This is a genomic window from Flavobacterium chilense (assembly GCF_001602525.1).
GTDB classification, from domain to species: Bacteria; Bacteroidota; Bacteroidia; order Flavobacteriales; family Flavobacteriaceae; genus Flavobacterium; species Flavobacterium chilense.
The window spans coordinates 115344-230686 of record NZ_LSYT01000008.1; the positions used below are offsets into that span (position 1 = coordinate 115344).

A 115343-nucleotide genomic window follows, 5' to 3' on the forward strand; every position below is an offset into this window, starting at 1 on the left:
AATATTTTCAAGAATTAATGCCATTATTTTTCTTTTAACAAAGTGAATGAAGTGGCTTTAAAACGATTGTTTTCTATTTTTCCGGTAACAGAAGCTTTACGGATTTTATTGCAAAAGCCATCTTCTGCATGAGCATCACCATGTTGATCAATGGTTGTTCCGTCAACAAAATAAGCTTTTCCGTCTATGCGAACTGCTAAATCACAACTCTTGCCTTTCATACCAAATTGACATTCCCCACAAGCGGTTTCTACAATTTGAGGTTTTTCGGTTGTTTTTTTGTCTTGTGCTTGTGTTGCGATTCCGGCAAATAGGAATAAAATAAATATTGCTTTTTTCATTATTAAGAGTTTACAGTTATTAATTTCGCCGTTTCTTTGGCGCGTTCAGTTACATTTTCTATTGGAGTTGCTAATGAATCATTGCTTAAAACAACTCCCATTCGACGATACGGTCTTGAAGTTGGTTTTCCAAAAATTCTGAAGTCAGTTTTTGGTAAAGCGGCTACTTTTTCGATTCCGTTGAAAGTTGGGTTTGCAGAATCTTCCGATGCTAAAATTACAGCACTTGCTCCGGCTTTTTCTAAAGTAATTTCGAAAATTGGCAAACTTAAAATCGCTCTTAAGTGTAATTCGAATTCGTTAAAATTCTGCGTTCCGGCCAAAGTTACCATTCCGGTATCATGCGGGCGCGGAGAAAGTTCAGAAAAATAAACACCTTCTTTTGTTAGGAAAAATTCAACGCCAAAAAGTCCAGCTCCGCCAAGTGCTTCGGTGATTTTTTCGGCCATATCCTGTGCTTCGTACAAATCAGCTTCCGAAACTTGTGCCGGCTGCCAGCTTTCCTGATAGTCACCTCGTTCTTGTCTGTGACCAATTGGCGCGCAAAACAAAGTTGGATTGTTATTTTGAGTAATTGTTAAAAGCGTAATTTCCGAATCAAAATTGACAAAAGCTTCTACAATAACTTCGATAACATCGCCACGAGATCCTGCAACGGCATATTGCCATGCTTTTTCGATATCACTTTCTGTTTTGACTGTTGATTGCCCTTTTCCAGATGAAGACATTAATGGTTTTACAACACACGGAATTCCAACTTCCTGAACGGCTTTTTGAAGTTCTTCAGCTGAAGTTGCGTATTGATATTTTGCGGTTCTTAGCCCAAGTTCTTTTGAAGCTAAATCACGAATGGCTTTACGGTTCATGGTGAAGTTTGCCGCTTTCGCTGATGGAACAACGGTGATTCCTTGTTTTTCGTAATCGTAAAAACGTTCGGTGCGAATGGCTTCTATTTCAGGAACGATAAAATCGGGTTGGTGTTTGGCTACGATTCTGTCAAGTGCTTCGCCGTCTAGCATATTGATAACCTCAAAACCATGTGCTACTTGCATTGCCGGTGCATTTTCGTAACTGTCAACTGCAATTATGGTTTGTCCGATTCGTTGTGCAGCGATGACAAATTCTTTGCCTAATTCGCCTGAACCCAGAAGTAGTATTTTCATTTTGGAGTGTTGTATTGTTTGAGTAGTAAAAGTAGCGAAAAAGCTTTTTTTAACCGCAAAGTTCGCAAAGATTTACGCTAAGAGCGCTAAGTTTTTGTTTTAAGTTAGAAGAAAGGTGTGTAAAGTGTTTCACGCAGATTTTGCAGATCGAGCAGATTTAATTTAATAACTAACCTAAGTTTTAGATAAAGTAACCACACAGTTTGTCATTTCGAGGAACGAGAAATCTCCACGAGTAACTCTACAAAGATTGGCTTATTGGAACGGAGTTACTTGCGAAGATTTCTCGTTCCTCGAAATGACAAGATTGAGGAAATAGAATGGGTAAAAAAAGAAAAGGTTCGCAAAGATTTTAAATTAATCTTTGCGAACCTTTGTGTGTTTCTTTGTGAATCTTTGCGGTAAAATCAATGAAAATGATCTTCTTCAATCTCAAATTCAGCATCTTTTTCCCAGATTTCCATTTCGCAGGGTTTACAGTTGAATTTTAGTTTGTATTCCAATTCTCCCTGTTTTAATACTAATGGCTCTTTTACCTTAACACCAACGATGTCTTTTTGGTGAATCGGGCATTTTTTTAATTCGTATTTGATGCAATATTTGGTTGTCATTACACGAGATTTTCCTGGATCCCATTGTAATTCGAATGCTTTTTCGATTTCGGTAACACCGTGACGTTCGTAGAATTTACGAGCGGTTTTGTTTGAAACATTGTACATGAAATCCAATTTAGTTTCAGGATACGGATGTGACGTTTTTACTAATTGGTGTTCTTCGCGTTTGTAATTTGCCAAACGAATTTCTGATAATTGCTCGTAAACTGTTCTTCTCATTTCGTTGATTCTCGAAATTGGAAGGAACCAGTTTTGAGAAAACATAATGTTGATTTCGTCAGCGCTGTAAGGCGTAAAACCTGTTTTTGCCAATTGAACTTTAATGTTTTCTTCGATTGATTCGCCAGTTTTTGTCTGCTCTTTTGAGTGCTCTAAAATAACGGTGCTTACATTTCCATCTTCGTCGGTTGCGATTAATTCAAAACCGTTTTCATTTTCAGTAAGTAATAAAGTCGTTCCGATTTTTCGGATGGCGCTGTCTTCTCTTTCTACAATTTTGATAAAAGCGATATCATTGTTTCGGTAAATGAAAGTTCCGTCTTTGATTTCTTTTAAAACATTTGGATATACTTTTCCGTTCTCTGCTTTGTTTACATAGATTCCGTCAGCTTCATTATTTTCGTTGATGAAGCAAAGTCCGTCACCGTTGTTTAGTAATTCACCGTTTTCGATTTCGTAAGCGTTTCCAACAGTTCGGATTAATTTTCCAATATATTGACCTTTTGATTTTGGGCTTTCCCAAGAACCAATCGAGCTGTGTCTTTCGTTTACGAAATAATCGGTATAACCACGATTGAAAGTTCTATTTAAAGTAGAATCAAAAGTATAGGTGCATTTTCCTGAAGATGCTTTGATGTATTTATCGCTTTCTTCTAAATAACTGTCTAATTTTTGACGTAAATAAGAAACGTTATTTTTAACGTAAGCAACGTCTTTTAATCTTCCTTCGATTTTAAATGAAACGATTCCCGCTTCAATTAAATTCGGAATCTGATCTGAAACATCTAAATCTTTAATCGAAAGTAAGTGACTGTTTCTGATTAAAGTATCTCCATTTCCGTCGATTAAGTTATAAGGTAAACGACAGTTTTGTGCACAAGAACCACGGTTAGCGCTGCGTTCTCCGTTTGCCACACTCATATAGCAGTTCCCACTGAAGGATACACATAAAGCTCCGGTTACAAAAAACTCTAACTCAACATCAGCTTCGTCGTAAATCGTTTTAATTTGATGCAGGTTTAATTCGCGTGCTAAAACGACACGTTTGATACCAGCGTCTTTTAAGAATTTAATTTTATCTGCATCACGATTATTAGCTTGTGTGCTGGCGTGAAGTACGATAGGAGGCAAGTCCATTTCCATAATCGCCATATCCTGAATGATCAATGCATCGACACCAATATCGTATAATTCCCAAATCATAGCGCGACACGTTTCTAATTCGTTGTCGTATAAAATGGTATTCATAACCACAAAAACCTGTGCGTTAAATAAGTGCGCGTATTTAACTAGTTCAGCAACATCTTCGATTGAGTTGTTGGCATTAGAACGTGCTCCAAATTGTGGTGCACCAATATATACTGCATCGGCACCACTGTTTATGGCTGCGATTCCTCCAATTAAATCTCTAGCAGGAGCTAATATTTCGATTTTCTTCTTCATTTTTAAGACTTTAACCTTTTGTGGTATTCACGGAAAAAAGTTTGCAAAGTTCTTATAAATATTTCGAGTTTACTAATGCTGAAGTGATTTTTTTGAAATTGTTAACGGATTTAAATCTATTGCTAGAAAATGAATCATTTCTTCGGGACATAATGAAGAAGAGCTGTAAGCTCAAAACATATTGTAGGGAGCGGATTTTAATCCGCTCATGATGTCGATATATGAAAAATAAAAAAAACTGCTCAGTTATTTAAACTAAGCAGTTTTTCTAAAATAAAAAGCTTCAATAATTGTTAATTCGTTTTCATTTTAATTTGTGATAAAGTATTTTGAATACTGTTTAATTGCTTTGAAACAATAAAAATCTGATTATGTTCCAGATTATTATCTTCGAGTGCTTTTTTGTATTTTTCAACAGCAGCTTCTTCACCAGTTACACAAGCATTTATGATGGCTTGTGTATCGCCACCGGTAAAAGATGATTTGATGTCGATCCAGGTACGGTGTAAAGCTCCTAATGGCCCTCCGCCTGAGGTGTCTGTCGATTTTCCAAGTTTATTGATTTCGTCTTGTAATTCTACAATAAATAAAGCTCTTTCGCGCGCATATTCCAGAAAATCAGCTTTCATTGACAGGTTTTCTATATGTTCGGCAGCGTTTGTATATCCTAGTTTTCCGTCTTCAAGAATTGAAATTAATCCTTCTAAAGTTTTAACGGTTTCCTGTGTGGTTACATCTGTATGTGTCATGATTAATAGTTTTTAAATTAATACATTACAAAGTTGGCAACTTTTAAAGCGTTATGTTTTACAGGATTACGGTTGTTGTTTTACAATATTGTAGAATGGGAATTTTGAAAGAAAGAAAAGGGTTTCATGCAGATTTGGCAGCTTGAAGCCGATTTTCTTTTGAAAAATGAACGGTCTAATTTACCGTTTTGCGTGAGGGATAGTAGTGAAAAGCCCACAGCCTGACGAAGGAAGTGCGAGGACTTGTAGCGGATAGCCCGACCCGGAGGGACACGCCCAAAATAATACATAAAAAAACAGCTTAAAGTATAAAAGTGATGAAACTTTTGAACCTTAAGCTGTTTTAGTAAAACTTAGAATATTATGATGCAGCCAAAGCTTCTTTGATTCTGCGTAATGCTTCTTTTAAAATATCGTCGCTTGTTGCATAAGAGAAACGAATACAATTTGGATTTCCAAAAGCGTCTCCGGTTACAGTTGCAACATTTGCTTCGGCCAAAAGATACATCGAAACATCGTTTGCATCTTTAATTTCATGACCTCTTAAAGTTTTTCCGAAGAAAGAAGATACGTCTGGGAAAACATAAAATGCTCCTTCCGGAACGTTGATTTTTATGCCCGGAATTTCTTTTAATAGTCCAACTACTAAATCTCTGCGTGTGTGGAAAGCCTGAACCATGTGGTTTAATACACTTGGATCTGCGTCTACAGCTGTAATTGTTGCTCTTTGTGCTACTGAATTTGCTCCTGAAGTTACTTGTCCCTGAATTTTTGTACACGCTTTTGCGATAAATTCCGGTGCTCCAATATATCCAATTCTGTATCCTGTCATGGCAAATGCTTTTGCAACTCCGTTTACGGTAATTGTTTTTTCTAACATTCCCGGAATTGAACCGATACTGCAGAAAGTTCCTGAGAAATTAATGTGCTCATAAATTTCGTCAGCAACTACGTAAATATTTGGGTGTTTTTCTAAAACTTTTGCAAGTGCTGTTAATTCTTCTCTGCTGTAAACAGATCCTGAAGGATTACATGGAGAAGAGAACCACATCATTTTTGTTTTTGGTGTGATAGCAGCTTCTAATTGTTCTGGAGTGATTTTAAAATCGGTTTCAACAGAAGTTGGAACTTCAACAGGAACTCCACCAGAAAGTTTTACGATTTCAAAATAAGAAACCCAGTATGGTGCCGGTAAAATAACTTCGTCACCATCGTTTAACATTACTTGTGCAATGTTGTATAAAGATTGTTTTGCTCCTGTAGAAACTACGATTTGAGTTGGTTTGTACTCTAATCCGTTATCTCTTTTGAATTTTCTGCAGATTGCTTCTCTCAATTCCAAATAACCTTCTACCGGAGAATATGTACTATAGTTTTCATCGACTGCTTTTTTTACAGCTTCTTTAATAAAGTCAGGGGTATTAAAATCTGGTTCGCCTAAACTTAAACTGATAATGTCTTTTCCTTGTGCTTTTAATTCGCGAGCTAAAGCAGCCATTGCTAAAGTTTGTGATGTCGCCAGGTTGTTGATTCTGTCTGAAAGAATATGATTCATTATAAAATTTTTGAATGTCCTTAATTTCAACTTTAATTAAGGAAGGTTAATTATTAATAGATTTTTTTGTGTTATGCTAGTTCCGGTTTCATACCAAGATCCTTCAAATGTTTGTAATGTGCCAAAACAGCTCCTCTCATGGTTCTGAATTCGTGATAAGGCAAATTACATTCAATTGCGGTTTGTTTTACAATTTCGGCAATTTTTCCGTAGTGGATATGACTGATATTTGGAAAAATATGATGTTCAATCTGATGATTTAATCCGCCTGTAAACCAGTTGATAATTTTGTTTTTTGGAGCAAAATTAGCAGTTGTGTATAACTGATGAATTGCCCATGTGTTTTCCATTTCTCCATCTTCATTAGGAGTTGGGTTTGAAGTTTCTTCTACAACATGTGCTAATTGAAATACGATACTTAAGATTAATCCTGCGGTGTAGTGCATTACAAAAAATCCAATCACAACTTTCCACCATGTTACACCCAAGATCATTGGTAAAGCGATCCAGATTAAAATGTAAATTATTTTTGTGATGACTAATACAGTCCATAGTTTAGTTGGACTTTGTGGTGCTCCGTATGATAATTTTCTTTTGATATAGTCTCTCATTTGCTTAAAATCAGTTGTTAAAGCCCAATTAAAAGTCAAAAGTCCGTATAAGAAAAACGAATAGTAATGTTGAAATTTATGAAAACGACGCCATTCTGCACTTTGTGTAAAGCGAATAATTCTTCCGGCATCAAGATCTTCGTCATGACCATGAATATTGGTATAAGTATGGTGAAGTACATTGTGTTGTACCTGCCAGTTGTGTACATTTCCGGCGAGAACATAAATACTTCCTCCCATAATTTTATTGATCCAGGATTTAGAAGAGTAAGAACCATGGTTACCATCGTGCATTACGTTCATTCCAATTCCGGCCATACCCACACCCATAAGAATGTTTAAAAGCAATTGAGCCCAAAACGGCATATCAAGGGTTAATATTAAAAAGTACGGAGTCAGGAAAACAGCAAAAAGAATAATAGCTTTTAGGTGCAGTTTCCAGTTTCCGGTTTTCTGAATATTATTCTCCTTGAAGTAATTGTTTACTCGTGAGTTAAGTGTTCTGAAGAACTTCAGATTATCTTGCTTAGCAAATGTAGGAGCAGTGTTATTCATAATTATTTTAAATAGGTTTCAAAGGTAATTATTATAAATTTTCAATTTGCAAAATTGAGTTAAATATTTCGATCGTAAAGTAGTACTTTTGTTAAAAAATTAAAGCAATGGATGAGATATTGAAATATTTTCCTGATTTGACCGATCTTCAAATCGAACAATTTCAAAAATTAGACTTTTTATACCACGATTGGAATGAGAAAATCAATGTTATTTCCAGGAAAGATATTGATTCGTTATATACAAAACACATTTTACATTCATTAGGAATTGCTAAAATCATGAAGTTTGAACCTGGAACAACAGTTTTGGATGTTGGAACAGGAGGTGGTTTCCCGGGGATTCCATTGGCAATTCTTTTTCCTGAAACCCGTTTTTATCTGATTGATGTTATTGCCAAAAAAATAAAAGTGGTTCAGGGTGTTGTGGATGCCTTAGAATTAAAGAATGTAAAAGCAGAGCAAAAACGTGCTGAACTGGTAAAAGGAGATTTTGATTTTATTGTAAGTCGTGCCGTAACCAATATGCCTGATTTTGTTTCCTGGATAAAAGATAAAATCAAAAAACAAAACAAGCATACTTTGCAAAACGGAATTCTCTATCTGAAAGGTGGTGATTTGACCGAGGAATTAAAAGATTTTCCAAAAGCAACTTTATACGATTTAACAGAAATTTTTGAAGATGAATTTTTTGAAACTAAAAAAGTGGTTCATCTTCCTTTAAAATTTAAGGCATAAATTAACAGTAGCCTAAAGCAAATAACCCGACAATGTTACTTTTTGAAGTACTGTTGTCGGGTTTTTTAATGAAAGAATGAATTATAATTAAGATGCTTTTTGTGTAAGGTGCAAAAACGGGTTTGCTTTAGGATCTAAATTTTCAATGAAATCATGTATCGCATTTTTGGATGCTTCAATTGTAAACTGAAAGTCAGAGTCGAAGAAAAAGTCACGACAGATCACAGGTTCATTTGATGAATCATAACGCGCTTCATCTGTTTCGTCCAGATTTGCATTATTATAAGGACAAGGGTATAAACGATTTAATTGGGTAATAATGTTTTGGAACCATTTATCAAAAACCTTTTTCTTTGCTGTAATATGACGCGCCAGTACCACCAGACCCGTAAGTTCATTTTGCAAATAATAAGATCCTTTTCTATATCTCAGATCTATCATTCTAACATTCATTAGCGCAATCCATAATGGTCCGTTTATGTGGCCTGAGGCTGGAATTTCTAAATCAAGGTCAAATAATAAAGGATCTGTTTGTTCCGGATTTTCGATCGAACACCAAAGTGCTTCAATGCGTTTTTCTGTATCGTTTACATTCGTTGTGTATCCTGTAAATCTCCAGTATATCCATTCTAATAGTGCTGCTGTAAGTCCAATCGAGGCTTTGTGGTTAATGCCTGCCAATAGCATTTCTAATTCTTCATTTCCTTCTAAAGGATCTAAGATTTGATTTATTTTTTTTCTGGTCCATTTAAAGTTAATTGGATGTCCAATGTTTCTTGAATCTAAAATGATTTGTGGTACATTTTTTAAACTTTTCATAATTATTTATTGTTAGTATTTGTGTCTCTTTTAAACTTTTTGTTCAAAAATTTGAGGTGTTATTTTAAAAAGGCAAATTTATACGGAGACTTATTTTTTTTACGTCACAATACGTTTTTTAAGTAACAAAATAAGCTATTTTTAAGAGGTATATGATTGATAATTAATATAATAAGTAAATTACTACAAATATTGTTTTGGTAAAACCTACACTCAACAGAAGTTCTTTTATTGGGGATTTGACTTTTGTTAGAGATAAGTTACAAGCTTTAAATCTAATAGAATTACGAATAAATTTCATTCATCATCGATTATGGCTCTTTCATGTACTTTTATTTGTGCAGTCTGTAGTAGAGAAATACCTTTACTACAGTACTAATATCTTTTACTTTGAAAATAACTAAAACAATATCGACTTATTGGAAAATTCAGCTTCTAGGATGGATTACAGCTTCTTTGTATTGGGGATTTCAGGCTTTTTTCACTGGTAATTTTATCTGGAAAATTGGTATTACAGATCTAATACTTGACGTCTTGATTGGTATTGGACTTACGCATCTTTACCGGAATTTTGCCTTAAAAAAAGGATGGAATAAACTAAATCTAAAAAAACTAATTCCAAAAATAGTAATTGGTGTTTTAATACTTTCTCTGTTATATACAGTTTTAATTGCCGGTAAATTATATCTGGTTCGTCTCTTTGTTTTAAAGAGCAATCCTTTACCGTTTATAGTGTTTTTTAAATCGGTGCAATTGCAAATATTTATCACAGGAACCAGATTGATGTCTATTTGGATATTGGCTTACCATCTTTATCACTATTCAAGACTTGAATTGCAAACAGTAAAAGAAAATGCCCGATTGTCGATTATACTAAAAGAAGCTCAGCTCAATAATCTGAGTGCGCAGCTTAATCCGCATTTCTTTTTTAATTCTTTAAATAATATAAAATTTTTGGTATTGGAAAATCCGCATTCAGCCAGAAGAGCAATTGATCTTTTGTCTGAGTTGTTACGGAATTCTTTAAACAGTAATATTGAAAAATTAATTCCCTTAAGTGACGAAATTAATCTGGTTAAGGATTATCTCGAATTAGAAAAAATACGTTTTGAAGAACGGTTGCAAATTAAAATTGAAACAAATGAAGAAAAATTGGCTCATTTAATTCTGCCTTTTAGCATTCAGTCATTAGTTGAAAATGCCATAAAGCATGGAATTGAAAAAAGAAAAAGCGGTGGGTTTATTGCTGTAGAAGTGAAAACCGAAAGCAATTTTATGAAAATTACGGTTCAGAATTCAGGCAAACTAAACAAAGAGATTAAAGATTCGGGTATTGGATTAAATAATCTGAAAGAGCGATTGTTCTTGCAATATAACGGAAATGCCTTTTTTGAAATTAAAGAAATGGATAATGAAACGGTTTTGGCAACGATTTTAATACCATCAAAATGAAAAAGATAAAAGTTATAATAGTAGATGACGAACGTTTATCCAGAGAAGAACTCAAACAGGCTTTAAAGTCTTATGAAGATTTTGTTCTTATCGGCGAAGCTGAAAATGCTGATAAAGCCAAGGATTTAATCGAAACGAAAATGCCTAATTTGATTTTTTTAGATATTCAGATGCCGGAAAAATCAGGATTCGATTTATTAGAATCTTTAGATCATGTGCCGTCGGTACTTTTTATTACTGCTTATGATCAATATGCTGTGCAGGCATTTGAAGTAAATGCTTTAGATTATTTAATGAAACCTATAAGAGAAGAACGCTTCTCGAAAGCAATCGAAAAAATAAGAAATACTTTAGGTTCGAAATCTCCTGTAAATGATTCGACAAAACAAGACCAAAGAATTTTTATTAAAGATGGAGAGAAAAGATTCTTTATCCCGCTAGATGAGATTTATTTGATTGAATCACAGGAAAATTACACCAGACTTTTTTTTCAGGACAAAAAAGCGTTACAAAGACGATCTCTTCGTCAATGGGAAGAAATACTGGATGAAAATATCTTTTTTAGAATAAACAGAACCGAAATTGTAAACATTAAATATATTCAGGACCTGCACAAAACAATTGATGGTGGACTGGAAATAAAACTAAAAACCGGAGAATTACTAAAGGTGTCAAAACGGCAATCGGTAAAATTTAAAAATAGTAACGGAATTTAAACAGAACGATTATATGAAAACGACCTTGAATTTTATATTTCTTATTTTATTAATAGCAAATGCATTCTCGCAGCAGACAAGCAAAACAAAAGCAGAGGATTTAAAAAGTGTGTACAATGTTCAGGATAGTGTGATGATTAAAACACGAGATGGTGCTTTTATATCGGCAATCGTAGTGCGAAAAAAAGGAGTTTCTATTCCAAAACCGGTTATACTTCAATTTACTATTTACGTTTCAGATCAGGGAAGAGATATTAAATCCTTAAAAGCAGCCGCAGATAATGATTATGTTGGTGTGATTGCATATACAAGAGGAAAGCGTTTTAGTCCCGGCGAAATACTTCCATACGAAAATGAAGGCAATGATGCTTATGATGTCATCGACTGGATCAGTAAACAAGAATGGTGCGATGGAAGAGTAGGCATGTATGGCGGAAGTTATAATGGATTTACACAATGGGCAGCCTGCAAAAAGATGCACCCCGCACTTAAAACAATAGTTCCGTATGTTGCCAACAGACCCGGAATGGGTTTGCCCATGGAAAATAATGTATTTATAAACCCTAATTACGAATGGTCGTTTTTTGTTGGAAACAATAAATATCTGGATACTGTTGCAGGAAATGACAGACAGCGTTTTAGAAAAATGCAATTTAAATGGTGGCAAAGCGGAGTGGCTTATAAAAAACTGGACAGCATTGATGGCAGTCCGAACAGGCTTTTTCAACGATGGATCCAACATCCTTCTTTTGATGAATATTGGCAAAAAATGGCGCCATACCAAAAAGATTTTGCTCATATAAATATTCCTGTTCTTGCAATTGACGGCTATTACAACGATTCTCAAAATTCAAGTTTGTATTATTTAAGAGAGCTTCATAAATATAATCCCAAAGCTGATTCTTATTTAATTATAGGACCATACAGCCATTTTGGTGCGCAAAAAGGAGGAACAGCTGTGCTAAATGGTTATAAAGTCGATGCAGATGCTTTGATTAATACAAATAAAATAACCTATGAATGGTTTGATTATATTTTTAAAAATAAACCCAAACCGGAAATTTTAAAAGACAGGATTAATTATCAGGTAATGGGAGCTAATGAATGGAGAAGTGCTCCGTCTCTCGAAAAAATGAACAACGGCTTTCTAACATTTTATCTGAGCAATACTAAATCAGGTAATTTTTATTCATTGAATAACAAGAAACCTGCTAAAAAAGGATATTTGCCTCAAGAGGTTGATTTTGCTGACAGAGTAAACAGTAATAATTATTATTACCCGGATCCCATCATAAATGAACAAGTTGATACAACAAACGGATATGTTTTTATCAGTGATCCAATAAAAGAACCTTTATTAGTAAATGGTTCATTTTTGGGAGAAATCAAAGCCAGTATCAATAAAAAAGATATGGATATTGGAGTGACTTTGTATGAAGTAATGCCTGACGGAACTTATTTTCATTTGGCTTATTTCATTGGCCGTGCCAGTTATTCGAAAGATATTACCAAAAGAAATCTGTTGAAACCAAATACTATTGAATCAATTCCTTTTTCGAACACACATTTAATAAGTAAACAATTAAGCAAAGGAAGCAGATTGCTCATCACATTAAATGTAAATAAAAATCCGTTTTCAGAATTAAATTACGGAACCGGAAAAATAGTCACTGAAGAAAGTATAAAAGATGCCAAAGAACCATTAAGAATAAAATGGTACAATGATAGTTTTGTAAAAATTCCAATTTTGAAATAACAGAAAAAACAAAAGCCGAATCTTAATGAAAAGATTCGGCTTTTTTATAGATATGGTTTCTAACTTGAAATCTGAAACATTTTTAAACTTGAAACTAAAAATTAACCTAAGAAAGGATATCTGTAATCTTCAGGAGTTACAAAAGTTTCTTTAATAGTTCTTGGGGAAGCCCAACGTAATAAGTTCAATGCAGAACCTGCTTTGTCATTAGTTCCAGAAGCTCTTGCTCCACCAAATGGTTGCATTCCTACAACGGCTCCAGTTGGTTTGTCGTTGATATAGAAGTTACCTGCAGCGTTTTGCAATTTAGTAGTAGCTACTTCAATAGCATAACGATCCTGGCTGAAAACTGCTCCTGTCAAAGCATACTCAGAAGTAGTATCAACTAATTCTAAAGTTTCTTCCCATTTAGCATCTTCGTAAACATAAATCGTGATAACTGGTCCAAATAACTCAGTTTCCATTGTAGTATATTTTGGGTTTGTCGTTACAATAACCGTTGGTTCGATAAAGTATCCAACAGATTTGTCATAATTTCCTCCAACGATAATTTCAGCATCAGCATCTTTTTTAGCCTGGTCGATATAACTAGCTAATTTATCAAAAGAACCTTCGTGAATAACTGCAGTAATAAAGTTTCCAAAATCTTCCGGAGAACCCATTTTCATAGATTTTACATCAGCGATTAATTGCTCTTTTACAGCTGGCCATAAACTTTGTGGGATATAAGCTCTAGATGCAGCAGAACATTTTTGTCCCTGGAATTCAAATGCTCCACGAGTAATTCCTGTAACTACTTGTTTTACGTTTGCGCTTGGGTGAGCGATGATAAAATCTTTACCTCCAGTTTCACCAACGATTCTTGGGTAAGTTTTGTAATTGTGGATGTTTGCTCCAATTTTAGCCCAGATATCTTTAAATACATGAGTTGATCCTGTAAAGTGAACACCTGCAAAATCACGGCTTGCTAAAACAGTATCTGTAATCATTAAAGCATCTCCAAAAACTACATTGATAACTCCGTCAGGAACTCCGGCTTCTTTGAAAACATCAAGAATAATTTTTGTAGAAAATACCTGGCTGTCGCTTGGTTTCCAAACCACAACGTTACCCATCATAGCAGCACTTGCAGGCAAGTTTGCAGCAATAGCAGTAAAGTTAAAAGGAGTAATTGCGTAAACAAAACCTTCAAGAGGTCTGTACTCTAAACGGTTCCAAACAGTAGAATCTGATTTTGGCTGATCGTTGTAGATTTGAGTCATAAACTCAACATTGTAACGTAAAAAGTCAATTAATTCACAAGAAGCATCAATTTCTGCCTGGTGAATATTTTTAGACTGACCAATCATTGTAGCCGCATTGATACGAGCTCTGTATGGTCCTGCGATAAGTTCAGCAGCTTTTAAGAAAATAGCAGCACGTTGTTCCCATGCCATATTTGCCCATGCTTTTCTTGATTCAAGAGCATTTGCAATCGCTTTTTCGATATGTTGTTTTTCAGCTAAATGATATTTTCCAACAATGTGTTTGTGATCATGAGGAGCTGTAATATTTCTAGTGTTTCCAGTTCTGATTTCTTCACTTCCAATGTGTAAAGGAACATCGATTTGAGAGTTCCACATTGTAGTATAAGCTGCCTGAACAGCTGCCTTTTCTGGTGAGTTAGGTGCATACCCTTTTACAGGTTCGTTTACCGCTTTTGGTACATGAAAGAATCCTTTTAGCATGTTATTTAAATTAGATAATTAGACAATTTACAGGTTAGAAGATTTGATTTGTTACGAATAATCTAACGTTGCACAAAAGTACAAAGGATAAATTAATAATTTGATAAAATTATGATTAAGATAACTATAAAAATTATAGTTTTTAAACGCTATTTTAGTTCAATGCAAAAGGAGCGCACATTCTAAAAGTAGGAACAATTACTTTGAATGTTTTGGTAGTAGTGAAATTAATCATGTTAAAGTAGCCCTTCATGGCACCATAAGGAGATGATAGCAAACAACCGGAACTGTAAGTGTGATTTTCTCCCGGTTTTAGAACTGGTTTTTTACCAATAACACCTTCACCATCGACAACTTCTATATCATTCAAAGAGTCAAAAATGTCCCAGTGACGTGAAGTTAATTGTACAGAATCTTTGCTGTGATTTTCGATTGTAACTACATAACTAAAAGCAAAGTGAATCTTGTAGTTTTTGAAGTAAGTACCTTCAAAACTAGTTAAAACAGATATTTTAATGCCTCTTGTAATCTGAGAAACCATACTAAAGTAGTATATATGTGTGCGTTATACGGGCAAATCTACAAAAAAAAATGATTGAAACTAAAACCTTAACAATGTTTTAATTTATGATGTTTATTGAGTTTGCGTTTCCTTTTCCGATAACTCTCTGGTAACGATCTGTACTTTCTTTATAATAAACCAGTATGGTGTATTCATTTTCAGTTTGATAAAAGTTTCCGTCTATGGCATTTTCATAATCGATAACCCCTTTTTTATCGGCAATCGTATATTGAAAATTCGTAAAACCCTGTTTAATCATAACCGCTTTTTCAAAAACACCTTTATCTGTATTATAATCCATTTTGTATTCTGGCGACAAGCTGTAATTGTTAAACATACCAGTAACATAAATGTCTTTGTTTGATGATCTGAAAGTAGGAGCAGATAAACTAAAATAAACCCAGGCATAATCAGCTTCGATTTCGTTGTTGGAAGCATTGATGTTTTTAACGACAAAATTTCCGTTTACGTCCTGATTATTGGTGTAAATTTGATTGGCTCTTGCCCGGTTTGTAAACAAATAAGCGTTGTAAATATCGTTATTTGCACCAACTCTTCCTACATTGTTACTTGCGGCACGAATGTCTTTGTTTTCAAAATATAAAAACTCATTTCCAGCCCAAAATTGTGTTTCTGCATCATATTTATAAATCAGCTGATTCCCAATCGTATATTGTGCAGGAACATTTTTAATGCTGGTATTAAAGTTGCCATTTTGCAGCAAAAGAACTTTTACATTTTGTAGCGGAGTCTGAAAAACAATGTCGTTTGAAATAATTGAAAAATCCAGATTTTGTTTGTAATCAATATTGCTGAGGTTACGGCTGCGTTTTACCTGAGCGGCTACAGTACAATGATTTTCGTATAAAATGAATTTTCTGGAAAAAACAACTTCCTTGTCTTCATTGAGGATTTTCAGAATATAATTTCCTGAAATTCGTAACTGAGTCGTAAACTGATTAGGAAATGCAAGCCTGTAATGCGAGTAAATTTGCAGGGTGTTAAACGAATTTGAATAATCCGTAATTCTTTGATTGTCAAAACCGCGTAAATAATCTGTTTTCGGAATATCGGTTGGTTTCCAGTTATAATCACAATGTGTGATTTCAAAATAATAATTGGCTTCATTGCCAAATAAATCATCAAACTGAAGTTCAAATGTGTCGCCCAATTCAAATATCGGAACAACATTACCGCCATTTTGAACGAAAGAAACAGTTTTAATATTATACGGAGGATCTATTTCGGTTTGTACTTCCTGGGCTGTCGCCGAAGCAAAAATGAAAATCAGCAGAAGATTCTGAAACAAAAATTTTGACATCATATTACATTGTAAGATTGTAAATATAACAATTTATATAATGTAATACGATGCCTACTTAATGGGTTTTGATAACAATTTGTTAAGAGCTCAGAATATATTCTAAATTCACTTCGAGCTCATCGTTGATATAGCTTTCTTCTAAAAGTGAATCTGATAATAGTTTTTTGTTCTCCTGGAGGTTGATTATTTTTTCTTCTACCGTATTTTTAGAAATAAATCGAACAACATTCACTTTGTTTAACTGTCCAATTCGATGCGCTCTTCCCACACCCTGTTTTTCTGCAAAAGGATTCCACCACGGATCAAGGAATAAGACATAAGACGCTTTAGTAATATTTAAACCAACACCTCCTGCTTTCAATGAAATGAAAAACAACAATGGTTCTTCTTTTTCCTGAAATAATTTTACCTGTTGTTCTCTTTTACTTGCAGGTGTGTCTCCTGTAATTTCGCAATATTGGATTTTGTTTTGCTTGCACCAGTCTGTATAGAATCCAAGATTTGTGACAAATGAACTGAAAATAATAACCTTTTGTTTTTCATGGACTAAAGTTTCCAGATAATTAGTTACTGCAATATATTTTCCAGAATCAATTTCTGATTCCTGATCTATCATTTTAGGATGATTACTTAACTGTCTTAACTTCATCAGCGTATTAATAATACTGATTTTATCTGTTCCGGAACCATCTGTTTTGAGTAAAAAATTACGCGCTTTTGATTTTTCTTTTTCATACAGTTTTTCCTGTTCAGGATCCATGTCGCAATAATAAATCTGTTCTGATAATGCCGGTAAATCCTTTAAAACCTGTTCTTTGGTTCGTCGCAAAATATAAGGCTGAACAAGATTTTTTAGTTCCAATAAGCTATCCTCATCCTGTCTTTTTTCAATAGGAGTTTTAAAATTATCCATGAAAAACTTATAATTCCCCAGAATATCAGGATTTATAAACTGCATCTGCGACCATAAATCGTCCAGTGAGTTTTCAATTGGCGTACCACTTAATGCAATTTTATGCGCTGTACTAATCTTGTTTATTGCTTTAAAAATCTTAGAATCTTTGTTTTTAATGTATTGACTTTCATCTAAAATTAAATAGCGAAAATCATATTTTTCTAAAATAGAAATATCCCTATGGATGATGCTGTAACTCGTAAAAATTAAATCAGTTGTGGCTAATCTGCTTACTAATTGTTTTCGGTCGTTACCCACATATTGCATTTTTGAAAAATGTGGTGTGAATTTCCCCGCTTCATTAAACCAGTTAAAAACCAATGAAGAAGGCAAAACAATCAAAGCTTTAAGTGGTTCTCTTTCGATAGTTGTTTCGTTTGCAAACAAATCAAAATTGGTAGTTTTGGTAGTAAACCCTAATTGTTCCTGTACGGCAACCAAAACAGCCAAAGTCTGCAGTGTTTTTCCAAGTCCCATATCATCAGCGAGACAAGCCCCTAAATTCGAATTGAAATGACCTAAAAGCCATTGTACACCTTCAATTTGATACGGTCTTAAAGTTGCTTTCAGTAATTCAGAAGCTTTGTATTCAGCTTTGTAAGTTACATCGTCTTTAATTTCCGGAATGGCATCCAGAGCAGTAAAATTGCTTTTACGTAAAAGGAGATTTCCGTTTTCTGTTTTAGCTAATTTTGCCAGCGAACTGTATTTGCTAAACCATTCCAGCGGAATAAGAAAATAATTTCCGTCAGGCAATTGAAAAAGTCTTTCTTTACTTTTTATGTTTGGAATGATTTCGCTGAAATTAATTTTATACGTTCCAATCGTAATGATGATTTTGATATCAAACCAATCTCCGGTAGTTTCTTTTGAAGCTAAAACAGTATGGTTTTCTGTAATGATTTCTTTGCTTTCGGCTTTCAGATTTTCAATTGTAAATCCTGAATTTTCCAGTTCTTCTTTATGATCAATAATAAATTGAATATTGATATAAGGATCTGGATTCTCAGCTTCTGAAGTTAATCCGTAGAATTCATTTTTAATTATGCTTAAACCAAGTTTTGCCAATTTATTGGTATAAAAAACCTCATCCGGACTTCGTTTAAACTGAATTATTTTAGGTTGATTGGCAATGCTGAAATCAACAAACGAATGTGTTTTTTTTGTTTTAGAAGCATCAAAAGAATATCCGTCATAATCAAAATAAAGATTAAGATAATAACAGTTTTTGAAAAAATCATGAACGGGCTGAATCGTGCAGGAAATAATTTTATCACGATTTTCTACTTCAAAGCCATTTGCTTTAATATCGATTTTTTTTGCTATTTCAGGAATGAAACTTTTGAAATAATCATCAACTAATTTTGATGGGATTTCAATTGATTTTTTCTTTAAAAAAGGGGTTAATTTTTTGGCGTTAAGTTCTTTTAATTGTCCTAATTTTTTATTGATAATCAACCAGCCCGGTTCATCCAAAAGAATATCGGCTTTGCTGTCCATTGGCGAAAAAGCAGTTTCGTTTTCTTTTAAAGAAAGGGTATAAGTAATTCCTTCAGCATGTTTGTCAAACTGAATCTGCGGTTCAAAATAAAGCGGACTTACATCAACTTTGGAGCGATAAAAATCTTTTTCTGGTCCAATGTTAAGAGATAACGGAAATTGTTCTTTTATAATTAAATCATAAAAGGAACCCAAATGAAATTTTAAGTGCTGACGAATCGCAAAATCAATTTTTGAATCTTTCTGCAAATCCGCAATAGTTTTAGCCGATTTGATTTTGGCACTGAACTTTTTAAAAATAAATTCAGGTTTTAAAGATTCGCAGGCAGTCAGTATTTTTTTTGAATTAGAATCTAAATTATCAAAAAGAATTCCAAAGCTTTGCATTACGCCGGGACTTGCTTTTTTGTCTAAATATTTGATCTCATCAGTGTTTTCAACAATATAGGCCGTTGGAAGAAAAGTATTCAGGTTTTTTTCTAAACTGATGTCAAAGCAAAATTGAAATGATTTTGTAGGTTCCAAGATTTAGGGATTTGGTTAGGCTTGTATTTTGGGAATAGGGCAAAAAAAGAAAGAGTTTTCAAATTATTTCTATTTTGAAAACTCTTTTTAAATGAACTTATATCACTTATATGGTGAAAAATTAGTTTTCCGGTTTAAAACAAAGTGGAATAATCTCGCCTTTTGCCAGGCAATATTTTTCAACCAGTTCCGGTGCAATTTTATTGGTATAATCTTCTTCGATTACAATAAAACCAATACTTCTTAATTTGTCAAAGTAATCACGGCCATAAATACGAACGTGATCGTACTGACCAAATATTTTTGCACGTTCTTTTTGATCTGTAATCGAATCATCTGCAAAAGTAACTTCACGGTTTAAATCCTGCGGAATTTGAAGAATCGCCATTCCGCCCGGTTTCAAAACGCGGAATAATTCCTGCATCGCTTTTGTATCGTCAGGAATATGTTCTAAAACGTGATTGCATAAAATCACATCATATTCGTTGTCTTTAAAAGGTAAATTACAAATGTCTGCTTTTACATCTGCCAAAGGCGAAAATAAATCAGTTGTTGTGTAATCAAGGTTTTTTTGTTTGCGGAATAGCTTATAAAAAGCCTGCTCCGGAGCAAAATGCAATACTTTTTTGGGTGCTGTAAAAAAATCAGTCTGATCGTTTAAATACAGCCAAAGCAAGCGATGTCTTTCTAACGAAAGTGTACTTGGCGAAAGCACATTGTTGCGTTGTTTTCCGTATCCGTAAGGTAAAAATGATTTAAAGCTTTTACCATCGATAGGATCTGTAAATTTATCTCCTCTTAATGAGAAAGCTAAAATGGGACGTGCCACATAACTTAAACGAATTAACAATGGACGCGGTATTGTATTTAAGACTAGTTTGAATAGTTTTTTCATGGAGAGCTGTTTCGCAGAGTTACACAAAGTTGGCACAGAGCTTCACAAAGTGTTTATAAATCTTTTTATGTTGTTTTTTAAAATTTTTGAATCAAAATTAATTAATAGTCCTAATGGATAGTTTCCTAGCTTTAAATATGTAAGTATTTGCGCAAAATGTACATCTGTAAAAGCTTCGACAGTTTTTAATTCAATGACAATTTTATTTTCAATTAACAAATCTATTCTATATCCGTGATCTAATTTTATGTCCTTGTATATTATGGGTAAAGCTTTTTGTTTTTCAACACTTAAACCAGAATTCATAATTTCATAATACAAACACTCCTGATAAGCAGATTCTAATAAGCCGGGACCTAATTGTTTGTGAACTTCGATTGCTAAACCAATAATTTTATATGAAATAGTATCTAGTTCTTCTTGAGAGATTAAATTTTCAGCATACATTTTAAAAGGCGTATAAATAACTTTGTAAATCTTGGCGTATATCTTTGTGAATCTCTGCGGAATAATTATAATACTAGCGGCACTTTTCTAAATTCGTCCTCTTCGTTACTTTCGATTCCTAAAGCTTTATAGATGTATTGAAAAGTCGATAATAATTCTGGCTTACCATCAATTAATGCTACATCATGTTCGAAATGCGCACTGGCTTTTCCGTCTGCTGTGGTAATAGTCCAGCCGTCTTTATGTTGTTTGATGTTTCTTGTTCCAAGGTTAATCATGGGTTCAATAGCTACGACCATTCCTTCAACAAAAAGTTTTCCGCGGCCACGTTTTCCGTAGTTTGGCATTTCCGGTTCTTCGTGCATTTTTTGCCCTAAACCATGTCCAACCAATTCACGAACTACTCCGTAACCGTGAGATTCAGTATATTTTTGAATCGCATTTCCAACATCTTCTACACGATTTCCGGCTCTAAATTCTCTAATTCCAACATAAAGAGATTCTTTAGTTACTTTTAAAAGTTTTTTAACTTCAGGAGCAACTTCTCCAATTTCGAAACTATAAGCATGATCGCCATGATATCCGTTTTTAAATGCACCACAATCTACAGATATTACATCTCCGCTTTGCAAAGGCGTATTATTTGGGATTCCGTGTACAACCTGAGAGTTCGGGCTCATACAAAGTGAATTCGGGAAATCATACAATCCAAGGAAACTAGGAACTGCACCATGATCACGAATGAATTCTTCGGCTAGTTTGTCCAGATATAATGTAGTAACTCCTTCTTTAATTTCAGAAGCAATCATTCCTAATGTTTTAGATACGATCAAAGCACTTTCGCGCATTAATTCGATTTCCTCTCTATTTTTTGGGATAATCATATTTTTCAGATTTTCAGTTCGCAAAAGTACAATTTTTAATTAAAATTTTTCGAGTTATTTTTTGCCACGAATCCACGAATTAGACAAATTAAATTTGAATGTTGATTTCGCAAATTTTCTTTATTTCAAATTTATAAACACTGTTTTTTTAATAAAATTCGTGAATTCGTGGCTATTTAAAGATAAAGAATAAAGAACGATCTCGTAAAAAAGCCCTAAATTAGTAGTATAAACGATTGAAATTATGAAAACTACTATAGATCAGGATATATCCAAAGTAAAAGCTTTACGAAAAATGAAGCAAAATGCTTTGGCACTTTTAGGAATTGCAGTGTTACTTTTTGTCATTGCAATTTATTTTAAAATTCCAATGTTACAGGCTTTTAGTGAAGCGGCAATGGTAGGCGGAATTGCCGACTGGTTTGCTGTTGTAGCCTTATTTCGTCATCCGTTGGGAATTCCGATTTGGCACACAGCGATTATCCCGACAAAAAAGAATGAAATTGGAGAGAATCTGGGAAATTTTGTTTCGGAGGAATTTCTGAATCGGGATAAATTAGAAATTAAACTCGAAGAATTCAATTTTGCCACAAAAGCTTCAGATTGGCTTTCGCAGGAAGAAAATGCAGATAAAGTAGCTAATGTGGTTGCCGTAAATATTATTCCGGGAATTTTAAAGACTATTAAAGACGAAGATATAAAGAGATTTATTCAGGTTCAGTTTGCTGCAAAACTGGAAGGAATAAATTTTGGGAATTGGGTAGCATTAGCTCTGGAGCCTTTACAGAAAGGAAATGTAAAAGATCAGCTTTTAACGAATTTACTTGAAGTGATGAGTGCAGAATTGACCAATAATAAAGAGCTGATCCGAAAAAAAGTAAAAGCCTCAACACCTTTTCTGAGTTTTGGTCTTGCCGATAAAAGCATAACAGAAGGTGTTTTTAACGGATTGCAGGATTTTTTGAATGAAGCCAAAAATCCGGAAAGTGCTGTGAGAATTAAAATTGACGAATACGTTTATAATTTCCTCGAAAAAGTAAAAAACTCTGAAGAAATGAGAATTAAAATCAACAATATGATTTTAAATTTTGTGGGTAAAAAAGAAGTTCAGGATTATATAAACGGAATTTGGGATGAAATAAAATTATCAATCACAAATGATTTGGAAAAAGGGGATGAGTCTTCGATTAAAAACAATATCGCAAGTTTGATTCAGGGTTTCGGAAACGGAATTAAAGAAGATACAATTATGATCGATAAGATCAATAATTTTATTAAAAATGACTTATTATCCATTCTTCTGAATAATAAAAAAGTGATTGGAGATTTGATTTCGTCAACCGTAAAAAGCTGGGACGGCAAAGAGGTTTCAGAAAAACTGGAACTTGAAATTGGAAAAGATCTCCAATACATTCGTATCAACGGAACTTTGGTTGGCGGACTTATTGGTCTGGTAATTTATGGAGTTGAGTGGCTTTGTCATTTTGTTTTTTAACCATATAAGTGATATGAGTAATTATAAGGCAGTATTTATTTACTGAAATAAATCATGTAAGAAGTATATAATCGAATCAAGATTTTTTAAGTTTTACATTTTACTATAAAATAGTTCTCGCAAAGGCGCAGAGTCGGAAAGTTTATTTTCCTTTACTATTCTGCTACGCCTTTGCGAGATTTTTTTAAGTTCTATTTAAATGAACTTATATCACTTATATGGTTAATAAATTAATCAGGATTTGCCATGATTTTGAAAAGTTCTGAGTTCGAAATATAGAAACGGTTTTCTAATGCAATAGAAGCTAGTTTGGCGCTCACTAAATTATTCTCACGAGTGTTGATCAAAAATAAAGAGCTTTCTCCAAAAGAAAACAAACGTTCTTCAGAAGTGAGCATCGTCATATTATTTTCTACCAAATCTTTCGCCAGCTTTTTTTGTTTCACCAGTGAATTGATTTCTATTTTTTGTGCACTTATTTTATTCGTCAATTGTGTCTTTTCGAGAGCCAGTGCAAATTGACTTTCCTGAAGTTTGTATTTCGCCAGTTTCAAGCTTCCGCGTTCTTTTCTAAGAAACAGCGGAAAATAAAATTCTAAGCCTACTTTATAATCCTGAAAACGATAATTATCAATATAACTCGGTTCTGCCAGATAGGAGTATCCTACATTGATCTTAGGCAGTAACATGTTTTGTTTAAGGTCTTTTTCTACATTTAGAATCTCTATTTTATTTTGCAGTGCATTTAGTTTTGGATGTGTTTCCAGGCTAAAATCACCTTGTAATAAATCGTTTGTTTTTAAAGTTTCCTGTAAGGTATTTTCAAGAGCTGCCTCAGGAACCAATTCATCTGAAAGTTCTAACGGAATGTTGTTGTCAAGCCACATAAAATTGGATAATTCCAGTTTTGCTTTGGCTAATTTTAATTTAGAATCTTCAAGGCTTAAAGCTCTGTTTTTTACAATAATTCCCGCTTCAATACTATCTATCGCCGGTTTGTCGCCCTGAGTAATTAAAGATTTAATTCCTTCTAAACGTACTTCGGCATTGTGGTTGTACGTTTCGTAAAGCTTCATTTCTTCAAAATTCTTCTTCCAGTTAAAATAAGCAACAGATGCATCATACAAAATGCTTACTGCCTGAAGCTTTCTTTCCGCCTGACTTAATTTGATCTGAATTTTTGCTTTTCGAACATCGGCCATTCTTTGGTTAATGAATAATCCCTGACCAATAGGAACGCTGATTCCAAACGAGGTTAATCCCTGATTTGGCGTTGTATTTTCAGGATTTAGATAAACACCTTCATTGTTGTCAAATCCTGCTTTTAATTCGATTCCGTACCAGGTTGGGATTTTAAAACTGCTGTTTAGAATAGAATAATATTCTTTGTCTTTGAATTTCTTCTGACTAAAGTCGACTTCTATTTTTGGATCAAAACCACCTCTTGCCATCATCAGATTGGCTTGTGCTTTGCTTATTTCTAAATTGGCGTTTTTAACCAAAGGATGGTATTTTTTTACATATCCAAGAAACTCATTATAAGTAAGTTCTTTAGAAATGGTTTCCTGACCAAAAGCGGTAAAGCCCAAAAACAGAAAAGCTATAAGTATCCGTTTCATTATTTTTTCTCTTTAGTTACTTTTTCACCCGTTTTGTAATAATTAGGAGGAAATCCGTTTAAGGTTCTCCAGATCTCAAACCAGATTGGTACAGTGTCCAGTAAAGCAATAGTTTGAGCGCCGGAACCAATACTCAGTTGTTTTGGCCAGTGTGCTTCTTTAGGATCAGGAGCTATCAGGATTCTGTATTTTCCGTTTGTGCTTATAAAATTTTCTATCGCAACTACTTTTCCTCCAAAGGTTCCGTATGACATATCAGGCCAGCCGGCAAATACAATTGTTGGCCAACCGTCAAACCAAACACGAACTTCTGCTCCTTTTCTGATCAAAGGCAAATCTATTGGGTTTACATAAGTTTCTACAGCAATATCGTACTGAGACGGCATTATGGTAGCAATTGGCGTTCCTTCTTTTATCGTTTCGCCCAAACCTGCCTGCAAAGCTCTGTTGATGTAGCCATTTTGTGCTGCTTTGATATAATACATACCATTTCTTAAACTGTAGTTGGTATATTGGTTTTCTAATTTGCTAACCTGAGCTTCTGTGTCAAATTTATTGCTAAGAGTAGTAAACTGATCACTTTTTGCTTTGGCTACTTTTTCAGAATACTCAGCCGAAATTCGGTTAATCTCAACTTTTGCATTGATGTATTCGTTTTTACTGGTCAGGTATTTGTTTTCCTGTGTGATAATTTTGGCATCAACATCTTGTAGTTTTAAACGTTTCTCTTCGACATCAGTAAGAGGTTTCAAACCTTCTTTGTTTAATTGAACCGAACGATTGTATTGCGTGTTGGCAATTCGCAATTGTGTTTTTGCTGCAACAAGGTCAATACTATCACTTTTTATTTTTAAAAGCGATTGTCTTACTTTGTTTTTTGCCTGTTCGAGTTTTAGTCTTTTTTCGTTTTCTATAGCCTGAATCTGACTTGAAAGTGTCTGAACTTTTTCGTCATACGATTCCAGAGAGTTTTTCTTGGCATCAACCTGATTTTTGGTGTTTGCAACCAAATTTGGGTCCATGTAATCCTCTTTTATTTCAGAAATAAATAAAATAGTATCGCCTTTTTTTACAAAATCACCTTCCTGTACATACCATTTTTCTATTCGGCCAGAAATTACACTCTGTATCGATTGGGGTCTTTGGTTCGGTTTTAAGGTAGTTACGGATCCTGATCCCGAAACATTTTGTGTCCACGGCAGGAAAAGTGCAATTATCCCTAAAATTGATGTGCCTATTATGATTTTATTTAAAATTTTATAATGCGGTCTGTTGCTCAGATTTCTTACAGTCTCGTATTGATCAAGTGACTGTAATTTGGTTTTATTGTCAGAGATATTTAACATGGCTTATTGTTTTTTTTGATCAAGTAAAATAATACCGTTTTGCATTGTTATTTGTCGTGTCGATTTTGTTTTCCAATGCGGATTTTTAGAGGAAACAATAACAGTCCAGTTGTTTTTATCCGAAGAGATAAAATCAATGATTTCATTGGCAACACTTTCATCCATTGTATCTGTTGGGTCTTCATAAAAAAGAATCTTTGGCTTATGAATAATACTTCTGGCTAACAGGATTTTTTGTGCATTAGAAGATGATAATTGTCGTCCTTCAGGATAAATATGAGTATCTAAACCTTTTGGTAATAATTTTATAAAAGAACTGAGCTGTACTCCGTCAAGAGCCCATTTTAGATCTTCAGAACTTATGCTTGGATCATTAAAGGTAATGTTCTCAATAATGGTTCCTTCAAAAGGAGTTTCGTTATGAATGATAGTACCAATTTGTGCCCGATATTGTTTGATGTCTATTTTCTTGAAAGTATCATCATTGATGTAAAAAGCACCTGAACTTTGTTTTAATAAACCGGATAATAACCTGATAAGAGTTGTTTTTCCTGAACCGTTTTCGCCATCGATTACGATTTTTTCTCCCTGCTCAATTTTAACAGTAATAGAATCTAGTGCGTTGGTTGGTGAATCCGGGAACTTAAATTTTAAATTTTCAGTTTCCAATGTGATATTTGCGTAGCTATTATCGCTATTAGATTCTGTGTTTTCTTCTAATTCTAAATCAGTTACCTGTCCTATTTTTTCAACAGAAGTTAAAACATCATAAAAACTTTCCAGTCCAAGAATAATCTTTTCGACAGAAGTAATGACTAATAAAATGATGATTTCTGCGGCAACAAACTGCCCAATATTCATTTCCTGACTCAATACCAAATATCCTCCAATAGACAATAAACTCGCAGTTATAATCACTTTAAAAACAATAAGCTGTGTAAATTGTTTTTGGATAACCTTAAAATGTTTTTCTCTGTAATTGATATAATTGGTTACGATTGAATTGTTTTTCTGAAGTGCAAAATCGTAGTTTAAGGCATTTCTGAAACTAAAATTATTTCGTGCCATTTCCTGTAGCCAGCCCGCAACTTTATATTTGAATTTGGATTCTTTTAAACTTGTTTCTAATCCTGATTTATATGAAAACCTAAAAATAAAGTATAAAAGCAGAAATAATAAAAAACCAAATACAATAAAATAAGGATGATACAAGGACAACAAAATAAGTCCAAAAACAATCTGGAGCAAAGCAGCCGAAAAATCTGTTAATAATTTTGAAGTTCCTTTCTGGATGGTTAGAGTATCGAAAAAACGATTCGTTAATTCCGGCGGATAAGTGCCATACAATTCCTCCGATTTTATTTTGGGTAAACGCGCTGCAAACTCAAACGAAGCACGAACAAATATTTTTTGCTGCAGGTTTTCTGTAATTCGCAATTGCATCAACGATAAAATTCCAACCAGAGCAACGCCGGCAACAACCAGTATAATAAGTACGATCCAGGATGCGCTAACTCTTCCGGATTGTATAAAGGCAATAATGGCCTGAATTCCTAACGGAAGCGATAAACTGATTAATCCGGCAAAAATAGCGTAGAAAAAGATTTGGTAAATATCTTTTTTGTCTAGTGCGAGTAAATTGTAAAATCGTTTTAAAGGTGTCATATTTCTTCTTTTATAATTAGCGTAAAACGTTTTCTGCAAGGTTTAGATAAAATTGGGTAGTGGTAACACTTTCATTGCAATCTGTAATCGTTTTTAGATGATCTGTTAGAAAATGCTGATGCAAGCTTCCTTCAACAATGGTTGAAACTAATGATTTGGCAAATGGGTAATCCGGATTTACTTCTTTTACAATAGCCACAATACGATTGATAAGTCTTTTGTAGATTAAAAAAAAGCCTTCTTTGTTTTCCTGGTCGACTTCTTTGGTATGAAGTGTTTTGGTGAATTCGGCAATTATTATTTTGTTTAAAATTGCTTCATTAATATGATCGGTAAAGAGGTCGTCACTTACTTTTTCGGTAACAATTGTAATGGCTTTTTTTAGCTTTTCTTTCTTATCAATGATGTTAGCGGTATTAAAGACTAGTTTGTATTCGATCCAGCTCCAGTACCATGAAGATAAATATACTAATAATTTATGCTTGTTTTCGAAATAACGGTAAATAGAACTCTCGTTTGATCCTATTTTTTCTCCCAGTTTTTTAAAGGTGAAATTATCAAAACCAATATCGTCTATAAGAAGAATACTTTGTTCTACTATTTTTTTTCCCAATGCAGATGTTTCAGGATCTTTTACGTAGATCTTTTCGTTTACCTGCATCTTTATGTTTGATAGTATAATTTCCATAAGAATTATTTTAAATGCAAATATAATAGTATTACTATCAATATAGAAATTTTAACTCTTATTTAAACAAAAAAAAGCTGCTCTGGTAATAGAGCAGCTTTTTAAAGTCATATTAAAAAAGATTTACAACAATGAATGACAAGTCATTGCATTTGGTTGCTGAACTCCCATTAATTCTAAAATAGTAGGAGCGATATCACCTAAAACACCATCGTGAATACTTTTAAGATCTTTATCTACTAAAATAATCGGCACCGGGTTTGTTGTGTGCGCAGTATTTGGGCTTCCGTCAGGATTAATCATGGTTTCACAATTTCCGTGATCGGCAATTACAATTGTAGTATAATCGTTTGCAAGAGCTGCTTCGATAACTTGTTTTACGCAAGCATCAACGGCCTCACATGCTTTTATTGCAGCACTCATAATTCCTGTATGTCCAACCATATCTCCGTTAGCAAAATTCAAACAAACAAAATCAACTTCGCCTTTGTTTAATTCCGGAACAAGAGCTGCTGTAAGTTCGTAAGCGCTCATTTCTGGCTGTAAATCATAAGTGGCTACTTTTGGGGAATTTCTCAAAATACGTGATTCGCCTTCAAATGGGGTTTCTCTTCCACCTGAAAAGAAAAATGTTACGTGTGGATATTTTTCCGTTTCAGCAATACGAATTTGCTTTTTATCTGCTTTTTCTAAAACCTCACCAAGAGTTTCGTTAATGTTGTCTTTGTTGTAAACAACTTTTACGTTTTGGTAAGTTTCATCATAATTTGTCAGAGTTACATAATACAAGTTTAACTTGTGCATGTTTTGCTCGTGAAAATCGTGTTGCGAAAGCGCTTCTGTAAGTTCACGTCCTCTGTCTGTTCTGAAATTAAAGAAGATTACCACATCACCTTCAACAATTGTAGCTAATGGTTTTTCGTTTTCATCCACCATCACGATAGGCTCAATAAACTCATCAGTAACATTATGGGCATAACTGTCAAGAACACTGGCAACGGCATTTTTTGACGGAGTACCAATGGCATTTACAACTAAATCATAAGCCAGTTTTACGCGTTCCCAACGTTTGTCACGGTCCATTGCATAATAACGACCAATGATCGAAGCAATTTTTACCGGTGTATCTTTAATGTGATCTTCTAAGTCATGAATATATTTTGCTCCGGATTTCGGGTCAACATCACGGCCATCTGTAAAGGCGTGAACATAAACCTGATCTAAGCCGTACTCCTGAGATGCGTCGATTAATCCGCGTAAATGAGAAGTGTGAGAGTGAACTCCACCATCAGACACTAATCCTAAAAAGTGAACTTTTTTATTGTTTTCTTTAGCATAAGTAAAAGCATCAACCAGCACTTGTTCTTTGGCAAGTGTTTTGTGTGCTACGGCAAGATTTATTTTGGCTAAATCCTGGTATACAATTCTTCCGGCACCCAGATTCATGTGACCTACTTCACTGTTTCCCATCTGACCTTCAGGTAAACCCACGTTTAATCCGTCAGTTCTAAGTTGTGCATTTGGGTAATTTTTGTAAAGACTGTTTATAAAAGGAACATTTGCGTTGTCTATTGCAGAAACTTTAGGGTCAGGAGATTTTCCCCAACCGTCTAAAATCATAAGGATTACTTTTTTGTTCATCATTTTTGTTTTTTACAAAGATAAGTCATTTCTAAAATAGGCAGGAAAAGCAATGATACATTTATGTTTAATAAAATGAAGCGTATTAAAAAATATTGATTTTGTTGAAGAACACTAAATTTTTTAAAATTAATTCACGCCAGACTCTTTTTCTGAGCTTATTTTTGATGGTGTTGTAGCTGATAAAATATTTTAGACTTACAGAAAAGATAGGATTTAAAGCTTCATTATGAGCTAAACCCGGTACATTGTTTTTAAAGTTGATAACTCAAAATTAGAAGTATCATTTCTTTGTAAAACCGGAAGTTCAAAGAATTGAGCCTGAAAAACTATTTTTTTATTTGATTCTATATGAAAAAGTAAGGATAAAAGAATTCAATACTTAAAATAAAAAACTGTTTTTTACGCTAATAGTTACAGCTTTACGATTTAAAAGCAGTATTTGTTTATGTTTTTTTTAAGAATTTCAGTAAAACGTTGAGGTTTTTTGCAGAAGTAAATCTCTTACAGAAATAATATTTTTATGTTAATTATGTTAAAATTTAAGCAAAAAACGCCTGATTTCCAGGCCTGTATTTTGGAGGCTATCAAATTTTTATATTTTTGCCCTACCCAAATTTAATTATTAACCTAAAGAAATTCAATGATTTACAAAATTTATCCGCTGCTTGTGTTTTTGTTATTATCTTTTGGTAAAGATTCAAAAAACACCTCCGAATTAAAGAATGCAACAACAAAGACTTTCGCAAAAGTTGAAAAAACACTTACTGTTGATGCAAAAATTGCAAACATTTATGAAGCATTAAAATTGAACGCAAACAATTTTAATATTCCTGAACTTAGAACTTTTTCTGAGGCATTAAAAGGTTTTTATCTTTTAAAAGAAAGAGGTATAATTCAGAAAAACATTCTAACGTTAATTGATTTTAGTCTGTCATCAAATACCAAACGTTTATGGGTAATTGATATGACTACGAATACCATTTTATTTAACTCTCTCGTTGCTCACGGAAGAAACACCGGCGAAGAATTTGCATCGGCATTTTCAAACACCAATTCATCTTTTAAAAGTAGTTTGGGCTTTTATGCAACAGGCGAAATCTATCAGGGAAAACATGGTGCTTCTTTACGTTTAGACGGTTTAGAAAGAGGTTATAATGACAATGCCCGCGAAAGAGGAGTTGTTATGCATGGAGCCGATTATGTTTCGGAATCTTTTATCAGAGAGCACAAAAGATTAGGCAGAAGCCAGGGATGTCCTGCATTGCCGGTTGAATTGACTGCTGAGATAATCGAAACGATTAAAGACAAATCATGTTTGTATATCTACCATCCGTCAAGAACTTTTATGATGGAGGAGAAGCTAATTTCTTAATTTAGCATACAAATCTGAATCAAGATTATAAATATCAGCTCTGAAAATGAGCTGATTTTTTTTGCTCCATGCTGTCCAGTACCATTGGTATAAAGCATATTTCTTGGTGATTTTAATGCTGGTTGTTTTCTTAGAAGCAATCAGAGTGTCGATTTTGTCTTTGGACCATCTTTCAGAATCATCTAAAATATGTTCTGCTAATTCCAACGGATTTTCTACACGAACACATCCTGAACTTAAAGAGCGATTACTTCTCCCAAAATAATTACGGTGATTTGTGTCATGTAAATACACACTGTGATGATTTGGGAACAAAATTTTCATCAATCCTAATGAATTATTGTACCCCGGACTTTGTACATAACGGTAATTTCCCGGTTTGTTTTCGTTCCAGGCATTAGGTTCTACCACATTTCCTGAAGTATCATAAATTGTAATGTTCTTGTTGGCAAGATAGTTTCGGTTTCGTTTCATGGCCGGAACAACATCCTCTTTTAATATGGTTGGAGGAACTGTCCATGTTGGGTTAAAAACAACTGTTTTTAGTACAGAGGTAATAATAGGAGTTTTTCTTTTACTAGTTCCAACGACAATATTTCGCACCAAAGTTGTATCCTGACTTTCGACTACGTTTAAGCTGTAATCCGGAATATTGATGATGAAATAATTTTCGGCTAATTCCGTAGTGTACCATCTCCAACGCTCTAAGTTGGCGATAATTTGTTGTTTTCTTCTTTCTTTCGAATAATTTAATGCGCTTATCGTTCCCGGACCAATCACGCCATCATTGGCTAAACCATGTCTTTCCTGAAATTTTTTAACAGACTCAAATGTTTTTTCATCGTAAATTTTGGTCAGACTGTCTTTTCCGGACATGTCTTTCCAGAATAAAAGTCTTTTTTTGATGTTGACTAAAGCAGGATTGGTATCACGCAGTGTAATTTTGCTTAATGATTCGATTTTTGATAATTCAGAATCATCCGGAAATTCATCAATAATTTCAAGCGCTTTTAATAACTGCTTATACGTTTGTGATTTTGACTGAACATTTTCTACAATACTGTCTAATTTGTTTTTATTAAAAGCTTTGATCAGTATATTATTAACATCAAACGTCTTTTCTTCTAAATCCCAATCCGGATATAATTTCTTAGGGTCCAGTTTTCCTTTATATAAGTGACTTAGATATTTTTCGAAGTTGTAGGTTAATAAGATGTCGTAAGTTGCCAACTCAGAATCGGTCAGAGTACCAATTTTGCTTTCGAACTTTTTAAGTTGTGAAGCTTTATAATCTTCAGGATCTAAACCAAGATCTTCTGCTTTTTCCAGTTGCGACAAAACATAAGTTCTCTTTTTGAGATTTCCCCAAACGGTTTTGTTTTCTGATGAGTTATAAAACTGCTTTAATGTTTCGCTTTTAAATGTGCCTATAAGTGCAGTGTCAATTTCTACTTTTCTTTCGTCAGTAAGTATGATTGCCGGGGCAGTTTTTTTCACCGCCGGAATTATTTTAGGAGTTTCTTTTTTACAGGCAATAAAAATGCATATTACTAAAGAAAAGTAAAGTTTGTTCATTCTATAATTTTTTAAACATTAAATAATGTTCGCCAACGTCTTTAATGTCAAAAGGCTCACCCTGGGGTTGGTAATCCATTTTTTTGTAAAAACCTACAGCAGCGGTTCTGGCGTTGAACCAAATCAAATCAACTTTGTTAGCATTGCAGTAGGTTTCACAATGTTTAACTAAAGCTTCTCCAAATCCTTTTTTCTGATGGGTTTCTAAAACTGCCATCCCACGAATCTGAGCTTGATTTTGCTCGGCAAATATAGGATTGATTTTATCGTATAACGAAATAATTCCTGTTAAATTTTCATCACTAAATAAACCAAAGTGATGCGTGCTTTCTAAATCGTCTCCTTCAAAGATACAACTTTCTACAGGTTTGCCTTTTCTTAAAACAGGTTGGCGAACAGCATAAGTTTCTTTTGAGTGTATTTCTGTAATAATATTCATAATTTTGGAAAAATAATTGATTTTATAACTTTTTAATTTTAAATAGGTTATAAATAATTGTTGATTTTTATTGATTTTTTTTGCGAAAAAGCTTGTTTTGAACTTAACTTTCTTTTTATATTTGCACCACCAATGCGAAAGTAGCTCAGTTGGTAGAGCTCCAGCCTTCCAAGCTGGTTGTCGCGAGTTCGAGCCTCGTCTTTCGCTCTAAAAAAACCGGAATTTAATCGTTTCGGTTTTTTATAAAAATAAATAATTTTTGATTTTTATTTTGTTTAAAAGAATTAATTATTTATATTTGCACCCTGTTAATGCGAAAGTAGCTCAGTTGGTAGAGCTCCAGCCTTCCAAGCTGGTTGTCGCGAGTTCGAGCCTCGTCTTTCGCTCTTCAAAAGCCTCAAACATTGTTTGAGGCTTTTTTGTATTTGTATTTTTTGAACCATATAAGTAATACAAGAAAGGGTGAGTTTCTTTTTTGTCAAGTTCTTTTTAAATGAACTTATATTACTTATATGGCTGAAATTTATTTCAGATTGCTTAAATCGCTTTCCGTTTCTAATTCTACGGGATTTTCATTTTGTAAAAATAAACGAGCAGATAAATTTCCTTTTAAGGTAATTGTATCGCCTTTTACTTCAAGCCAGCTTCCTTCTCTTAAACCTAAAACCGGAATTGCATTAAACGCGTGAAATTCTTTAATTCTTGTTTCGCGGGTTTCACCCATATGTTTAGATTGTAAATCCGGATCTAAATAATGAGGGTTTAAGTTAAACGGAATCAATCCTAGCGTTTGAAAACTTGGCGGATAAATAATAGGCATATCGTTGGTGGTTTGCATAGACAGACCGCAAATGTTGCTTCCTGCGCTGGTTCCTAAATAAGGAGTTCCGTTTTTTACTGTTTCTGAAAGTAGCTGCATAATGTTGTGTTTGTACAGCTGCGTTACCAGTAAAAAAGTATTTCCTCCACCAGTAAAGATACCTTCGGCATTTTTGATGGCATTTTTAGGGTTTTCAAATTCATGAATGCCTTTTACTGAAATATGGATAGAAGAAAAAGCGTCTGAAACCTTTTTGGTGTATTCGTCATGCGAAATCCCGCCCGGGCGTGCAAACGGTATAAATAAAATGCTTTTGCAATTTTTAAAATGAGATTGTAAAGTAGGTAGTAAATACTCTAAATAGCTGCCTTCGTGGAGTGTAGAAGTGCTGGCAATAATAATGCTTTTCATAAAAATTAAACTCAGATTGTTCATGCTAAAGATATTAAAAACTCTCATTTTGCATATGATAAATTGGGTTTAATTAACATATTTTTACCAAGTCCTTAATACTAAATTTGGAATACATTAAGATATTTTTACAGCTTTAAGGAAATCTCTAAATTTTTGTCATTTTGATTCACAAAGTTATATGTTTTTTAATGGTTGTTCTGGGACAGGCTGTATGGTCTCAGGGTCAGGAAAGGACTGTTTTGAACGGACGTGTGACTTCAAACGTTTCCGGTTTGGAAGGTGTTTATGTGATCAATGCGCAAACCGAAGTTATGACTACAACCAATGAATCGGGGAGTTTTTCGATTGCTGCAAAAGCAGGTGATGAGTTGGTTTTTTCATCTATACAATTTAAGGAAAACAGAATCTTATTGGCTCCTGAAAATTTTACCGATATTAATTTTACTGTAAAATTGGGCATGGTGGTGCATCAGTTACAGGAAGTTGTGGTAAAGAATTATAATAGTGGAATTAATGCTGTTTCTCTTGGAATTATTCCAAGCGGACAAAAGTCATATACAGAAGCCGAACGAAAATTACATACAGCAACAGCGTTAGATCCAACAGCAAGTGCAGGTTTAATGGCTGGAGGATCAATCTCTGCAGATCCTTTGCTGAATTTTTTCTCCGGACGCACAGCAATGCTTAAAAAAGAAGTTGCGGTAGAGAAAAAGGAGTTTTTTATGAAACTGCTGGAAAGTATGTTTTCTATAGATCATTTTGTGAACAGGTTGCAAATTCCTTTAGAATACGTAAAAGGATTTGAATATTATGCGGTGGATAATGATAAATTCACAGTAATTTTGAACTCGAAAAATAAAACTTCAACAGAATTTTTGTTAGGAGAATTAGCTGTTAAATACAAAGAAATAATTGCAAGTGAGAATAAATAATATCGCCTACATAGTCCTTTTGTTTTTGTTTGTTCAGGTTGGTTTTGCCCAGAAAGTGGTTTCGAAAGAAATTTCGGGACAAATATTTGAGCAGTCCACTTCGGTTGAAGGGGTAAATATTATTAATAATACCACTCAGGTTGCAACAGTTTCAGATGTAAACGGAATGTTTTCTATTGTAGCTAAAGAAGGTGATGTTCTGGTTTTTTCGGCAGTTAATCTCGAAGCACTTAAACGCAGGATTACGGCAGATGATATGAATGCAACTTCGCTTCAGATTAAAATGACCGCAAAAGAGGTAGAGTTGAAAGAAGTTATCGTAAATGAAAATGCCAATATTACAGCAGAAAATTTAGGTGTAATTCCATATGGGCAAAAAAAATATACGCCTGCAGAACGAAAAGTATATACAGCAACATCAACCTCTGTAGATAAGTTACTTAATAAAATTTCCGGACGGACCGCTATGCTGAAAAAAGAGGTAAATGTGGAGAAAAAAGAGATGCTTTTTGCAAAAATGGAATACCTTTTTGAAGAGAATTATTATACTGACAGATTGAAAATTCCGGCAGAGGATATTAAAGGATTTCAGTTATATTGTGTGGATGATGCTGAATTTGCTGTATCTTTGAATACTAAAAACAAAACAATGAGTATGTTTTTAATAACCGATTTAGCAAGGAAATATCTAATAATTCTCGAAAATGAAAAATAAACTAGGAATACTCGTTGTGTGCTTATTTTGTCAAATTATACTTGGGCAAAATGGAAGGAAACCTTTACATGGTCAGGCAGTTAATAATACTCTGGCAATCGAAAGTGGTTACGTAATGAATGTAAATGCAAACGTCAGAACCTTTATTGGAACAAATGGATTGTTTGATATTATGGCAAAACCTAAAGACACTTTATTGTTTACAGGGTTGGCATTTCAGTCAAAAAAGATTGTTTTAACAGAGAAAGATTGTGCACAAGTTCTTTTTGCAGTATCTCTAACTTTGGTAAGTAATGAGTTAAAAGAAGTTTTAGTTCATAAAGACCTAAAAGTGAAAGCGCTTGGAGGTAATTCGCAAAAAATTGTAGATATGCAGTTTGAAGATGATAAACAGTCTACAGCTAAAAATACGGCAATGTATTCTGATCAGACGATCAAATACGGAACTGATTTTGTGAGGATTTTTAAAGATGTTAAAAAACTTCTTTCTAAAAATGATGAAGTAAAAGAAGAGACAATATCTGATATGGCTTTTATAGAATATTCAAGAGCAAATTTTCAACCTGATTTTTTTACCAAAACGTTAGCTTTAAAAGACGATGAAATTGAATTGTTTTTGATGTATTGCTCAAATGATCCAGAATCAAAAAGACATCTTGATCCTGATCAGAAATTTGAACTGATGGATTTTTTAATTACTAAAAATAAAGAATTCAAAAAATCGAATGTTGCCGGGAAATGAAAAATAGATTAATCTATCCTTTACTCGGGATATTGTTTTTGTCCGTTTCTGCTTTTACATTCCATAAATTTTACATGGGTATTTTTCAGGTTAATTATGCGGCTGAGAAAAAGATGATTCAAATTACTTCCCGCATTTTTATTGATGATTTAAATAATGGAATGGAGAAAAAGTATCACAAAAAAACATTTGTTGGTACGGATAAAGAAACAGAAGCAGATGTAGAGCTTCTGAAAAAATATCTTTCAGAAAATTTCACTATAAAAATAAACGGTCAGTTTAAACCTATTACTTTTTTATCTAAAGAAGTTGAGGCTGGAGATGTTTTGGTTTGTTATTCCCGAATAAAAGACATTGATAAATTTAAAACAATCGAAATCTCTAATACTATTTTGGTTGATTGGAATGCTGAACAGCAAAATATTACACATATCTCAGCATTTGGGACAAAAAAGAGTGTGCTTTTTACAGAATCTTCAAGGAAAGAATTGTTAAAATATTAGAGAATGTGTAAAAATGTTGTTTTAATTGTTATTTTCACACCCTGACAAAAATTACCATCAAACTTTTATGAAAAAACTTTCATTATTATTAATTTTTCCTGCAATGTTAATTGCTCAGGAAAAAACAGTTGCTCCTAGACAACAAGGGAAATACGATACTAACAAATTCAGTCAAATGTATGATTTGTTAGCGACCCCTAATATGTTTCGTACAGCTTCTGGAGCTCCGGGACCAGCATACTACCAACAACAGGCAGATTATAAAATTGATATTGAGTTAGACGATAAAAATTCAAAAATTAATGGTTCTGAAGTTATTACGTACTCTAACAACTCTCCGGATAGCTTAGAATATTTATGGATTCAGTTAGATCAGAATCAGGCAAAAGCTAAAACTCAGACTTCTTTGGCCGAAAGTGAAAAAATCAATCAGGTTTTACCACTTGAAGGTTTTTCAAGTAAATACCTGAAAAAAGATTTAGAACGCGGATTTAATATTGAGCAGGTAAAAGACATCAAAGGAAATCCAATGTCATATACCATCAATGAAACGATGATGCGTATTAATTTAGCAACTCCGTTAAAACCGGGAGAGAAAATCTCATTGGCGATAAAATGGTGGTACAACATTAATAATTACAGAAAAGAAGGCGGACGTTCCGGTTATGAATTGTTCGAAAAGGACGGAAATAAATTATATGTAATTGCTCAGTTCTATCCAAGAATGGCAGTTTATAATGATGTTGAAGGCTGGCAAAATATGCAGTTCTGGGGAAGTGGGGAATTTGCACTTCCGTTTGGAAATTTTGATGTTAATATTACTGTTCCTGCAGATCACGTAATTGATGCAACAGGAGAATTGACCAACAGAAGTGAAGTTTTTACACCAGAACAGGTAAAACGTTACGAGCAAGCTCAAAAATCATTTGATAAACCAGTTGTTATTGTAACACAAGCTGAAGCAGAAGCTGCAGAAAAAGGTTTTTCTGATAAGAAAAAAACATGGAGATTTAGTGCAAAAAATGTTCGTGATTTCGGAATTGCTTCGTCAAGAAAGTTTATCTACGATGCAATGGCCGTGAAAATAGGAAACAGAGTAGTGATGGCAGAATCTGTTTATCCAAAAGAAGCAAATCCGCTTTGGGGAGAAACATCGACAATGGTTGTAGCGCATACTCTAAAAAGCTATTCATCACATACATTCGATTATCCTTATCCAAAAGCAGTTTCAGTTTCTGCAGAAGATCAGGGAATGGAATATCCAATGATTTGCTGGAATTTTGGTCGTCCGGATGAAAATGGAGTAACGAGTAAAGAAGTTAAAAACGGAATGATTGGGGTTGTGATTCACGAAGTAGGACACACTTTCTTCCCGATGATTGTGAACTCTGATGAACGCCAATGGACCTGGATGGACGAAGGCTTGAATTCCTTTTTAGAATATTTGGCAGAACAGGAATTAGATCCGAATTTCCCTTCAAGACGTGGACCTGCAAAAAATATTGTTCCGTATATGAGTGGAGATCAAAAGTTTTTAGAGCCTATTATGTCTAACTCTGAAACCATTCATCAATTTGGGAATAATGCTTACGGAAAACCGGCTACAGGACTTAATATTTTAAGAGAAGTAGTAATGGGAAGAGAATTGTTTGATTATGCTTTTAAAACATACGCAAACAGATGGAAATTCAAACATCCAACCCCTGAAGATTTCTTTAGAACTATGGAAGATGCTTCGGCAGTAGATTTAGACTGGTTTTTCAGAGGATGGTTTTACTCAACAGATTTTGTAGACATTGGAATCAAAGATGTAAAACAATACTATGTTTCTGAAACTCCAACGGCAGATCTTAAAGATGTGAAAGTGAAAAAAGGACGCTTTGGATTTGAAAAAGGACCATTTGTCTATTTGGTAGCAGGAGATAATGCAGAAGTAAGTGCTTCAAACAAAAAAGCGTTAAAAGTAGAAGATGTAAAATCTTTGGCTGATTATGTAAGTCAAACATTTACAGCAGATGAAAAAGCAAGTTTGAAATCGCCTAAATATTTCTATGAAGTAGAATTTAATAAACCAGGCGGAATGATTATGCCAATTTTGGTTGAGATTACTTACGAAGATGGTACAAAAGACAATTATCAGTATCCGGCACAAATCTGGAGAAAAAATAATGATACAGCCAAAAAAGTATATGCTACTGAAAAAGCAATCAAAAAGATTCAAATTGATCCAAAACTAATGACGGCTGATATTGATGTAACCAATAATAGCTGGCCAAAAGTAGAAGAAAAATCAAAATTTGATTAAAGATAAATTGAAAAGACTCTGAAAGGAGTCTTTTTTTTTAAGTAAATTTTAAAACTGTCAGCTACAAAATTTAATATCTTTGTGGCACACAAAAATAAAAGATATGTTTGGTATAGGAGGAGGTGAATTAGTTTTTATACTGTTTATAGTACTAATGCTTTTTGGTTCAGACAAAGTGCCGGAAATTGCCCGTACAATGGGTAAAGCAATGGCACAATTGAAAAACGCAACAAATGATATTAAAAGTGAAATTCAAAAAGGGGCAGAGGCCAACGGTCTTGATACAAAATCCCTTACTGATATAACAGGTAATATCAATGCTCAGATCAACGATGCAAAATCTAATTTATTAGGTGATACTACCAATCTTTCCGGTAATTTACTGGGAGATACTAAAACAGAAATAGATAAAGTAAAAGAAGATATAGAGTCAATCTCAGGACCTGTAAAACGCCAATTATAAATATGCTTGAAAAAATACAAGAATTAGATTCCAGTTTACTGATATATCTAAACGGTTTAGGTTCTGAAAAATATGATAAATTATGGCTTATTATCACCCAGCAATTGTATTGGACGCCATTTTTTTTATTGCTTTTTTATCTAATTTATAAAAAGCTTGGAGGTAAGCAAATCTTATATTTGCTGCTTTTTATAGCAGTTTTAATTACTTTTACAGATCAGGTAACCAATCTGTTCAAATACACTTTTCAGCGTTTACGACCATGTAATAATCCGGATATCAATACCATTATTCGTGTCGTGCAAACCAGAAAATCCTATAGTTTTTTCTCAGGTCACGCAGCCAATACAATGGCAGTAGCAACGTTTTTATATCTTATTTTAAAACGTCATTTTAAATATTTAGGCTTCATATTTCTATGGCCTTTAATCTTTGCTTACAGCCGAATTTATTTGGGATTACATTATCCTGGAGATATTTTGACAGGATATTTCTTTGGAGCACTTTTTGGATTCTTATTGTATTTCGTTTATCGAAAACTAAAACCACAGTATTTTCCGGGGTAATTTTTTTAGTTGCTGAGGGTTTTAAATTACTAACATTATAAGTTTTTAAGAACATTATATAAGTCAATATAAAAGGCTTTGACCAAATACACACTGGTATTTTGGTTAAAGCCTTTTTTTAAAGAGAAAAATCTCAAGAAATTAATTAAGGATTGTTTTTTCGCTCCATTCCAAACCATTTGGAAGTTGTTGTTGGCTAAATTCAATGTGAATAACTCTTCTGCGTTCGTTGTTTGTCGTTTTGTTTGATGCATGAAATAATAAAGGTTTCATAATCATGATACCACCTTTGTCGACTTCACAGATTGTTTCTTTTTCTTTATTAAAATCCAGATTTTCAATCCTCAAAATTCCTTTTGAGTGTGAATTATTGATAACTTTTAAAGCACCATTATCTTTTGTTGTTTTGTCGATATGAATCCTGATCGTGAAATTATTCTCTAAAACCTCTTTTGGTGGCTGAACAGCAAACTGATTTTGTTTTACAGTCCAGTTTTCAAAATTTTCTACTTCAATCTTTTTGTTTACAGAAATAGTGAGATCCTGATGATAAGCTACAAACCAATTTGATTTTTCAGGTTTATCAAAATAAATAGATTTGGTAATAAAATACCCTTTCCCAAAAATATCTTCAATAATACTTTTTAGATTTTGGTTAAAAATAAAATCTAGAGTCTCCGGTATTTCTTTATGAAATTGTCTAATCGCAAATAAATCCTGAGATTTTCTAAAAGTAGGATTGTCGGTTTTGTTTTCAGTACTGTTTTTGATCAGCGAAATCAGTTTTTCAACTTCATTTTCAGTATAAACATTGTTTATTATTGAAAACCCCTCGTTATCTATCTGGTTTGAATAATTCATCTCAATAGGTTATAATATGAAAAGAGAAAACTTAGTGCTTTAATATCTTAAAACTATAAAACCCTGCTAACGGTTAATCCATCGCGAATTGGCAATAAAACAGTTTCTACTCTAGGATCGTTTTTTAAAAGCAAATTGTATTCTAAAAGCACTTTTGTACTTACATCATTTGGATGAACCGGTTCCAGGATTTTTCCGCTCCATAAAACATTGTCAGATAATATAATTCCGCCTTTATTCATTTTCGGAACAATCATTTCCCAATAATTAAGGTAATTCTCTTTATCTGCATCAATAAAAACCAGATCAAATTTCAGATCTAATGTTGGGATAATGTCTACAGCTTCACCTAAATGCTGAAAAATTTGTTTTCCCCAAGGCGAAGCATCAAAATATTTTCTTTGAAAATCAACCAGTTCTTCTTTAATATCAATAGTATGCAATTGTCCGTTTTCCTGCATGCCTTCGCACAAACATAAAGCAGCGTAACCAGTGTAAGTACCAATTTCAAGAATATTTACCGGACGTATCAGTTTAGAAAGCATACTTAAAACACGACCCTGAAAATGTCCGCTAAGCATTCGGGGTAAAAGTATTTTCTGGTACGTTTCTTTGTTTAGTTTGGCTAATAATTCCGGTTCGTTTTCAGAATGTTGCTCGATATAATCTTCTAATTCCTGTGATATAAAATGCATCTTGTAGTAGTTCTAATTTAAAGCAAAAATACAAAAATATCAGTGTACTATTTTGCATAAAAAAAACCATTCGTTTAAGCGAATGGTTTTAGTCTCATTACATAAAGAAACTATTTCTTTAAAGCGTCTTTAACTTCTTTAGCCGTTTTTACAGTTCCGTCTTTTGCAGCTTTTGCAGCATTTTCTACTTTTTCAGCGCCTTTTTTAGTGGCATCTTTTACATCAGTAGCTGTTTTCTTTGCAGCAGTTTCAACATCGTCAGCTGCCTTTTTAGTGGCATCTTTTACATCTTGAGCAGCATTTTCTGTTTTGCTTACAGCACTGTCTTTAACTTCTTTAATATCTGTAGTCAATGAGTCAACTTTGTTTCCAAGAGTTAATTCCTCGTCTGTAGGTTTTGGCTCTTTCTTTTCGCATGATTGAACAGCAAATGCTAACAACGCAACAACAGCTAAGCTTAAAATTTGTTTTTTCATAATAAAATGTCTTTTTAGGTTATAAAATTTAAAGGTCATAAAGTAGAATAATAAAAATACAAATTTTAAAATGATTGCGCGCTTTGTAAGATTACTTTTCTTTTGAGAGCAAGACAATTCTTGTGCCAAATTTTATTTTTTTTTGAACCTATCAGTATTTTTTTAACACTATTATGTTTCGTTTTATTGGAGTTAAAACCTGTTTTACTGTTATTGTGCTGTTTTTCGGGGTATTAAGCTTATTTTTTAGTGATGATTAGAGCTTATTTGATAACTAAAATATTATCATTTTTAGAGTAATCATTCAGCGTAATGTTGAAAATCATAGTTAGATCTTTTCCGGCTCTAACAACCCCAAGTGCAGCTGTTGGAGGAGACATTCCAAAATCGGCAAAAGTAATCTGATTAGATCCTTTTAGAGTAAAAGTACCATTACTGGCTGATACGTTTACCTGAGTTCTGTAATCTTTACTAACTCCTGCAATGGTATAAGTTCCGGTTAAATTCCAGGTAGTTTCGTTTAGTTTGTTTGCAGATTTTAAAACATATTTAATGTTTTTGTATGTTTTGGTATCCATCGTTTCATAAGCCACATTGTCCATACTTGTTTTACTGCTTTTTATACTTTCTGCTAATAATGTGATAGTTAAACTGTTTATATCAATTAGTTTAGAATCTGTAACACTTAAATTAGCAATGCAGCTTCCTTCTGTAGATTTCATAACCCAGTCGTGTACATTTGATGTTCCTGCAACTTCAAAAGTTCCTTTTGACATTGTATAATTTCTTTGTGCATTTGTCGGTAATGACATTGTTATAAAAACCACTGTCAATAAAATTGATTTAATTGTTTCCATTTTGATTAGGTATTGTGGGGTTAATCATTTGAATAAGGAAGTTTTGTAATCTGATCTGTTTTAGAATTAAAAGCTTGCCTTATTTCTTAGGTCAAATTTATTGTGAACTCATAAGAAAGAAGATGATAAAAATCATAGTTGAGGATTTATTAAATTCCTATAATTATTTATTGCGATTTTAAGCTAAGTTCTAAAGAAAAGTGATTGGCTCTTAAAATAGAAATCGAAGATTCATGAGGCGCTAAGCTTCAGGATATCGTCAGGAATTTTAAGGAAAAAATCAGTAACTTTGCCGCATGCAAATTGAGAAAAAAGACATACGAGCCTTATCAAAAGATCAGTTGCGGGATTTTTTTGTCGCAAATAATGACAAAGCATTTCGTGGTAATCAAGTCTATGAATGGTTGTGGAGCAAAGGAGCACACAGTTTTGAGGATATGACAAATGTTGCAAAAGCAACACGTTCTATGCTCGAAGAAAATTTTGTTATCAATCATATTAAGGTTGATACCATGCAGCGCAGCAGCGACGGAACAGTAAAAAATGCTGTCCGGTTACATGACGGATTGGTGGTAGAATCAGTTTTGATTCCAACCGAAACCAGAACAACAGCATGTGTTTCGAGTCAGGTTGGCTGTAGTTTAGATTGTAATTTCTGCGCTACTGCAAGATTAAAACGAATGCGAAATCTGGAGCCGGGAGAAATTTACGATCAGATTCTGGCTATTGATAAAGAAAGTCGTTTGTATTACAATCATCCGCTTTCGAATATTGTTTTTATGGGAATGGGAGAGCCTTTAATGAATTACAATAATGTCATTAAAGCAATCGATATGATTACATCTCCGGAAGGTTTAGGAATGTCGCCAAAACGTATTATGCTTTCGACATCCGGAATTCCGAAAATGATAAAAAAAATGGCCGATGATGATGTGAAATTCAAATTGGCAGTTTCCCTGCATTCTGCTATAGATGAAACCCGTGCTAAGATTATGCCGTTCAGCAAGAATTTTCCCTTAAAAGACTTACGTGAAGCATTAGAATACTGGTATAGAAAAACCAAAAGCAAAATCTCCTACGAATATGTGGTTTGGAAAGGAATTAATGATGATAAGGCTTCAGTTGATGCCTTGGTGAAATTCTGTAAATATGTACCATGTAAAATAAATCTAATCGAATACAATCCAATCGATGACGGAGAATTTCAGCAAGCTTCAGAAGAATCTATTTTAGCTTATATAAAAGCGTTAGAGAATATTGGAGTAGTATGTAAAGTACGTCGCAGCCGCGGAAAAGATATTGACGCCGCTTGTGGACAATTGGCGAACAAAGAAGGATAGAGTTTTAATTTAAGGATAAATAAAAAGCATTAAAAACAAGAGCTATTCTTGTTCTTAATGCTTTTTTTGGGCAAAAAGGATTTTACTTTTTTAAGTTAATTTCTTCTGTAATATCATTTTTGGTTATTTTGGCAAGCGAATCGCAATCTCCGCTTCCATAATCGATAACTGCAGCAGCTCCGTTTTTAGTAATAGAAACAACTCCCTTTACAGGAAAAGGACTTTTGCAGGATGCTTTAAATTCGAGCGGAGTTGTAATTTCAACAGAAAAAGTATCTCCGTTAGGAAAAGTAGTTGATCCGCTTCCGGTCACCAAAGAAGCGTTGTCTTCCCAATTAAACCAGGTATCATAGCCTTCAACCATTTCTTTTACCAAAGAACCTTTTCGTTTATAAACCTTTCCATCATCAAAAGTAACCGTCATATCAATTGTTCCCGTCAAAACAGGATGAGCTGTAGCAAATAAACTAGTTGCTTTTATGGTTCTTACAATGCTTTTACTTCCCTGTAGTTTTTTACCATTATGATAAAAACCGTCAAAAGTATAACTGATAGTTTGTGTAGCAGCGGCAAAATCATTGGCAAAAGAAAGTACCATTTTACCTTTTACTACATTTCCGTTGCCTAAAGTACATCCTTCAGTGCCAAAATCAATAGTTTTTGTCCAGGTATTATTTGTTAGAGTAGTTGTTATAATGGCGCAGGTAGGTAAAAAACTTTTTACAGGACCTGCGGGTTTACCAGTGCTATTTTGTTGTACGTTAAATTGATCCTCCGCAATATCCGTTACATCTTCTATTGAGGCATCGATTTTGGCATTGGTAATAATTTCATCGTTCGAAATAGATGCAGACGATCCGTTATTTGTTTTCTCATCAGAATTACAGCTAACGAAAAATGATAAAGCAGTCAATGCTCCAATAAATAAAAATTTTGTTTTCATAATAATGAGTTTAATTAGGTTTTACTTTTAATTAATGAATTCAAATCAGGCTTTATTTATATTATGTATTTGGTGAGATTTCTTAATTATTGCATAAATTGTTGATATACTAACGTAAAATAGACAACGTTTTTTTATTTAAAATAGTATATTTGGGATCGAAATGAATATTACTTCTCAAATAAAACAGCCGATCTTTAACGAGATGGAACTTTTTGAAAAAAAGTTCCATGAATCGATGACCTCAAAGGTGGCTTTGCTAAATCGAATTACCTATTATATCGTAAACAGAAAAGGAAAACAAATGCGTCCGATGTTTGTTTTTTTAACTGCAAAAATGGTTTCAGAAGGTACTGTAAACGAGAGAACCTATCGTGGAGCATCAGTAATAGAATTAATTCATACCGCAACTTTGGTACATGACGATGTGGTTGATGACAGTAATCGCCGCCGTGGATTTTTCTCTATCAATGCCCTTTGGAAAAATAAGATTGCCGTTTTAGTGGGAGATTATTTATTGTCAAAAGGTTTATTGCTTTCGATAGACAATGGCGATTTTGATTTACTCCGAATCATTTCTGTTGCTGTTCGAGAAATGAGCGAAGGTGAATTACTTCAGATAGAAAAAGCCCGAAGACTTGATATTACAGAAGATGTTTATTACGAAATTATCCGAAAAAAGACCGCTACACTTATTGCGGCTTGTTGTGCTCTTGGTGCAAAATCGGTAATTGAAGATGATATTCAGGTAGAAAACATGCGTAAGTTTGGTGAATTAATCGGGATGGCTTTTCAAATTAAAGATGACTTGTTTGATTATAGCGAAGAAGCCATTGGTAAACCAACCGGAATTGATATTAAAGAGCAAAAAATGACTTTGCCTCTAATTCATGTTTTAAATACCTGTACTCCGCAAGAAAAAAAGTGGTTGATAAACTCCATCAAAAACCACAACAAAGACAAAAAACGCGTAAAAGAAGTTATTGCCTTTGTAAAAAATAATAATGGTTTGGCTTACGCCGAAAATAAAATGGTGCAATTTCAACAGGAAGCGCTTTCTCTTTTAAATAATTACCCGGATTCTGATTTCAAAGCAGCACTTACTTTAATGGTAAACTACGTTATTGAAAGAAAGAAATAAATTTTTTAATTAGATAATTAGAAAATTTGTTGATTAAATAATTGGTTTACTTTGTTGTAAATCAGTTGTGTATTTCTGTTTGTTTGGAATTTTTAATTTTTTTATTGAAATTTTCCATACTCTATGCAACCATTTCAAATCGATACTCGTCTATGCTAATAGAAGTCTGTTGCTAAACCAAAAACCAAACGCTTATTAATGAAAATTATTCATTTACATCAGGAAGAAACTGAAATTATAAAGTTGGCTGTCGAAAATAACCGACAAGCTCAACAGCAAATTTACAGTAGGTTTTCTTCAAAAATGCTAAGTGTTTGCCGACAATATATAAAAGACATTCAATTAGCAGAAGATGTAATGATCACAGCTTTTATGAAAGTGTTTACCAATCTGGACAAATTTGAAAATAAAGGAAGTTTTGAAGGCTGGATTCGCCGAATCATGGTAAACGAATGTATCTCTTATTTAAGAGTTCAGAAAAAAGTAAAATTTGCCGATGATGAGATTTATACAGAAGAAAGTTTTAATGCCATAGATAGTCAGTTTTCGATAGATCAGATTCAGTTTCTGATAGATGCTTTGCCGGACGGATATAAAATGGTTTTTAATTTATATGCTATCGAAGGGTATAAACATAATGAGATTGCAAAGATGCTGGGAATTAATGAAGGAACATCGAAATCGCAATTATCGCACGCTAGAAAAATGCTGCAAACACAAATTAATATTCTAAAAAAACAAGATAATGGAACCGAATAATTTTGAAAAGGATTTCCGTGAAAAACTAAATCAACGCCAAATTGAACCAAGCGACAAAGCCTGGGATCGATTAGACGCTATGTTGAGTGTTGTCGAAAAGAAAAAACCGAAAAAGAACAGAAAATGGCTTTATATAGCAGCAAGTATCGTAGGTTTTCTTTTGGTTGGAACTTTCTTCTTTAATCAAAAGAAAGATATTCACACAACACCCAAAAACACAGTTGTTATAGAGGAAAACACGAAGAAAGATTCAGTTATAAAACCCACTTTAAATAATACTGTGCCAGTTAAAACCGAAGTAGCAGTTTCTGAAAAAACGCCAACAGAGCATGCTGTAAAAGAAGAAAAAAGTCTTAACCCAAAATTAAATAGAACCATAAAAAATGAACCAAAACAAATAGCGGAGTCTTCAGTCATCATCAAAAACAATCAGGAAAAAAAATCAATCAACAAACCATTAGTTACAGAGCCTTCAAAAAAAGAAACAGTAGATCAGTTATTAGAAACAGCCGAAAAATCTGTTGTTGCTGAAAACACGGTTAAATCAAAATCAAAGTTAAAAGTCAATGCAAACGATTTGCTTAATCAGGTCGATGGCGAATTAGAACTTTCATTTAGGGAAAAAGTAATTACAAAAGTCAATAAAAATTATCAAACCGTAAAAGTAGCTTTAGCAAACCGAAATCAGCAAGAATAAAGAATAAAGAATAAAGAATAAAGAATAAAGAATAAAGAATAAAGAATAAAGAATAAAGAATAAAGAATAAAGAATAAAGAATAAAGAATTTACCAATTATCATTCACAATTCACAACTTACAATTCACCATTAAAAATCATCAATCAACAATCAATTTTAAAAAATCAATCATGAAGAATTTTACCATTTATCTCGTAATCTTAGTCTTTTTATTTGTTAGTAAAGTACTGGGACAGGAAACATTCGAGTCAAGAGCAAAACAAATTGCCAATAAAATAGAAAAGGTTACAAAAGAAGAAAAAGCAGCTTTAAAAGAAGAAGTCGAAGCCGTAAACGTTCAATTGTCTGAAGGGAAAATTACTCAGGAACAAGCAGACAAACGTAAAAAAGAATTAGCAGAAGCCAGAGCGATTATCATTGAAGAAAAAGTCACATTGGCACAAAATGAATTGAATGATTTAGTGCAGCAAAAAGTCGACGGAAAAATCAAAGAACAGGATTCAATAAAGAAAGGAAAGATTGTTATCTACTGGGATAAAAATGACAAGAATAAAAAAAGCAGGGATTCAATTCGCGGCGAGAGAAGAACAACATCTCAGTTTGTATTTGCAATGGGGTTAAATAATATGATGGCCGATGGGAAACTTCAGGATTCTAATTACAGTTTTATAGGATCACATTTTTATGAATGGGGTTTTACATACAATTCAAGATTAATGAAAAACGACAATTTGCTACATGCTAAATACGGACTTTCGTTAATGTACAACAACATTCGTCCTACAAATAACCGAAACTTTGTAGTAAACGGTGATCAGACAGTGTTACAGACCAATGCCATTAATTTGGATGAATCACGTTTTAGAAATGTTTATATCGTGGCTCCGGTACATTTAGAATTCGATTTTTCAAGACCAAAAGTAAGCAACGGAAAAACATATTTCAGAACACATCAAAGTTTCCGTTTCGGAATTGGGGGCTATGCCGGAATCAACGTAAAATCGAAACAGATTTTAAAATACGATCAGGACGATTTAGATTATAAAACAACCATAAAAGGCGATTATAATGTAAATAACTTTATCTATGGTGTAAGTTCTTATATAGGTTATAAAGCGTGGAGTTTGTATGCAAAATATGATTTAAACCCGTTGTTTAAGAATAATTTAGTGAAAGAAAACAATATATCATTAGGATTAAGACTTGATTTGAATTAAAATGCAGTTGAGTTAGTTAGTAGAAAAAGTGCTTCGTAAGAGGCACTTTTTTTATTTGAAAACCTCAGATTTGAGGATGGATTTGCGTACTTTTACAGACTTCAAATTTTTTAAATATTTTACGTTTTGATTTCACAAAATACAATTGATTCTGTTTTTGAAACCGCTCGCGTTGAGGAGGTTATTGGGGATTTTGTCAATTTAAAACGCGCCGGAAGTAACTTCAAAGGGTTAAGTCCTTTTTCAGATGAGCGTTCTCCGTCGTTTATGGTCTCGCCTGCAAAAGGAATCTGGAAAGATTTTAGTACAGGAAAAGGAGGTAACTCTGTCAAATTCCTGATGGAGCACTCACAGTTTACTTATCCCGAAGCGATTCGATATCTGGCAAGAAAATATAATATTGAGATTGAAGAAACCGAACAAACAGATGCTGAAAAAGCCATGACAGATGTTCGTGAAAGTATGTATCTGGTTTCGGAATTTGCTAAAGATTACTTTCATAAAATACTTTTAAATTCAGAAGAAGGAAAAGCAATTGGACTTTCGTATTTTAAAGAAAGAGGTTTTACAAACGAAACGATTAAAAAGTTTAGTTTAGGATATTCTCCGGAAACCTGGGACGCACTTACTAAAGAAGCTCTGGGTAAAGGTTATAAATTAGAATTTCTGGAAAGTACCGGTTTAACCATTGCCAGAGAAGATCGTCCTTTTGACCGTTTCAAAGGTCGTGTTATGTTTCCTATAGAAAGCATGTCCGGACGTGTTTTAGGTTTTGGAGGACGTATTTTAACCAATGATAAAAAAGCGGCAAAATATTTAAACTCTCCGGAAAGTGATATTTACCATAAAAGTAAAGTCCTCTACGGGATTTTTCAGGCCAAACAATCCATAGCCAAGCAAAATAATTGTTATTTGGTTGAAGGATATACAGATGTAATTCAGTTTCATCAGGCAGGAATTGAGAATGTTGTAGCTTCGTCAGGTACGGCTTTAACGCCTGATCAGATTCGTTTGATAAATCGTCTGACCAGAAATATTACAGTGCTTTTTGATGGAGACGCTGCAGGATTACGTGCCTCTGTTCGAGGAATCGATTTAATTCTGGAAGAAGGAATGAATGTGAGAGTTTGTGCTTTTCCTGATGGAGAAGACCCGGACAGTTTTGCAAGAAAAAATTCTCATGATGATCTGGTTGCTTATCTGGAGCAAAACAGTAAAGACTTTATACAGTTTAAAGCATCACTTTTGATGAAAGATGCGAAAAACGACCCTATAAAAAAAGCTGATCTGATTCGGGATATGGTTGTAAGTATTTCTAAAATTCCGGATCGTATTCAGCGTGAAGTGTATGTTCAGGAATGTGCCAGAATTATGGATATTTCGGAGCAGGTTTTGGTAAGTACACTGGCGCAGCTGATTCAAAAAGATATTGCAGAAGTTAATAAAAAACAAAAGCAGGAACAGAAGCCTTTTGAAGTTTTTAGAAACCAAAAACCAAAAAATGTTACTTTTTCAGGAGGTGATCCCGAAGATCCAAGAACTGGGCCACCAGACGATTATTATCCGGGAGGAGAACCGGGATATCCGGAAGAACCCACAGAAAAAGTGGATATTCTGGACGGTTTCGAAAGAAAAATTATTGAGATATTATTATTATACGGAAGTGTAGAAGAGGACTTTGAAGATGTTTTCCTGAAGGCAGATGAAGAAGGGAATATTAAAGAAGTCTCTGAAAAACGAAAATACAAAGTTTACGAAAAAGTGTATTTAAGTTTGCAGGAAGATGAAGTAGAGCTTTCTAATACTTTATTTCAAAATATATTTACAGGATTAATTGATTTTTACAATCAAAATCAAACTTTTAGCTTAGATAAATATTTGATGCATCTGGATCCTGATTTTGCACAGGAAGTGACGAATATTTTAATGGAAGATGAAAAATTAACCATTCACAACTGGGAAGGACAAAATATTTTTCCGAAACATAAAAGTGAAACGATCGAACAAAATGTTTCAGATACTATATTCTCGATGCGTTGGTTTCTAGTTTCAAAAATTATTCAGGAATTGAAAGACTCGCTTATGGCGGATCCAAAAGAAGATAATTCAGAATTATTATCAATGGTAGTAGATTATTCAAAACTCTTGAATAATTTCTCAAAAAGGCTCGGAAGGGTAGTAGTTCCTTATCATGGCGGATAAAAATCAAAAAGCTCTATATTGATTAAAATATAGAGCTTTTTTTATGGTTGATGATCTGCCGGAGCAAATCAGGATACCATTGAATTAAATAATTTCTAAAGTCTTAGCCTTATTTACTAAGTCAACTAAATTAGTAACATTTAATTTAGTCAATAATCTTAATTTGTAAGTACTGATCGTTTTCTCGTTCAGATTTAAGATTTTAGAAATCTCATTGTTTTTCTTACCATCACTTAAGTAACGTAAAACCTCAATTTCGCGATTTGAAAGTTTTCTGTACAAACGTTCGCTTTTGCTTTGTTTAGCAATAAGGGCCATGTTTTTACGCACAGTTTCGTTGATGATAATTTTTCCTTCTTGTACTTTAATAATAGAAAGACCTAAAGTTTCAAGTTTTTCTGTTTTGTGTACATACCCGGAAACTCCTGCTTTAATCGCGTTCGGCGCGTACATTTGTTCAGCGAGGTCACTAAAAATTACAATTTTTGTTTTTGGGAAATTTTTCAGGATCGATTTCACCTCAAAGATACTTGAAAGACCTTCTAGCTCTAAATCCAGAATTAGAATGTCGATCTCCTTCGTTTGAAGAATATCTCTAACCATTGAAAAATTGCCTACGTTGGCAACAATTGAAATTTGGTCGTGGTCTTTAAAATAAGACTTTACGCCAAAGTGAGTCACAGGATGATTGTCTGCAAGACATACTTTAATCATAATTTTACCTTTTTTAGAATTGTTCATGTTTTTGGAACTGTAAAATTAATAAATAAATTCTGTAATTAATTGCGGACAAATGTTAAAAAAATTATTTTAACGTTTTTGGGATCTCACAAACGGGTATTGGGTCCATTTTATGCTTGTTGTTGGTGTTTAAACGTTTATAAATTTCAAAGACAGATTTTTCTCTCCCATTAAAGTCAGATGCCGTATTTCCTGACTCCGCGGCCAACATTGCCCATTCGAGTTCATCATAACTTGCTCCCAGTTGATCCTCATCAGTACGATTGTCACCAAATAATCCATCAGTTGGAGCAGCTGTTAAAATTGATTCCGGAATTGTTAAAAATTGTCCAAGAGCATAAACATCAGACTTCATTAAGTCAGCAATTGGACTTAAATCGACCCCGCCGTCTCCATATTTGGTGTAAAAACCTACTCCAAAATCTTCTACCTTATTCCCAGTCCCTGCAACTAATAAGCCGTGAATTCCAGCTAAATAGTATAAAGATGTCATTCTGAGGCGTGCACGGGTGTTTGCCAATGATAAATTAACTTTTGTTGAATCTTTTGATGTTGGCACGGCGCTCTTAAATGCTTCAAAAGTGTCAGTTAAATCAGTTTCTACACTTAAAACATTCGGAAAACGTTTCTTTAATTGTTCAATATGTTCTCTTCCTCTTGAAACTTGATTTTCGGCCTGGTGAATTGGCATTTCAACACATAAAACAGTTAAACCGGTTTGTGCACATAATGTAGAAGTAACAGCAGAATCAACTCCGCCTGAAATTCCAATTACAAAACCGTTTGCTTTTGCATTGTTAGCATAATTTTTTAGCCACTCCACAATATGAGTGTTTACTTTTTCTGTCTGAATAGTACTTTTTTTAGCCATAATAATTCAAGTTTTAAGATACAGGGATGTATATTTGCACAAATATTTTTAAGCGTATGTAAGCTTAAATTAGTGCAACACAAATCTAATTAAAATAAAATGAAAATTTATCGCTTTGTAGTGGTTCTGTGCTTGTTTTTTTTGTCTTGTGATCAAAAAACTAAGGTCGAAAAAGCAGTCGAAGAAATCCCTGTTGATATTAAAGTAGAACGTTTTGATAAGGTGTTTTTTGAAACCAAACCAGAGGATTTGGCCAAGATAAAAAAACAATATCCATTCTTTTTTCCGGCAGGTACTAATGATGATGTCTGGCTGAAAAGAATGCAGGAACCTATCTGGAGAGAAGTATATGCTGAAGTTCAAAAAAAGTACGGCAATTTTGAACCAGTTCGTCAGGAATTCAATACCCTTTTTCAGCATGTTAAATATTATTTTCCAAAAACCAAAACGCCTAAAGTGATTACGCTTATAGGAGAAATGGATTATAATGCCAAGGCAATTTATGCAGACAGTCTGGTTATTGTATCGTTAGAATTGTACTTGGGAAAAGATCATAAGTTTTATGAATTTCCAAATTACCTGAAACAGAATTTTGAAGAAAAACAAATCATGCCGGATGTGGTTTCCAGTTTTACTTATAGAAATATTCCTGTTTCTCCGGATAAAAACCTGGTTTCTCAGATGGTTTTTGCAGGAAAACAATTGTATGCCAAAGATCTTCTTTTGCCAGCCTATACTGATGCTGAAAAAATAGGGTATACTTCGGAGCAAATAAAATGGTGCGAGGAGAATGAAGCATATATGTGGCGTTTCTTTATCGAAAACGAAATGCTGTATAGCGAAGATCCTAAGTTAACAACCCGTTTTATGACACCGGCTCCTTTCTCTAAATTTTATTTAGAAATAGATAATGATACGCCGGGCAGAGTTGGAGCCTGGATTGGCTGGCAGATGGTACGATCGTATATGAAAAATAATAACGTAACTTTGCCGGAATTATTAAAAACAGATGCAAAGGTAATCTTTGAAAAATCAAAATATAAACCTAAGAAATAATGTCAAATACAATAAACTCAGAAATTAAATTCAATATAGAATTAGATGAAAACCGTGTTCCTGAAAAATTAACATGGAGCGCTCAGGATGGTGGTGTACAGGCCGAAGAAGCAAAAGCAATTATGTTGTCGATTTGGGATAGTAAAGCTCAGGAAACAATGCGTATTGATTTGTGGACAAAAGATATGCCGGTAGATGAGATGAAGATTTTCTTTCACCAAACTTTAGTGGCAATGTCAGATACTTTTAAACGTGCAACAGATGATGAAAAAATGTCTGATACTATGAAAGATTTCTGTGATTACTTTGCGGAGAAACTAGAGCTAACGAAGTAAAAGAATTTTAAAATAAAAAATCCCAAATTCCAGTTGTAAGGCTTGGAATTTGGGATTTTTTATGAGTTTTATTTTGAGAATTTAAAATTCACTATTGTTTTTAAAAACTTCCTGATTTACTTCATCAATATAATTCAGGACTTCTTCTTTTCCGGTTGATTCTGTTGATGAGGTTACAAAATACTGAGGCATTTCTTCCCAGTTGTTGGCAAACATTTGTTTTTTATATGCAGCAATATGTGAGTCAATTTTTGTTTTACTAATCTTATCTGCTTTAGTAAAAATAATACAAAACGGAATCTCGCTTTCTCCCATATACGACATAAATTCAATGTCTATATTTTGGGCCTCATGGCGAATATCAATCAAAACAAAAGCACAAACCAGTTGCTCTCTGGTTTCAAAATAATCTGTGATAAATTGCTGGAAAACCGATTTTGTTTTTTTAGAAACTTTGGCATAACCATAACCCGGTAAATCGACCAAAAACCAATTGTTGTTAATCTTGAAATGATTAATTAATTGTGTTTTTCCCGGTCTTCCTGAAGTTTTGGCCAGATTTTTATGATTGGTAAGCATGTTAATCAAAGACGACTTACCTACGTTTGATCTTCCGATAAAAGCATATTCTGGCAAAAGATCTTTTGGACATTTTGAAACTTCAGAATTGCTAATAATGAATTCGGCAGTAGTAATTTTCATGTTTTTTGGTTTTAAAACCTCCTTAAAATCGAAAGTTAAGTGCTATAAATTCTTTTTAATGAGCCATTCTTCAAGAATCGTGTTGAATTCCTGAGGATGTTCCATCATAGCAGCATGTCCACATTTGTCTATCCAATACAAAGTTGAATTAGGCAATAATTTATCAAATTCTTCAGCAACATTTGGAGGAGTTACGGCGTCATTTTTACCCCAAATGATACAGGTTTCTACTGTCATTTTAGGTAAATCTTTGGCCATATTATGACGAATTGCACTCTTGGCAATCGTTAAAGTTTTGATCAGTTTGATGCGGTCATTGGCAGTTGCATAGACTTCATCTATTAATTCAGGGGTAGCAATTTTTGGATCATAAAATACATCTTCAGCTTTCTTTTTGATGTATTCGTAATCGCCTCTTCTTGGGTAGCTGTCTCCCATAGAGCTTTCGTAAAGACCTGAGCTTCCTGTAATTACAAGTCCGGCTACTTTTTCTGGATACAATTTAGTATGATACAATGCGATGTGTCCTCCTAATGAATTTCCTAGTAAAATAACCTTATCAAAACCTTTGAAAGTAATGAAATCTTTAACGTATTTAGCGAAACTTTTTACGTTCGTTTTTAAAATGCTTTGGGTGTATATTGGCAAATCCGGAATAACAACTTTATATCCTTTCGTTGGGAAATATTGTGCTACACCATCAAAGTTACTAAGCCCTCCCATTAAGCCATGTAAAATAACGATAGGAGTTCCTTCTCCAGCTTCATAATAGCTGTATTTGCCTTCTTTTTTATAGTGTTTGTCCATTTAATTTAATGCCAATTTCAATTGGGACAAATATAGGGTTTAATAAATAAAAATGAATTTTTGCTACCGTTTTTTAACTACATAATTTTAGTAGAATTTATAACTGGCTAAAAATCAGCTTTAATGGCTGTTTTTGCTGTGTTTCTAAAATGTTAAGAAATCTGCATTATAATTAATTTTTTAAGAAATATAGTGCATATTTTTTTTGATCTCTAATCGTTATTGTCTTTTGACTAAAAATTAGCTAAAGTATTGATTGGGTATGAATTAGATTAAGTGGTAGTAAAGTGGTTAAACTTATTAACAAAGTGGTATATTGTGGTAAAATGTGGTATTTTTTTTTATATTTTTGCTGTATAACATATTAAGGTATTTTTCTTGAACACAATTGTTGGAACATATGAGTGTAAGGTCGATGCTAAAGGGAGGTTAATGATGCCTGCGCCTTTAAAAAAGCAATTGGCTTCCTCTCTTCAGAACGGATTCGTTTTGAAGCGCTCAGTTTTTCAGCCTTGTTTAGAGTTGTATCCAATGGAAGAGTGGGACTTGATGATGCAAAAAATCAACAAGCTGAATCGATTTGTAAAAAAGAACAATGATTTCATTCGAAGATTTACTGCTGGTGTAAAAGTGGTAGAAATTGATGCATTAGGAAGATTGTTGGTTCCAAAGGATTTGGTTGCTTTTTCAAGTATTTCTAAAGATGTGGTTTTTTCATCTGCGGTTAATATTGTGGAGATTTGGGATAAAGATTTATATGAAAAATCAATTAGCGGCGAAGATATGGATTTTGCGGATCTGGCCGAAGAAGTAATGGGAAATATTAATGACGACGACAATGGAATATCATAATCCGGTTTTGCTTCATCCTACAGTTGATGGTTTAAATATTAAACCAGACGGCATTTATGTAGATGTTACGTTTGGTGGCGGTGGTCATTCAAAAGAAATTCTGAAACGATTAGGGCCAAACGGAAAACTGTTTGCTTTTGATCAGGACGAAGATGCGCTGGCAAATGCCTTGCCGGATGAAAGGTTTACCTTAATTAATGAGAATTTTAGATTTATAAAAAGATTTCTTCGTTTTCATGGTGTAAAAAGTGTTGACGGGATTTTGGCAGATTTAGGAGTTTCTTCCCATCAGTTTGATGTTCCGGAAAGAGGTTTTTCAACCCGATTCGACGCCGGACTGGATATGCGGATGAGTCAGAAAAATGATTTAAATGCTTATCGGGTGGTTAACGAATATGAAGAACAGGATTTACGTCGTGTTTTTTTTGATTATGGGGAGTTGAAGAATGCGCCGGTTTTAGCAAGAACAATTGTAGAAGCAAGAGAACATTATCCAATCAAAACGACAGATGAGCTGAAAGATGTTTTGGCAAAATATTTACCGGAAAGAGTTAAAAACAAAATATTGGCTCAGATCTATCAGGCGATTCGTATCGAGGTAAATCAGGAAATGGATGTTTTAAAAGAGTTTATTGAACAGTCTTTAGAAATTTTAAAACCAGGGGGAAGATTTTCGGTAATATCATACCATTCTTTAGAAGACAGACTGGTAAAAAGATTTATTAAAAACGGAATGTTTGAAGGAGAGCCCGAACGTGATTTTTATGGAAACTTTTCAGTTCCTTATAAAACCATCGGAAAATTAATTGTTCCTGATGATGCTGAGATCAAAATCAACAACAGGGCAAGAAGCGCAAAATTAAGAATTGCAGAGAAGATATAATATATAGGTAGGAAAAAATGAAAAGTGGAGTATTTGGAATATTAAAAGCAAGATTCTTGATCAATGATGATGCAGTAAAAAACTGGAGATTCATTGTTTTTATAATCCTGCTTGCGATTCTGATGATTGCAAATACACAGCGATACGAGCAAAAGGTTTTTGAAATTGCAAAGCTGAATAATGAAGTGAAAGAATTGAGATCAGAATTTGTAGATCGACGTTCAGAATTAATGAAATTGAAGATGGAGTCAACTATATCGGATAAAATGCTTGAAAAACAAATATTTCCGTCAACAGTTCCTCCTGTGAAAATAGAAGTTCAAAAAGAAGAAGAAAAAAGTTTCTTTAAAAGAATATGGCAGTAGACGATAAAAATATATCCTACAGAATTTACCTCGTAGCAGTTTTCATCTTTGTGATGGCAATTGCTATTGTTGTTAAGTTAACCAATATTCAATGGGTTGAAGGAGATCATTACAGAAAACTGGCAAAACAGCGTACCGTTAGAAATTTTGTAATTCCGGCAAACAAAGGAAACATCTATTCTGCTGACGGAAGTTTACTGGCAACCTCAATTCCTAATTATGAAATTAGATTTGATGCCAAAGCGCCAAAAACAGAAACTTTTGAAAAATATGTAAAGTCATTATCAGATTCTCTGGCAACGGTTTTGGATAAATCAGGAAGTTATTTCGAAAAGGAATTAAGAAAAGCAAGGGCGAATAAAAACCGTTACTATTTGATTGCCCGTAATCTGAGTTATACAGAGTATGTAAAAATAAAAGGATTTCCTTTGTTCAATCTGGGAGCTTTTAAAGGCGGAATAATCATTGAGCAGGAAACAGTTAGAAAACATCCGATAGGAAAAATTGCAGAAAGAACAATAGGTTATGATCGTATAGATCCGGCAACCGGAGTTGAAGTAGGTAAAGGAATTGAATGGGCTTTTAAAAAATACCTGAACGGAAAAGACGGTAAAATTCTAAAACAAAAAATTGCAAAAGGACAATGGAAGCCTATACGCGATGTCAATGAAGTTGATCCGCTGGATGGTTTTGATGTGATTTCTACAATAGATGTTTTTATTCAGGATATTGCGCACCATGCTTTATTGAAGCAATTAGAAGATTATCAGGCAGATCACGGTTGTGTAGTGGTTATGGAGACAGAAACGGGTCATGTAAAAGCAATTTCGAATTTAGGAAGAGCAGAAGATGGTTCATATTATGAAACTACGAATTATGCAATTGCTGAATCTCACGAGCCGGGATCTACTTTTAAATTGGTCGATTTAATGGCTATTTTAGAAGATAAAGTGGCAGATACAAGTACTGTTTATGACAGTCATGGTGGAGAAGTGAGGTATTACGGACGTGCAGTTCGTGATTCGCACAGAGGTGGTTACGGGAAAATTTCATTAGCACGTGGTTTTGAACTTTCATCAAATACAGTAATGGTTCAGGCAGTTTATGATAATTACAAAAGCAATCCGTCAAAATTTGTAAATCACATTAATAGCTATGGATTAAATAAGACATTAGGATTGCATTTTCAAGGAGAAGGAAGACCGTATATTCCACAACCCGGAGACAAACATTGGTCAGGAGTTTCATTGCCCTGGATGGCTTTTGGTTACGGAGTTTCGGTGACACCAATGCAAACGCTGGCTTTTTACAATTCAGTTGCCAATAATGGTGTAATGGTAAAACCACAATTTGTTTCTGAAATTAAAGAGTGGAACAAAACCATCAAGAAGTTCGATGTCGAGGTTTTAAATCCGAAAGTATGTTCAGAGGAAACAATAAAAAAAATAAAAGCAGTATTGCTTAATGTGGTTAAAAAAGGAACAGGATCTAAGTTGTATTCGAAAGATTTTTCGATGGCTGGTAAAACAGGAACAGCACAGGTAAATTATGGTGGTAAAGAAGGGAAATCGGCATTGTATTATGCATCTTCTTTTGTGGGATATTTTCCGGCAGATCATCCAAAATATTCTTGTATTGTAGTAGTACATAAGCCCAATACATCTAAAAATAATTATTACGGAGCAGATGTTGCGGGGCCGGTTTTTAAACGAATTGCCCAAAAAATATTTACAGATGCACCATCCACAAATAAGATTAAAAAACTGGATTCCAAAATTCCAAAACAAGACAGCAGTTATGATAAATATACTGCCGAAGCAAATAAAAAACTAAATCAGATTCCTGATTTAAAAGGAATGCCTGGAATGGATGCCATCGCTTTGCTGGAGAACTTAGGTTTAAAAGTAAAAGTAAACGGAGTAGGAAAAGTAAAAAAACAGTCTTTACAGGCTGGAGAAAGTATTAGTAAAAACGCAATCATAGTATTAGAATTATCGTGAAAATACTGAAAGACATATTATATAAAGTAGCTATTGAGTCTGTAACAGGTTCGACAGAAATCGATATACATAAAATTGATTTTGATTCAAGAAAAATTGAAGAAAAAGATGTTTTTGTTGCCATTCGCGGTTCGCTTTCTGATGGTCATGATTATATAGAAAAAGCAATTCAATTGGGTGCTGTTGCAGTTATTTGCGATACATTACCGGAGAATGTTGAAAAAGGAATTACTTATATTCAGGTAAAAGATACGAATACAGCATTGGCTTTTATGGCGGCTAATTATTTTGGAAATCCTTCTGAAAAATTAAAATTAGTTGGCGTAACCGGAACAAACGGAAAAACAACAATTGCATCATTATTATTTCAATTGCTTGAGAAAGCACGTTTTAAAGTTGGTTTATTGTCAACTGTAAAAATAATGGTAGATCAGATAGAATATAAAGCAACACATACAACTCCGGATTCCATTACCATAAATCATTATCTGAATGAAATGGTTGAAAATGGTGTTACACATTGCTTTATGGAAGTGAGTTCACACGGAATTCATCAAAAACGAACTGAAGCTTTGCATTTTGTAGGCGGAATTTTTACAAACCTTTCGCACGATCATTTAGATTATCATCCAACATTTGCAGAATACAGAGATGTAAAAAAGTCATTTTTTGATTCGTTGCCTAAAACAGCTTTCGCATTATCAAACATTGATGATAAAAATGGAACTGTGATGTTACAAAATACAGTTGCGAGAAAATTGACATATGCTTTAAAATCTTACGCTGATTTCAGAGCACAAATTTTAGAGAGTCAATTATCAGGATTATTGTTAAAAGTAAATGATAATGAAGTTTGGGTAAAACTAATCGGAACTTTTAATGCTTACAACGTTTTGGCTATTTATGGAACTGCTGTAGAGTTAGGGATGGATAGTCTAGAAGCGTTGCGTTTACTGTCTGATTTAGAGAGTGTTTCAGGTCGTTTTCAATATATCGTTTCAGAGGGAAGCATTACGGCAATTGTAGATTATGCACACACGCCGGATGCATTAGATAATGTTTTGAAAACGATTAATGATATCCGTACTAAAAACGAGCAATTGATTACAGTTGTGGGTTGTGGAGGAAACAGAGATAAAACAAAAAGACCTGTAATGGCTAAAATTGCAACAGATCTAAGTGATAAAGCAATTTTAACATCTGACAACCCAAGAAACGAAGATCCTGAAGTGATTTTGGACGAAATGGAAAAAGGTGTTGAAGGTCATAATTATAAAAAAGTACTGAGAATTACAGATAGAAAACAAGCAATAAAAACAGCTTGTCAGCTAGCTCAGCCAAACGATATTATCCTAATTGCCGGAAAAGGACATGAGACCTATCAGGAAATAAATGGAGTTCGTCATCATTTTGATGATATGGAAACAGTAAAAGAAATTTTAGATCAGCTAAAAAAATAATTAATAATTTTTAAGTTCAAATACCACTGAAATGATTGGAATTTGGAATTTCAAAATTGGAATTTAAAAAATAACGGAATATGCTATACTATTTATTTGAGTATTTAGACAAAACACTTGATATACCGGGAACAGGAGTGTTTCAGTATATCACATTCAGATCGGCGTTGGCCTTTATGCTTTCGTTGCTTTTATCAACAATTTACGGAAAAAGGATAATAAACTTTTTGCGTAAGCAGCAAGTTGGTGAAACCGTTCGTGAATTAGGTCTTGCAGGTCAAAATGAAAAAGCAGGAACTCCAACAATGGGTGGACTGATTATTATTTTTGCAACGCTGGTGCCGGTTTTGTTATTTGCCCGTTTACATAATATTTATATCGTATTGCTTATTGTTACAACACTTTGGATGGGGACAATTGGTTTTGTAGATGATTATATTAAAATATTCAAAAAAGACAAACAAGGGCTTAAAGGAATTTTTAAAGTTATCGGACAAGTTGGTCTGGGAATTATAGTTGGAGCAGTTCTTTATTTTAACCCTGCTGTAACAGTGAGAACAGATACTGGAAGAACAGATATATATAGAGCAGCAAGCAATAATACAACTGTTGTTTTGCCGGCACCGGTTGAAGAAAAATCAACGGCAACAACAATTCCTTTCGTAAAAAATAATGAATTTGATTATGCTGAAGTTTTATCATTTTTAGGAGATGGATATGAAAAATGGGCTTGGTTAGTCTTTATTCCAGTTGTGATCTTTATTATCACAGCAGTTTCAAACGGAGCAAATTTAACTGACGGAATCGACGGACTTGCGGCCGGAACATCGGCAATATCGGTCCTCGCGCTCGGTATATTTACGTTTCTTTCAGGAAATATCATATTCTCTAATTATTTGAATATTATGTATATCCCCAATTCGGGAGAAATGACCGTTTTTATATCTGCTTTTGTGGGAGCTTTGATTGGGTTTCTGTGGTACAACTCTTTTCCTGCTTCTGTTTTTATGGGAGATACAGGAAGTTTAACTATAGGTGGAATTATTGCGGTTTTGGCAATTGCAGTTCGTAAAGAAATATTGATCGTTTTGTTCTGCGGTATTTTCCTTGCAGAAAGTGCATCAGTAATCATTCAGGTGGCTTACTTTAAATATACAAAAAGACGTTTTGGCGAAGGCCGAAGAATTTTCCTGATGTCACCATTGCATCATCATTATCAAAAGAAAGGGTATCATGAAAGTAAAATTGTAACCCGATTCTGGATTGTTGCAATCATGTTGGCTATATTATCAATCATTACTTTAAAACTAAGATAGTTTCAATTAAAGATTGAGAATTAAAAATTAAAATATTACACGTTCTTAAAAAAAATGAAAGAAAATCTTATTCAGAGTAAATCATTTGATTTTGCGGTTAGAATTGTCAATTTATATAAGTATTTGACAGAAACCAAAAAAGAATTTGTTCTGAGTAAACAAGTTTTAAGGTCAGGAACTTCGATAGGAGCAAATGTTGAAGAATCAATTGGCGGGCGTTCTGATAAGGAGTTTTTATTTAAACTTGAGATTTCATATAAAGAAGCAAGAGAAACCATTTATTGGTTGAAATTATTAAAAGCAACTGATTATATCTCTACAAGTAAGTTTGACAGCATTTATGATGAAGCAGGTGAAATTTGTAGAATATTAGCGAAAATTATAATAACCCTAAAAGGAAAATAGGAATTCAATTAAAAACCCAGAGTGTTTTTTAATTTTTAATTCTCAATTTTTAATTATCAAGTGTATGAGATTAGTTGTTTTAGGAGGAGGAGAAAGTGGCGTAGGTACCGCTATCCTCGGAAAGAAAAAAGGATACGATGTATTTGTATCTGATTTTGGAAAGATAAAAGAGAGTTACAAAGAGGTTCTTATTATTAATAAAATTGCCTGGGAAGAAGAACAGCATACCGAAGACCTGATTTTGAATGCCGATGTGGTAATGAAAAGTCCGGGAATTCCAGAGAAATCTCCCATTGTACAAAAGCTGATTGGAGCAGGAATAAAAGTAATTTCGGAAATAGAATTTGCCAAACCTTTCACAGAAGCACTAACAATTGGTATTACAGGTAGTAATGGTAAAACAACTACAACAATGCTAACACACCACCTGTTAAAATCAGCAGGATTGAATGTGGGATTAGGAGGGAATATCGGAAAAAGTTTTGCCTGGCAGGTTGCTGAAAATAAATACGATGCATATGTTTTAGAGCTTAGTAGTTTTCAGTTGGACGGAATCATAGAATACAGACCTGATATAGCTATTATAACCAATATTAGTCCGGATCATTTAGACCGATATGAATATAAATATCAAAAATATATTGATTCAAAGTTTAGAATAACAATGAATCAGACCGAAAGCGATTATCTTATTTATGATGCAGACGATGAGGCAAGCGCAGAATGGTTAAAAAATAACACAACAAAAGCAAAATTAATTCCTTTTTCATTGACGAAAAAGTTTGATGAAGGGGCTTCTATAAATAACAACAAAATGGAAATAAAGATCAACCAAGAAGAGTTTACAATGGAAACAGAATACATTGCGTTAGAAGGAAAACATAATATGAAAAACGCAATGGCAGCAAGCTCTGTAGCGAAATTGATGCAAATTAGAAATGCAACAATACGCGAAAGTTTATCAAATTTTCAAGGTGTTGAACACCGTTTAGAAAAAGTACTGAAAATTCAGAATGTACAATATATCAACGATTCAAAAGCAACAAATGTAAACGCTACTTTCTTCGCTTTGGATAGTATGAATGTTCCAACAGTATGGATTGTTGGAGGTGTTGACAAAGGAAATGATTACAATGAACTAATGTCATTAGTTCGTGAAAAAGTAAAAGCCATTATCTGTCTTGGAGTTGATAATCATAAAATTATTAATGCTTTTGGAAATGTTGTTGATATTATGGTCGAAGTAAACAACATGAACGATGCTGTAAAAACAGCACAACGTTTAACAGAAAAAGGTGATGCGGTTTTACTATCTCCTGCCTGCGCAAGTTTCGATTTGTTCGAAAACTACGAAGACAGAGGAAAGCAGTTTAAGCAAGCGGTACACAACTTGTAAAAAAGTTTCATGTTTCAGGTTTCAAGTTCGACACCTGAAACGTGAAACCCGAAACAAAAGAAACTTGAAACAAAACAACAATGAAGGAGTTAGTTAACAAACTAAAAGGAGATAGAGTAATATGGTCATTCGTGGCTTTATTGGCGTTGTTTTCGTTTATGCCTGTTTTTAGTGCGAGTAGTAATTTGGCATACATTGGTCACGGAACCGGAAATACATTAGGGTATTTAGTGAAACATTTGGCTCACGTTTGTATTGGTTTCCTGATTATTTATTGGGTGCACCGGGTGCCATATCATTATTTTAGAGCGATTTCAAAAATAGCATTACCAATTGTGTGGTTTTTATTGCTCTATACTTTGTTGAAAGGAACAGTAATTGCCGGAGCAAATGCAAGTCGTTGGATTCAGGTGCCTTTTATTGGTATTACGTTTCAAACATCGACTTTGGCGGCTAGTATATTGTTCATATTTGTTGCAAGATATTTATCTAAAACCAAAGAAGAAAACGAACCGTTTCAGGTCTCATTAATACAGCTTTGGCTGCCGGTATTTATAACACTGGCGCTTATTTTGCCAGCAAACTTTTCGACTACAGCGTTGATTTTTTCAATGGTAATTATGTTGACGTTTATTGGTAAATATCCATTAAAGTATATTGGATTTATTATAGGATCAGGAATAGCAATGTTAGCGTTCTTTCTTTTAGTGGCAAAAGCATTTCCGGAATCAAGGTTCTTTAGCAGGGTTGGAACATGGGGAAGTCGTATAGAGAACTTTACCACAGACAAACCGGATGAAGATGATTACCAGATTGAAAAAGCGAAAATTGCAATTGCATCAGGAAGATTAGGAGGTTTAGGACCGGGAAAAAGTGTTCAGAAAAACTTTTTACCACAATCCTCTTCTGATTTTATTTATGCCATTATTGTAGAAGAATACGGTTTAGTTGGAGGAGTAGCAATATTGGTTTTATACCTCTTGCTATTGTTCAGATTTGTGATAGCCTCGCATAAAGCTAATACATTATTTGGGAAGTTAGTCGTCGTTGGGCTCGGATTTCCGATGATATTTCAGGCAATGATCAATATGGCTGTTGCTGTCGAATTGTTGCCGGTAACAGGACAAACACTTCCGCTGATTAGTAGTGGGGGTAGTTCGATTTGGATGACTTGTTTCTCTCTTGGGATTATTATTAGCGTGACTAAAAAAGAAGAAGAAATTGCCGAAGAGCAGGAAGAAAAAGAAAGACGAAGAGAAGCATTGCAGCGATTAATAGATAAAGAGCTAGCAGAAGAAGATTTGCCCGCAGACGAAGTATATGAAGAAGAAGGGATGTATTCTATAGAGGATAATTCCAGAAATCCAATGAATGCAGTATTAAATAAATAAGAAGGTTGAAAAACAGTATAGTTTTTAAAGCGTTATAACTTTTAAAAATATGACAAAGTATAAATTCATACTAAGTGGTGGTGGAACGGGAGGACATATTTATCCTGCAATTGCGATTGCAAACGAATTAAAATTACAATTCCCTGATGCAGAATTTCTTTTTGTAGGTGCCAAAGATAAAATGGAAATGCAAAAAGTGCCTCAGGCAGGTTACGAAATAAAAGGTCTTTGGATTGCCGGTTTACAAAGAAAACTGACTTTACAAAATATGATGTTTCCGTTAAAACTGGCAACAAGTTTGCTAGAGTCAAGACGAATCATCAAGCAATTTAAGCCAAACGTGGTAATAGGAACAGGTGGTTTTGCCAGCGGACCTTTATTGCAGGCAGCAGGAGGAGCGGGAATTCCAACTGTAGTTCAGGAACAAAATTCATTTCCGGGAATTACAAATAAGTTATTGAGTAAAAAGGCTAGTGTGATTTGTGTAGCCTATGAAAATCTCGAACGATTTTTTCCAAAAGAAAAGATTGTTTTAACCGGAAATCCGGTTCGTCAGGATTTAATAGATATAGATAGCAAGCGGGATGAAGCGATTGCATTTTATGGTTTAGATCCTAATAAAAAAACACTGTTGGTTCTTGGTGGGAGTTTAGGTGCCAGAAGAGTGAACCAGTTAATCGAAAAAGAACTGCAAAATATAGTGTCACAAGATGTACAGGTGATCTGGCAATGCGGAAAATTATATTTTGAAGATTATAAAAAGCACAATCAGCAAAATGTTAGAGTAGTTGATTTTATTGAAAGAATGGATTTTGTTTACGCTGCAGCAGATATGATTATTTCACGGGCAGGTGCATCGTCAGTTTCGGAATTATGTATTGTAGGGAAACCAGTAATTTTTATTCCGTCACCAAATGTTGCCGAAGACCATCAGACGAAAAATGCTCAGGCTATTGTAGATGAAAAAGGAGCTATTTTATTGAGAGAATCAGAATTAGACAGTCAGTTTAGTATTGTTTTTGAAGCTTTGTTAAAAGACGAAGGAAAACAAAAGCAATTGAGTGCAAACATAAAAAAACTGGCCATGCCAAATGCGACCAAAGACATTGTAAGTCAGATCGTAAAGTTGTTATAATGTAATTTTTAGTTAAAATTATACAACATCAGATAAAAAAGAGAACACTATTTTAGGCATTTTTGATCCCTAAAACAGTAAAAAATATAAAGGTTTGGTTATTAGCTTTTTAATAAATTTAAAGAACTGTAACGGGCTCAAAAACAAATAGAAATGAATTTAGATCAAATACAAAACGTTTATTTTATTGGTATTGGAGGTATCGGAATGAGTGCCCTGGCCCGCTATTTTAAAAACATAGGGAAACAGGTTTCTGGTTACGATAAAACACCATCAATGCTAACAAGTGAGTTGATTGAAAGCGGTATTGATATTCATTTTGAAGATAATATTAGTTTAATTCCGGGTGATTATTATGTAGAGAATACATTAGTCATTTTTACTCCTGCGGTTCCTGCGTCACATTCAGAGTGGAATTATTTTATTGAAAGACAATACGTAATTAAAAAGCGTGCCGAAGTTTTAGGAATTATAACGCAGGGGACTTTTAGTTTTGCAGTAGCAGGAACACATGGAAAAACAACAACATCAAGTATTCTAGGACATATTTTGTATGAAAGTGGAGCTGATGTTACTGCATTTGTGGGTGGAATTGTAGAAAACTATAATTCGAATCTGATTGGAAACGGAAAAACTGTAACTGTTGTAGAAGCAGATGAATTTGATCGCTCATTTTTGCATTTGCATCCCAATATTGCCTGTGTTACCTCTATGGATGCCGATCATTTGGATATCTATGGAACAAGTGATGCAATTGAAGCTTCGTTTGTAGAATTTGCATCGAAAGTAGAAGATAAAAATCATCTTTTTGTAACAAAAGAATTGCCACTTGAAGGGGTGCAATGTGCTATCAATGAAGATGCTGTATATAAAGCGTTCAATGTTCGCATAGAAGACGGAAGTTATGTTTTTGATGTGCAGACGCCATCAGAAATTATGAAGGACCTGCATTTTGGATTGCCTGGAAGACACAATCTTATGAATGGATTAATGGCTATTGCTATGGCGAAAACTTTCGGCACCCCGACCGGGTCTATTGCAAAAGCCATTGCTTCATTCAACGGAATCAGAAGACGTTTTTCATATCAGATTAAGTCAGATAAGTTAGTTTATATTGATGATTATGCACATCATCCAACAGAAATAAATGCAGTACATCAGGCAGTTAGAGAATTGTACCCGGGACGTAAGGTACTGGCAATTTTTCAGCCGCATTTGTTCAGCAGAACACGGGATTTTGCAGATGGTTTTGCCGAAAGTTTATCTCAGTTTGATGAAGTTTTTTTAATGGATATTTACCCGGCACGTGAGTTACCGATGGAAGGAATTACATCAGAGTGGCTGTTAGGTAAAATGACAAACCCGAACAGGAAAATTGTTGCAAAAAATGATTTATTAGCGGAAATCAAAGCCAGTGATGCGCCAATAATTGTAACAATAGGAGCTGGTGATATTGGTGAAATGGTACCATCAATCAAAAAAATGCTAAATGAAAATATTTAATTGGATAAATATTCGATTAGTGCTCATTTTAGGGCTTGTAATTTTTTTATATTCTTTCGCCCAACATCGAAACGGAGATAGAAAACTGAAAAAATCTATGGTCGTTTTTGTAGGGGAAAATACGCTTTTTGTGAAGCCGGAAACGGTTAATAAATTGTTGATAGAAAATAAAAGAGACGCTTCCAGTATTAGAAAAGATGAGTTAGATTTGAATAAGATAGAGAAAACCCTCGATACGCAAGACATGATTGAAAAGTCAGACGTTTTTGTAAGTATCGATGGCGTTCTAAAAGCAGTAGTAAAACAGAAGACACCAATAGCGCGAGTTTATGATGGTGATCGCTCTTTTTATATTGACTATGAGGGAAATAAAATGCCTTTGTCAGACAATTTTACTGCACGGGTTCCGCTTGTTTCAGGGACAATAAATGAAAAAAATAACGAAGATTTAGCTGCTTTATTTCGCACAATTTACGACGATGCGTTTTTGAGAAAAAACATCATTGCGATACAAATTATGCCTAATGGCAGCCTAAAAATGTTTAATAGAAATTATAATTACTTCATTGATTTTGGCAGAACGATGAATGTTGATAAGAAATTTAGAAACTATAAAGCGTTTTTTCAAAAAGCTGTTTTAGATAGTACGTTATATAAATACAATAAAATTGACCTTAGGTTTACGGAACAAGTAGTTTGCACAAAATAATAGAAAATGGAAAAAGATAACATTGCAGTAGGTCTAGATATTGGAACGACAAAAATTGTTGCCATGATCGGCAAGAAGAATGAGTATGGTAAGTTGGAAATTTTGGGTATTGGAAAATCCAAAAGTTTGGGAGTTGCACGAGGAGTGGTAAACAACATTACGCAAACAATTCAATCGATTCAGCAAGCAATACTTGAGGCAGAAAATAATTCAGGTTATAAAATTAAAGATGTCGTTGTTGGAATCGCAGGACAACACATCAGAAGTATACAGCATACAGATTACATCAGCCGTAATAATCCTGAGGAAGTAATTGGTGAAAAAGATATTCAGCTTTTAATTGATCAGGTAAATAAACTGGCCATGTTACCGGGTGAAGAAATTATTCACGTTTTGCCACAGGAATTTAAAATCGACGGGCAATCTGAAATTAAAGAGCCAATCGGAATGTACGGCGGAAGATTAGAATCTAGTTTTCACGTTGTAGTTGGGCAGGCTTCATCCATCAGAAATGTTGGAAGATGTATTCAGAGTTCAGGAATCGAATTGTCAGGATTAACATTAGAGCCTTTAGCTTCTGCAGATGCAGTTTTAAGTCAGGAAGAAAAAGAAGCTGGAGTTGCATTGATCGATATTGGAGGCGGAACAACAGACTTAGCCATTTTTAAAGATGGAATTATTCGTCATACAGCAGTTATTCCTTTTGGAGGAAATGTAATTACAGATGATATTAAAGAAGGCTGTTCGATTATCGAAAAACAAGCAGAGCTTTTAAAAATAAAATTCGGATCAGCCTGGCCGGGAGAAAATAAAGACAACGAGATTGTTTCTATCCCTGGTTTAAGAGGAAGAGAGCCAAAAGAGATTTCATTAAAAAATCTTTCTAAAATTATTCACGCCCGTGTGGTGGAAATTGTAGAACAGGTTTTTGCTGAAATTAAAGCTTACGGACACGAAGATCCTCGTAAAAAATTAATTGCCGGAATCGTTCTTACAGGTGGTGGGGCTCAGCTAAAACACATTAAACAATTAGTAGAGTACATTACAGGTATGGATACCAGAATTGGATATCCAAACGAGCATTTAGCAGGAAATTCAAGCGAAGAAATTTCAAGCCCGTTATTTGCAACTGCTGTTGGATTAGTAATGAACAGTATCGAAAATAGCACACAAAGTGCTGTAAGAATGGAAATTGTAAATGAACAGCCAAAAGTAGTATACAGAAATGTTCCGGTTCAGCCACAGCAACCGGTACAACAGCGATACGAAGTTGAAGAAAACTACGTTGAAAGAGTAGAAACTGTTGAAGAAACAAGAGAAGTTAGAAATAATAACTCTAAAGAAGAATCTACCGAAACAAAAATAAGAAGATCATTTTTTGACCGATATGTCGATAAAATCAAAGATTTTTTAGACAACGCAGAATAAGATAATAAGAGAAAAGGAATTACTATTGGCCCCAAGTCAAGAAGTAAAAAATGTATTAAATAAGAATTTCAAAAACCAAAAAGATGATGAGCAACTCAGAATTTGGAAGCATTTCATTTGATTTACCAAAAAACCAATCAAATGTAATCAAAGTAATAGGTGTAGGTGGAGGAGGTAGTAATGCTATCAACCATATGTTTAAACAAGGTATTAAAGGCGTTGATTTTATCGTTTGTAATACTGACTCACAGGCACTGCAGAACAGTTCGGTACCTAACAAAATTCAGTTAGGGGTTAATTTAACAGAAGGTCTTGGAGCAGGAGCAAATCCTGATGTAGGACAACAATCTGCTATTGAAAGTATTGCCGATATCGAGAAAATGTTAGATCGTGGTACCAAAATGGTATTCATTACAGCTGGTATGGGTGGTGGAACCGGTACTGGTGCAGCTCCGGTAATTGCGCAATTGGCAAAAGAAAGAGAGATCTTAACTGTTGGTATCGTAACAATCCCTTTTCAGTTTGAAGGAAAGGTACGTCAGGAGCAGGCGCTTTTAGGAATCGAAAAATTGCGTAAGCAGGTAGATTCGTTAATTGTAATCAATAATAATAAGTTAAGAGAAGTATACGGAAATCTTGGTTTTAAAGCAGGATTCTCTAAAGCGGACGAAGTTTTGGCAACAGCCTCAAGAGGTATTGCTGAAGTTATTACGCACCACTATACTCAAAATATCGATTTACGTGATGCTAAAACTGTTTTGTCAAACAGTGGAACAGCAATCATGGGATCTTCTGTTGCCGCAGGTGAAAACAGAGCCAAAGACGCTATCATTTCGGCATTAGATTCTCCATTGTTAAATGACAACAAAATTACAGGAGCCAAAAACGTATTGTTGCTTATCGTTTCTGGATCAAATGAAATTACATTGGATGAAATTGGAGAAATCAATGATCACATTCAGGCAGAAGCAGGTTACAATGCCAATATTATCATGGGAGTTGGTGAAGACGAAACTCTTGGTGAGGCAATTGCCGTAACTATTATTGCGACTGGTTTTGATGTTGAACAACAAAATGAAATTGTTAATACAGAACCTAAAAAAATCATTCATACATTAGAAGATGAACAAAGAAGCGTTCATAATCTAACCAATAAACCAGTTACATCTTTTGATCTTACAATTGATACGCCTACAGCAAAATCAGAAGAAAAGATTGTTTTTGATTTAATGGAAGATGAAGATACATTTACTCCAACAGCACATATACCAACTCCTGTTGCTCCAACGATGAATCAGGAAGAATTGGTTGTAATGTCTGAGTTTATTAAAAACCTGGATGTAACTTTTGAGATTGTTTCGCCAATTACAGATATCGATTTTACGATTTCGACTCCGGAAGTGCAAACTTTTCAGGATGTAAAACCTGTTCAGCAAAGAACTTTTGAAAGAGAAGAACAAACTACTTTTTCATTTGACTTACCGCTTTTCAGATCAGAGCCAGAAGTTAAAAAAGAACCAGTTGCAGAGCAGGAAAATAAAATTTTGTTCGAACTAACGAATGAGACCCGTAATATAAAAGTAAATGATCCAGTACAATTTGTACCGGTTACTGAACTTTCAGACAAAGGAATCATCAAATATTCGTTAGAAGAATACATGGAGGTTGAAAATGATCTGATGGCATCAAAACCTGTTGAAAAAGTGGTAGAAGAAGTAATTCCGGCGGAATTAAATATCACCATGAAACCAAAAGTTGATTTTGCCAGCGAAGCTACTTTCACAACTACTTCAGAAGTTTCTCCGATGGAATTGACAATTGAGGAAACTTTACGCCTAAGAGCAGAAGAAAGAAGAAAAAAATTAAAAGAATTTAATTATAAATTCCATAATAATGTTTCAAGAATTGATGAGCTTGAAAAAGAGCCGGCTTACAAAAGATTAGGAATCGATTTGTCAAACTCTCAGTCAGGTAACACCAATTCAAGAATTTCAGTTGGGACAGACAGCAATAATGATTTACAATTGCGTTCAAATAATTCATTTTTGCACGACAACGTAGATTAATCTTGTGATCTTAATAATTTAAGATGACCCGAAAATTGGATTTAATTTTCGGGTTATTTTTTTTATCTTCGCACAGAATTTAGAAATTTGACTTTTAAAATAGTATTTTAAAGACAATCTTGTCACCCTGAGCGAAGTCGAAGGACTTCTCATTGGAAAGGGCTTCGACTTCGCTCAGCCTGACAACTTAAAAATACTAAATAAAAACAATTAATAGGCATTTGCTTATTTTAAATAAAAAATAAAAGATGAGTTTACAAGCAAAAATCATGGATGAAATAAAAACCGCCATGAAAGCAAAAGATACTGTAGCGTTAGAAGCATTAAGAGCAATTAAATCTGAATTGTTATTAGCCTCTACAGCTTCAGGATCTAAAGAAGATTTAAAAGAAGACGAAGAGATTAAATTACTTCAAAGATTAGTTAAAACCCGTAAAGAAAGCGCAAGAATCTTTACAGAGCAAAACCGTCCTGATTTAGCAGAACCGGAATTAGCTCAGGTTGCTGTAATTGAGAAGTTTTTACCGGCACAATTAAGTGAAGAAGAAGTAGAGGCTGTAATTGCAAAAATTATTGCTGAAACAGGCGCTTCAGGAATCGCTTCAATGGGTAAAGTTATGGGATTAGCATCTGCACAATTAGGCGGAACTGCTGAAGGAAAAACCATTTCTACAATTGTGAAAAAATTATTATCATAAATAAATTTTAGAGTTCAGAACTTAGATCGCTAATCGAAATTCTGAACTCTAAAATCATAAATCAACTGACCGCGTAGTTCAACTGGATAGAATATCAGATTTCGGCTCTGAGGGTTGGGGGTTCGAACCCCTCCGCGGTCACTATAAATTTTAAAGCCTGAGAATTATATTCTCAGGCTTTTTTATGCAATTAGATTTGTTTTATCATTTTTGATATGCACTAAAATCAGCTTCAAAACTTGTGAAATAATAAAATGAAATAACGATTAAACAAATTAAAATTACAAATAAATCTTGTTTTAGGAATTTAAATATAGTTGATATTAATAATCCAAAGGTTATAATCAATCCTTTTTGAGCATACGGTGCAAAAATCTCAAGACCTATAATTTTAGGAATTAAAGGGTTTTGAAAATTAAATTTTGTTGAATAGTAAATTGCAAAAACGAATAACAAGTGAAAAATTAAAATTAACAAAAAAGCATTTGCCATTTTTTCAAAACCTATTTTCTTATTTATTTCGATTAATTTTTTTAGCATTTTTTTTCTTTTTTCGATTAGATATTTAATCACTAGTAGTTAATAATGTTCTTTACTCCTAAGGATTTTAAATCTAAATCAGTTTCAAAAAAAGGATTTTTAGCTTTTTTCAATAATTCTTCTCTTACATTCGTTACTGAAATAAATCCCCAATTATTTTTAATTGCAATAGCTGTAAAGGTCAGGAAATCCTGAAAATAATCTTCAGATTCGGGATTTTTTGCAAATAGATTGTCTTTGTCTAGCCATAGTAGTTGTAATTCTTCATTGGTTATCCAATTAATTATTCCTTCTCCCCCATAAGAGTAAACGCATCCAGTCTCTGTATGCATTATTTGTGAAATAATTTGTTCTGAAACTGATTTTGGCTTGGCATCAACAGCTCCTGAAAAAATGCGGCGTCCTAAAATCAAATGTGGATTAAAGCTGGCACATTCAGAGAATAATAGTAGTGGTAAAGTATCATTGAGGTCTGCAAATGCGTAAGTGTTTTTTAATATAAATTCTTTTTCATCTTGATTTAACTGATGTCGGAATTTTGAATATTCTTCATTAGGCTGTTTCTTTCTATTGAAAATGGAAGATAGTTCTTCATGTCGTTTAAAATCTTTATCTAAGTGTTGACAAAAATCTAGCATTGCTTTTATTCTTGCATCGCTATTATTATTGTCGAATAAAATGTGCTTCCATAAATCAGATTTAAAATATTTTTTTAATAAATGGCCTTCATTAGATAAGTCAGATGCTATGTTAGCATAAAAGTATTTATCATCGAAAAAATGTAAAGTATTCCAATCACTCATTTTTAAGTAGGTTTTTTTAAAACAAAAACCTATTTCATTACGAAATAGGTGTTTTTATGTCTGTTTATGATCAGTTTTATTATTTCCCAGAATTTCTCTTTCGGCTTTTGATTAGAACGGAAATTGATAATGAAAGCACAATGATATAAAGAATTGCCAGTGCAGGTTTCTCAAATTTCAGGGTTTCAAAGTCAAATTGCTTGTACAATGCCGATACTAAAATAATGGCCACTATGCTAAAAGTAAATACGGGCACTTTTTGATTTTCCATGTTGTTTAAAGATTTCTGGATTTAATTTCTTTATTCATCAAACTTAAATTGATCAGTAAAGGAACAAAAGTCATAGGTAATGTAAAAACCGGAATAAGTGTTGCGATCGAAACATTCTTAACTCCTTTTGAACTAAAAATATAAATTACAACAGCGATAGCCAGTATAAAAATAATTCCGAAGCCAATCGAAACTCCTTTCAATAAATCCCTCTTTTTTATTAATTTTTCAGTTGTTAATTCCTGGTAAATACTTTTCTTCATCTGGATTGGTTAGTTTGTTTATAGTGGTTATAAAAATGACGCCAATCATCCTAATTTTAGAATGTGTTGTGCCATAAGTTAATTTGTCTTTAAACGAATATATAAAATAATAAGGAATTATTTTATGGATTGATTTTTAAAATTCTCGTTTAGGATTTCTTTAATTGTTCTTAAAGCTGTTGTAGAAGTCTCCCGAATAATAATTTTATTTTTTTTGTTTTTGATTAAATCTGTAAACAAATTGTCTTCGGTATTAATGTCGACAATTGTTCCTCCATATTTTAAGGTTGTTTCAGCAATTGTCATTGGTAAATTTGTGGCACCCGAAGTTCCAACAATAAACAGTATACCTGAATTTTTGGCTATTTTAAGAGAACTAAAGATCTTGTTTGTCTTCTCGTTATAACGTTCATCAAACCAAAGAATATTTGGCCGCATCCAGCCACCGCACTCTTTACATTTTAATAGATCAATATCTTTAGCAGTCAGATCTTCGTCTATATCTTTTCCTTCAATTTCAGCAGGAAGTGATTCGATTTCCTTACAGCCATTAGAGCACTTAATTTCTCTGTTATTTCCGTGTATTTCATAAATTCTGTTACTTCTGGAACGACGATGTAAATTGTCTATGTTCTGAGTTATTAAATGAAATCTATCCTGTAAAAGATTTTCAATTTCCACTATTTCTCGATGACTCTGATTAGGCTGGGCATTTTCAAACATCTTTTTTCTGAAAAGAGAGTATTGCCAAACCTCTTCGGGATTTTCTTTAAAATATGTAAAAGTTCCAAATTCTTCCGGTTTGTGAAATTTAGTTCCCTTTATCCATATACCGTCTATTCCTCTGTAAGTGGGTATTCCGCTTTCGGCCGAAATTCCGGCTCCGGTTAGAAATGTGAATAAATTTCGATTGTTTTTATGGTAAACGTGCTTTATTATTTCTGTAAGTTGTTCTTTCATATCTATAATGCTAAAATTGATTGGCTGCAGTTTATTTTAGCAATTAAAAAGCTTACTAAGCCAGTTGAAATTTATGTTGGGGGAGTTGTCATCAGATTAAGCGAATATAAGAAATGTTTTTATCGCAATAATTGATGAATGCAAAGTTTAAAATTAACAGATGAAGTATGGTAATTGAACCAAGTGTTTTATGCTTTAATGTAATAACCAGATGTTATTTTTCAATTCTTTTTTCGGTATCTACCAGATTATTTTCCTGATATAATTTTTGCCCAATTTTGCCCTGATCGCCCAAAGCGCGTCCTTTTATAAGCCACGCGATTCCGAATGCAAAAAGCGAAAGGGATTCAAAAACCAAAGTCGAATAAGAAAACCATTCTAATTTTGCAGCAATAGGAACCATTACAACGAAAACCAAAATTGAGTATCCGCAAATTCTGTAAATATTATTTTCATTCAGCATACTCTTAGAAATAGCGGTTTTGTTTTTCTGACCAATGGTAAAAACATTAATCGCCAATAAAGCTAATATCAGGAAAAAGAGTGCCGCAAAACCATAATGAAGATATCCGGGCCATTTTTGGACAGATGGAATCAACGTATAAATTTTAGCTTTGAAATCATCCGGATTCGTTGGGAACAAAACAACTCCTATGGCCATGATTCCGGCAATATTAGTTAATACATTATCATTCTTTAAGATCGAAGCATTTCCATAACCTTTATAACAAATTAAAAACAAACCTACTGCACACAAAGTTCCGGTAAAAACTTCCCTAAGATTAGTGTAATAATAATCACTGATCGAATACTGTACAGAAGTTTCAAAAAAAGAAATCAAAGACAAACCCACTAAAAGTATAGGAAGACTTATACCTAAATAACCAATAGCACGTCTGATTCTTCTGTAAGTAAAGATATCGTAAGTTTCTAATGTAACCTCATTGTTTGAATCTGTCTTCATGATACATACTGTTGATTAACAATGAATAAAGATAGGATTATTGTTTTACTCCAATAGCTGTTCTGTAAAATTCATAACCATTTTCGGTTCGGTTGGGTAAATATTTTTCACGGTATTGATCTGCACCTAAATCTTCAATTAATTTAATATCAAATTGATTGAGATAATTGGATAATTCGTCTGGTGTAAAACCAAATGTCCATTGTTCTTCAAGCTCATTAAGATCTTTTAGTAACTTTTCGCCACCTAAAAATGATTTTGGGTTTTCGAGAATGTCTTTGTGTACATAAGTAAAAATAACATGAGAACCTTTTGCAAATTTTGAGATAAAAGAAAATGTACTTTTTACAGCGGCTGCAGTTAAATAGTTGGTAACACCTTCCCAGATTACAGCGGTAGGCAAGCTAAAATCTATCTTGTGCTGAGTTGCTAACTGATCAAGATCCTGTTTGTTGAAATCGATTTGAAGGAACTGAATATTATCAGGAATTTTTCCAAGACGATTTTTATAGGTTTGAATTTTAAAATTTGAAGTATTGGGATGATCAATTTCGATTACCGGAACAGATCGTAGAAAATCAAGACGAAGTCCTCTCGTATCAAATCCGGCGCCTAAAATAATTACTTGTTTTACTCCACTTGAAATTGCTTTATGAAGCAATTCGTCAATATATTTTGTTCGGGCAATTCCTGAAGAAAAAGCGCCCGGAACCTTTTGTTGAATGGTATTCTCGATATATTTCCTAACAAATGTATATCGCGAAAGGCGGGTGGCAATTCTCAGTTTAGCATCCAGAAAATGTATCGCATAAGGATCAGAAAACAATCGGTCTTTTGCCTGTAATCTTGTCTCTAAGGCTCGGAATAAAGCCATATATTGGGCAGTTCTGCTGGTTTTATCTGCTTTCATGATAATCTTATTTCTTCGAAAACAAATTCTCAACCACCCAGGCCGGACCAATTAATAAAAACTGAAGATCTTTTAAGAATGAAGGTTTCTTGCCTTCTATATTATGTCCGTAGAATTGTCCAATCCAGGCAATAACAAAAACACCAATAGAAAATATCCATAACGGGAAAAGTTGAGCAATATAATAGTTAACAACAAGACAAATGGCTGAGAAAATAGCGATTTTAACCGCCATGGCAACAGACAACCGAATGTAGAAAACTAACACAAAAAGCAAAACAATAAAAGCCCAATTTTCGATAATAGGGAGGTTTAGTTTTAAAGTATTGGCAATAATACCACTCGGAATACTCATTAATAAACCGACTATGGAAAAGTAAATTGCCGGAACACAAATGTAATGTATAGCCTTATTTCTTGGGTTTTGGTGACTTACGGCATATTCTGCAAACCATTGTTCTAATGTTCTCATCTTTTTGGTTTTAAGGTTAGTTAGCGTAAATCTAATAAAATTTCTTTTAGCTTTTACCGTGTTGTATTTTCATTATTTCATTTACAATAGCAACAGCTTTCTCAAAAGTTATTCCTTTTTCCTGATCGATCGTTAAAGGATGGTTTTCTTCGATCATTTTTATCTCAGGAATTAATCCCATGCCTTGCTCAACCGCAACTGTTTTTATTGATAAAGTTTCACCATAAGCAGGTACGCGAGTCTGCAGCCAGCCAAAATAAGGTTCCTGATTTATTCTGTTCGGATCTTCCCATAAATCTATCCGCAGGTAGAAATTTTCTTCACTTACAGAAGTCCAGACATTAAATACTAAATCTTCAGGATAATCAGTTATTGGAATTGTTAATCTGCCACGATGAAAAAAATATTTCTCATCAATAACACATAAACTCTCATCGAGCTGAATTCTGTTTTCTCTTTCTTCGGGTGGAATTGCAAAATAATATTCAGGAACTCCTGAGCCAAAACATAAAGGCATTTGTTCATAAACCTGTCCGCAGCAAGCACATTTGTAAGTAGAGTTTTCAGGATGTTTTTCTAAAGTATTAAATGATTTCAAGAGATGTTATATAAAAGTCAAAATTAATATAGAAGTAAAAATCAGAATCAGGCTAAAAGTAATTTAACCCAATTGAGATGTAAAGGTACTATTTTACCTCAATTAATTTTAGGGCTTTATTTTTTAATTTAGAGTATAAACTCAATAAATTGAGAGTATGTCCTATTTTGATATTCTTATAACTTTCTGAGGCAATAGGATATACTTGTCTTTTTTATTTTTGAAGAATTAAAATAATCTTTTTAAATGTCAGATTATGAAGCCAGAAGAAATAGAAAAAGCTTTGCCAATGTCAGTATATATAGTGTTGGGAAACAGAGAATATGATACAAACGCAGCCATCAGAAAAGTTGAACCTTATGATTATTATAAGTTAAATGGTTATGCCCAAACCAAAAAAGAAAAGATTGCTTTGATTTTTGGTTCGTTGATCATCCTTACAGTATTTACTTCATTTATAGCACTTATCGTAATGACTGTTCTATTTTAGAAAATAGTTTTAAACCTGAGCTTGATTATACTCAAAAACATTATCCCATAATTCATCAATTTTGATGAGCGCTTTGTTTAGCGGAATAACGTTCCATTTACCGTTTGTTTCCATACCAAGTCCAATACTTTCCAGTTTCAGTAAAGCATCCTGAACATCAAAATCAAGATGAGTATGAAGTTTTGTAGCAAACCAGGATTCAATTTGGGCATCAAGCTCGTCTGCCGTTAACGGATTTTCGCTTTTATATAAAAAAGTATAGGCCAAAATAGTTTCTTTAAGAACTTCTTCTTCAGAGGAATTTAAGAGTGAATAAAAAGCACCGCTGTTGTTTCCGAGGTTTTTAAAGTACAAACTGTCCGAAAGGATTTTAGAATATTTGATCTTTTTATTGGCAAAGTTGCTGTATTGGCGAAACAAGTACAATGACAGTACACCAAGCGCAATTAAGCCCTGATTTAAAGACGCTTTACTGTTTAGTAAATCAATAGCTTCTCCGGACTGATATGCTGCATACATACCAATCAGAGCCGGAATCACCGTTGTACTCAATAACGAAATTCCGCCACCAATTCCCGGAACCCAAAAGAATAATTTGTCTCTCGTAGACATTCTCGGGATTGCATTTGGAAATATTGTTTCGAGATCGTTTTTAGGAACACGCTTAAAAATTTTTAAGGCTACAGATCCGGGCTCAATAGGCATTTTGCCTAATTTGACTTTGTTTTCTTTAATGTAATCGGCTTCGCTGTAATGCAAATAAATCAGAACACGATCGTAATATTCGATCTCAATTTCTTTTTTCCAGAAAATGTATTTTTTGATTTTCTCTTTGGCTTTGTGGTGCCCGCGAACATACAATTCGTAGTCTTTAAAAGCATTAAAATCGATAGAAAGATCTAAACCAATTAAATCAGATTCAGTGAAAGCTTTGTCTAAAGTTTCCTGATCAATACGAGAATAATTTCCTTGCTCTAAAACCGTAAGTAAGGTTTCTTTAAAAACCGAAAAATCGCTTTTGCCAATAAAACTCCTGCGTTCTTTCTCGCTTAAATCAGGATCAAATAAAGCATAGTTCTGTTTGAGACTGCGGTTGAGATTAAAAGCTTCGTAATGAAAATAATGTTCAACAATATCAAATAGCTTTTTAAAATCATCGACTTTTTCTGAATTTTGTGCAAAAGAACTTAATTGTTGCTCGAGTAAGAATTCCTTATTGAAGGGAATATAATGTTCTCGGATCATAACGATTTGGGCTTTAATTTTTTGTGGTGTTTACAGGCAAATAATTGCAAAGGCCCAAAGGTACAAATTAATTCATTTGCAGATTATGAATAAGAGAGGTTCTAAAAACCTTTATTGTAAAACAAAAAATGGGATTTTAATCATTTTATAGATTAAAATCCCACTTAATTGGTTCCAAAAAAAATGTAGCATCATTAACAATTTTCCATGCGGAAAACTAAATTCTAAAGTAAAAAATTATTCACGGCAATAATACTACTATTAAAAGTTCTGGCACCCCGTATTTATACCTGTTTTTCTTTTCAGATTCTAAAATACAAAGGTTCTGAGAGGTTTTGTTTTTATTATTCTTGATAAAGTATAAGGTTAATTTCGTTCTGCTTTTTTTAGTTCGATTATTTTTTCGATATAACTAATGAGGTTTTTTCTTTCGACAGAAAATGGAGCTGATTCGTCTTCTGTGCTCAGATATAAATCGGCGATACTTTGGGCATCCATGTTTTGGGTAATGTAGTGATGCTCGGCATATTTGATTAGGTTGTCTACAAAAAGTTCATGTAGTCTGGTTTTCTCTAACATTTCAGGATCACCATTTTTTATTTTTTCCATTTCAGATTCTGGTAGATCAAATGTTAAGTAGACATTGTTTACTGCTACTTTGGCTAACGTTTCTTCAGTAACTTTTCCTGTAGCATTGCAATACGCACATGGACCCGGTGTCCATTTTAATTGATTGTTTAGGCGTATTATATCTTCCCAGTCAACAAATTTTTTCCCAAGGCATCTGGGGCATTCTATCTTTGATTTTCCGAATAGAAATTTAAAAAAACTCATTTTTTCTACAATTATTTATAAAGATTAGTGGCTTTGCGAAGATAATTATTTATGTAAGAAAAATCATTTTTAAGAGTCTTTTTTTGGGATGAAATTTAAGAGAAATAGATTTTATGTTTGTCAGGAAGATACACAGACATGAAGTTTTGAGTTTTTTGTTTAAAGAGTCGTATCTTACTCCTACAGTTTATTTTTGAAAAACCTTATATACTTTCAGCCATATAAAGACCACAATCGAAAAAATAAACATACCTATATTGAGTTTGATATACAGAATTTGATCTAAAAAAATCCAATTGTCCTGAATTGATTCTTCATGTTCATTGGCGATGTAACCTATTTTCTTTTGTTTATTTACCCAGGCATAATAGTGAAAGATAGATTCGTTTAATGGATCCTGAATGGGTTCAACAATAATATCATTTTCGATAAGGGCACTTCCGTCAGGTAGATTCAGATCAAAAGTGGTTTTATAGTTGTCGAATGTTTTAGACAAACCATACGTAAGATATCTTGGGTTTTTCGATCCTACTCTTCTATTATAAGTAGAATCAATTAAAACATATTCTTTGGAGTATTCTTTTGGGTTTTGAAACATTTCCTGATTCTTAAAATAAAAAGTCAGCGTTTGTCCGGCTAATGCGATGGCGACAACGAATACAAAAGAAGCTAAGAAAAATGAAAATGCTTTTAATCCGTCCATTAATGATTGGTTTAAGTTTTGGGGTTTGATTTGAACGGCTTAAAAATAACCAAATTTGTTTAGGAGAGTTAAGAATATGGAGAACTTATGCAAAATAAAAATGATCAAAGTTTTCACTTTTCATAATTTGGCTTTTTAATTTATACTTATTCAAAGAGCTAGACTTTTCTTTTTATAATAGTATTAAAATTCTAAAATAAACATCCCGCAAAATTGCAATCATAAATGGTTCAGAATCTGCTCTGAAAGAGCATTAGCAATAACATGGTGTGAAGCGCCATGAATAAACCAATTATTGTTTTAGCCCTGAAATGGCGAAAGCCTAATCTCAAAGTAAAGTTTTATTATAGGTTGTGTATTTGCTTTTGCCCTTTCAGGGCGATATTCATCATTAATTTATTTCGTAGTGCATTGCACTACGCTATTGCTTTTGGGCTTTCAGCCTTTTTTAAGGGTCACACTAATCTAACTAATAGCGGTTATCGTAATAAAATAAGTACTCTTGGGGCATTGTATCTTTATATTTAGCAGACATTTTGTTTGATCAAAATGATATAAAGTCCAAATTATTAAGTTGATCCTTCTAAAATTATCTAATTACCAAATTGTTTAGTAAAATCTGATACTTCCTTCCCACAGGAATAACTTCTGCATTAGACATGGTAAGCGATTTAAATGTTACAGCTGTAATTTCCCGGGTGTTTACAATATAAGAGCGATGAACTTGCAGGAAGTTTGTATGGTCAATTTCTGTAGCAATGCTCGAGAGAGAGCCATAAATAATAATAGGTGTTTTTAGTTTTTTGCTGTACAATTTCATGTAATTGCCCAGACTTTCGATGTAGAGAATATCGCTTAAGGGCGTGTCAAACATTTGACCGTTGGCACGATATGAGAATGTTTTTTCGATTGCAGCGTTTTCTCTTTTGACATTATTCCCTGAGAAATAAATCTTGGCTTTTTCGATTGCTTTCGAGAATTTTTCGAACGAAATAGGTTTGAGTAAATAATCTATAGCATCATTTTGGAAAGCCGAAAGTGCAAAATCAGAGTAGGCAGTGGTAACAATAGTAAGCGGTCTTTTAGGTTGTAATTCCATCAATTCGACACCGGAAATTACAGGCATATTAATATCCAGAAAAATAATATCGTAAGTGTTTTCGTTGAGCATTTTTACGGCTTCCATACCACTAAAAGCACTTCCGGAATGCTCCAGATCGTCAAACTTCGAAATATGCGATGCCAAAGCTTTGTGCGCCGGCGATTCATCATCTATGATAAGACAGCGGTAGGTAAGTGCCATATTTTTAATTTTACGATAAAAGTATTTTTTTCTTTTTTACAGCTCAGTTCATGTCGTAAACCGTAGACTTCAAGACGCCTTTTTAGATTTTCGATTCCAATTCCCGTGCTCGAAAGCCGCGAACCAGATTCCAGATAGTTATTCTTTACAGCAAAAGTCAGTTGGTTGTGTTTTACTTTTACATATAAAATAACAAAAGGTTTAGCAGTTTCGGCAGAGAATTTAACGGCATTTTCTACCAAAGGTAAAAAGAATAAAGGCGGAATATCGATATTGTCAAAATCGCCTTCAAAATGCTGTGTAACATCCAGACGTTCGTTCTGGAACGTATAATATTCGATGTATTTTTTGATAAAAGCAATTTCTTCTTCCAGTAAAACATAATCTTTTTTTGTGGCTTCAATCTGGTAGCGCAGCATGTCTGAAAGATTCAGAATTCTGTCCGGCAATTTATCTGGATCAGACAATGATTCTCCGTACAAATTATTCATCGCATTCAATAAAAAATGCGGATTAAGCTGTTGTTTTAAAAATGAAAGCTCTGATTTGAAATTTATAATATCCTTATCTGTATCCATGATTTTTTTAGTGATCACGACATGAATAAAATAAAAAAATGTTCCATTAATAATAAGCGATAAGATTTGGAGCGTTTTAAAATTTCCCAGGCCAACCAACGGGAAAAACCAATTCATAAAAAAGTAGAAAGAAGTCCAATAGATTATAAAAAGAGCTGTAAACAGTTTAAACTTTTTTCTAAATAAGAAAGGCTTGATTATAAAAAGATTAAAGATCGTAACCCAGATAATACAAGGGAAATATCCAACAGCAACTTTGCTCATAATATAAGGCCAATCGTGACCGTCGAGCTTTATCTCGTCATAGACACAAGCCAAAATAACAGCAATAAGAAAGGTGTGTACAATGAGGTTTCGCAGAAAAAAGTTCTGATAAATTTTAAGAATTTTCATAACGGCAAAATTAGGCTAATATTATAGTTTATAGTATGTTGTAAGGCATAAATTATACGAACGCCGTTGGTATAAATGATACGCCATTGGTATAATTCTGCTGTTATGATAAGAACCTGCCCATTACATTTGCCTCAGATTTTAATCTTCCAAAAACAAATTTTAATATCCGGGTTTATGAAAACAAAAATCATTTATGTCTTATTTATATGTGCATCTATAAAAACAATGGCTCAGGAAAAAGATGCTCCAATAAAAACGGTGGTAAAAGAGGTAACAGATAAATTTCCGACAACGAGAATTTTAGATGTACAATACGAACAATTAGGCCCGTCTAATTTTGACTCGAAGCTTTTTGGTAATCGTTTTGAAAGAGGCAGAATCGAAAGCCATAACCGATTGAAAGCCTCAGTCAATTTGCCTTTTTTTGCTTCACAATCCAAACGTTTTGTCCTGACAAGTTCGCTGCGTTACAAATACGAAACGTATGAGTTTGGAGATATTTACAATGTAAATTCAGATGTGCCTTACACAAGAGAAAACAAAGAAATTCATTTTTTTGCTGCAGCTTTAAGCGCCACTTATATGTCAACGCTTTTTCATAAACCGATTATTTACAATGCAACGGCAACTGTCGACGGAAATCAGGATAATGTACAACGTGTTAAAGGTTTTGTTACGGCAAATATTGTCCTGAAAAGAACTGCCAGTACTACGATTACCATTGGAGCTTTGGCGATGCTTGATCCTTCATCTATTATCCCCATTACACCACTTTTTACCTACAATCATAAATTTGAAAATTCGAAATGGGATGTCGATTTTATTTTACCACAACGACTTTTGTTTAGAAGGGAATTACTGGAAAACGGACGTTTAGGGTTAGGAACCGAACTGAACTCGGAGAATTTTTATCTTAATTTAAATAATACCCAGCTAAAAGGAGTTTACGAACTGAATCAGTTAGAGCTAAAATCAGGAATTACTTACGAATATCGTTTTGCACCCAAAATAATCGGATTATTTAAGGCAGGTGTTAGTAATGTTTTGAGTATGCGTGTAACAGAAAGGGGTGAACGAACGTCTAAGTATATTTATGATCAAAAGGAAGATGCTCAGGGGTATTTTAGAATTGGGATTTCGTATAATCCGTTTTAGCATAGTATTGACTTAGTAGTATTGTAATAAAAATTAAAAATCATGGTTGAAGTTTTTAAAACAAACGTTGAAAAAGAAACGGATACAAATTATATTATTGCCGTAATTAAAAGAGAGTTTCCAACGTATCAGATTAATTTTGATTTAGAGGATTGTGATAAAATTTTGCGTGTTGAAGGTGCTAATCTGCAATCGAATCAAATTATTGAATATGTAAATTGTCTCGGATATTCCTGTAATATACTGGAATAATACCAGAGAAATCAGTTGTTGTTAATTTTATAAAACAGGTATAAATACGCAACTTTATATACTGTTTTATAAATAATTTTGTGAGAATATTTTTTCTGAAGAATACTTATTGAGTTATGATAAATTTCATCCTTACACTTTTTATTTTACTGCTGGAACAGTTTGTTTAGAATTACAGTTTAAAATTCTATTTTCTTTAAAGCTTTCTCAGATACGAAAAGGTTAATGCTCTTTTTGGGCATTATTTTCTACCTTTGCCACTTATGAAAAAAGCGTTTCAACTCTTCGATTTTACACAAAAAGTAAATTACAAAAACGAAATTTTAGCCGGTTTAACGGTTGCCATGACAATGATTCCGGAATCGTTATCATTTGCTATTCTGGCTGGATTTCCGCCGTTGGTAGGTTTGTACGCTGCTTTTATAGCAGGTTTGGTTACAGCGATTTTTGGCGGAAGACCCGGAATGATTTCCGGCGGAGCAGGTGCAACAGTTATTGTTTTAATTGCTTTGATGAAATCGCACGGAATCGAATATGTTTTTGCAGCTGTCGCACTTGGCGGTGTTGTGCAAATTTGCATCGGACTTTTTAAACTCGGTAAATTTATTCGGTTAGTACCACAACCTGTTATGTTTGGTTTTGTAAACGGTTTGGCGGTAGTTATTTTTATGTCGCAATTAGAACAGTTTAAAACCGTTGTAAATGGCAAAACGGCCTGGTTGCAGGGAACACCTTTGTATATTATGTTAGGTTTGGTTGCACTGACGATTAGTATTGTTTTGCTTTTTCCGAAAATTACAAAGACAGTTCCGGCATCATTGGTTGCGATTATGGTGGTGTTTGCAGTTGTACTTATTTTTAATATCGAAACCAAAACGGTTCAGGATATTGCCTCAGTTCAGGGCGGATTTCCTCCTTTTCATATCCCTAATATTCCACTTTCTTTCGAAACTCTTAAAGTAATATTTCCGTATTCTGTAATTGTGGCGGCAGTTGGCCTGACTGAAGGATTGTTAACTCTGAATCTTGTTGACGAGATTACAGGAACGCGTGGAAACAGTAATCGGGAATGTATTGCTCAGGGAAGCTCAAATATCTTAAATGGTTTCTTTTTTGGGATGGGAGGCTGTCCCATGATTGCCCAGACTTTAGTAAATCTTTCAGCAGGATCAAGAGCCAGACTTTCGGGAATTATTGCCTCTTTGACTATTTTAATGATTATACTTTTTGGAGCGCCTGTAATTGGTAAGTTACCAATGGCAGCTTTGGTTGGCGTCATGATGATGGTAGCCATTACAACCTTTGAATGGGCAAGTTTCAGAATCATCAATAAAATGCCCAAACATGATATTTTTGTTGGAATTTTAGTAGCTCTTGTTACCATTGTATTGCACAATCTGGCTTTGGCTGTTTTGATTGGAGTGATTATTTCGGCTTTGGTTTTTGCTTGGGAAAGTGCCAAACGCATTCGCGCACGACATTTTACAGATGAAAAAGGGATTAAACATTATGAAATTTACGGACCTTTATTCTTTGGGTCAATAGCCGCTTTTATAGAAAAATTTGATGTTCAGAACGATCCTGATCATGTGATTATAGATTTTAAAGAAAGCCGTATAGCCGATATGTCAGCAATTGAAGCACTGAATAATTTAACGAAGAAATACAATCAGTTAAATAAAGTAATTGAACTCGAACATCTAAGCCCGGATTGTATCACATTACTTAAAAATGCCCAGGCAGTAATCAAAGTAAATGTAATTGAAGATCCTACTTATAAAGTGGTTAGTTAATTAGAAAACAATCAAATTTCAATCAATCATTCATTAAAGATTTGTAACGGGTATTTTTCTAATTTCGGATATTAGTTTTCCATCTTCAGAAAAGCCTTCAAGTAATACCTGAATTTCCTTTTGATTGTTTTTTGGAAATTTTAATTGAAATCCTGATTGTTCATTTGTAATTAAATCAGAAGTCCAGTTTAAAGTTCCAAAATAGTCCAATTCGCTTTGAGTGTCGAAACTGGCATTTTTAAAATGTATGTTTTGAGTGAAACCTTTTGTTACCGTAATCAGACTGTATTTTGGAGTGAAATAATCTTTTTTTACTCCTTGTTTCATGAAAATTTTAATAGTTCCGTTGCCCGAAGCGCTTACATCAGAATTGCCGGTCTGATCAATATAAATTTCATCTACACTGTCTAAAGTAAGATTGAGTAACTGATTAAAATCAAAAACCGGGATGTTGTCGATGTAGACATTAGGAGAGGTTGCCGAATCGCCAAGATAAGAACTCCTGCCGTTTCGGATATAGGCATTGTTGTCGTTTGGGTTTACGCCTGTTACATAGCCATTTGTGGATAAAAAGTTTAAAACAGTTCGGTAGTTACCATCCTTTATTTTGAAGGCTCTCGCGCTCGAACTCATATCGTCTTTGTGAACAAGGATTTCTTTTTTATAATCGTTTTTTATAGTTACATCATTCAGTTCTACAATCGGATTTTTTTCGGTTGTTTTAAATTTGAAAACATTTTCAGTCTTTTGAGGTGCGGGACAATTTACTTTTTCAATTGATGGTCCCAAAATAAAACGGGATTCATCTCTGGAAACCCTTGCTTCTATTTTGGTAAGCACAGCTGTATTTTTTTCATTGACCATTTGCAGGGCAAGTACTGTAGAATCCTGAGCAAAAAAGTGCTCAAACTTAAAAGCATTATCTGAATCGATAGTGGCTTGTTCGAATAAATTATTTTTTAAAGAAATAAGATCAATTTTGTTTTTGACATTCGATTTGGCTTCTTTTTGAACTCTTCCGCTTACGGTAACGCCTTTTTCAAATGCATAATTGATTTTTTGAGGATCAGATTTTATATTTTCCCACAAGAACTTGCTTTTATTCTGGTTGAGCATTAAAAGCTCCATATCCTGTTTACGGTTTTTGTTGTCAGGATTATAATAATCATAATTGTCTGTTTCAGGCTGTTCTAAATATGCATTGAGGTAAAAAGTGCCTTGCAAAGATCTTTTTTGATTGATACATAAGGTGTTTTCAGGAAGTACACTAATACTCAATCGGGCTTTGTTAAGTTCTGTTTTTCCAGATAATGAAATACTGTCTCCTGTTGTAGTTTTGGCTTCTAATGTTGTTAAAGAAATTGTGTTATTGTCAATATAAACCAATCGCTCTGTTAATTCGTTGAGGTTTTCGTCAAGCAAACGGATAATATTAACTCCGGGTGACAAATATTTTTTGTCAAAAAAACAAGCCTGTTCCGTTTTTTTGTCGTTAAAAGTAATTTCCTGCTTCATAAAAGTTCCGTCTTGCTGAATAAGCAGCGTAAACTTTTTATTCTGATAGGATTCGATACCTTTCTCATTTGTTTTTACTACAACCAACAGTTTATCCTGTGTTAGATTGTTGTTGTAACTCAGTATAATTCCTGTTTCCAGTATTTTATCGAGAGGTTTGGAAATTTTTAATGGGGCACTATCTATTTTTAAAGTATATTTTTCGTTTTTGTTGGCCTTTATATAAAAAACACCATTTCCCATTTTGTTGGTATGAAAGTGAGCTACTTCGTTAGATTTAGAGTCCAGAACAATTCCGTCTTTGATTTCGATTCCCTTTCTATTGCAATCTTTTATTTTGACTCCAATCATATTAAGCATATCATCGACTATAGAACCGCTTTCAGGAAACAGAGTGATTTCTGCAGTTTTCCAGTTTGGCTCATTGGTTTCAGGCTGATAACCATCTTTTTTATCAATAATTTTAATGGTCTGATTGAAAGAATCATCTTCTTTAAAATTATTCATCCAGTTGGTGTAAAAATGAAAATGGTACCTACCGGATTTGAATTTTTCATTTAGATGAATCCCGCCTGAAAAAGTACCAAATTCAGCAAAAAGAAGTTGTTTCTGAATGATTTGCTGCTGATCATCATAAACGACTAATTCGACATTTGTCGTACTAAGATTGGGTTCATTCTTGTTTTTGCTAAATACATAGCCTTTAAAAGCAACATCTTCGTTGTTGATATAAATGTCTTTGTTAAATTGTACATGGATATTTTCTCTGTCGTAATGAAAATAGGTTTCGATGTAATTTTTTATTTTTTCTGTATTGTTGGGAGTTTGAGCGAAGGCCTGGAAGCAAAAAAGAAAGCTGAAAAACTTTAAGATTGATTTCATACAAAACAAAGATTTAAGGCATTTAAAAATACCTCATAAATTTAATTGCATTCTTTATCCATAAGAGTTAAAATACTCATAATGTTTATGTTTGAAATCGATTACAATTTCAGAAAAAAGTTACTTTTATAACTTTTTTAAATTAGAAAATGAGATAATGTAGCAATGCAACTAAATTATCTCATTTTTTGATTGTCATATTATTTCATTAATTCAATTATTTCAGCATTGATTTTACTTCGCTGAACTTGCCATCTACTTCATCGATTTTTAAATCTAAAATATGGGCAATTAAAGGATAAATCGAAACGTTTTGAAATGTTTTTACTGTTTTATCGACTTTAAAAACAGGGCCTTTTGCGTAAAAAATAGCATGCATATCTTTCTCATTGTTGTCATAACCATGAGTTCCGCCTTTTATGTTCTGACTTTCTTTAGCAACTAAACTATATCCTTTGTCTGCTTCAATAACAAAATCATGTACTCTTGGGTTAGTACCATAATGCAATCTTTTAGGGACTTCACTTGATTTCCAGAACTTAATATGCGGTACTTTTTTTAAAGCTTTTGCAATCGAATCCTGATAGCCCGGTTTTGCCTGAAGACTCATAATAGGATTGATTACATCTTTATAGCCAAGCCATTCGGGTTTTAGGTAATCCAGAACAGCTACTTTTTTATCATTGCTGATATCTGCCATTCCGTGATCTGAAACGATGATTAAATTGATTTGTTTTCCAATAGGTAACTGATTTAATCTGGCAGATAATTCTCCCATAATAGAATCCATTTTAATGACCATTTTTTTGTTTTCTGGAGAAAGCGGGCCAAAATTATGTCCGGTATGATCTGGTTCATCAAAATATAAAGTAACCAAATGCGGACGTTGTTTTTCAGGAAGCTGCAACCATTTTAAAACGGTATCAATTCTGGTTTCGTATGGAATTTTATTATCGTAATTTTTATAATAACCCGGTCTCCTTTGATCCAGATCTGATCCTGGCCAGAAGAAAGAAGCTGTTTTTACGCCTTGTTGTTCGGCTACATTCCAAATTGGGTTTCCGCCATAAAAACGTGAATCATTTTTTGCATTCGATGATAAGGAAAAGGATTCATTTAGTTGCGCATCATAAAAAACATTATTGATAATACCATGATGATCTGGATAAAGTCCTGTTACAATAGCATAATGATTTGGAAAAGTTTTACTGGGATAAGAAGGTTTCATAGATTTTGCATGAACCCCTTCTTTTGCGATTTCTTTTAAGTTAGGAAGATTAAATTGTTTTTGATAATCCCAACGAAAGCCATCCATAGAAACTAAAACAACATAATTGTCTTTGCTGGAAGATTGGGCATTTAAAATAAAAGAAAGGGAAAGAAAAACTAAAGACAGGAGAGTAGTAAAATGCTTTTTCATTTTTTAAATTTATTATAACGACAAAGGTAGAGATAACAGATTTTTTAAAGAAAAAGAGAATGTTAAATAAAAAGTTCGCCACGAATTCACGAATTATTTTTTAAAATCTTTGAGGTTATCGTTATCGACAAATTACGCAGATTAAAAGATTATAATCTGTGTAATCTTTTTAATCTGTGGTAAATAAATAAACACACAGATTTGAAAAAATAATCCGTGAATTGCTTCGCCAGTTGCTATCGCTCGAGTCGTGGCGAACAAAACAAAAAAAAACGCCAGATTAATATCCGGCGTTTTTAAGTTTTAAGAAAAGAACGATTACATCATTCCTGGCATTCCGCCTCCCATTGGCATTCCGCCTCCGGCATTTTCTTCTTTAATATCGATTAATGCACATTCTGTAGTTAAGATCATTCCAGAAACTGAAGCAGCATTTTCTAATGCTACACGAGTTACTTTTTTAGGATCGATAATTCCAGCTTTAAGCATGTCTACATATTCATCAGTTTTAGCATTGTAACCAAAATCACCAGAACCTTCAGCTACTTTTGCTACCACTACAGAACCTTCAAGACCTGCATTTTCAACAATAGTTCTTAATGGAGACTCAACAGCACGAGATACAATCTGGATTCCAGTTGCTTCATCAGCGTTGTCAGCTTTAAGTTCTGCTAATGCAGCTTTTGCTCTTAATAAGGCAACACCACCTCCGGCAACAATTCCTTCTTCAACAGCAGCACGTGTAGCGTGTAAAGCATCGTCAACTCTGTCTTTTTTCTCTTTCATTTCAACTTCAGATGCAGCACCAACATAAAGAACTGCAACACCACCAGCTAATTTAGCTAAACGCTCTTGCAATTTTTCTTTATCATAATCAGATGTTGTAGTTTCCATCTGACCTTTAATTTGGTTTACACGGTTTTTGATGATATCAGCTTCACCAGCACCACTTACGATAGTTGTATTGTCTTTATCGATAGAAACTCTTTTTGCGTTTCCTAACATTTCGATAGTTGTATTCTCAAGAGTATAACCTCTTTCTTCAGAGATTACAGTTCCGCCAGTTAAGATTGCGATATCTTCTAACATTGCTTTTCTTCTGTCTCCAAAACCTGGAGCTTTTACAGCAGCAATTTTAAGTGCACCTCTTAATTTGTTTACTACTAAAGTTGAAAGAGCTTCTCCGTCAACATCTTCAGCAATAATTAATAATGGTTTTCCTGATTGAGCAACTGGCTCTAAAACAGGTAGTAATTCTTTTAAAGAAGATACTTTTTTGTCGTATAATAAGATGTATGGAGAGTCTAATTCAACTTCCATTTTCTCTGGGTTTGTTACGAAATAAGGAGAAAGGTATCCTCTGTCAAACTGCATTCCTTCAACAACATCAACGAAAGTATCAGTTCCTTTAGCTTCTTCAACAGTAATAACTCCTTCTTTACCCACTTTTGCGAAAGCAGTAGCGATTAATTCACCAATAACTTCATCATTATTTGCAGAGATAGAAGCAATTTGTTTAATTTTGTCAGAATCACTTCCAACAACTTTAGCTTGTTTTGCTAAGTCAGCAACGATAGCTTCAACTGCTTTATCGATACCACGTTTTAAGTCCATTGGATTTGCACCTGCAGCAACATTTTTAAGACCTTCTTTTACGATTGCCTGAGCTAAAACTGTAGCAGTTGTAGTTCCGTCACCTGCTAAATCATTTGTTTTAGAAGCAACTTCTTTTACCATTTGCGCACCCATATTTTCTAATGGGTCTTTTAATTCGATTTCTTTTGCAACCGAAACTCCATCTTTGGTAACTGTTGGTCCACCAAATGATTTTCCAATAATTACGTTACGACCTTTTGGTCCAAGAGTTACTTTTACAGCATTTGCTAATGCATCAACACCACGTTTTAATCCGTCACGTGCTTCAATATCAAATTTTATATCTTTTGCCATTTTTTTAAATTTTGTTTAATGTTTTGTTTGTTTCAAGTTGCTGTGTACTTAATTTGTGATACTCAGCGCTTAATACTTTTTTAGATAATTGCGAGGATATCATCCTCACGCATGATCAAATAATCAGTTCCTTCAAGTTTTAATTCAGTTCCGGCGTATTTACCATAAAGAACAGTATCACCAACTTTTACGGTCATAGTATGATCTTTAGAGCCATTTCCTACTGCAACTACAGTTCCTTTTTGTGGTTTTTCTTTGGCAGTATCCGGAATAAAAATACCTGAGGCAGTTTTAGTTTCAGCTGCAACAGGTTCGATAAGTACGCGATCTGAAAGCGGTTTAATGTTTAAGGCCATGATTTTATATTATTATAGTTATACGTTTTATTAATGCTCTAGTAACTTTCAGAAATTGTGCCATGCTCTTAAAACTGACATTATTTCTTAAAAAAAATGCCAGCTTTGACAGGCTGGCATTTCATATCGATATTCAATTTATTATTTTGCTGCAGGTGCTGCCGGAGCAGGAGTTTGTTGTGCCGGAGTAGCTGGCGTTGTTGCAGGTGCTTCCGTTTTTTCAATGATTTTAGATCCTGTATCGTTTAATGATCCTGTAAAGCTTAAGCTTGAAAGCAAGATTAAAGCAATCAAAATAGTAGCTAATGTCCAGGTACTTTTGTCTAAAAAGTCTGTTGTTTTTTGTACTCCGCCTAACATTTGAGTTCCGCTAATTGTAGACGATAATCCGCCTCCTTTAGGGTTTTGAACCATGATTACTACGATCAATAGAAAACAAACTATTGTGATTAAAACTAAAAAAATTGAAAATGTGCTCATTGCTTAATTATTATTGTTATTTTGTTGTAAAATCTTTATATCCGAAATGCGGTCTGCAAAGAAACTAATTTTTTCTGGATATTTCAAAATTAATATTTCATATGCTTGTATTGCTTTTGTATATTTTTTTTGTTCTAAATATACCCGCGCCAAAGTCTCTGTCATTAAATAAGAATTCTCTTCGCTATTTGCGTCCAATTGTACTGCAGGAGTGATCGCAGTTTGCTTTATTGGTGAGATCTTTGGGTTTGTTTCAATAAATTTATCAATCAGTTCTGCCTTTTTTCTTTTCTCCTCTTCAATTTTTTCAGTCTCAATTGCTATTTTGACTGTTTCTTCGATTTGGTTTAAATTCGAAACTTCATCTTTTCGGTCAATAGGCTCAGTTCTTGATAATTGCAGCCATTCCTGAAAAGAATGCTTTTCGTTCACAGAAAAATCAAGTGGTTTTCCTATTTCCAGATTTTCTTCAGCAGTTTTTACAATTTGCGGAACCTCAGTTTCTTTGGGTTCTTCTTTGGCTTTTGGTTCTTCAAAAACTACTTTTGTTGCTTCTTTAATAGAAATGAATACCGATTCTTCAATCGGCTCAACTCGTACTTCTGGAATTTCATCATCGACTATTTCTTCAAAAAATGTAGGCATTGTTTCTTTAATAGAAGCTATAATAGGTTGTTGTTCAGGAATTGGGTCAGTTTTAGGAACGTCAATTTTTGATGGTTCTTCGAATGTAAGGTTTGACGCTTCTTTGATAGTATCTAAAATAGATTGCTCAATAATTGAATTCTCATCTGTTTTTGCAGGTTCTTCAAAAGTAGTTGGTGTTACTTCTTTAAATGTATCCAGGATAGATTGCTCAGTAAAAGTTTCAATTTTAGGTTCTTCTGTTTCTGCAGGTTCCTCAAAAGTTGTTGGTATTACTTCTTTAAAGGTGTCTAAAATAGATTCCTCAGTAACAATTTCAATTTTAGGTTCTTCTGTTTTTACAGGTTCCTCAAAAGTTGGTGTAGTGACTTCTTTAAAAGAATCTAAAATGGATTCTTCATGAATTAACTCAATTGGTTTGTCTATTGTTTTAACCGGTTCTTCAAAAGTTACATTTGTTGCTTCTCTTATAGAATTGAGAATAGATTGTTCGATAGGGTCAATTTTAACTTCAGCTGCTTTTTTGATTTCTTCAAATGAAACGACCTCACTGTCATAAACTTTAATTTCTAAAAGTTCTTTTAGTTTCTGATCGTAATATTCACTTTGGATTGAAGTAAAAGTTTCTGAGGTTATAAAGTCAAATAAAACAGCACGGTCAGTAGTATGAGCGGCTGTAACTTTTAGTGCATAATTATACTTAAAGCTATTTTGATTGTAAAGTCCTTTTAATCGCAATGCTCTCGCACTTTGAAAATATGGAAATTCATTCAAAACACTTCCTAATGCATCCGCCTGCTTTTCTGAAATAGCATCGGGTTTGTTCATTAAGTAGGTATAATCAGTTACATTCATTATTTAATTTTTAATCGTTTTTTTATGTTTAATCGTTTATTTGTCTAATCGATTAAATTAGTAATTACCATTTAGCTAATGACTCATTAAATATGTCCTGTGTAATTCTCTCAAAAATTGTCTGAATTGCAGGGCCTAAAATAGCACTTGTTGGTAAAGAAGCTCCCGGGAAATCATAATAAAATTCGAAAGATTTTTCAAAATCATCTGTTTCTTTCTTTCTATTCATGAATCTGACATTTACACGAATAGTTAAACGGTTTTGAGCAGCTTGTTGGTCAGCAGTAGCTGTCATTGGAGTGATTCTGTAATCTGTAATTTCTCCTTCGTAAACCAAATCACCACTATTACTCACTAAATTTAAATTGGTTTGATTCATGATCAAATCCTGCAAAGCCAGTGTAAATTGTCTGTCAATTCCAGGTTCAATTAAATCAGCATTGTTCTGAAAAAAGTTAACCTGAAAAGTTTTAGCATCAATTTTTCCTGTTGATCCTGTAAAGTTATAAAATCCGCAACTGCTAAATGTTGTGGCAATCAACAAGACAAGAATATATTTTAAGTTTTTCATTTTTTATTTTAAGAATTGCTTTGCCAGTTTGCTGATGCTTTTGTCAAAGATATTTATTTTCGATTAGAAATATTTTGTTAGAGTGTTTTTTGCAGCAAAATTATAAGTCGAATTGTTTAATTTTTCGGTATAAAGTTCGCTCAGAAATACCCAGCTCATCTGCTGCGGCTTTTCGTTTTCCTTTGTTTTTTTCTAATGACTTTTTAATCATTTCGATTTCTTTTTGTTCTAAACGTAAAACCTCTTCTTCTTCAATAGTTTCGGCAAACAGGTAATTGTCGTCCTGCATCTGATAACTCTCTTCGCGGGCAGTTGGGGTCATAACGGCTGTTCTTGGTTCTTCTTCAAAGTCAATTTCGCTGTCATTTTCCTGTGATCCGTATATTTTCTGAATTAAATTAGGATTAATGTCCTGCACTTTTGATGTGCCGTTTTTCATCAACTCCAAAGTAAGTTTCTTTAAATCATTCAAATCGCTTTTCATATCAAAAAGCACTTTGTACAAAATATCTCTTTCGGTACTAAAATCGCTTTCTTTCTTCTTGTCACTGATTACTGAAGGTAAATTGGTTCCTTCGGCTGGCAGGTAAGATTGTAAGGTAGCTAATGTGATATCACGATTGGTTTCTAAAACTGAAATCTGCTCGGCAACATTTCGAAGCTGACGAATATTTCCGCTCCATCTGAACTTTTGTAAAAGTTGTATAGCATCGTCATCTAATCTCAACGGCGGCATTTTATATTTGTGTGCAAAGTCAGCTACAAATTTCCGGAACAATAAATGAATGTCTTCGTTTCTTTCGCGTAAAGGCGGTAGCGTAATTTCAACAGTACTCAAACGATAATACAAATCTTCACGGAATTTTCCTTTTTCAATTGCATTGAATAAGTTCACATTTGTTGCTGCAACTATACGAACATTGGTTTTTTGAACCTGAGAAGAACCTACTTTTATGAATTCACCATTTTCAAGTACACGAAGTAATCTTACCTGAGTTGTTAAAGGCAATTCTCCAACTTCGTCCAGAAAGATTGTTCCGCCGTCTGCCACTTCAAAATAACCTTCACGAGTGCTCGTTGCACCGGTAAAAGCGCCTTTTTCGTGCCCGAAAAGTTCACTGTCTATCGTTCCTTCCGGAATAGCACCACAGTTTACGGCAATATATTTACCATGCTTTCTGTGTGAAAGCGAATGTATAATTCGTGGAATATTTTCTTTACCAACACCACTTTCCCCAGTCACCATTACCGAAATATCAGTAGGAGCAACCTGAATGGCTTTTTCGATAGCGCGATTTAATTTAGGATCATTTCCAATTATCTCAAATCGTTGTTTTATTGCTTGAACTGTTTCCATGTAGTTTTTTGTTTCAAGTTTTTGTTTGTTTCAGGTTTCAAGTGTCTCATTGAAAACTGAAATTTAACTTTTAACCCAGTGCTTATATTTTTTGTTTTAGGTTTCAAATTTCAAGTTGCAAATAGAACCTGAAACAAAAAAAACTTGAAACCTGAAACAAATATTTTTAATTCATTTCAGAATACCCAACAGCTTCACCTTTTAAGGTTCCGCTGGTGCAACTTGTAATTTTTACGTTTACAAAATCACCAATTTTATAATTCTCTTTAGGGAAAACAACTGTAATACTTTGCGAGTTTCTTCCTGAGAATTCTTCTTTTGATTTTTTAGAAACTTTTTCGACTAAAACTTCTACAACCTGTCCAACGAATTCTTCACTTCTAAACCAGGCATGTTTTTGTTGTAAGTCAACAATTTCCTGTAATCTTCTGGCTTTGGTTTCTTCCGGAACATCATCTTCCATTTTTCTTCCTGCCAAAGTTCCCGGACGTTCAGAATACGAATACATATAACCAAAATTATATTTTACATATTCCATCAAACTCATTGTATCCTGATGATCCTGTTCTGTTTCTGTTGGGAAACCGGCAATCATATCCTGCGAAATCGAAGCATTAGGAATAATAGCTCTAATCTTGTCAATCAAAGTCATATATTCTTCACGAGTATGCAAACGATTCATTTCTTTCAGTATTCTGTTACTTCCGGATTGAACCGGTAAGTGAATGTGTTTACAGATATTTGGATGTTTTGCGATAACATGCAAAACGCTTTCGTGCATATCCTGCGGATTTGAAGTCGAAAATCGAATACGCATTTTAGGAAAACCAACTGCAACCATTTCCAGTAATTGATCAAAATCAACAGCAGTTGCTTTTTGCATTTCAGAAGCATTTACGAAATCCTTCTTTAAACCGCCTCCATACCAAAGGTAACTGTCAACGTTTTGACCCAGAAGTGTAATTTCTTTAAAACCTTTATCCCACAAATCCTGAATTTCGGACATGATACTTTGGGGTTCACGACTGCGCTCACGTCCGCGTGTAAAAGGTACTACGCAAAACGTGCACATATTATCACAACCACGCGTAATCGAAACCAAAGCTGTAATTCCGTTACTCATTAAACGAACAGGCGAAATGTCTCCGTATGTTTCTTCTTTTGATAAAATTACATTAATAGCATCCCGGCCTTCTTCTACTTCTGCCAGTAAATTAGGCAAATCTTTGTAAGCATCCGGACCTACAACAAGATCAACTATTTTTTCCTCTTCCAGAAACTGACTTTTTAAACGCTCTGCCATACAGCCCAAAACGCCCACTTTCATTTTTGGATTAATACGCTTTACAGCATTATATTTTTCCAGACGTTTACGAATTGTTTGTTCTGCCTTATCCCGAATAGAGCAGGTATTTACCAAAACCAAATCGGCATCTTCAAGAGTTTGTGTAGTATTAAATCCGTTTTCAGATAAGATGGAAGCTACGATTTCACTGTCCGAAAAATTCATCGCACAACCGTAACTTTCTATAAAAAGTTTCTTAGTATTCTCAGGTTTGTTTTCTAAAACAAGACTTTCACCTTGTTTGCTTTCCTCAATAATCTTTTCCATTGTAAAATTTCAAAGTGCAAAGATAACGTAATTGCCGACAAGATGACAAGATGGCAGAAAATAATTTTAGATTTCAGTGTTTAAATTTTCAATTGAAAAAGGAATGCGTTTTTTGATGATACACTATCTCTAAACGATCTGAAATAAAAAGTATAGTGATGTTATCAGGGCACTAATACTGTTATAAAAAAGAACATTTGATGGTCATAAACCTTTAAAAGTTATACCTATATATATAATAGGTGGGATTACAGATAAATCTGTAATTTTAAGAAACATAATATTAAAATACTTCAAAAATGATTTCACAAGGCTGATATTTAAAAAAAATAAATACTTTTGTTGCAGAAAAATAGAGCAATGGCAAAGAATTTAGTAATAGTGGAGTCACCTGCAAAGGCGAAAACGATAGAGAAATTTCTAGGAAGTGATTTTCAGGTAGAGTCAAGTTACGGACACATAGCAGACTTACCATCAAAGGAAATAGGGGTAGATGTAGAGAATGGTTTTAAACCTAAATACGAAGTTTCTTCAGATAAAAAAGCCTTGGTAAGTAAGCTGAAAACACTATCTAAGAATGCCGAAACGGTTTGGTTAGCAAGCGATGAGGACCGCGAGGGAGAAGCTATTTCATGGCATCTTGCGGAAGAACTAAAACTGGATACTAAAAAAACAAAGCGAATTGTTTTTCACGAAATTACAAAGTCTGCGATTCTTAAAGCAATCGAAAATCCAAGAGAAATTGATTATAATTTAGTAAATGCCCAACAAGCGCGTCGTGTTTTAGATCGTTTAGTGGGGTACGAATTATCTCCGGTTTTATGGAGAAAAATTAAAGGTGGTTTATCTGCGGGTCGCGTACAATCAGTTTCGGTTCGTTTGATTGTAGAAAGAGAACGCGAAATTCAAAACTTTACTGCAGTTGCAACTTATTCTATAGTAGCAGAATTTGTAAATGAAGCAGGAAAAGCTTTTAAGGCTAAATTGCCAAAAAACTTTAATACTAAAAAAGAAGCCGAAGATTTTTTAAATAAAAATATCGGATCACAATATAAGGTAGCGGATTTAGAAACTAAACCTACCAAAAAATCACCAACAGCACCTTTTACAACTTCTACTTTGCAGCAAGAAGCAGCAAGAAAATTGTATTTGCCTGTTGGAATTACGATGCAGCTTGCTCAACGTTTATACGAAGCGGGACTTATTACCTATATGAGAACGGATAGTGTAAACCTTTCTAAAGATGCTATGGATGCTGCTGAAGCTGAAATCATAAAATCATACGGAAAAGAATTTTCTAAACCTCGATCTTTTGCCAACAAAAGCAAAGGAGCGCAAGAAGCACACGAGGCAATTCGTCCTACAGACATGTCACGTCACACTGTAAATATAGATCGTGATCAGGCTCGTTTATATGATTTGATCTGGAAAAGAACGTTGGCATCTCAAATGAGTGATGCACAGTTAGAAAGAACAAACGTAAAAATCGAAGCACACAATCATGATGAGATTTTTACAGCTTCAGGAGAAGTATTGCTTTTTGAAGGTTTCTTAAAAGTATACTTAGAGGGACATGATGATGACGAAGAGGAACAAGAAGGAATGTTACCTGCTTTGAAAGTAAACGAAAAACTAGCTAACAATTATATTACAGCTACAGAAAGATATTCAAGACCGCCGGCAAGATATACAGAGGCTTCGTTGGTGAAAAAATTAGAAGAATTAGGAATTGGACGTCCATCGACTTATGCGCCAACTATTTCTACCATCATCAACAGAAATTATGTTGAAAAAGGAACTCTTGAAGGTCAGGAACGTAATTATACACAACTTACATTACAAAATAGTAAAGTAGGTGAGAAAGTCTTAAAAGAAAATACAGGTTCAGATAAAGGAAAATTAGTGCCAACAGATATCGGAACAATCGTGACTGATTTCTTGGTAAAGAATTTCGGAAATATTCTGGATTATAATTTTACTGCAAAAGTAGAGCAGGATTTTGATGAAATTGCCGAAGGAAATATCGACTGGGCAATCATGATGCAGGAATTCTACAATAAGTTTCATCCAAATGTAAAAGAGGTTGAAGCTAATGCAGAACGTGAAAGCGGAGAAAGAATCCTGGGGAAAGATGCTGACGGAAGACAAGTTTCTGTTCGTTTAGGGAAATTTGGTCCAATGGCGCAAATTGGAGAAGCTGATGATGAAGATAAGAAGTTTGCCAGCTTAATGGCAGATCAGAATATTGGAAACATTACACTTGAAGAAGCATTAAACTTGTTTTTATTGCCTAAGAGTTTAGGAGAGTATAAAGGTGAAGAAGTAGAAGTGAATAATGGTCGTTACGGTCCATATGTACGTCACGGAAGCGTATTTATTTCTTTGCCAAGAGGTGAGGATCCTTTGGGAGTTTCAAAAGAAAGAGCTCAGGAGTTAATTGACGAAAAAGCACTTGCTGATGCACCAATTGCAATATACAAAGGAGAAGCGGTTCAAAAAGGTGTGGGACGTTTTGGTCCTTTCATTAAGTGGAACGGTCTTTTTGTGAATGTAAGTAAAAAATACAATTTTGATAATTTATCACAGGCTGATGTTGAAGAATTGATTGAAGATAAACTACAAAAAAACATTGACAAAGTTCTTCACAATTGGGAAGAAGAAGGAATTTTAGTTGAAAAGGCACGTTGGGGACGTTCGGTAATTACAAAAGGTAAAATCAAAATTGAATTAAGTAAAGATGTTGATGCTACAAAATTAACATTGGCCGAAGTTCAGGAAATGATTGCCAAGAAAACGCCGGCAAAAAAGACTCCTGCTAAAAAAGCAACAACCGCAAAGAAAGCTCCGGCTAAAAAAACAGCTGCTAAAAAGAAATAAAAAATGGAATTTGATTTTCTAGAACCGGTTAATGAAGGAATTTTAAAATTCATTAGCTCGTTGTCTTCACAAGAATTGGGTAGCAAAATCGTTTTGCATACACAAGATCAGTTTCCTGATATTAGTAAAATTACAATTGCAATCGTTGGTGTTTTAGAAGACCGTCGCAATAGCAATGTGATTAATGATGTTAATCTAAATGCAGTTCGTAAGAAATTGTATAGTATGTTTCCCGGAAACTGGGATGCATCTATCGCAGACTTAGGAAATATCCTTGCAGGAGACTCTGTAGAGGATACATACTTTGCATTAAGAAAAGTAACTTCTGCTTTAATTAAAAATAAAGTCATTCCTATAGTCCTGGGAGGTTCTCAGGATTTGACCTATGCTTTATATCGTGCTTATGACGATTTGGAGCAAATGGTAAACATGGTTGCGGTAGATAATAAATTTGATTTTGGTAAAGAAAATGAGACAGTTTCTGCTAATTCTTACCTGACTAAAATCATTATCGACGAACCAAATAATCTCTTTAATTATTGTAACATAGGGTATCAAACCTATTATAATTCACAGGAAGAAATTGATCTGATCGAGAAATTGTTTTTTGATGCTTATCGTTTAGGTGAAATTTCTAATAATATCGCATTGGCAGAACCAGTTTTCAGAGATGCTGATTTAGTGAGTATCGATTTAAATTCGGTAAAATCATCAGAGTCAGGTAATATGGTCTCTTTTGAGCCAAATGGTTTCAATGGAAAAGAAATCTGTTCATTAGCCAGATATGCCGGGATTAGTGATAAAGTTTCCTGTTTTGGAGTTTTTAATCATAACAGTACCATTCCGGAATCAGTTATTATTGCACAGATTATCTGGTATTTTATAGAAGGATTTCATTATCGTTCAAAAGAATATCCATTTGGTAGTAGAGCAACGTATTTAAAATATATTGTTCCATTAGAAGATGAAGAACTTGTTTTTTATAAAAGTGATAAAACAGATCGTTGGTGGATTGAAATTCCGTTTGAATCGAACGGTCACAATAAACTAAAAAGAAATACGTTATTACCGTGTTCTTATGATGAATATCTGAGCGCCTGTAACCAGGAATTGCCAGAACGATGGTGGAAAGCACAGCGAAAAAATGCTTTGTAAAGGAAATTTTTAGCGAAAATCACAATTTTTTAAAGTTTCTCAAAATTAGTTAAGAAATATTAGTAAGAAAATAAATATAAAGTTTAAAAATTAACGTTTTACGTCGATTTTTTTAATCAGTTTGTCGATGAAATATTTTTTTTTTATTTTATTTAACATTATTTTTGAACGGTAAAATAAATTTCGCAACTAGTATTGTTTTTTAGATAAATAATAAATACGTTTACGGACTTATAATAATGAATAGATAATCCCAAATTTATATGAAGAAGTTTATTGCATTTGCAGCAATGTTAACACTAGTAATTGGCTGTGGTAAGTCAGGAGACAAAGGTGAGTTGGTCGGTGTTACAGGAGGGAAATGGCATCCTGAAAAGCCTTATGGAATGACATTGGTTCCGGGTGGATCTTTTATTATGGGTAAATCAGATGCTGATTTAGCTAATGTAGAAGATGCTCCTACTAAAACAGTAACAGTTCGTTCATTTTATATGGATGAAACTGAGATTACAAACAGTGAATATCGCCAGTTTGTGGAGTGGGTAAAAGACTCTACAATGAGAGTTCGTCTTGCTATTTTAGCTGATGAAACTGGTCAAAAAAGTACTGGTGACAAAGGCAAAAAAGGCGGTAGCATCGCAGATTATGCATTTAATGACTCAGAGCCGGATAAAATGACAGCTTATGATAAGTATATGTATGATAACTACTATAGTGTAGGGACAAAAGATGATCCGTATGCTGGTAGAAAATTAAACAAAAAAGTAAAGTTAATTAAAGATACAAAAGCTTACCCGGATGAGTATTATGCTGAGGTAATGGATTCTATGTATTTGCCAATTGAAGAATCATACAATGGTTTAAGAACAATTGATGTAAATAAATTAAAATTCCGTTACTCATGGATGGATATTCAGGCTGCTGCAAAAGCTAAGGTAGGAAAAAGAAAAGACTTCGTTAAAACAGAACAAGTTAATGTTTATCCTGATACAACAGTTTGGATTAAAGATTTTGCCTATTCATATAATGAGCCAATGCACAATGATTATTTCTGGCACAAAGCTTATGGAGATTATCCTGTAGTAGGTGTAACCTGGAAACAAGCTAAGGCATTCTGTGCTTGGAGAACATTAAATAAAAACAGCTATATCAAGTCTAAGAAAAAAGGACGTGATTTAGTAAACGCATTCAGATTACCAACAGAGGCAGAATGGGAGTATGCTGCAAGAGGAGGTCTGGAATCAGCTACTTACCCTTGGGGAGGTCCTTATACTAAAAGTGACAGAGGTTGTTTCTTAGCAAACTTTAAACCAAGTAGAGGAGATTATGCTGCTGATGAGGCTTTGTATACAGTTGAAGCTAAGTCTTATGAAGTAAATGGTTACGGATTATACAATATGGCAGGAAACGTTTCAGAGTGGACAGATTCAGCTTATAATCCAAATGCTTATGAGTATGTTTCTACAATGAACCCTAGCGTAATTGACGGAAACAATCAAAGAAAAGTAGTTCGTGGAGGATCTTGGAAAGATGTTGCTTACTTCCTACAAGTAAGTACTCGTGACCACGAATATGCAGATTCTGCAAGAAGTTATATTGGTTTCAGAACTGTTCAGGATTACATGGGAACTCAATCAACAGGAAGCAATAAAAAAAGAAGTAAATAATTAAAATCAATTCATAACCAAATCAAATCTATTTAAAATTAAAACCTAAAAAAAAGTATTATGGCATTATTAAGTAAAAAAGCAATGAATTTCGCTTATGGTATGGGAGCGGCAGTAGTAATCGTTGGAGCTTTATTCAAAATTACTCACTTTGAAATTGGACCATTAACAGGAACTGTGATGTTATCAGTTGGATTGGTGACTGAGGCGTTAATCTTTGCACTTTCTGCTTTTGAACCAGTTGAAGATGAATTAGACTGGACTCTTGTTTACCCTGAACTAGCTAATGGTCAAGCTAGAAAAAAAGCTGATAAAGTTGAAACTACAACTGATGCCCAAGGTTTGTTGTCTCAAAAATTAGACGCTATGTTGAAAGAAGCTAAAATTGACGGTGAATTAATGTCAAGCTTAGGAAATTCTATCAAAAACTTCGAAGGAGCTGCTAAAGCTATTTCTCCAACAGTAGATTCTATTGCAGGACAAAAGAAATATGCTGAAGAAATGTCTATGGCTGCTGCACAAATGGAATCATTAAACAGTTTATACAAAGTACAATTAGAAAGTGCTTCAAGAAACGCACAAGCAAACAGTGAAATCGCTGAAAATGCTTCAAAATTAAAAGAACAAATGCAATCAATGACTGCTAACATCGCTTCTTTAAACAGCGTTTACGGTGGTATGCTTTCTGCAATGAGTAACAAAGGATAATTAGTTTTTAACTATTATATTAAATTTATTAATAAAGACTAATTAGAAAAAATGGCAGGAGGAAAATTAACCCCTAGACAGAAGATGATTAACCTGATGTATCTGGTTTTCATCGCAATGTTGGCAATGAACGTATCAAAAGAAGTTATTTCGGCTTTTGGTTTGATGAATGAAAAATTTGAAGCTGCGAATACAACTTCAGAAACAACAAACGAAGGTTTATTAACATCTTTAGATCAAAAAGCTGCTGAGGCAAAAGGAGAATTTGCTATTGCTGCAGTTACAGCTCATAAAGTTGAAGCAATCTCAAAAGAATTTTATACTTACATTGGAACTTTAAAAGCTCAGGCTGTAAAAGGATTTGAAATTGATAAAGAAACTGGAAAAATGCCTTATGAGTCTATGGACAGAGGTGATAATATCGATGACTGGTTTACAGGCGATGGTTACACTGCAAAAGGTAATGCTATTATAGCAGCAATCCAAAAGTATAAAACAGATTTAAAAGCTGCCTTAGGAACTGATAAAAAATATGCTAACATTATAGCAGAAGTTGAAAAGAAATTTGATGTTTCTGATGTAAAAAACAAAGAAGGTATAAAAGAAAAATACTTAGCTTACCACTTCAAAGGTTTTCCTGCAATTGCATCAGCTGCAAAACTTTCAGCTTGGCAAAATGACGTTCAGAAAACTGAATCTGATGTTTACAATAGTGCTTTAGGAAAAGCTGCTGTAGCTGCTGCTTCTTACAGTAACTACCAGGCAATCGTAGTTCTTGACAAAAATGCTTATTTCCAGGGAGAAAAAGTAACAGGTAAAGTAGTTTTAGGTCGTTATGATGAAAACACAAAACCTACATCATTCCAAGGACCTGGACAAATTGTTAACGGACAAGCGGTTATCTCTTTAACTGCTGGTGGTGTTGGTGAACAAAATATTAATGGACAATTTACTTTCCTTGAGGATGGAAAAAACATTCCACTTAAATTTAAAGGAACTTACGTTGTAGTACCAAGACCAAACTCTGCTACTATTTCTGCTGATAAAATGAATGTAGTGTACAGAGGTGTTGTTAACCCTATTTCTGTATCATTCGCTGGTGTTGCTGATAACAAAGTTGTTGCAAGTGCTCCGGGATTATCTTCAGCTGGTAAACCAGGAAAATATAACATGAGCCCGGGTTCAGGTACAGAAGCTACAATTTCTGTTACAGGAACTTTACCAAACGGAGATAAAGTTACAGATAAGAAAACATTTAGAATTAAAGGTATTCCTGGTCCAACAGGAACAATTAGAGGAGAAATGGGTGTTGTTAAAGGACCTAGATCTAACTTAGAAATTGCTACTATTGGAGCTAAATTACTTGACTTCGATTTTGAAGTTGGTTTAGATGTTGTTGGATTTAATATGAAAATTGCTGGACAGCCTACAGTTGTTGTTACTGGTAATAAATTAAATGCACAATGCAAACAAGTACTTTCAAGAGCAGGTAAAGGAGATCAGGTTACTATTTCTGAAATTAAAACTAAACTTGTTGGAGCTGGTAGTTACTTATTACCAAGAACCGCTCCGGTAATTTACGAAATACAATAATAAAGTAGGTAAACCTACATTCAATATCTTATAATGATATCATGATGAAAGTAAGACATTTTTTAATAGCTATTGTTTCTATCGCTGGAGGTTTTTCTTCTTATGCGCAATCTAATTTGCTAAATGCGAAAACACCTGCTCAGATAGGACTTAAAACTCCTGCGCAACTTATCTCAGATAATGATAAGCCCTTAGCTTATGGTTATGTAGACGATAGAGATATCTTGATGGGAAAAACTACTTGGGAAATCATTGATTTAAATGAAAAAATCAACTTTCCAATGTATTTTCCGGTAGATACGGCTAATATTGGTTCTGACAGACGTTCACTTTATGACGTTTTGACGAAAGCTGTTAAAAACGGCAAAATAACTGAAGTTTACAGCGACAGTTATTTCAATACTAAAAAATCTTTGAAAGACATTCAAGGTGCATTATCTCGTATTGATACAACAGATGCTGGTAGAGAGTTAATTAACCAATATCCGGATGACTATAAATCACGTGTAGTGAAGAAAAAAGTAGTTACTGGGACGGGTAAAAATAAGAAAGTTTCTTATGTTGAGGAAACTGTTGGACCAACAAGAACGGTTCCTGCTGAGTATATCCTGAAACAAGATTTAACTTCGGCTGATGTTACACAATATAAAATAAAAGGATACTGGTATTTTGACAAACGTCAAAGTGAACTAAAATATCGTTTACTTGGTCTTTGTCCTGTAACTCCGGATGTTTACACAATGAATAGTGACGAGAAAGATTATATTGAGTTATTCTGGGTTTTCTTCCCTAATGCAAGAGAAGCATTACATGAAGCAAAAGCTTTTAACGACAATAACTCTGCACTTCCAATTTCATTCGATCAGATCTTAAATTCAAGACGTTTTAATGCAGTTGTTTATAAAGAAGAAAACTTGTACGGAGATCGTGAGATTAAAGATTACATGAAAGACAACGCACAAAACCAATTGTTAGAATCTGAAAGAGTAAAAGAGAAGATTCGTAACTTCGAACAAGATATGTGGAACTACTAAGTATCTAAATTACATTATAAAAAAAACTCTTATAGCTTATGCTTTAAGAGTTTTTTCTTTTATATGGATGTTATTAACTCAATGCTTTTGCACTGCGGGTTTTAATTAAACTTGCTTTTAATTTATTTTTCTTCTCATGTAAGAAAAATAACAATTTTCTATGTAAATTTACGTTATGATATCTAAATGATGAGATTATGATGCAATTGAGAAGATTTTTAGTAGTTATTGTTTTTATTATAGGAGGTGTTTCATGTTATGCACAGCCTAATTTACTTAATGCCAAAACGGCTGCCCAAATTGGGCTGAAGTCTCCGGGAAGGGAGATTTCTGATAATGATAAGCCTCTGGCTTATGGTTATGTAGATGATCGTGATATTCTGATGGGAAAAACTACATGGGAGATTATTGATCTAAATGAAAAGATTAACTTTCCGTTGTATTATCCGGTTGATACGGCTAATATTGGAAAAGACAGGCGCTCGCTTTACGATGTTTTGACTAAAGCTATAAAACAGGGAAAAATAACAGAAGTATATGCGGACAGTTATTTTAATACTAAAAAGTCAATGAAAGATATTCAGGGTGGATTATCCAGAATTGATACTACTGATGCCGGTAGAGAACTTATTAATCAATACCCTGATGATTACAGGACGCATGTTGTAAAGAAGAAAGTAGTAACTGGTACAGGCAAAAATAAAAAAGTTACCTATGTAGATCAAACTGTTGGACCTACAAGAACTGTTCCGGCAGAATATATTTTAAAGCAAGATCTTACTGCTGCCGATGTTACACAATATAAAATAAAAGGCTACTGGTATTTTGATAAACGTCAAGGGGAATTAAAGTATCGCTTATTGGGAATTTGCCCCGTAACGCCGGATGTTTATACCATGAATAGTGACGAAAAGGATTATATTGAATTGTTTTGGGTTTTCTTTCCCAATGCACGGGAGGTTTTAAATCAGGCAAAGGCTTTTAACGACAGCAATTCGGCAATGCCTTTTTCATTCGATCAGGTTTTAAATTCAAGACGTTTCAACGCGATAATTTATAAAGAAGAAAACATGTATGGTGATCGTGAAATTAAGGCTTACATGAAAGATAACGCACAAAACCAATTATTAGAATCTGAAAGGGTAAAAGAGAAGATTCGTAACTTCGAAGAAGATATGTGGAACTACTAAGTTTCTAAATTACATTTTAAGCAAAACTCTTACTACCTTTGTAATAAGAGTTTTTTTATTTTACCTATCATACAACAATGCTTGATTATTTAATTGTCGGATCCGGATTAGCCGGAATTTCATTTGCTGAAATTGCCCTTAAAAACAATAAATCTATTTTAGTAATAGACAACAAATCCCAAAATTCTTCAAGAATAGCCGGAGGTTTGTATAATCCTGTTATCCTAAAAAGATTTAGTGAGGTTTGGAATGCGCAAGAACAACTGGTTTTGATGAATGAATTCTACAATCAGATAGAAGCTAAATTACAAACGAAGTTTAATTTTAAACTGCCTATTTTAAGAAAATTCTTTTCAATAGAAGAACAAAATAATTGGTTTGCGGCTTCGGATAAGAAAAATTTAGCTCCGTTTTTAGCTACAAAATTAATCTCCAAAAAATATAATAGCATAGATTCTCCATATGATTATGGAGAAGTTTTGCACACAGGTTATGTTGATACAGCTTTATTGCTGGATCATTATAAGCAATACCTTCTGGATAATGATTGGTTAGTAGAAGAATCTTTTGATAGCAGTTTAATTGAATTTTTTGATTTCGGAATTCAATATAAAAATATCAAAGCACGTCACATTATTTTTGCAGAAGGCTTTGGCCTACATAAAAATCCTTTCTTTAATTATTTGCCTTTAGATGGTACAAAAGGAGAGTTATTTATCATAAAAGCTCCTGATCTTGATATTGATGTTATCGTGAATACAAGTGTTTTCATATTGCCATTAGGTGATAATTTGTTCAAGGTAGGAGCAACCTATAATTGGCAGGATAAAACAGACTTGCCAACCGAAGAAGGAAAGCAGGAACTGTTAGAGCGTATAAAAGAAATTATAACCTGTGATTTCGAAATTGTAAAACATTTTGCAGGAGTTCGGCCAACAGTAAAAGACAGAAGGCCTTTATTAGGAACTCATTATGAACGCAAATCACTTCATATTCTTAATGGTTTAGGAACACGTGGTGTGATGCTTGGTCCTGCAATGGCTCAGGAATTATTTGATTTTATAGAAAAAGAAACGCCTTTAAGTCCTGAGGTGAATATTCAAAGGTTTCATAAAAAGTATCTAAAAAGTATCTAAAAAGTATTATTTCTGACCGGCATTAGGATCATAAGAAACAAACATATTGATATATAAATTTCTTGATAGTCGTAAAACAAAAGGAAATAACAGGATTAACGTAATGACTATTGCGATAAACGATTGTTCTATACTTGCTCCAAAAAAGACAAACGACACAATAAAGGCTGCAATTCCAACAGCAACATTTAATCCGTAACTTACATACATTGCACCATAAAAGAAAGAAGGTTCAATTTGATACTTTAGTCCGCAATGACTGCAGTTTTCATTCATTTTTAGCACTTTTGTCAAATGAAGCGGATTTTGGTCTGAATACATGCTTTCTTTTTGACATCTTGGGCAGCTTCCTGTAAAAATACTATTTAGTTTAGATCCTTTTTTGAACATTATGATGAGTATTATTTAATATCGTATCGAAGATTTTTTTCTTTTTTGGGTAACAATTTCTTTTTGTATTAATGAAATTGTTGGTTATAAATCTTACAAAGCAGATGAGATACAAATATACTTATTTGTTGTAACTCTAATTCGAAAAAGCATTAGAGTTTTTGTTTTTCTTGTATTTTTTTTGCCTGAAATCATCAATTTGTTAATAAATATTTCTGCTTTTACGGAAACCCTCATTTTTACTTAGTTTGCTTTTTTGTATCATTGTATAATTTAAAATTTTATAAGAATTATTATAATGGCAATAAATTTACAAAAAGGACAAAAAATTGATATTGGATTGTCCAAAATTTCTGTAGGCTTAGGCTGGGATCCTAATGAAGGAACCGGGCATGAATTTGATTTGGATGCTTCTGCTATAATGATAAATGGTGACCGTAAACTTTTGGGAGAAAATTACTTTGTTTTTTACAACAATTTAACGTCTCCTGATGGTGCATTAGAACATACCGGAGATGACCCGACCGGAGGGAATAGTGATGGAGACGATGATGAGGCTATAAAAGTAGATTTAAGTAAGATTGATGCCAACGTAAAAGAAATTCTTTTTGTGGTTACTATTGAAGATTTTGAAAGGAGAAGACAAAATTTTGGTCAGGTTAGAAACTCTTATATTAGAATTGTTGATGATGCCAACGGTCAGGAAATTGCTAAATATGAACTAGATGAAGATTTTTCAGTAGAAACAGGTGTTGAGTTTGGAAGATTGTACAAACGCAATGATCAATGGAGATTTGAAGCTTCCGGGATTGGATATAAAGCTGATTTAGGGTTCTTTCTTGAAAAATATTATTCAGGAGAAATAATAAAGTAAAACCAACTGAATTAAAGTTGTACTATTATACACATTCGAAACAATAATGTTTCAGTATTTAAAAGCATATTTTGGAATTAAATTACAAAAATCACAACCATTTTTCTTTTGATCTATGGTTAACATTAATAAGATCCAATCCGGAATTTAAACGAAAGAGGAATCTATTGTTTAAAGATTTTTTTGAAATAAACGCATCTATTGAAAAGGTAACTGAGGTAGTACGATATTATGATGTTTTGTGCAATAATATTAACGAAAAAACAGGATTAAATTTAAGCACATACGAGATTTATTACCTAATTTTAGGTGCCCTCGAAGTAAATTTAGAATCAAACGGTTTAGAAAGATTAGCCGCGTTTTATGATGAGACAGAAGCTTTATTTTTTAATAATAAACCCGAATTGATTTTCCCGGATATTAAACTTCAGTTTGAAGAGATAGTAGCAGAAGGAAAATCAATTAATATATTGAGCAATACCGGATTCATCAAAGGAAAAAGTTTAAGAAAGCTGATCTCCTATTATGAATTGACAGATTTTATTTCCTTTCAGATTTATTCTGACGAAGTAGGATTTTCAAAACCAAATAAAGAAATTTTTCAGCTGGTTTTTGATCAGGTAAAAGAATCAAAAAAAATACCAAAAAACGAAGTACTGCATATTGGAGATAATAGTATTGCAGATTATAACGGCGCAATCAATTTTGGATTTGAAGCGCATCTATTAAAAAATTAAAAGTGAATAAAAGTTACAGCCTACATAAAATTATCGATAAAGATAATTGTCCATTCAAAGAAAAAGAATACAGCCGATTTAAGTTTGGAGATAAATTCTATGCAGAACAATTTGCTAAAGATTTATTTGCCGGTTTTGTAGGTCAGTTTAGAGAATTACTTCTTTCAGACGAGGAAATTGTTATTTTACCAAGTCCGTATTTGTCAATACCAACAGCTTCGAACTTTTTGTGTTATTACTTCAAAAAAGAATTAAACAGCTTTTTATTTAAAAACGGTAAAAAGGCAAGTATTGAATCAAAAATCTATAGAAACCAGACCTATGTTACAGATTATGGCAATTTAGATTTTAATGAAAGAGTAAATCTAATATCAAATGATACCTATTATATTGACCGTAATTTTATTAATGATAAACTCTGCATTTTTGTAGACGATATCAAAATAACAGGCAGTCATGAACATACGGTAAACAAGATATTGGATCAGTATAATGTAAAAGGAGACTTTATTTTTGTTTATTTCGCTGAGCTTGCAAATAAAGAGATCCATCCTAAAATTGAAAACCACTATAATTATTTTGATATTAAAAATGTTGAAGATATTATCTCAGTAATCAATAGTGAACATTTTCAATACAATACCAGAATAGTAAAATTCATTTTAAGTTTGAATGAAGAGGAGTTTGGTTTTTTAGTGAATAATATTTCTACCAAAAAAAGTGATGAGTTATTTCATCTGGCGATAAGCAATAATTATCATCAGATTTTAGAATATAAAACAAACATTAATGTAATAAAAATAGATTAAAACTATGGCTATCAACTTACAAAAAGGACAACGCGAAAATATAAACGCACCAAAATTTACAATTGGTTTAGGATGGGATACAAACAATAGCACAACAGGATCAAGTTTTGACCTTGATGCATCTGTTTTTATATTAGGGGACAACAAAAAGATCTTATCTGATGCTCATTTTGTTTTTTATAATAACCTTAAATCTCCAGATGAAGCAGTTATTCATACAGGTGATAACTTAACTGGAGACGGAGACGGAGATGATGAGCAAGTAAAAATTGACCTGACTAAAATAAACCCGGCTGTAAAAGAAATTTGCATTGTAGTAACCATTCATGATGCTGTAAGCAGAAAGCAAAATTTTGGACAAGTTAGAAACTCGTTTATCAGAATTGTAGATGACAGCAATAATACAGAAATGGTTAAATACGAATTAGAAGAAGATTTCTCTATTGAAACAGCTGTTGAATTTGGAAGAATTTACAATAAAGACGGTCAATGGAAGTTTGAAGCAATGGGCGTTGGAATGAAAGGCGGATTAGAAGATTATTTAAATAAATACAACTAAAAAACATGGCAATTAATTTAGAAAAAGGACAACGTATAAATCTTGAAAAAAGTAACGGAACCAAATTACAAAATATTTGTGTAGGTGTAAATTGGGGAGCTATTGAGAAAAAAGGTTTTTTTGGAACAAAAAAAGAAGCAGTAGACTTAGATGCGAGTTGTGCGATTTATGATGAGAAAAAAAATCATATTGATTCTGTAAACTTCAGAAAATTAATTTCAAACGATCGCGCTGTTAAACATAGCGGAGACGATTTAACAGGAGATTTAAATGGTGATGAC

The 115343-nt window shown here is 33.7% G+C and carries 109 protein-coding genes and 3 tRNA genes (2 of these 112 cut by a window edge); 56 read left to right on the top strand and 56 right to left on the bottom strand.

Annotation, left to right across the window (positions count from 1 at the left end; all coding sequences use genetic code 11):
* The 7 genes from A4F88_RS18325 to A4F88_RS18355 form a co-directional block, all read right to left on the bottom strand.
* A protein-coding gene (locus tag A4F88_RS18325; RefSeq protein ID WP_068844176.1) for a Crp/Fnr family transcriptional regulator crosses the window boundary here: on the bottom strand, positions 1–24 show its start. 552 nt of this gene lie to the left of the window's left edge; only the first 24 of its 576 coding nucleotides appear in the window; it begins with the start codon at positions 22–24; the stop codon falls past the left edge of the window.
* Complete coding sequence (locus tag A4F88_RS18330) at positions 24–341, bottom strand: DUF6370 family protein (RefSeq protein WP_068844177.1); 318 nt, start codon at positions 339–341, stop codon at positions 24–26. Before A4F88_RS18330 ends, A4F88_RS18325 begins: the two co-directional genes overlap by 1 nt.
* Positions 342–343: 2 nt before the next feature.
* On the bottom strand, positions 344–1519 hold the full coding sequence (gene purT / locus A4F88_RS18335; RefSeq protein WP_262494456.1) for a formate-dependent phosphoribosylglycinamide formyltransferase: 1176 nt from the start codon (positions 1517–1519) through the stop codon (positions 344–346).
* A gap of 392 nt (positions 1520–1911) precedes the next feature.
* A complete protein-coding gene (locus tag A4F88_RS18340) occupies positions 1912–3780 on the bottom strand; it encodes a peptidase U32 family protein (protein ID WP_068844179.1) in 1869 nt (622 codons plus the stop codon).
* A gap of 293 nt (positions 3781–4073) precedes the next feature.
* Positions 4074–4529, bottom strand: a complete 456-nt coding sequence (locus A4F88_RS18345) for a ferritin-like domain-containing protein (RefSeq protein WP_068844180.1) — start codon at positions 4527–4529, stop codon at positions 4074–4076.
* A gap of 361 nt (positions 4530–4890) precedes the next feature.
* A complete protein-coding gene (locus A4F88_RS18350; RefSeq protein ID WP_068844181.1) occupies positions 4891–6084 on the bottom strand; it encodes a pyridoxal phosphate-dependent aminotransferase in 1194 nt (397 codons plus the stop codon).
* A gap of 71 nt (positions 6085–6155) precedes the next feature.
* Positions 6156–7250, bottom strand: a complete 1095-nt coding sequence (locus A4F88_RS18355; protein WP_068844182.1) for a fatty acid desaturase family protein — start codon at positions 7248–7250, stop codon at positions 6156–6158.
* Between the two features lie 107 nt (positions 7251–7357).
* Here A4F88_RS18355 and rsmG point away from each other — a divergent pair, with 107 nt between their 5' ends.
* A complete protein-coding gene (gene rsmG / locus A4F88_RS18360) occupies positions 7358–7987 on the top strand; it encodes a 16S rRNA (guanine(527)-N(7))-methyltransferase RsmG (RefSeq protein ID WP_068844183.1) in 630 nt (209 codons plus the stop codon).
* 87 nt (positions 7988–8074) lie between these two features.
* Here the strand turns inward: rsmG and A4F88_RS18365 are convergent, their stop codons facing one another.
* Positions 8075–8806, bottom strand: a complete 732-nt coding sequence (locus A4F88_RS18365) for a hypothetical protein (protein ID WP_068844184.1) — start codon at positions 8804–8806, stop codon at positions 8075–8077.
* Between the two features lie 390 nt (positions 8807–9196).
* Between A4F88_RS18365 and A4F88_RS18370 the strand changes: the two genes are divergently transcribed.
* The 3 genes from A4F88_RS18370 to A4F88_RS18380 are packed head-to-tail and all read left to right on the top strand — an operon-like array spanning position 9197 to position 12730.
* Positions 9197–10258, top strand: a complete 1062-nt coding sequence (locus tag A4F88_RS18370) for a sensor histidine kinase (protein ID WP_209442834.1) — start codon at positions 9197–9199, stop codon at positions 10256–10258.
* Positions 10255–10974: a LytR/AlgR family response regulator transcription factor gene (locus A4F88_RS18375; protein WP_068844186.1), complete on the top strand. Its 720-nt coding sequence runs from the start codon at positions 10255–10257 to the stop codon at positions 10972–10974. Before A4F88_RS18370 ends, A4F88_RS18375 begins: the two co-directional genes overlap by 4 nt.
* Before the next feature lie 13 nt (positions 10975–10987).
* Positions 10988–12730: a CocE/NonD family hydrolase gene (locus A4F88_RS18380; RefSeq protein ID WP_068844187.1), complete on the top strand. Its 1743-nt coding sequence runs from the start codon at positions 10988–10990 to the stop codon at positions 12728–12730.
* Positions 12731–12831: 101 nt separating this feature from the next.
* Here A4F88_RS18380 and pruA read toward each other — a convergent pair whose 3' ends face one another.
* The 7 genes from pruA to map all read right to left on the bottom strand — a co-directional run bounded on the left by pruA (position 12832) and on the right by map (position 21549).
* Positions 12832–14457, bottom strand: coding sequence for an L-glutamate gamma-semialdehyde dehydrogenase (gene pruA / locus A4F88_RS18385; protein WP_068844188.1), 1626 nt, complete (start codon positions 14455–14457; stop codon positions 12832–12834).
* Positions 14458–14611: 154 nt separating this feature from the next.
* The gene (gene apaG / locus A4F88_RS18390) at positions 14612–14998 is read right to left on the bottom strand and encodes a Co2+/Mg2+ efflux protein ApaG (protein WP_068844189.1); all 387 of its coding nucleotides are present in this window, start codon (positions 14996–14998) and stop codon (positions 14612–14614) included.
* 79 nt (positions 14999–15077) lie between these two features.
* Complete coding sequence (locus A4F88_RS18395) at positions 15078–16340, bottom strand: type IX secretion system plug protein (RefSeq protein ID WP_068844190.1); 1263 nt, start codon at positions 16338–16340, stop codon at positions 15078–15080.
* Between the two features lie 82 nt (positions 16341–16422).
* Positions 16423–19323, bottom strand: coding sequence for a DEAD/DEAH box helicase (locus A4F88_RS18400; RefSeq protein WP_082815805.1), 2901 nt, complete (start codon positions 19321–19323; stop codon positions 16423–16425).
* Between the two features lie 121 nt (positions 19324–19444).
* Entirely contained in the window at positions 19445–20218 is a 774-nt protein-coding gene (locus A4F88_RS18405) for a class I SAM-dependent methyltransferase (protein ID WP_068844191.1), read from the bottom strand.
* Positions 20219–20260: 42 nt separating this feature from the next.
* Complete coding sequence (locus tag A4F88_RS18410) at positions 20261–20665, bottom strand: GxxExxY protein (RefSeq protein ID WP_068844192.1); 405 nt, start codon at positions 20663–20665, stop codon at positions 20261–20263.
* A 65-nt stretch (positions 20666–20730) separates the two neighbouring features.
* Positions 20731–21549 carry a type I methionyl aminopeptidase gene (gene map / locus A4F88_RS18415; RefSeq protein WP_068844193.1) on the bottom strand — a complete coding sequence of 273 codons (819 nt, stop codon included), beginning with the start codon at positions 21547–21549 and terminating at the stop codon, positions 20731–20733.
* A gap of 244 nt (positions 21550–21793) precedes the next feature.
* Between map and A4F88_RS18420 the strand changes: the two genes are divergently transcribed.
* Positions 21794–23044: a DUF445 domain-containing protein gene (locus tag A4F88_RS18420; RefSeq protein ID WP_068844194.1), complete on the top strand. Its 1251-nt coding sequence runs from the start codon at positions 21794–21796 to the stop codon at positions 23042–23044.
* A gap of 230 nt (positions 23045–23274) precedes the next feature.
* Here the strand turns inward: A4F88_RS18420 and A4F88_RS18425 are convergent, their stop codons facing one another.
* From A4F88_RS18425 to gpmI, 5 genes are all read right to left on the bottom strand, one after another.
* Positions 23275–24663 (bottom strand): TolC family protein, encoded by a 1389-nt coding sequence (locus A4F88_RS18425; protein ID WP_068844195.1) that lies wholly within the window; start codon positions 24661–24663, stop codon positions 23275–23277.
* Complete coding sequence (locus tag A4F88_RS18430) at positions 24663–26009, bottom strand: HlyD family secretion protein (protein ID WP_068844196.1); 1347 nt, start codon at positions 26007–26009, stop codon at positions 24663–24665. The genes A4F88_RS18425 and A4F88_RS18430 overlap by 1 nt, the downstream gene beginning before the upstream one ends.
* Before the next feature lie 3 nt (positions 26010–26012).
* Entirely contained in the window at positions 26013–27674 is a 1662-nt protein-coding gene (locus A4F88_RS18435) for a peptidase domain-containing ABC transporter (protein ID WP_068844197.1), read from the bottom strand.
* Positions 27675–27690: 16 nt separating this feature from the next.
* Positions 27691–28362: a TetR/AcrR family transcriptional regulator gene (locus A4F88_RS18440; RefSeq protein ID WP_068844198.1), complete on the bottom strand. Its 672-nt coding sequence runs from the start codon at positions 28360–28362 to the stop codon at positions 27691–27693.
* A 123-nt stretch (positions 28363–28485) separates the two neighbouring features.
* The gene (gene gpmI, locus A4F88_RS18445; protein WP_068844199.1) at positions 28486–30003 is read right to left on the bottom strand and encodes a 2,3-bisphosphoglycerate-independent phosphoglycerate mutase; all 1518 of its coding nucleotides are present in this window, start codon (positions 30001–30003) and stop codon (positions 28486–28488) included.
* A 643-nt stretch (positions 30004–30646) separates the two neighbouring features.
* Here gpmI and A4F88_RS18450 point away from each other — a divergent pair.
* Entirely contained in the window at positions 30647–31378 is a 732-nt protein-coding gene (locus A4F88_RS18450) for a murein L,D-transpeptidase catalytic domain family protein (protein ID WP_068844200.1), read from the top strand.
* On the opposite strand, the gene A4F88_RS18455 is transcribed toward A4F88_RS18450, so the two are convergent.
* Positions 31367–32953, bottom strand: a complete 1587-nt coding sequence (locus A4F88_RS18455; RefSeq protein ID WP_068844201.1) for a L,D-transpeptidase family protein — start codon at positions 32951–32953, stop codon at positions 31367–31369. The two genes, A4F88_RS18450 and A4F88_RS18455, sit on opposite strands and share 12 nt — an antisense overlap.
* A 1-nt stretch (position 32954) precedes the next feature.
* Complete coding sequence (locus A4F88_RS18460) at positions 32955–33392, bottom strand: GNAT family N-acetyltransferase (protein ID WP_068844202.1); 438 nt, start codon at positions 33390–33392, stop codon at positions 32955–32957.
* Between the two features lie 134 nt (positions 33393–33526).
* Between A4F88_RS18460 and A4F88_RS18465 the strand changes: the two genes are divergently transcribed.
* Positions 33527–33599, top strand: a tRNA-Gly gene (locus tag A4F88_RS18465).
* A 106-nt stretch (positions 33600–33705) separates the two neighbouring features.
* A tRNA-Gly gene (locus A4F88_RS18470) sits at positions 33706–33778 on the top strand.
* Positions 33779–33915: 137 nt separating this feature from the next.
* On the opposite strand, the gene pepE is transcribed toward A4F88_RS18470, so the two are convergent.
* Positions 33916–34623, bottom strand: coding sequence for a dipeptidase PepE (gene pepE, locus A4F88_RS18475; protein WP_178368494.1), 708 nt, complete (start codon positions 34621–34623; stop codon positions 33916–33918).
* 164 nt (positions 34624–34787) lie between these two features.
* Between pepE and A4F88_RS18480 the strand changes: the two genes are divergently transcribed.
* From A4F88_RS18480 to A4F88_RS18510, 7 genes are all read left to right on the top strand, one after another.
* The gene (locus A4F88_RS18480) at positions 34788–35558 is read left to right on the top strand and encodes a carboxypeptidase-like regulatory domain-containing protein (protein WP_245179170.1); all 771 of its coding nucleotides are present in this window, start codon (positions 34788–34790) and stop codon (positions 35556–35558) included.
* On the top strand, positions 35545–36273 hold the full coding sequence (locus A4F88_RS18485; protein WP_068844388.1) for a carboxypeptidase-like regulatory domain-containing protein: 729 nt from the start codon (positions 35545–35547) through the stop codon (positions 36271–36273). Before A4F88_RS18480 ends, A4F88_RS18485 begins: the two co-directional genes overlap by 14 nt.
* On the top strand, positions 36263–37015 hold the full coding sequence (gene bamP, locus A4F88_RS18490) for a BamP family beta-barrel-assembly machinery protein (RefSeq protein ID WP_068844204.1): 753 nt from the start codon (positions 36263–36265) through the stop codon (positions 37013–37015). The genes A4F88_RS18485 and bamP overlap by 11 nt, the downstream gene beginning before the upstream one ends.
* Positions 37012–37518: a DUF6702 family protein gene (locus tag A4F88_RS18495; protein WP_068844205.1), complete on the top strand. Its 507-nt coding sequence runs from the start codon at positions 37012–37014 to the stop codon at positions 37516–37518. Before bamP ends, A4F88_RS18495 begins: the two co-directional genes overlap by 4 nt.
* Before the next feature lie 67 nt (positions 37519–37585).
* The gene (locus tag A4F88_RS18500; RefSeq protein WP_068844206.1) at positions 37586–39823 is read left to right on the top strand and encodes a M1 family metallopeptidase; all 2238 of its coding nucleotides are present in this window, start codon (positions 37586–37588) and stop codon (positions 39821–39823) included.
* Positions 39824–39926: 103 nt separating this feature from the next.
* Positions 39927–40286, top strand: a complete 360-nt coding sequence (locus A4F88_RS18505) for a Sec-independent protein translocase subunit TatA/TatB (RefSeq protein ID WP_068844207.1) — start codon at positions 39927–39929, stop codon at positions 40284–40286.
* A 2-nt stretch (positions 40287–40288) separates the two neighbouring features.
* Positions 40289–40852: a phosphatase PAP2 family protein gene (locus A4F88_RS18510; protein ID WP_068844208.1), complete on the top strand. Its 564-nt coding sequence runs from the start codon at positions 40289–40291 to the stop codon at positions 40850–40852.
* Between the two features lie 141 nt (positions 40853–40993).
* Here A4F88_RS18510 and A4F88_RS18515 read toward each other — a convergent pair whose 3' ends face one another.
* From A4F88_RS18515 to A4F88_RS18530, 4 genes are all read right to left on the bottom strand, one after another.
* Positions 40994–41713, bottom strand: a complete 720-nt coding sequence (locus A4F88_RS18515; RefSeq protein ID WP_068844209.1) for a phytanoyl-CoA dioxygenase family protein — start codon at positions 41711–41713, stop codon at positions 40994–40996.
* Positions 41714–41766: 53 nt separating this feature from the next.
* The gene (locus A4F88_RS18520; protein ID WP_068844210.1) at positions 41767–42408 is read right to left on the bottom strand and encodes an O-methyltransferase; all 642 of its coding nucleotides are present in this window, start codon (positions 42406–42408) and stop codon (positions 41767–41769) included.
* 110 nt (positions 42409–42518) lie between these two features.
* The gene (locus A4F88_RS18525) at positions 42519–42884 is read right to left on the bottom strand and encodes a hypothetical protein (RefSeq protein ID WP_068844389.1); all 366 of its coding nucleotides are present in this window, start codon (positions 42882–42884) and stop codon (positions 42519–42521) included.
* A 263-nt stretch (positions 42885–43147) separates the two neighbouring features.
* Entirely contained in the window at positions 43148–43741 is a 594-nt protein-coding gene (locus tag A4F88_RS18530) for a YceI family protein (RefSeq protein WP_068844211.1), read from the bottom strand.
* A gap of 296 nt (positions 43742–44037) precedes the next feature.
* On the opposite strand from A4F88_RS18530, the gene rlmN reads away from it, so the two are divergent.
* Complete coding sequence (gene rlmN / locus A4F88_RS18535) at positions 44038–45081, top strand: dual-specificity RNA methyltransferase RlmN (protein ID WP_068844212.1); 1044 nt, start codon at positions 44038–44040, stop codon at positions 45079–45081.
* An 82-nt stretch (positions 45082–45163) separates the two neighbouring features.
* Here rlmN and A4F88_RS18540 read toward each other — a convergent pair whose 3' ends face one another.
* Positions 45164–46024 carry a hypothetical protein gene (locus A4F88_RS18540; RefSeq protein WP_068844213.1) on the bottom strand — a complete coding sequence of 287 codons (861 nt, stop codon included), beginning with the start codon at positions 46022–46024 and terminating at the stop codon, positions 45164–45166.
* A 163-nt stretch (positions 46025–46187) separates the two neighbouring features.
* Between A4F88_RS18540 and A4F88_RS18545 the strand changes: the two genes are divergently transcribed.
* The 5 genes from A4F88_RS18545 (at position 46188) to dnaG (ending at position 52041) form a co-directional block, all read left to right on the top strand.
* Positions 46188–47165 (top strand): polyprenyl synthetase family protein, encoded by a 978-nt coding sequence (locus tag A4F88_RS18545; protein ID WP_068844214.1) that lies wholly within the window; start codon positions 46188–46190, stop codon positions 47163–47165.
* A gap of 198 nt (positions 47166–47363) precedes the next feature.
* Positions 47364–47924 carry an RNA polymerase sigma factor gene (locus A4F88_RS18550; protein WP_068844215.1) on the top strand — a complete coding sequence of 187 codons (561 nt, stop codon included), beginning with the start codon at positions 47364–47366 and terminating at the stop codon, positions 47922–47924.
* Positions 47911–48621, top strand: a complete 711-nt coding sequence (locus A4F88_RS18555; RefSeq protein WP_068844216.1) for a hypothetical protein — start codon at positions 47911–47913, stop codon at positions 48619–48621. Before A4F88_RS18550 ends, A4F88_RS18555 begins: the two co-directional genes overlap by 14 nt.
* A 171-nt stretch (positions 48622–48792) precedes the next feature.
* Positions 48793–49839, top strand: a complete 1047-nt coding sequence (locus tag A4F88_RS18560) for a F0F1 ATP synthase subunit B family protein (RefSeq protein WP_068844218.1) — start codon at positions 48793–48795, stop codon at positions 49837–49839.
* Between the two features lie 126 nt (positions 49840–49965).
* The gene (dnaG, locus tag A4F88_RS18565) at positions 49966–52041 is read left to right on the top strand and encodes a DNA primase (protein ID WP_068844220.1); all 2076 of its coding nucleotides are present in this window, start codon (positions 49966–49968) and stop codon (positions 52039–52041) included.
* Between the two features lie 84 nt (positions 52042–52125).
* Here dnaG and A4F88_RS18570 read toward each other — a convergent pair whose 3' ends face one another.
* Positions 52126–52755 (bottom strand): response regulator transcription factor, encoded by a 630-nt coding sequence (locus A4F88_RS18570; protein ID WP_057123745.1) that lies wholly within the window; start codon positions 52753–52755, stop codon positions 52126–52128.
* Positions 52756–52846: 91 nt separating this feature from the next.
* Positions 52847–53653, bottom strand: coding sequence for an NAD(+) synthase (gene nadE / locus A4F88_RS18575; RefSeq protein ID WP_068844223.1), 807 nt, complete (start codon positions 53651–53653; stop codon positions 52847–52849).
* Between the two features lie 99 nt (positions 53654–53752).
* On the opposite strand from nadE, the gene gldB reads away from it, so the two are divergent.
* Both gldB and gldC read left to right on the top strand, forming a co-directional pair.
* Positions 53753–54709, top strand: a complete 957-nt coding sequence (gldB, locus tag A4F88_RS18580) for a gliding motility lipoprotein GldB (protein WP_068844225.1) — start codon at positions 53753–53755, stop codon at positions 54707–54709.
* Positions 54709–55044 (top strand): gliding motility protein GldC, encoded by a 336-nt coding sequence (gene gldC / locus A4F88_RS18585; protein WP_068844227.1) that lies wholly within the window; start codon positions 54709–54711, stop codon positions 55042–55044. Before gldB ends, gldC begins: the two co-directional genes overlap by 1 nt.
* Positions 55045–55125: 81 nt before the next feature.
* Here gldC and yihA read toward each other — a convergent pair whose 3' ends face one another.
* On the bottom strand, positions 55126–55746 hold the full coding sequence (gene yihA, locus A4F88_RS18590; RefSeq protein WP_068844229.1) for a ribosome biogenesis GTP-binding protein YihA/YsxC: 621 nt from the start codon (positions 55744–55746) through the stop codon (positions 55126–55128).
* A gap of 42 nt (positions 55747–55788) precedes the next feature.
* Positions 55789–56553 carry an alpha/beta fold hydrolase gene (locus A4F88_RS18595; RefSeq protein ID WP_068844232.1) on the bottom strand — a complete coding sequence of 255 codons (765 nt, stop codon included), beginning with the start codon at positions 56551–56553 and terminating at the stop codon, positions 55789–55791.
* A 378-nt stretch (positions 56554–56931) separates the two neighbouring features.
* On the opposite strand from A4F88_RS18595, the gene A4F88_RS18600 reads away from it, so the two are divergent.
* The 16 genes from A4F88_RS18600 to A4F88_RS18675 all read left to right on the top strand — a co-directional run bounded on the left by A4F88_RS18600 (position 56932) and on the right by A4F88_RS18675 (position 74301).
* A complete protein-coding gene (locus tag A4F88_RS18600) occupies positions 56932–57405 on the top strand; it encodes a division/cell wall cluster transcriptional repressor MraZ (protein ID WP_029273286.1) in 474 nt (157 codons plus the stop codon).
* A complete protein-coding gene (rsmH, locus tag A4F88_RS18605; protein WP_178368493.1) occupies positions 57380–58288 on the top strand; it encodes a 16S rRNA (cytosine(1402)-N(4))-methyltransferase RsmH in 909 nt (302 codons plus the stop codon). The genes A4F88_RS18600 and rsmH overlap by 26 nt, the downstream gene beginning before the upstream one ends.
* Before the next feature lie 17 nt (positions 58289–58305).
* Positions 58306–58653: an FtsL-like putative cell division protein gene (locus A4F88_RS18610; RefSeq protein ID WP_068844234.1), complete on the top strand. Its 348-nt coding sequence runs from the start codon at positions 58306–58308 to the stop codon at positions 58651–58653.
* The gene (locus A4F88_RS18615; protein ID WP_068844236.1) at positions 58644–60653 is read left to right on the top strand and encodes a penicillin-binding protein; all 2010 of its coding nucleotides are present in this window, start codon (positions 58644–58646) and stop codon (positions 60651–60653) included. The genes A4F88_RS18610 and A4F88_RS18615 overlap by 10 nt, the downstream gene beginning before the upstream one ends.
* Positions 60650–62113, top strand: coding sequence for a UDP-N-acetylmuramoyl-L-alanyl-D-glutamate--2,6-diaminopimelate ligase (locus A4F88_RS18620; protein WP_068844238.1), 1464 nt, complete (start codon positions 60650–60652; stop codon positions 62111–62113). Before A4F88_RS18615 ends, A4F88_RS18620 begins: the two co-directional genes overlap by 4 nt.
* A gap of 80 nt (positions 62114–62193) precedes the next feature.
* Entirely contained in the window at positions 62194–63429 is a 1236-nt protein-coding gene (mraY, locus tag A4F88_RS18625) for a phospho-N-acetylmuramoyl-pentapeptide-transferase (protein ID WP_068844240.1), read from the top strand.
* 54 nt (positions 63430–63483) lie between these two features.
* Entirely contained in the window at positions 63484–63834 is a 351-nt protein-coding gene (locus A4F88_RS18630; RefSeq protein ID WP_068844242.1) for a four helix bundle protein, read from the top strand.
* Positions 63835–63898: 64 nt separating this feature from the next.
* Entirely contained in the window at positions 63899–65230 is a 1332-nt protein-coding gene (murD, locus tag A4F88_RS18635; protein ID WP_068844244.1) for a UDP-N-acetylmuramoyl-L-alanine--D-glutamate ligase, read from the top strand.
* 80 nt (positions 65231–65310) lie between these two features.
* Positions 65311–66621 carry an FtsW/RodA/SpoVE family cell cycle protein gene (locus A4F88_RS18640; protein WP_068844246.1) on the top strand — a complete coding sequence of 437 codons (1311 nt, stop codon included), beginning with the start codon at positions 65311–65313 and terminating at the stop codon, positions 66619–66621.
* 49 nt (positions 66622–66670) lie between these two features.
* Positions 66671–67756: an undecaprenyldiphospho-muramoylpentapeptide beta-N-acetylglucosaminyltransferase gene (gene murG, locus A4F88_RS18645; protein ID WP_068844248.1), complete on the top strand. Its 1086-nt coding sequence runs from the start codon at positions 66671–66673 to the stop codon at positions 67754–67756.
* Positions 67757–67909: 153 nt separating this feature from the next.
* Positions 67910–69259, top strand: a complete 1350-nt coding sequence (gene murC, locus A4F88_RS18650) for a UDP-N-acetylmuramate--L-alanine ligase (RefSeq protein WP_068844250.1) — start codon at positions 67910–67912, stop codon at positions 69257–69259.
* A complete protein-coding gene (locus tag A4F88_RS18655; RefSeq protein ID WP_068844252.1) occupies positions 69246–69968 on the top strand; it encodes a cell division protein FtsQ/DivIB in 723 nt (240 codons plus the stop codon). The genes murC and A4F88_RS18655 overlap by 14 nt, the downstream gene beginning before the upstream one ends.
* 6 nt (positions 69969–69974) lie before the next feature.
* Positions 69975–71396, top strand: a complete 1422-nt coding sequence (ftsA, locus tag A4F88_RS18660; protein ID WP_068844254.1) for a cell division protein FtsA — start codon at positions 69975–69977, stop codon at positions 71394–71396.
* 83 nt (positions 71397–71479) lie between these two features.
* Positions 71480–73462 (top strand): cell division protein FtsZ, encoded by a 1983-nt coding sequence (ftsZ, locus tag A4F88_RS18665; protein ID WP_068844255.1) that lies wholly within the window; start codon positions 71480–71482, stop codon positions 73460–73462.
* Between the two features lie 248 nt (positions 73463–73710).
* Positions 73711–74160 carry a GatB/YqeY domain-containing protein gene (locus A4F88_RS18670; protein ID WP_068844256.1) on the top strand — a complete coding sequence of 150 codons (450 nt, stop codon included), beginning with the start codon at positions 73711–73713 and terminating at the stop codon, positions 74158–74160.
* Between the two features lie 67 nt (positions 74161–74227).
* Positions 74228–74301, top strand: a tRNA-Arg gene (locus A4F88_RS18675).
* 63 nt (positions 74302–74364) lie between these two features.
* Here A4F88_RS18675 and A4F88_RS18680 read toward each other — a convergent pair.
* From A4F88_RS18680 to A4F88_RS18715, 9 genes are all read right to left on the bottom strand, one after another.
* Positions 74365–74700 carry a hypothetical protein gene (locus A4F88_RS18680; protein WP_143155055.1) on the bottom strand — a complete coding sequence of 112 codons (336 nt, stop codon included), beginning with the start codon at positions 74698–74700 and terminating at the stop codon, positions 74365–74367.
* A gap of 32 nt (positions 74701–74732) precedes the next feature.
* Entirely contained in the window at positions 74733–75503 is a 771-nt protein-coding gene (locus tag A4F88_RS18685) for a hypothetical protein (protein ID WP_068844260.1), read from the bottom strand.
* 79 nt (positions 75504–75582) lie between these two features.
* A complete protein-coding gene (locus A4F88_RS25225) occupies positions 75583–75774 on the bottom strand; it encodes a hypothetical protein (protein ID WP_073075449.1) in 192 nt (63 codons plus the stop codon).
* A gap of 5 nt (positions 75775–75779) precedes the next feature.
* Positions 75780–76037, bottom strand: coding sequence for a hypothetical protein (locus tag A4F88_RS18690; RefSeq protein WP_068844262.1), 258 nt, complete (start codon positions 76035–76037; stop codon positions 75780–75782).
* A 117-nt stretch (positions 76038–76154) separates the two neighbouring features.
* The gene (locus A4F88_RS18695; RefSeq protein WP_068844264.1) at positions 76155–76997 is read right to left on the bottom strand and encodes an SIR2 family NAD-dependent protein deacylase; all 843 of its coding nucleotides are present in this window, start codon (positions 76995–76997) and stop codon (positions 76155–76157) included.
* A 214-nt stretch (positions 76998–77211) separates the two neighbouring features.
* Entirely contained in the window at positions 77212–77961 is a 750-nt protein-coding gene (locus A4F88_RS18700; protein WP_068844266.1) for a hypothetical protein, read from the bottom strand.
* 37 nt (positions 77962–77998) lie between these two features.
* Positions 77999–78871 (bottom strand): class I SAM-dependent methyltransferase, encoded by an 873-nt coding sequence (locus A4F88_RS18705; RefSeq protein ID WP_068844267.1) that lies wholly within the window; start codon positions 78869–78871, stop codon positions 77999–78001.
* A 7-nt stretch (positions 78872–78878) separates the two neighbouring features.
* On the bottom strand, positions 78879–79343 hold the full coding sequence (locus A4F88_RS18710; protein WP_068844269.1) for an Mpo1 family 2-hydroxy fatty acid dioxygenase: 465 nt from the start codon (positions 79341–79343) through the stop codon (positions 78879–78881).
* Positions 79344–79389: 46 nt separating this feature from the next.
* Positions 79390–79941, bottom strand: a complete 552-nt coding sequence (locus tag A4F88_RS18715; protein ID WP_082815807.1) for a DUF2199 domain-containing protein — start codon at positions 79939–79941, stop codon at positions 79390–79392.
* Positions 79942–80197: 256 nt separating this feature from the next.
* Between A4F88_RS18715 and A4F88_RS18720 the strand changes: the two genes are divergently transcribed.
* Positions 80198–80431 carry a hypothetical protein gene (locus tag A4F88_RS18720; RefSeq protein WP_068844271.1) on the top strand — a complete coding sequence of 78 codons (234 nt, stop codon included), beginning with the start codon at positions 80198–80200 and terminating at the stop codon, positions 80429–80431.
* 9 nt (positions 80432–80440) lie between these two features.
* Here the strand turns inward: A4F88_RS18720 and A4F88_RS18725 are convergent, their stop codons facing one another.
* The 5 genes from A4F88_RS18725 to A4F88_RS18745 form a co-directional block, all read right to left on the bottom strand.
* On the bottom strand, positions 80441–81676 hold the full coding sequence (locus tag A4F88_RS18725; protein WP_068844273.1) for a TMEM143 family protein: 1236 nt from the start codon (positions 81674–81676) through the stop codon (positions 80441–80443).
* Positions 81677–82042: 366 nt separating this feature from the next.
* Positions 82043–82510, bottom strand: coding sequence for a hypothetical protein (locus A4F88_RS18730; protein WP_068844275.1), 468 nt, complete (start codon positions 82508–82510; stop codon positions 82043–82045).
* Positions 82511–82697: 187 nt separating this feature from the next.
* Positions 82698–83213: a hypothetical protein gene (locus A4F88_RS18735; RefSeq protein ID WP_068844278.1), complete on the bottom strand. Its 516-nt coding sequence runs from the start codon at positions 83211–83213 to the stop codon at positions 82698–82700.
* 589 nt (positions 83214–83802) lie between these two features.
* Positions 83803–84516 carry a LytR/AlgR family response regulator transcription factor gene (locus A4F88_RS18740; RefSeq protein WP_068844280.1) on the bottom strand — a complete coding sequence of 238 codons (714 nt, stop codon included), beginning with the start codon at positions 84514–84516 and terminating at the stop codon, positions 83803–83805.
* A complete protein-coding gene (locus A4F88_RS18745; protein WP_068844282.1) occupies positions 84486–85487 on the bottom strand; it encodes a sensor histidine kinase in 1002 nt (333 codons plus the stop codon). Before A4F88_RS18745 ends, A4F88_RS18740 begins: the two co-directional genes overlap by 31 nt.
* Before the next feature lie 177 nt (positions 85488–85664).
* Here A4F88_RS18745 and A4F88_RS18750 point away from each other — a divergent pair, with 177 nt between their 5' ends.
* The 3 genes from A4F88_RS18750 to A4F88_RS18760 all read left to right on the top strand — a co-directional run bounded on the left by A4F88_RS18750 (position 85665) and on the right by A4F88_RS18760 (position 88690).
* Complete coding sequence (locus A4F88_RS18750) at positions 85665–86645, top strand: hypothetical protein (RefSeq protein WP_068844283.1); 981 nt, start codon at positions 85665–85667, stop codon at positions 86643–86645.
* A 42-nt stretch (positions 86646–86687) separates the two neighbouring features.
* Positions 86688–86897, top strand: a complete 210-nt coding sequence (locus A4F88_RS18755; protein ID WP_068844284.1) for a hypothetical protein — start codon at positions 86688–86690, stop codon at positions 86895–86897.
* Between the two features lie 263 nt (positions 86898–87160).
* Positions 87161–88690: a SulP family inorganic anion transporter gene (locus tag A4F88_RS18760; protein ID WP_068844286.1), complete on the top strand. Its 1530-nt coding sequence runs from the start codon at positions 87161–87163 to the stop codon at positions 88688–88690.
* A gap of 33 nt (positions 88691–88723) precedes the next feature.
* On the opposite strand, the gene A4F88_RS18765 is transcribed toward A4F88_RS18760, so the two are convergent.
* The 9 genes from A4F88_RS18765 to miaB form a co-directional block, all read right to left on the bottom strand.
* Positions 88724–91087 (bottom strand): hypothetical protein, encoded by a 2364-nt coding sequence (locus A4F88_RS18765; protein ID WP_068844288.1) that lies wholly within the window; start codon positions 91085–91087, stop codon positions 88724–88726.
* 217 nt (positions 91088–91304) lie between these two features.
* A complete protein-coding gene (locus tag A4F88_RS18770; RefSeq protein WP_068844290.1) occupies positions 91305–92507 on the bottom strand; it encodes an alkaline phosphatase family protein in 1203 nt (400 codons plus the stop codon).
* Between the two features lie 318 nt (positions 92508–92825).
* Entirely contained in the window at positions 92826–94457 is a 1632-nt protein-coding gene (gene groL, locus A4F88_RS18775; protein WP_068844292.1) for a chaperonin GroEL, read from the bottom strand.
* Between the two features lie 80 nt (positions 94458–94537).
* A complete protein-coding gene (locus tag A4F88_RS18780) occupies positions 94538–94813 on the bottom strand; it encodes a co-chaperone GroES (RefSeq protein WP_012023920.1) in 276 nt (91 codons plus the stop codon).
* 141 nt (positions 94814–94954) lie between these two features.
* Complete coding sequence (gene secG, locus A4F88_RS18785; protein ID WP_068844294.1) at positions 94955–95293, bottom strand: preprotein translocase subunit SecG; 339 nt, start codon at positions 95291–95293, stop codon at positions 94955–94957.
* A gap of 3 nt (positions 95294–95296) precedes the next feature.
* Positions 95297–96793 carry a tetratricopeptide repeat protein gene (locus A4F88_RS25685; protein ID WP_068844296.1) on the bottom strand — a complete coding sequence of 499 codons (1497 nt, stop codon included), beginning with the start codon at positions 96791–96793 and terminating at the stop codon, positions 95297–95299.
* Positions 96794–96857: 64 nt separating this feature from the next.
* Complete coding sequence (locus tag A4F88_RS18795; protein ID WP_068844298.1) at positions 96858–97364, bottom strand: LptE family protein; 507 nt, start codon at positions 97362–97364, stop codon at positions 96858–96860.
* A gap of 100 nt (positions 97365–97464) precedes the next feature.
* Positions 97465–98721 carry a sigma-54 interaction domain-containing protein gene (locus tag A4F88_RS18800; protein ID WP_068844300.1) on the bottom strand — a complete coding sequence of 419 codons (1257 nt, stop codon included), beginning with the start codon at positions 98719–98721 and terminating at the stop codon, positions 97465–97467.
* Positions 98722–98887: 166 nt separating this feature from the next.
* Positions 98888–100333, bottom strand: a complete 1446-nt coding sequence (miaB, locus tag A4F88_RS18805; protein WP_068844302.1) for a tRNA (N6-isopentenyl adenosine(37)-C2)-methylthiotransferase MiaB — start codon at positions 100331–100333, stop codon at positions 98888–98890.
* A 360-nt stretch (positions 100334–100693) separates the two neighbouring features.
* Here miaB and topA point away from each other — a divergent pair, with 360 nt between their 5' ends.
* From topA to A4F88_RS18845, 8 genes are all read left to right on the top strand, one after another.
* A complete protein-coding gene (topA, locus tag A4F88_RS18810) occupies positions 100694–103210 on the top strand; it encodes a type I DNA topoisomerase (protein WP_068844304.1) in 2517 nt (838 codons plus the stop codon).
* A 3-nt stretch (positions 103211–103213) separates the two neighbouring features.
* Positions 103214–104365, top strand: coding sequence for a formimidoylglutamase (locus tag A4F88_RS18815; RefSeq protein WP_068844306.1), 1152 nt, complete (start codon positions 103214–103216; stop codon positions 104363–104365).
* Between the two features lie 263 nt (positions 104366–104628).
* A complete protein-coding gene (gene porK, locus A4F88_RS18820; RefSeq protein WP_068844307.1) occupies positions 104629–106032 on the top strand; it encodes a T9SS ring complex lipoprotein PorK/GldK in 1404 nt (467 codons plus the stop codon).
* A gap of 60 nt (positions 106033–106092) precedes the next feature.
* Positions 106093–106740: a type IX secretion system motor protein PorL/GldL gene (gene porL, locus A4F88_RS18825; RefSeq protein ID WP_068844308.1), complete on the top strand. Its 648-nt coding sequence runs from the start codon at positions 106093–106095 to the stop codon at positions 106738–106740.
* A 51-nt stretch (positions 106741–106791) separates the two neighbouring features.
* Positions 106792–108333, top strand: a complete 1542-nt coding sequence (gene porM / locus A4F88_RS18830) for a type IX secretion system motor protein PorM/GldM (protein WP_068844309.1) — start codon at positions 106792–106794, stop codon at positions 108331–108333.
* Between the two features lie 44 nt (positions 108334–108377).
* A complete protein-coding gene (gene porN, locus A4F88_RS18835) occupies positions 108378–109367 on the top strand; it encodes a type IX secretion system ring subunit PorN/GldN (protein WP_068844310.1) in 990 nt (329 codons plus the stop codon).
* Between the two features lie 200 nt (positions 109368–109567).
* Positions 109568–110557 (top strand): type IX secretion system ring subunit PorN/GldN, encoded by a 990-nt coding sequence (porN, locus tag A4F88_RS18840; protein WP_068844392.1) that lies wholly within the window; start codon positions 109568–109570, stop codon positions 110555–110557.
* Between the two features lie 77 nt (positions 110558–110634).
* Positions 110635–111693, top strand: a complete 1059-nt coding sequence (locus A4F88_RS18845) for an NAD(P)/FAD-dependent oxidoreductase (protein ID WP_068844311.1) — start codon at positions 110635–110637, stop codon at positions 111691–111693.
* 6 nt (positions 111694–111699) lie between these two features.
* On the opposite strand, the gene A4F88_RS18850 is transcribed toward A4F88_RS18845, so the two are convergent.
* Entirely contained in the window at positions 111700–112083 is a 384-nt protein-coding gene (locus A4F88_RS18850; protein ID WP_068844312.1) for a DUF983 domain-containing protein, read from the bottom strand.
* A gap of 298 nt (positions 112084–112381) precedes the next feature.
* Here A4F88_RS18850 and A4F88_RS18855 point away from each other — a divergent pair, with 298 nt between their 5' ends.
* From A4F88_RS18855 to A4F88_RS18875, 5 genes are all read left to right on the top strand, one after another.
* On the top strand, positions 112382–112957 hold the full coding sequence (locus A4F88_RS18855) for a TerD family protein (protein WP_068844313.1): 576 nt from the start codon (positions 112382–112384) through the stop codon (positions 112955–112957).
* A gap of 71 nt (positions 112958–113028) precedes the next feature.
* The gene (locus A4F88_RS18860; RefSeq protein WP_068844314.1) at positions 113029–113694 is read left to right on the top strand and encodes an HAD family hydrolase; all 666 of its coding nucleotides are present in this window, start codon (positions 113029–113031) and stop codon (positions 113692–113694) included.
* A gap of 2 nt (positions 113695–113696) precedes the next feature.
* The gene (locus tag A4F88_RS18865) at positions 113697–114503 is read left to right on the top strand and encodes a phosphoribosyltransferase family protein (protein ID WP_068844315.1); all 807 of its coding nucleotides are present in this window, start codon (positions 113697–113699) and stop codon (positions 114501–114503) included.
* Between the two features lie 4 nt (positions 114504–114507).
* Complete coding sequence (locus A4F88_RS18870) at positions 114508–115062, top strand: TerD family protein (protein WP_068844316.1); 555 nt, start codon at positions 114508–114510, stop codon at positions 115060–115062.
* A 5-nt stretch (positions 115063–115067) separates the two neighbouring features.
* Positions 115068–115343, top strand: partial view of a TerD family protein gene (locus A4F88_RS18875; protein WP_068844317.1) — the 5' end (the start) only. The gene runs 333 nt beyond the window's last position; the window shows 276 of its 609 coding nt (coding positions 1–276); the start codon lies at positions 115068–115070; its stop codon lies off the right edge, out of view.

Bases quoted from the DNA above. Each gene is read 5' to 3' on its own strand.
- A4F88_RS18505 (WP_068844207.1), top strand. From the start codon at position 39,927: ATGTTTGGTATAGGAGGAGGTGAATTAGTTTTTATACTGTTTATAGTA.
- pepE (WP_178368494.1), bottom strand. From the start codon at position 34,623: ATGAAAAGCATTATTATTGCCAGCACTTCTACACTCCACGAAGGCAGC.
- A4F88_RS18750 (WP_068844283.1), top strand. From the start codon at position 85,665: ATGAAAACAAAAATCATTTATGTCTTATTTATATGTGCATCTATAAAA.
- A4F88_RS18735 (WP_068844278.1), bottom strand. From the start codon at position 83,213: ATGGACGGATTAAAAGCATTTTCATTTTTCTTAGCTTCTTTTGTATTC.
- A4F88_RS18495 (WP_068844205.1), top strand. From the start codon at position 37,012: ATGAAAAATAGATTAATCTATCCTTTACTCGGGATATTGTTTTTGTCC.
- A4F88_RS18610 (WP_068844234.1), top strand. From the start codon at position 58,306: ATGAAAAGTGGAGTATTTGGAATATTAAAAGCAAGATTCTTGATCAAT.
- A4F88_RS18525 (WP_068844389.1), bottom strand. From the start codon at position 42,884: ATGAAAAAACAAATTTTAAGCTTAGCTGTTGTTGCGTTGTTAGCATTT.
- apaG (WP_068844189.1), bottom strand. From the start codon at position 14,998: ATGGTTTCTCAGATTACAAGAGGCATTAAAATATCTGTTTTAACTAGT.
- A4F88_RS18420 (WP_068844194.1), top strand. From the start codon at position 21,794: ATGAAAACTACTATAGATCAGGATATATCCAAAGTAAAAGCTTTACGA.
- A4F88_RS18705 (WP_068844267.1), bottom strand. From the start codon at position 78,871: ATGAAAGCAGATAAAACCAGCAGAACTGCCCAATATATGGCTTTATTC.
- A4F88_RS18350 (WP_068844181.1), bottom strand. From the start codon at position 6,084: ATGAATCATATTCTTTCAGACAGAATCAACAACCTGGCGACATCACAA.
- ftsZ (WP_068844255.1), top strand. From the start codon at position 71,480: ATGATGAGCAACTCAGAATTTGGAAGCATTTCATTTGATTTACCAAAA.
- A4F88_RS18655 (WP_068844252.1), top strand. From the start codon at position 69,246: ATGAAAATATTTAATTGGATAAATATTCGATTAGTGCTCATTTTAGGG.
- A4F88_RS18455 (WP_068844201.1), bottom strand. From the start codon at position 32,953: ATGAACAAACTTTACTTTTCTTTAGTAATATGCATTTTTATTGCCTGT.
- A4F88_RS18760 (WP_068844286.1), top strand. From the start codon at position 87,161: ATGAAAAAAGCGTTTCAACTCTTCGATTTTACACAAAAAGTAAATTAC.
- topA (WP_068844304.1), top strand. From the start codon at position 100,694: ATGGCAAAGAATTTAGTAATAGTGGAGTCACCTGCAAAGGCGAAAACG.
- rsmH (WP_178368493.1), top strand. From the start codon at position 57,380: ATGACGACGACAATGGAATATCATAATCCGGTTTTGCTTCATCCTACA.
- rsmG (WP_068844183.1), top strand. From the start codon at position 7,358: ATGGATGAGATATTGAAATATTTTCCTGATTTGACCGATCTTCAAATC.
- A4F88_RS18570 (WP_057123745.1), bottom strand. From the start codon at position 52,755: ATGATTAAAGTATGTCTTGCAGACAATCATCCTGTGACTCACTTTGGC.
- A4F88_RS18355 (WP_068844182.1), bottom strand. From the start codon at position 7,250: ATGAATAACACTGCTCCTACATTTGCTAAGCAAGATAATCTGAAGTTC.
- A4F88_RS18740 (WP_068844280.1), bottom strand. From the start codon at position 84,516: ATGGCACTTACCTACCGCTGTCTTATCATAGATGATGAATCGCCGGCG.
- A4F88_RS18330 (WP_068844177.1), bottom strand. From the start codon at position 341: ATGAAAAAAGCAATATTTATTTTATTCCTATTTGCCGGAATCGCAACA.
- A4F88_RS18770 (WP_068844290.1), bottom strand. From the start codon at position 92,507: ATGAAAAAGCATTTTACTACTCTCCTGTCTTTAGTTTTTCTTTCCCTT.
- A4F88_RS18700 (WP_068844266.1), bottom strand. From the start codon at position 77,961: ATGAAGACAGATTCAAACAATGAGGTTACATTAGAAACTTACGATATC.
- A4F88_RS18850 (WP_068844312.1), bottom strand. From the start codon at position 112,083: ATGTTCAAAAAAGGATCTAAACTAAATAGTATTTTTACAGGAAGCTGC.
- porN (WP_068844392.1), top strand. From the start codon at position 109,568: ATGCAATTGAGAAGATTTTTAGTAGTTATTGTTTTTATTATAGGAGGT.
- porN (WP_068844310.1), top strand. From the start codon at position 108,378: ATGAAAGTAAGACATTTTTTAATAGCTATTGTTTCTATCGCTGGAGGT.
- A4F88_RS18725 (WP_068844273.1), bottom strand. From the start codon at position 81,676: ATGATCCGAGAACATTATATTCCCTTCAATAAGGAATTCTTACTCGAG.
- A4F88_RS18690 (WP_068844262.1), bottom strand. From the start codon at position 76,037: ATGAAGAAAAGTATTTACCAGGAATTAACAACTGAAAAATTAATAAAA.
- yihA (WP_068844229.1), bottom strand. From the start codon at position 55,746: ATGAAAATTACTACTGCCGAATTCATTATTAGCAATTCTGAAGTTTCA.
- A4F88_RS18795 (WP_068844298.1), bottom strand. From the start codon at position 97,364: ATGAAAAACTTAAAATATATTCTTGTCTTGTTGATTGCCACAACATTT.
- A4F88_RS18780 (WP_012023920.1), bottom strand. From the start codon at position 94,813: ATGGCCTTAAACATTAAACCGCTTTCAGATCGCGTACTTATCGAACCT.
- A4F88_RS18640 (WP_068844246.1), top strand. From the start codon at position 65,311: ATGAAGGAGTTAGTTAACAAACTAAAAGGAGATAGAGTAATATGGTCA.
- A4F88_RS18510 (WP_068844208.1), top strand. From the start codon at position 40,289: ATGCTTGAAAAAATACAAGAATTAGATTCCAGTTTACTGATATATCTA.
- A4F88_RS18855 (WP_068844313.1), top strand. From the start codon at position 112,382: ATGGCAATAAATTTACAAAAAGGACAAAAAATTGATATTGGATTGTCC.
- A4F88_RS18765 (WP_068844288.1), bottom strand. From the start codon at position 91,087: ATGAAATCAATCTTAAAGTTTTTCAGCTTTCTTTTTTGCTTCCAGGCC.
- A4F88_RS18345 (WP_068844180.1), bottom strand. From the start codon at position 4,529: ATGACACATACAGATGTAACCACACAGGAAACCGTTAAAACTTTAGAA.
- pruA (WP_068844188.1), bottom strand. From the start codon at position 14,457: ATGCTAAAAGGATTCTTTCATGTACCAAAAGCGGTAAACGAACCTGTA.
- A4F88_RS18685 (WP_068844260.1), bottom strand. From the start codon at position 75,503: ATGAGTGATTGGAATACTTTACATTTTTTCGATGATAAATACTTTTAT.
- groL (WP_068844292.1), bottom strand. From the start codon at position 94,457: ATGGCAAAAGATATAAAATTTGATATTGAAGCACGTGACGGATTAAAA.
- map (WP_068844193.1), bottom strand. From the start codon at position 21,549: ATGATTATCCCAAAAAATAGAGAGGAAATCGAATTAATGCGCGAAAGT.
- nadE (WP_068844223.1), bottom strand. From the start codon at position 53,653: ATGGCTAAAAAAAGTACTATTCAGACAGAAAAAGTAAACACTCATATT.
- A4F88_RS18425 (WP_068844195.1), bottom strand. From the start codon at position 24,663: ATGAAACGGATACTTATAGCTTTTCTGTTTTTGGGCTTTACCGCTTTT.
- A4F88_RS18560 (WP_068844218.1), top strand. From the start codon at position 48,793: ATGAAGAATTTTACCATTTATCTCGTAATCTTAGTCTTTTTATTTGTT.
- A4F88_RS18680 (WP_143155055.1), bottom strand. From the start codon at position 74,700: ATGCTAAAAAAATTAATCGAAATAAATAAGAAAATAGGTTTTGAAAAA.
- A4F88_RS18340 (WP_068844179.1), bottom strand. From the start codon at position 3,780: ATGAAGAAGAAAATCGAAATATTAGCTCCTGCTAGAGATTTAATTGGA.
- A4F88_RS18630 (WP_068844242.1), top strand. From the start codon at position 63,484: ATGAAAGAAAATCTTATTCAGAGTAAATCATTTGATTTTGCGGTTAGA.
- A4F88_RS25685 (WP_068844296.1), bottom strand. From the start codon at position 96,793: ATGAATGTAACTGATTATACCTACTTAATGAACAAACCCGATGCTATT.
- A4F88_RS18710 (WP_068844269.1), bottom strand. From the start codon at position 79,343: ATGAGAACATTAGAACAATGGTTTGCAGAATATGCCGTAAGTCACCAA.
- A4F88_RS18375 (WP_068844186.1), top strand. From the start codon at position 10,255: ATGAAAAAGATAAAAGTTATAATAGTAGATGACGAACGTTTATCCAGA.
- bamP (WP_068844204.1), top strand. From the start codon at position 36,263: ATGAAAAATAAACTAGGAATACTCGTTGTGTGCTTATTTTGTCAAATT.
- A4F88_RS18695 (WP_068844264.1), bottom strand. From the start codon at position 76,997: ATGAAAGAACAACTTACAGAAATAATAAAGCACGTTTACCATAAAAAC.
- porL (WP_068844308.1), top strand. From the start codon at position 106,093: ATGGCATTATTAAGTAAAAAAGCAATGAATTTCGCTTATGGTATGGGA.
- A4F88_RS18615 (WP_068844236.1), top strand. From the start codon at position 58,644: ATGGCAGTAGACGATAAAAATATATCCTACAGAATTTACCTCGTAGCA.
- rlmN (WP_068844212.1), top strand. From the start codon at position 44,038: ATGCAAATTGAGAAAAAAGACATACGAGCCTTATCAAAAGATCAGTTG.
- A4F88_RS18435 (WP_068844197.1), bottom strand. From the start codon at position 27,674: ATGACACCTTTAAAACGATTTTACAATTTACTCGCACTAGACAAAAAA.
- A4F88_RS18870 (WP_068844316.1), top strand. From the start codon at position 114,508: ATGGCTATCAACTTACAAAAAGGACAACGCGAAAATATAAACGCACCA.
- A4F88_RS18365 (WP_068844184.1), bottom strand. From the start codon at position 8,806: ATGAAAAGTTTAAAAAATGTACCACAAATCATTTTAGATTCAAGAAAC.
- A4F88_RS18845 (WP_068844311.1), top strand. From the start codon at position 110,635: ATGCTTGATTATTTAATTGTCGGATCCGGATTAGCCGGAATTTCATTT.
- ftsA (WP_068844254.1), top strand. From the start codon at position 69,975: ATGGAAAAAGATAACATTGCAGTAGGTCTAGATATTGGAACGACAAAA.
- A4F88_RS18395 (WP_068844190.1), bottom strand. From the start codon at position 16,340: ATGTCAAAATTTTTGTTTCAGAATCTTCTGCTGATTTTCATTTTTGCT.
- A4F88_RS18450 (WP_068844200.1), top strand. From the start codon at position 30,647: ATGATTTACAAAATTTATCCGCTGCTTGTGTTTTTGTTATTATCTTTT.
- A4F88_RS18430 (WP_068844196.1), bottom strand. From the start codon at position 26,009: ATGTTAAATATCTCTGACAATAAAACCAAATTACAGTCACTTGATCAA.
- A4F88_RS18460 (WP_068844202.1), bottom strand. From the start codon at position 33,392: ATGAATATTATTACAGAAATACACTCAAAAGAAACTTATGCTGTTCGC.
- A4F88_RS18530 (WP_068844211.1), bottom strand. From the start codon at position 43,741: ATGGAAACAATTAAATCAATTTTATTGACAGTGGTTTTTATAACAATG.
- A4F88_RS18730 (WP_068844275.1), bottom strand. From the start codon at position 82,510: ATGAGTTTTTTTAAATTTCTATTCGGAAAATCAAAGATAGAATGCCCC.
- miaB (WP_068844302.1), bottom strand. From the start codon at position 100,333: ATGGAAAAGATTATTGAGGAAAGCAAACAAGGTGAAAGTCTTGTTTTA.
- A4F88_RS18800 (WP_068844300.1), bottom strand. From the start codon at position 98,721: ATGGAAACAGTTCAAGCAATAAAACAACGATTTGAGATAATTGGAAAT.
- A4F88_RS18555 (WP_068844216.1), top strand. From the start codon at position 47,911: ATGGAACCGAATAATTTTGAAAAGGATTTCCGTGAAAAACTAAATCAA.
- A4F88_RS18550 (WP_068844215.1), top strand. From the start codon at position 47,364: ATGAAAATTATTCATTTACATCAGGAAGAAACTGAAATTATAAAGTTG.
- A4F88_RS18520 (WP_068844210.1), bottom strand. From the start codon at position 42,408: ATGCATTTTATATCACAGGAATTAGAAGATTATATCGAGCAACATTCT.
- A4F88_RS18670 (WP_068844256.1), top strand. From the start codon at position 73,711: ATGAGTTTACAAGCAAAAATCATGGATGAAATAAAAACCGCCATGAAA.
- A4F88_RS18440 (WP_068844198.1), bottom strand. From the start codon at position 28,362: ATGGAAATTATACTATCAAACATAAAGATGCAGGTAAACGAAAAGATC.
- A4F88_RS18410 (WP_068844192.1), bottom strand. From the start codon at position 20,665: ATGTATGCTGAAAATTTAATCTCTCAAGAAGAACTAGATACTATTTCA.
- A4F88_RS18745 (WP_068844282.1), bottom strand. From the start codon at position 85,487: ATGAAAATTCTTAAAATTTATCAGAACTTTTTTCTGCGAAACCTCATT.
- porK (WP_068844307.1), top strand. From the start codon at position 104,629: ATGAAGAAGTTTATTGCATTTGCAGCAATGTTAACACTAGTAATTGGC.
- A4F88_RS18500 (WP_068844206.1), top strand. From the start codon at position 37,586: ATGAAAAAACTTTCATTATTATTAATTTTTCCTGCAATGTTAATTGCT.
- mraY (WP_068844240.1), top strand. From the start codon at position 62,194: ATGCTATACTATTTATTTGAGTATTTAGACAAAACACTTGATATACCG.
- A4F88_RS18405 (WP_068844191.1), bottom strand. From the start codon at position 20,218: ATGAAAAAACTATTCAAACTAGTCTTAAATACAATACCGCGTCCATTG.
- A4F88_RS18720 (WP_068844271.1), top strand. From the start codon at position 80,198: ATGAAGCCAGAAGAAATAGAAAAAGCTTTGCCAATGTCAGTATATATA.
- secG (WP_068844294.1), bottom strand. From the start codon at position 95,293: ATGAGCACATTTTCAATTTTTTTAGTTTTAATCACAATAGTTTGTTTT.
- A4F88_RS25225 (WP_073075449.1), bottom strand. From the start codon at position 75,774: ATGGAAAATCAAAAAGTGCCCGTATTTACTTTTAGCATAGTGGCCATT.
- murD (WP_068844244.1), top strand. From the start codon at position 63,899: ATGAGATTAGTTGTTTTAGGAGGAGGAGAAAGTGGCGTAGGTACCGCT.
- A4F88_RS18380 (WP_068844187.1), top strand. From the start codon at position 10,988: ATGAAAACGACCTTGAATTTTATATTTCTTATTTTATTAATAGCAAAT.
- A4F88_RS18595 (WP_068844232.1), bottom strand. From the start codon at position 56,553: ATGGACAAACACTATAAAAAAGAAGGCAAATACAGCTATTATGAAGCT.
- A4F88_RS18815 (WP_068844306.1), top strand. From the start codon at position 103,214: ATGGAATTTGATTTTCTAGAACCGGTTAATGAAGGAATTTTAAAATTC.
- gldC (WP_068844227.1), top strand. From the start codon at position 54,709: ATGTCAAATACAATAAACTCAGAAATTAAATTCAATATAGAATTAGAT.
- A4F88_RS18515 (WP_068844209.1), bottom strand. From the start codon at position 41,713: ATGAATTATTCAAACCAGATAGATAACGAGGGGTTTTCAATAATAAAC.
- A4F88_RS18540 (WP_068844213.1), bottom strand. From the start codon at position 46,024: ATGAAAACAAAATTTTTATTTATTGGAGCATTGACTGCTTTATCATTT.
- gldB (WP_068844225.1), top strand. From the start codon at position 53,753: ATGAAAATTTATCGCTTTGTAGTGGTTCTGTGCTTGTTTTTTTTGTCT.
- porM (WP_068844309.1), top strand. From the start codon at position 106,792: ATGGCAGGAGGAAAATTAACCCCTAGACAGAAGATGATTAACCTGATG.
- murG (WP_068844248.1), top strand. From the start codon at position 66,671: ATGACAAAGTATAAATTCATACTAAGTGGTGGTGGAACGGGAGGACAT.
- A4F88_RS18755 (WP_068844284.1), top strand. From the start codon at position 86,688: ATGGTTGAAGTTTTTAAAACAAACGTTGAAAAAGAAACGGATACAAAT.
- gpmI (WP_068844199.1), bottom strand. From the start codon at position 30,003: ATGAACAAAAAAGTAATCCTTATGATTTTAGACGGTTGGGGAAAATCT.
- murC (WP_068844250.1), top strand. From the start codon at position 67,910: ATGAATTTAGATCAAATACAAAACGTTTATTTTATTGGTATTGGAGGT.
- A4F88_RS18545 (WP_068844214.1), top strand. From the start codon at position 46,188: ATGAATATTACTTCTCAAATAAAACAGCCGATCTTTAACGAGATGGAA.